Raw genomic sequence first — 115,343 nt, 5'->3', positions numbered from 1 at the left:
TGCGTGATGTCGCGCAGATCCACGCCGTCGAGGGTGATCACGCCGGCCACCGGGTCGTAGAACCGGGTGACCAGCTTGGCGATCGTCGTCTTGCCCGCACCGGTGGTGCCCACCAGCGCCACCGTCTGCCCGGCCGGCACCTCCAGGTTCAGGTCCGGCAGCACCGGACGGCCCGGGGTGTACTCGAAACGCACGTCGCGGAAAGCGATCTCACCACCGACGCGGGTCAACTCGGCCGGTCGCGCCGGGTCGGCGATCGCGGGCCGGCGGGCCAGCACGCCGGCCAACTTCTCCAGCGCCGACGCGGCCGACTGGAAGGTGTTGAAGAACTGCGAGATCTCCTGCATCGGCTCGAAGAACATCCGCAGATACAGCAGGAAGGCGGTCAGGGTGCCGATGGTCATCTCGCCGTGCAGCACCCGGTAGCCGCCGTAGAGCAGCACCACCCCGGTGGTCAGGTTGCCGACGAGCTTCACGCCGGGCATGAACACCGCCAACAGCTGGAACGTGCGCTCGTTGATGGCGCGGTACCGGTCGGCGAGGTCCTCGAAGATCTCCTGGTTGCGCGGCTCGCGCCGATACGCCTGCACCGCCTTGATGCCGGTCATCGTCTCGACGAACTGCACGATCACCAGCGCGGCGCTCTCGCGGACCTCGCGGTAGGTCTTCGACGACTCCCGGTGGAACCAGGCCACCAGCAGCATCAGCACCGGGAACGCCGCCAGGCACATCAGCCCGAGCTTGACGTCGAGAACCACCAGCAGGACCGCGGTGCCGAACAACGTCAGCACCGCGGTGATCAGGCTGTCGAAACCGGTTTCGAGCATGTCCTGGATCGCCTCGACGTCATTGGTCGAACGGCTGACCACCCGCCCCGAGGTGTAGCGGTCGTGGAAGGCGATGTCCAGGCGGGCGAAGTGGCGGAACAGCCTGCGGCGCAGTTCGAGCAGCACCCTCTGCCCGATGCGCCCCGAGCGGCGCAGGAAGAACATCCGGCTGACCGCCTGGATGACGACCACCGCGGCCAGGGCGGCGACGATCGTCATCAACGTCTGCGCCGAGCCGCCCTCGAGCAGCGGCGGGATGCCGCGGTCGATGCCCCGCTGCACCAGCAGCGGAACCGACAGTCGCGCAGCATTTTCCACCACCACCACGACCGCGAGCAGGGCCACGCTCCAGCGGTAGGGCCTCAGCAATGCACCCAGCAGGGCGCGCGCCTCCCGGCGGCGCGGCACGCTCTCGTCGATCGGCAGATCGGCGTGTTCGTCGAAGCGGCCGCGCCAGTCGTGCGCGGTCATCGGAGGTTCTCCGCGGTTTCGAGCGGCAGCCCGGTGCCGTCGTCACGGCCCTCGTCGGCAGCCAGCAGGTAGCGGTACTCCGGCACCCCCGCCAGCAGTTCGGCGTGCGTCCCGACATGGGTGATGGTGCCGTTCTGCAGCAGCGCCACGCGGTCGGCCAACAGCACCGTGGATGCGCGGTGGGCCACCACGATGCCCGTCACGTCGTGCAGGACGCGGCGCAGAGCCTCCTCGACCTCCGCCTCGGTGTGCACATCGAGCGCCGACAGGGTGTCGTCGAGCACCAGGATCCTGGGCTGGGCGAGGATCGCCCGGGCCAGCGAAAGACGTTGCCGCTGACCGCCCGACAGGCTCATGCCCTGCTCTCCGATGCGGGTGTCCAACCCGAACGGCAGGTCGTAGACGAACTGCGCAGCCGCCACCTCGACGGCCTGGCGCAGATCGGCCTCGGACGCGTCGGGACGGCCCAGGCGCAGGTTCTCGGCCACCGACATCGAGAACAGCGTCGGGTCCTCGAACGCGGTGGCCACCGTGCGCCGCAGCGCGTCGACCGACAGCTCGCGGATGTCCTGGGCGTCGATACGGATCTCACCCTCGGTGACGTCGTAGAGCCGCGACAACAGGCCCACCAACACCGACTTGCCAGACCCGGTCGCTCCGACCAGCGCCAAGGTCTCTCCCGGCTCGACGGTCACCGTGACGTTCCTCAGCGCCCAGTTCTCGGCAGATTTGTCCGGCCCGCCGGACGGCGCCCATTTGTCCGGCCCGCCGGACGCCGACCCCGGGAACCGGAAGCCGACGCCGACCAACTCGAGCCGGCCCCGCCGCGGAGTCAGGTCCCGCGGGCCGTCGGTGATATCGGTGGGGGCGTCGAAGATCTCGGTGATCCGGTTGGCGGCGGTGAACGCCTCCTGGGTCATCGAGAGCAGGAAGCCCAGCGACGCGATCGGCCACACCAGCGACAGCATCATCGTGATGAAGGCGACCAGGGTGCCCATGGTCACCTGGCCGTGGCCGGCCGCATACGCGCCGAAGCCGAGCACGACGATCAGGGTCAGGTTCGGGATGATCTCCAGCAGTGTCCAGAATTTGGCCGACACCGCGACCCGGCTGACCTGGGTGTCGTAGAGGCCGGTGAGTTGATCGTCGAAGCGCCGGTAGATGTGGTCTTCGCGGCCGAAGGACTTGACCACCCGCAGTCCGTGGGCGGCTTCCTCGACGTGGGTGGCGACGTGCCCGGCCTGGTCCTGCGCGAGCCGCGACAGCCGGGTGTACTCGCGCTGGAAGTGCAACACCGTCGCCGTGATCGGCAGGATCGACAGGCCGACCACCACGCCGAGCGGCCAGTACAGCACGAGCAGGATCGCGGTCACCACGGTGATCTGCAGGACATTCAGTAGCAGGAACAGCAGGCCGAACGACATGAAGCGGCGAATGGTGCCCAGATCGTTCATGATTCGCGACAGCAGCTGCCCGGAGTCCCAGCGGCCGTGGAAAGACATCGGCAGAATCTGCAGCTTCGCGTAGAGATCCTTGCGGATGTCGGCCTCGACGCCCATCGTCGCGCGCGCGATCAGCCAGCGCCGGATGAACCACAACACCGCTTCTGCGCAGCCGATGCCCAACGCGGCCGAACCGAGCAACCACAGTCCCTGCTGATCGGCGCTGCGGACCGGTCCGTCGATGACGGCTTTGGTCATCAGCGGGATCGCGATGGTCGCGGACAGGCTGGCCAACGCGACGACGAACATCGCGATCCAGCGCACCCGGTAGGGCATCAGGTACGGCAACAGCCGCCACAGATCCGAGCTGGCCCTCGGCCGGTTCCGCGGCGGCGCAATCGCCGGTGCCGCGCGCAGCGCGGTGGCCCGAGAGTCATCCACCGACAAGATCTTCCCACTGGGCGCAAGCGGATATCTGCTCGGCCGACAACCCGTTCCGGGCACAGCAGCCGGGCTGCGGACCGCGGGTGCCGCACTGCCGGCGGTCGGTGCCGAACTGGGTGCGGTACAGCTCGGCGTAGCGGCCGCTGCGGGCCAGCAACTCGGTGTGGGTGCCACGCTCGACGATGCGGCCGTCCTCGACGACCAGGATCACGTCGGCGGCGCGCACCGTCGAAAGCCGGTGCGCGATGACCAGCGACGTCCGACCGGCCAGCGCCTCGGTGAGGGCCTGCTGCACCGCGGCTTCGGACTCGGAGTCCAGCGATGCCGTCGCCTCGTCGAGCACCACCACCCGCGGCGACGCGAGCAGAAGCCGCGCGATCGTCAGCCGCTGACGCTGTCCGCCGGAGAGCCGGTACCCACGTTCACCCACGACCGTGTCCAGTCCGTCGGGCATCGTCTCGACGACGTCATCGAGCCGAGCCCGGCGCAGCGCCTCCCACACCTGCTCATCCGTCGCATCGGGAGCGGCCAGCAACAGATTCGAGCGGATCGATTCGTGGAACAGGTGACCGTCCTGGGTGACGACGCCGACGGTGGCCTTCAGCGACGCGAACGTCGCGTCCCGCAGGTCCAGGCCGTTGAGCCGCACCGCGCCGTCATCGCGGCCGACGTCATACAGGCGGGCCAGCAGCGACGCGATCGTCGACTTGCCCGCGCCCGACGACCCGACCAGCGCCACCATCTGCCCGGGCCGCGCGGTGAACGAGATGCCGTGCAGCACCTCCTCGCCGCCGCGGTCGTCCAGTTCGGCGACCTCCTCCAGCGATGCCAGCGACACCTTGTCCGCCGCCGGGTAGGAGAAGTGGACGTCGTCGAACTCGACGTGCACGGGTCCGCCGGGAATCGCGGTCGCCTCCGGGCTCTCCCGGATCAGCGGCACCAGGTCGAGCACTTCGAAGACCCGCTCGAAACTGACCAGCGCGCTGGCGATCTCCACGCGCGCGTTGGCCAGCGCGGTCAGCGGCGCGTACAGCCGGGTCAGCAGCAGGGCCAGCGCAACGATCGCGCCGGCCTGCAGTTGCCCGCCCAGCGCCAGCGCCCCACCGAGCCCGTAGACCAGCGCCAGCGCCAACGCTGACATCAGCGTCAGCGAATTCATGAACGTCGACTGCAGCATCGCCGTGCGCACGCCGATGTCGCGGACCCGTCCCGCTCGCGTCTCGAACTCGCGGGACTCGGAGGCCGGGTCGCCGAACAACTTCACCAGGGTGGCGCCGGGCGCCGAGAACCGCTCGGTCATCTGGGTGTTCATCGTCGCGTTGTGCACGGACGCCTCGCGCGACAGCGCCGCCATCGCGGTGCCGATCCGCCGCGCCGGGACCAGGAACAGCGGCAGCAGGGCCAGCGACAGCAGCGTGATCTGCCACGAGATGCTCAGCATCACCGCCAGCGTCAAGGTCAGCGTCACCAGGTTGGCGACCACGCCGGACAGGGTGTCGGAGAATGCGCGCTGCGCCCCCATCACGTCGTTGCCGAGCCGGCTGACCAGCGCACCGGTCCGGGTGCGGGTGAAGAACGCGACCGGCATGCGCTGCACGTGGTCGAAGACCGCCGTGCGCAGATCCAGGATCAGGCCTTCGCCGATCGTCGACGACAGCCAGCGCGTGACCAGCGCCAGCACCGCCTCCGCGAGCGCGACGCCGGCGATCACCGCAGCCAGCCCGACCACGACTGCGGTGCTGCCGGGACCGGTGATCTCGTCGACCACCCGGCCGGCGAGCAGGGGCGTGGCGACCGTCAGCACGGCGCTGAGCACGCTCACCGTCAGAAAGACGGCCAGTCGGCGATGGTGCCGCCCGGCGAAGCGCCAGATGCGGACCAGCAGGCGACGATCCACCACCGAGTGCAGATCGCCACCACGCGCGTGGGTCTGGCGGTACAAAGACTGCCTAGCCACCGTTTCCAAGCTCATGTTTTCACCGTAGAACCTCAACAAAGGGTCAGGTCAAAGCCTTCCCCGGTCAGCATGCCGATCGACGGAGTACCCGCTCGGGGCGGGAAACCGTCTGGTGGCGGATACCGGCGGACGGCCCCGCCCGCGCCCGGGGCGCCGAAATCGGCCCGACCACGTCCCCCAGCAGGGACCCCGCATCAGGCAAGATTGCGTGCATGGACAGTGGTGTGGGTTCACCCCGGGTGCTCGTGGTCGACGACGATCCCGACGTGCTCGCCTCGCTCGAGCGCGGGCTTCGGCTGTCCGGGTTCGAGGTGTCCACCGCGGTCGACGGCGCCGAGGCGCTGCGCAGCGCCACCGAGACCAAGCCCGATGCGATCGTGCTGGACATCAACATGCCCGTCCTCGACGGCGTGTCGGTGGTGACCGCGCTGCGCGCGATGGACAACGACGTGCCGGTTTGTGTGCTCTCGGCGCGGTCCTCGGTCGACGACCGGGTGGCCGGGCTGGAAGCCGGCGCCGACGACTACCTGGTCAAGCCCTTCGTGCTGGCCGAGCTGGTGGCCCGGGTCAAGGCGCTGCTGCGCCGGCGCGGGTCCACCGCGACCTTCTCGTCAGAGACCATCGCGGTCGGCCCGTTGGAGGTCGACATCCCCGGCCGGCGGGCGCGGGTCGACGGCCAGGATGTGGACCTGACCAAACGCGAGTTCGACCTGCTGGCGGTGCTGGCCGAACACAAGACCGCGGTGCTCTCCCGCGCCCAGCTGCTGGAGCTGGTGTGGGGCTACGACTTCGCCGCCGACACCAACGTGGTGGACGTGTTCATCGGATACCTGCGGCGCAAGCTGGAGGCCAACGGCGCACCCCGGCTGCTGCACACCGTCCGCGGTGTCGGGTTCGTCCTCAGGCAGCAATAGGACGGCCATGCTGACCCGAATCTTCCGTCGCACACCGTCCCTGCGCACCAGGGTGGCCTTCGCCACCGCGATCGCGGCGGCGATCGTCGTCGGCATCGTCGGCACGGTGGTGTGGGTCGGCATCACCCAGGACCGCAAGGAACGTCTGGACCGCCGCCTCGACGAGGCCGCCGGGTTCGCGATCCCGTTCCTGCCCCGGGGTCTCGACGAGATCCCGAAGTCGCCCAACGACCAGGACGCGGTGATCACGGTGCGCCGCGGCGGAGCGGTCACCTCCAACTCCGACGTGATCCTGCCCGAGCTGGAAACGGGCTACGCCGACACGTACATCGACGGCGTGCGCTACCGCGTCCGCACCGTGGACCTGTTGACGCCCGAGCCCATGACGGTGGCCGTCGGCGCCACCTACGACGCCACCATCGCCGACACCAACAACCTGCACCGGCGGGTACTGATCATCTGCACGCTGGCCGTCGGCGCCGCGACATTCGGCGGCTGGCTGCTGGCGGCCTTCGCGGTGCGACCGTTCAAACGGCTGGCCCAACAGACCCGCTCGATCGACGCCGGCGACGAACGTCCCGATGTCGAGGTCCGCGGAGCCACCGAGGCGGTCGAGATCGCCGACGCGGTCAACGGGCTGCTGCAGCGCATCTGGAAGGAACAGGACCGCACCAAGGCGGCGCTGGCTTCGGCGCGCGATTTCGCGTCGGTGTCGGCCCACGAGTTGCGTACGCCGCTGACGGCCATGCGCACCAACCTCGAGGTGCTGTCCACGCTGGATCTGGCCGAGGAGCAACGCAAAGAGGTCGTCAACGACGTCATCCGCACGCAAACCCGCATCGAGGCCACCCTCGGCGCGCTGGAGCGGTTGGCCCAGGGCGAGCTGTCGACCGCCGACGACCACGTGCCGGTCGACATCACCGAGTTGCTCGACCGCGCCGCTCACGACGCGATGCGGGTCTACCCCGACCTGGAGGTGTCCCTGGTGCCGGCGCCGACGGTGATCATCGTCGGCCTGCCCGCGGGCCTGCGCCTGGCCGTCGACAACGCGATCGCCAACGCGGTCAAACACGGCGGCGCCGGCCGGGTGCAGCTGTCGGCGGTCAGTTCGCGCGCCGGGGTCGAGATCGCGATCGACGACGACGGCGTCGGTGTGCCCGAGGAGGAGCGCAAGGTGGTGTTCGACCGGTTCTCCCGGGGTTCGACCGCGTCACACTCGGGGTCCGGGCTGGGGCTGGCACTGGTCGCCCAGCAGGCCGAGCTGCACGGCGGGACCGCATCACTGGAAGCCAGCCCGCTGGGCGGCGCCCGATTGCTGCTCCGGCTGCCCGGCCACCGCTGATCCCGCGTCGCGGGGCTCTAGCGTGTCGCCAGCAGATCGATGACGAAGATGAGCGTCTTGCCCGAGAGGCGATGCCCGCCGCCGGCCGGTCCGTAGGCCAGCGCCGGTGGCACGACCAGCTGACGGCGCCCGCCGACCTTCATGCCGGGAATGCCGTCCTGCCAGCCCTGGATCAGGCCCCGCAGCGGAAACTCGATGGACTCGCCGCGGTTCCACGAGCTGTCGAACTCCTCGCCGGTGTCGTACTCGACACCGACGTAGTGCACCTCGACGTTGGCGCCGGCGACGGCTTCCGGGCCATCGCCGACCACCAGATCGGTGATCACCAGCTCATCGGGGGCAGGGCCGTCGGGAAATTCGATCTCGGGTTTCTGTCCGGCGTTCGAGGTCATCGGCTCACCCTACTGGGCAAAGACACGTGGAAACGCTCGCGACAGTGTCGTCACGGTAGTTGCGATGGCGGCGTCGCTACGCTGAGCCCACTCTCGCGGCGACGACCAGGTGTGAACTGACCGCTACTGCGATCCGTCCGGCGGGCAGTTGATCGACACATACGCCGCCGGCGGGGCCGACGTGTTGACGCTGGTGACAGTGCACTGCGACAACGGGATGTTCGACGGAGTGCCGGCCACCCAGTTGATGCGGACGTCGAAGCCCTGATCGGTCAGAGTGCGGATGGTGTCGCCGGGCGACTCCGAACCCGCGGCCGGCTGGGCGACGGCGACCGGTGCCGCCGGCGCGCCGCCGAGCAGGGCCGAGGCGCACAGCACCGCCGATACGTGTCGCGCGGTCAGTGCCATGGCTTTCCCTCCGAAGACCGGTCGGTCTCGACTCTCATCATGCTCCTGCAACGGCGTCCCGACTCGTTGTTCGCTCCGTCAGACGCTTGTCACGGCGGCGGCACGGGCACCGTGGTCTCCAGCGGCTGGTTGAGCGTTTCCATGGGTCGCTGACCGAGCAGACCGCCTTCCAGGCCGCCGGCCTGATACGTCTCCCAGAGCCTTCTGAGGTACTCCCCGGCCCCGACGTCCGCCCGCTCCTGACCAGGCGCGATACCGAACAGCTCGCCCTCGCCCGGCGCGGCCGGCGCGATGTGCTGCGGCAACAGGTACTGGTTGTTGAACGGATTGAGCTGCGGCGGCGTGGCGGGCGCCGTTCCGGGTACCGACGGCACGGCATGCTGGCTCAGGGTGAGCTCGGAGCCGGGCTGTCCGAACGGTTGGACCAGCCCGGGCGGAATGCCCGCGAGGCCCGCGGGCGACCCGCTTTGAGCCAACGGAGCGAGCGGGTGCGCCGGCGGTGGCGGTGCGACCACCGGCGGCGGCCCGGGTGGCGGCGGCAGCGCGGGCGATGGCTGCGCCCCGACCGTCGGCGCCGTGGCCAGAAGAGCGCACAGCGCCATCAGAACAGCCGCCTTCGGCGCTCCGGTCATCTCACACCGCCTTCGCGACGCCGTAGTACGCGACGATGTCGTCGGCGGTGTCGGTCGAGCTCGTCAAGACCGCGTACGACCGCAGGAACGACTGGCCGATGCACCCGTCGATCTTGATGTGTGCGTCCTTCACGGTCACCCTCGGATCGGTGCCGCTGAAGGACTTCTGCGTCAGCTGCACGGTGATGACCTCACCCGGTTGGGGGAACACCTCGATCTGCGCGGTCACCGGGAACCGTGTCTGGTCGAGAAGCCCCACGGCGTTCAGCGACTGCGAAAAACCCACCGAACCGTTCAGCTTGACCACGTTCAGGCTGATCCCGCAACCGATCTGGTAGCCCACTTCGAGCGTTCCACCGCTCAATTCGGTACTGCCCGAACCCTTCACGCTGCCGGTGAACGTACCGGCCACCAGGTACTCGCGTGAGGACAGCGCGGTGGTCAGCGGGGATACGGCGACCTGCGACTCGCCGCGTCCGGCCACCGTGAGCTCCCAGCCGTCCGGGGTGACGACGGTGCCGGGCGGACCGGAGAGCACCGCGCCGTCGGGTGGGCCGGCCACGCCGGCGACCGGTTGCACACCGACATCGGGCTGTGGGCCGCTGTCCGGCTGCGCCGAGACGGTCGGCACCCCGCACCACAGCAGGCCCATGACGGCGGCGAAGCTCAAGGTCTTTGCAGTCGCGCCCATCTCAGACCACCGTGACCTGGCCGGCGTAGGTGACGATGTCGGAGGTGTCGGCGGTCGAACCGGTGAAGGTGGCATAGGACTGCAGGAAGGACTGGCCGACGCAGCCGTCCACCCGCACCCGGAACCCGGTGACCGTGACCCGCGCCTCGTCACCCTTGAAGCTCTTCTCGCCGACCGGTACCAGGGTGACGGTGCCGGGCCGCAGGTTCACCTTGATCTGGCCGTTGACCGGGAACTCGACGCCCGGGCCCACGAAGAACTTCGGGGTCGCGCCGACGCTGCCGAGCAACTCGACCGGGCCGCCGATGATGCCACAGCCGATCCGGTACCCGACAACGAGCGAGCCCCCGGAGAGTTCGGTGCTTCCCGCGCCGGTCACCGTTCCGGTGAAGGTGCCGCCGACGAGGTATTCGCGGGAGGTCAGCGCCGTGGTCAGCGGTGCGACCGGTTGATGGGTCTCGTCCTTGGCGGCCACCGTCAGCTCCCAGCCCTCGGGTGTCGTCAGGGTGCCCGGCGGCGAGGACGGTACCGCCGACGGCGGTGGCGGCGGTTCGTCCAGGACCAGGGGCTCGGTGTCGGGTGCGGGTTGCGCCGCTCCGTGGGGGGTTGCCCCGAAGGCAGCCAGGACAGCGGCCGTCGTCAGGACGACCGTCACTATTCGCATGTACCAGCGCCTTCCCCACACGCCAATTCCTTTGAGGTACTAAGGGTACGGGGCACGGGAAGTTCGTGCGGGCAAAACCCTTCGCCGGTCCCGGGCATATGATCTGCTGTCGACGTCCTGGTGTGCCGAAGGTGGGGAGGCGGCGATGAGACCGACCGGGGCGTTCGTGATCGTGCTGGCGCTGTCGGGCCTGATGGTGTCGGGTGTGGGATCGGTGGCCTCGGCCCAGCCCGCGCCGGCGGCTCCCGAAGCGGTCGCCGCGTGCACCCAGTTCGCCCGAGCTCTGGATCTGGCTTCGCTGAGTTACTCCGATTTCGCCAACGCGCTCGCGCTCGGCCAGGCCCGGCCGGACTATTCCGACCCCACCGTGTCCTCCAGCAACACGTACGGACGTACCGGATTGCGGGAGGCGGTGGGCGTCGCGTTGACCGCATCGCGCACTCCCGGGCTGGCCCCGCAGATCGCCGCCCCGATGCGGTCCTGGGCGCTGAGCGCGACCAAACTCGTGCTGCTCATGGGTCTGCGGGCCGGCGTCGACCGGTTCAATCACAACGCGGACCAGATCAACGGCGAAACCGAAGCGGTGCAGAAGGCCTGCGCCGACGCCGGTACCCGCGCCTGACGACGCGGCGCGCTGACGGAGATGTCGCAGCACCATCTCGACGTGATCATCGTCGGCGGCGGGCACAACGGCCTGGTCGCGGCCGGGTATCTGGCCCGGGCCGGCCGCCGGGTCCGGGTGCTCGAGCGTCTCGACCACGTCGGGGGCGCAGCGGTGTCGGCGCACGCCTTCGACGGCGTCGACGCCCGGTTGTCGCGCTACTCGTATCTGGTCAGCCTGCTGCCCCGCCGCATCGTCGACGATCTCGGGGCCCGGATCCACCTGGTGCGCCGCCGCTATTCGTCGTACACACCCGACCCGGAAACCGGCGGGCGGACCGGGCTGCTGATCGGTCCGGAGTCGACGTTCGCCGCGGTCGGCGCCGCCGATGACGCGGCACCGTTCGCCGACTTCTACCGGCGCTGCGGCACGGTCACCCGGCGCCTATGGCCGACGCTGCTGGAGCCGCTGGCCACCCGCAGTCAGATGCGCGCAGCGGTTGCCGACGACGCCGGATGGCAGATGATGGTCGATGAGCCGATCGGGCATGCGATCACCCGCGCGGTGCGCAGCGACCTCGTGCGCGGCGTGATGGCCACCGATGCGCTGATCGGGACGTTCGCGCGGATGGGTGACCCGACACTGGTGCAGAACATCTGCATGCTGTACCACCTGATGGGCGGCGGCACGGGTGACTGGGATGTGCCGGTCGGCGGGATGGGCGCGGTCAGCGCCGCGCTGGCGGCGGCCGCAGCCGGGTTCGGCGCCGAGATCGTCACCGACGCTGATGTTTACGCGGTCACGCCGGACGGTGAGGTGCGCTACCGACACGGTGACGAGGACCGCCGCGTCACCGCGGAGCGCGTCCTGGCCAATGTGACCCCCGCGGTGCTGGCCCGGCTGCTGGGCGACACCGAGCCCGACCTGACCCCCGGCGCACAGGTCAAGGTCAACCTGCTGCTGCGGCGTCTGCCCCGTCTGCGCGACGAATCGGTCACCGCAGAGCAGGCTTTCGGCGGGACCTTTCACATCAACGAGACGTTCGGCCAGCTCGACTCCGCGTACACGCAGGCCGCCGCCGGCCACATCCCCGATCCGCTCCCCTGCGAGATCTACTGTCACTCCCTGGCCGACCCCACGATCCTGTCCACCGCGCTGCGCGAGTCGGGTGCTGCGACCCTGACCGTGTTCGGGCTGCACACCCCACACAGCCTGATGCGATCACAGCCGCCCGAACGGCTGCGCGACGCCCTCACCTCCGCAGCGCTGGCCTCGTTGAATTCAGTACTGGCCGAACCTGTTCAGGATGTGCTCGCCCAGGACGCCAACGGCCGGCCCTGCCTCGAGGTGAAAACCACCGCCGACCTGCAGGAGACCCTGGGAATGACCCACGGCCACATCTTCCACGGCGCGCTGCAGTGGCCATTCGCCGAGGACGACGAGCCACTGCACAGCCCGGCGCAGCGGTGGGGAGTGGCCACGCCCTACGAGCGGATCCTGTTGTGCGGCTCGGGTTCCCGACGCGGCGGCGCGGTCTCGGGAATCGGCGGCCATAACGCCGCGATGGCTGTGTTGCAGACCTAGCCGCGATCCTGTTCGGCACCGGACATCTTGTCCAGGATCCGGCGCAGTTCAGTCAGGTCATCGGCGTCGAGCACCGACAGCACCGCGGGGGCGGGATCATGCACCGCGTCGATCTCACGCACCGCGCTGCGGCCGGCCTCGGTCAGCGACACCCTTTTGCACCGCCGATTCGCCGGATCCACCTGGCGCACCACCAGGCCCCGGGCTTCCAAATCGTTGACCGCCACCGTGGTGGCCGGGGCGTCGATCGTCGCCGCAGCGGCCAGCTCCTTGACCGTCATCGGCGCCCGACTCAACCGCTTGAGGATCCGAACTCTACTGAACGGCAACCCCAATCGGTCCACGACAGCTCGTTTCCAGCTGTCCTGATTCTCAATCACCAACGCGGCCAGATCCCGCCAGATCTGGTCGACCGGGCCGCTATCGGACATCGGCGGGCTCCTGTTGGGTGGCACCGCCCGACACCAGCGGCGCCAGCCGCTGCGCGGAGCGCAGAGCGCGGCGCGATGTGGAGAAGAGCCCGAGAACGAAGATCAGCACACCCAATCCCGCACACATGAACCACAGCGGACGCGACGCGGCCGCGAAATCTGTTCCACCGGTGGCCATCGCGGTGCCGGCGACCGACCCGCAGACCGCCACTCCGATGCTCACACCGACCTGGCGGCTGGTCGAGGTCACCGCGGAGGCCGCACCGGCGCGATCCAGGGGCATGCCGCTCACGGCGGCATTGGTGATCGGCGCGTTGACCATCGCGAAGCCGATTCCGAAGACGGCGAACACGATGGTCAGCGACCACACCGGTGTCGTGGCGGTCAGCGAAACCAGCATCGACGCCGCCGCGGCGATCAGCGCCCCCGAGGCCACCAGCGACGGACGCGCTCCGAAGCGGGCGACCAGACGTCCGGACAGCGGCGAGAACAGCAACGCCCCCAACGCGATCGGGAGATAGATGAGCCCGGTGTGCATCGCCGAGAAGCCACGTTCGTCCTGCAGGTACAGCGACATCATGAACAGGAACGCACCCCACGCCGCGAATGCGCTGATCGCGGTGACGGTCGCCGCCGTGAACGGGATGCTGCGGAAGAACCGGAGATCGAGGAACGGGTCGGTGCGCCGGGCTTCGTAGATCAGAAATGCGATCAGGGCGACTGTCGCCGCGGCCGCGATCCCGAGCACGCGGGCGTCGCTCCATCCGAGCACCGGGCCCTCGATGAGGGTGTAGACCGCACCGAACAGGAACAGCACGGCCAGGCCCTGCCCGACCGGGTCGACCGAGCGCAGGGTCGCCGACTTGCTCTCGGGCACGAACACCGCCGTCAGCACCAGCGCCGCCGCACAGATCGGCAGGTTGATCCAGAACACCGACCGCCAGCCGACCGTTTCGATGAGCAGGCCGCCGACGATCGGACCGAGTGCCATCGAGATTCCGACGACCCCGCCCCAGACGCCCAGCGCGCGGGCCCGTTCGGCACGGCCGGTGAAGATCTGCGAGATGATCGACAGTGCCACGGGATTGAGCATCGAACCGCCGATTCCCTGCAGCAGCCGGGCCGCGATCAGGGCTTCGATGGTCGGAGCGAGGCTGCACGCCAGGGAACCCAACGCGAAGACGGTCAATCCGGTCTGGAACACCCGCCGGCGACCCAACCGGTCGCCGGCGGCACCCGAGAGCATCAGCAGCGAGGCCAACACGAGGGTGTAGATGTCGACGACCCATTGTATCTGCGCCGTCGTCGCGGTCAGGTCGGCACGGATGGCCGGGATCGCGATGTTGACGATCGTCGCGTCCATCGACACGATGAGCAGGCTCAGGCAGCAGGACGCCAGAATGACGGCTTTGCGCCGGGGTGTCATCGCGCCGACAGGTTCAGTCACCTAACGATTGTGAAACTACAACTGTTACGCGGGCAAGGCCGCCGTGCTGTGACGTTTCGCGCACCTGGCACGCGCAGCCGACACCGGTCTAACGGGAATCGACTTCGGTGTAGTCGCGCTCGGTGTAGCCGGTGTAGATCTGGCGGGGGCGGCCGATCTTGCCCGGCTCACCGTGCATCTCGCGCCAGTGCGCGATCCAGCCGGGCAGCCGGCCCAATGCGAACAGCACAGTGAACATCCGCGTCGGGAAGCCCATCGCGCGGTAGATCACGCCGGTGTAGTAGTCGACGTTCGGGTAGAGCTTGCGCTCGATGAAGAAGTCGTCGGTCAGCGCGATCTCCTCGAGCTCCTTGGCGATGTCGAGGAGCTCGTCCTGCACGCCGATCTTGCCGAGGATCTTGTCGGCCTGCTCTTTGACGATGCGCGCCCGCGGATCGTAGTTCTTGTACACGCGGTGGCCGAAGCCCATCAGCTTGACGTTGTCCTCGCGGTTCTTGACCTTCTTGACGAACGTCGCGACGTCGTCGTCGCCCTGGCGGATCTTCTCCAGCATCTCCAGCACGGCCTGGTTGGCGCCGCCGTGCAGCGGGCCCCACAGCGCATTGATGCCGCCCGAGATCGAGGTGAACAGGTTGGCCTGTGAACTGCCGACCAGCCGAACCGTCGAGGTCGAGCAGTTCTGCTCGTGGTCGGCGTGCAGGATGAACAGCATGTCGAGCGCGCGCACGATCTCGGGGTCGACCTCGTAGGGCTCGGCCGGGAAGCCGAACGTCATGCGCAGGAAGTTCTCCACCAGCGTGAGCGAGTTGTCGGGGTACAGGAACGGCTGCCCCTCGGACTTCTTGTACGCATACGCCGCGATCGTCGGCAGCTTGGCCAGCAGCCGGATCGTCGACAGTTCGACCTGCTGCGGGTCGAACGGGTCCAGCGAGTCCTGGTAGTAGGCGCTCAGCGCGTTGACCGCACTGGACAGCACCGGCATCGGATGCGCGTTGCGCGGGAAGCCGTCGAAGAACCGCTTGAGATCCTCGTGCAGCAGCGTGTGCCGCTGGATCTTGGTGGTGAAGTCCTCGAGTTGCTCGGCGGTCGGCAGCTCGCCGTAGATCAGCAGGTAACTGACCTCGATGAACGTCGACTTCTCGGCCAGCTGCTCGATCGGGTAACCGCGGTACCGCAGGATTCCGGCGTCCCCGTCGATATAGGTGATCGCGCTCTTGGTGGACGCGGTGTTGACGAAGCCGCCGTCGAAGGTGGTGTAACCGCTCTTTGCCAGCAAGGAGCCCAGCGCGATGCCGTCGGCGCCTTCGGTTGCTTTGACGATGTCGAGGTCGAGCTCTCCACCGGGATACTTCAGGGTGGCGTGCTCCTGCCCGGCGTCGGCGTTATCGGCCACTGCGGTCCCTTCAGTTGTCGCTAGGTCAACAGAAATCTCGGAGTCTGACTACAGAAGGTAGTCCCATTCCCGCGGGCCCGCCCGCGGGGGTGTCCGTCCGACGGTCAGACGGGTTGCCCGATTCCCGCCATTTCACTCGCGAATTCCGCATACGTGGCCTCGAACGCGGCGACGAGGTCGTCCACGGTGATGCTCACCAGGCTCTTTGCGTCGTCGACCGCACTCTCCAGCGCGGTCATGAGCACCGCACACCAGACCGATGAGATCAATCTGACCCGCCGATCCCCTGGAGCGACGCCCATCCGTCGGGCGAGCACCACGTCCACGACGTCGGCCCGGTACTCGACCACCGCCTGGCGCAACGTCGTCGAGGTCATCACAATCCGCAGGATCTGCAAGAGCCGCTCGGCACCGAGCCCGTCGGCCCCCGCCCGTGTGGTGACGTGTGCCATCCCGACCCACGCGCGCCGCGAGGCTTCGTACGGACCCAGGTCTAGTGGCTGGCGCGCCAGTTCCGCCGCGGCCATGTCGAGAATCTCGTCGATCAGCGCCAGCGCGATCGCTTCCTTGGTGGCGAAGTACCTGCTGAAGGTGCGCGACGAGACGTCGGCCACGGCGGCGATCTGGTCCACGGTGGTGGCGTCGAAACCCTGGCTGTCGCACAGCCCCACCGCGGCGTTGATCAGGGTGGCGCGGGTCTTGCGCTTCTTGCGTTCCCGCAAACCCAGAGCGCGTTCCCCCCGCATGTCGACCACATGGGGATGCTATCCGGCCCACGTGAGAAACAGATGAGAAACCGTCATGGTCCGACCCTTGGCAGGGAGCCCGGTCGTCGCGTACCCGCGCCGCGTCAGCAACGCCGGACGCCAGTCACGGCTGCAGCCGCTCGACCACCGTCCCGGTAACCCGAATGCGGTTGTGCACGCGATTTTCCCGACCCTGCCAGAACTCGACGACCTCGGGTGCGATCAGGTAGCCGCCCCAATGCGGTGGGACGGGAATCTCGGCGACGTCGGCGAACCGCTCGGTGACCTCGGCCAACTGTTGCAGCAGCGCCGCGCGGGACGAGATCGGCGCGCTTTGCACCGAGGCCCACGCTCCGAGCTGCGAACCCCGGGGACGCTTGGACCAGTAATCCGCCGTCGCCGCGACCGACACCCTGGTCACGGGTCCACGGATGTGTACCTGGCGGCCCAGGCCGAACCACGGGAACGTCGCCGACGCATAGGGCACGCTCGCCAGCTGCCGGCCCTTGTCGGAGTCGTAGTTGGTGTAGAACGACACCCCTGATTCGTCGACGCTCTTGCACAGCACGCTGCGCGTGACCGGGCGCCCGTCGCCGTCCACGGTGCCCAGGACCATCGCGTTGGGCTCGGCCAGGCCGGCGGCGTGCGCGTCGCTGATCCAGCTGGTGAGCAGCGCCACCCAACCGTCGGCGAGCCAATCGGAGTCGAGGTCGGTGCTGCCGTCCTTCTCCACCGATCCGTACTCCACCCGCATCCGAGCCAGGCGATCAGAGTCAGCCACGAAACAGACGCTACGCCGAGGGTTGGGCAGTCCGTGGTCCAGCGGTGCTCCTGCGGTGTAAGAATCTGCCCATGACTGCGGTGCCGAAGGATTTCGCCCCCGGACTGTCCGGGGTGGTGGCGTTCGAGACCGAGATCGCCGAGCCCGACAAGGACGGCGGTGCGCTGCGCTACCGCGGGGTCGACATCGAGGATTTGGTCGCCCACCGGGTCACCTTCGGCGACGTCTGGGCTCTGCTCGTCGACGGCCGCTTCGGCGACGGGCTGCCGCCCGCCGAACCGTTCCCGCTGCCGATCCACAGCGGCGACGTCCGCGTCGACGTGCAGGCCGGCCTGGCGATGCTCGCGCCGATCTGGGGTTACCGGCCGCTCCTCGACATCGACGACACGACTGCCCGTAACCAGCTGGCCCGGGCGTCGGTGATGGCGCTGTCCTATGTCGCGCAGTCGGCCCGGGGCATCTACCAGCCCGCGGTGCCTCAGCGCACCGTCGACGGATGCGACACCGTCACTGCGCGCTTCATGACCCGATGGAAGGGCGAGCCCGACCCCCGTCACGTCGAGGCCATCGACGCCTACTGGGTCAGCGCTGCCGAACACGGCATGAACGCCTCCACCTTCACCGCGCGGGTCATCGCGTCCACCGGCGCCGACGTGGCCGCCGCGCTGTCGGGGGCGATCGGCGCGATGAGCGGTCCGCTGCACGGCGGCGCGCCGGCCCGGGTGATCCCGATGATCGAGGAGGCCGAACGCACCGGTGACGCCCGCGGCGTGGTCAAGGGGATCCTCGACCGCGACGAGAAACTGATGGGCTTCGGACACCGGGTGTACCGCGCCGAGGACCCCCGCGCGCGGGTGCTGCGGGCGACGGCCGAGCGACTCCATGCGCCGCGCTACGAGGTGGCGGCCGCACTCGAACAGGCCGCGCTGGCCGAACTGCGCGAACGCCGCCCGGACCGGGCGATCGAGACCAATGTCGAGTTCTGGGCGGCGGTCATCCTCGACTTCGCGGAGGTGCCGCCCAGCATGATGCCGGCGATGTTCACCTGCGGACGTACCGCCGGGTGGTGCGCCCACATCCTCGAGCAGAAGCGGTTGGGCAAGCTGGTCCGGCCGTCGGCGGTCTATGTCGGCCCGCAGCCCCGCAGCCCCGAGTCGGTCGACGGCTGGGATCTGCTGCACCGGCCGTGACCGACGAGCGCGCGGTGTTCGCCGGCGCCGCAGACTATTTCGTGGCGTTGGTCCGCCAGATCCCGCACGGGCGCTGGGATGACCCCGGTCTGGGCGAGTGGACGGTCCGCGACCTGGTCGGCCACACCTCGCGATCTTTCGTCACGGTCAGCACATACCTGAGGGCGCCGGCCCAGCACGAGGACGTGACCGACGCGGCCGACTACTACGTCAAGATCGCCGACTACGCCGCCGGTATGGGAGCGACCGCCATCGTCGAACGCGGCCGCCAGGCTGGTCGCGACCTCGGTGCCGACCCGGCCGCGGCCGTCGCCGAACTCGCGTCTCGGGCACTGGCCGATGTGGCTGCCGCGGACGACCCACTGCTGGAGGTGATCGGTGGCTACGGCATCCGGTTGAGCAGCTACCTGCCGACCCGCACCTTCGAGTTGGCGGTACACGGGATCGATATCGCCCGGGCCCTCGGGATCGACCACCCGCCTCCGCCCGAGGTGCTCTCCGACGCAGCCGCGCTGGCCGCGCGGATCGGGGCGGCCCTGGGGCACGGGCCGGCGGTTCTGCTCGCGTTGACCGGCCGCGCCGCGTTGCCCGGCGGATTCTCGGTGGTCTGATCTGGTGGCGGCGATGAGTTTCTGATCGGGTGGGAGTCGGTACCGGATGTCAGCCCACCACTGAGGAGAGATGATGGCGATCGACAACACCCCCATGCTGGTACCGCACCTCGTGGTCGACGATGCGGCAGCGGCACTGGACTTCTACACCAGAGCGTTCGGCGCCGAGGAGATGGTGCGGATGCCCGGCCCGGACGGCAAGCTGATCCACGCCAGCATGCGGATCAACGGCGCGATGGTGTTCCTCAACGACGATTTCCCCGAGTTCAACGACGGCAAGGCCAGCACCCCGACGGCGCTGGGTGGCGCGTCGGTGACCATCCACCTGCACGGGCCCGATGTCGACGGACGGTTCCAGCGGGCGCTCGATGCCGGCGCCACGGTCGTCAACGCGCTCGAGGACCAGTTCTGGGGCGATCGCTACGGCGTGGTGCGCGACCCGTTCGGCCATCAGTGGTCGCTGGCCGAGACCGTCCGCGAGGTCGACATGAACGAGGTGCTGGCCCAGATGTCGGACGGCGGCTAGCTCGGCAGGTAGTGCTGCAGCAGTTGGACGGGCAGGCCGTTGGCGGTGGTGATGGCGCGCAGCGCCGCGATGCTCGCCGGCTTCGGAATGCGTTCCAGCTCCGGGGTGCCCGGATCGGACCCGTAGAGCCCGAACTGCAGCCCGTAGCCCTCCGACCACTCCAGATTGTCCACGAACGACCAGTGCGTGTAGCCGCGGATGTCGGCGCCGTGGGCGACCAGATCCTGTACGACCGCGATGTGGTTGACGAGGTAGGGCGGCCGCTTGACGTCTTCGTCGTCGGCGATGCCGTTCTCGGTGACCCACAACGGCTTTCCGTAGGACGCGGCAACCTCCAGCACCTCCCGGAAACCGCCCGGGTCGATCGGCTGGTTGAAGTCGCTGCACGTCGACTCGTCGGGTGAGCACCGGATCGGGAACCCGCGCAGGAACGGGAAACCCGGCAGCGGCGAGAAGCCGAAGCCCACCATCGGTTGCGATCCGTAGTACTGCACGCCGAGGAAGTCGACCTTGCCGACCATGTCGGGGTGAACCTCGTCGACGGTCTTGACGCCGTCGAAGTTCGCGTCGACCCAGCCGTCGACGACCGCGTTGGGGAACCAGCGGTTGTAGTAGCGATTCCATGCGTCGGCGGCCCCTACGTCCAGTGGGTTGACCGGGTTGGCGGGTCGCGCCGGGATCATGTTGTGGGTGAATCCGACGAACGCGGCAGGACCGTCGCCGGCGGCGGTGACATCCCAGGTGTGGATGGCGTCGTAGGCCGCGACGTGGCCGACGGCCTGGTTGACCAAGAAGGTGGAAGCCAGATCCGGTCGGATGACTCCCGGGGGCCAATTCGGCACCACCCAGGGAATCGCCAGGAACTCGGTCAGCACGGGCGGAAACGGTTCGTTCAGCGTCGCCCAGTTGTCCACCTGGTCGCCGTATTTCCACGCCACATAGGCGGCGTACTTCTCGAATTCCGCGGCGGTGGATGACGACAGCCAGCCCGCCGCGGGCGCCGGCAGACCCAGCTGGATCAGCGGCCGGGCGACGATCGGGTCGTGCACCCACACCGGCAGGGTGAAGTGGTTGACGGTGACGAACGGGTCCAGTCCGTGCCGGCGCAGTGCTGCGAAGACCGCCTGGTAATGGGCGACCTCGTCCTGGTCGGCCAGCGCGTCGAGCGCTTCCAGGTCCGCCAACGTCAGCACCCCGTCCTCGTCGGTGATGTCCACCGATGCAGTGGAATCCGGGAAGATCCGGCTCCATTCGATACTCATCCGGAAGGTGTTCATGCCCAGCTCGTCGCGGGCGAGCGCCGCGTCGTTCTGATAGGAGACGTAGGCGCCCGGCCCGTCCTCGGGAACGCCCCGGACCAGACCGAGCAGCCGGTTGAGGGGGTCGTGCACCCACCGGTACCAGTCCGAACGCGGGTCCACCGGCGAGCCCGGCCCGCCCTCGGCCTGGAAGCCCGAATGCGCCACGCCCCAGCGGAACCCCTCGGGCAGGGACAGGTCGATGTCGTCGACCCGTTCGACATCGACGGTGACGGTGACGGTCCGGCCGTGGCCGCCGCCCGGGTTGAGCAGGTTGCCGATGACCGGGATGAAGGTCAGCAGTCCGAGCAGACCGTGGACATGCAGTCCGTCGTGTTCGTCGCTGACGGCGACGGTGAACGTGTCGGTGCCGCCGACCGCGGCCAGCGCATTCATCGGGCGGTAGACGAAGTTGCCGCCGGCGTCGACGCTGACGGTGCCGCCGTTGTGCGGACGCCCGATCACCGTGTAGGTCAACGCGTCACCGTCGGGGTCGGTCATCCCGAGATTGCCGGTGATCCGCACACCTCCGTCGTCGGTCCGACTCTGGGTGTGCGGCAAGGGGTTCTGGGTTTGCTCGGGAGAGGAATTGAAGAACTCCCGGCGCAGCCAGGCCAGCAGCGCCCACCCTGACGGATCCGCGGGCGGGCGGGGCGCGCCGGCGGCGAACGGGCTCAGCAGCGCGTCGACGAAGCTGGTGGCCAGGTCGACCACATAGGTGACAGCCGACCGCAGGTCATACGCGGTCGGCCAGGGCCGCCACGACGGCACCGTGGGGTTTATGGTCGGCTCATCGAATGTGGTGGTGGTGACGGCGGCGCGGCGGCGCTGCGGGACACTCGCGACCACCGCCTCGGCGACCTCGGCGTCGACCGGCTGCGCGGAACCGGCGGGCTCGGCTCCGGCCGGGTCGACCCGGGTGACCGACCTCGCGTCGGGGTCTACGTCGGGGACTGCCTCGCCATCCCGGGTGGCGCCGAGGGCGCGCCGTTCCCGTCTTTCGGTCGGCGCTGTGCCCGCGTCCCGGCCGGCACGTTCGGTGTCGACGCCGGGGTCGGTGTCGACGTCGTCGGTGGGCCGGTCGCCGGTCCGCCCGCCGCGCCGGCCGAAATCGCGACGGTCGCCGTCGCGGTCGCCGTCGGCCGGTTCGGCCGTGTCATCCGGGTCGTCGACCGACCTGCCCGGCGTCCGGGGTGGCGGCGCGTCATCTCGTGATCGGCTTGTGCCGGAGGAGGATCCGGACGCCGAGGTCGCCGCTGTGGCTGTGTCACCGTCCGCCCATGCGACGCCGGTTCCGGCGAGGACCGCCGCCCCGACTCCCAGCACCATCGCCAGCGCCCCGACGCGGCCCCCGGCCTGCGCAGATCCCATGGTCTTTGCATACCTTCGGCGCGCCCCGCAGGGCGGCGATTCGGTGAAAGTCCCTCGGTGTGTTGTGCGGGTGGCGGGCGTGGCCGCGGCCATAATTGCGGGACTGCGCCGCGGACGCGGGCACCGAGGCGAGGTGATCTGTGCTCTGGCTACTCCAGTTTCCGCCCTTCGTCCTCGGCTTCCTGTGGGTCAGTGTCGTCGTCGGTGTCTCGGTCGGCGGGCTCGTGGTGTTCCGCAGGGCGGTGTCGCACACCCGCCTGGAGAACGCCAACGAGATGTCGGCGCCGGTGTTTCAACTCGCCGGCGTGCTCTACGCGGTGTTGGTGGCCTTCGTGGTGGTCGTGGTGTGGGAACAGTTCAGCGACGCCGAGGACGCCAGCGGTATGGAAGCGGCAGCGATCTCCGACCTGCTGCGCGACTCGGAGGCGCTGCCCCCGGAATCGCGGGTGATCGTCCAGCGCAGTCTGACCGATTACGCTCAAGACGTCATCGATGACGAGTTCCCGCGGATGCGCCGCGGCGAGGCCATCGAGGAGCAGTCCACACAGCTGGTCGCGGTGTGGGAGGCCTACCTGTCCGTCGAACCCGAGACCCGAAACGAGATCGCCTTTTTCGACCACGCGATCGTGCGCCTCAACGATCTGAGCGCCGACCGCAAGCTGCGGGTGTCCACCAGCGAGGCCGCGGTTCCCGGCGAGCTGTGGGTGTTGCTCGTCGGGGGTGGTGGCGTGGTGATGGCGTTCACCTTCCTGTTCGGGACGCGCGACGTCGTGGTGCATGCCTTGGCGGTGGGCCTGACCGCGGCCTTGCTGGCCTTCGTGCTCTATCTGATCTTCGCGCTCGAGCATCCGTTCGTCGGGGCACTCTCCGTTGACCCCGACGCGTTCGTCAGGGTGCTGCAGGACTGGCAGCGCTGAGGTCGCCGCGGTCACTTCGTGGGACCTAAGCCCCTAGAGACTCGGGAGGTCCTCGGCCACGCTGAAGCAGGTGACCCCGCTGTCTGTGTTGGTCGACCACTGCCAGGTCGACGTCACCGTGGGCGGCGTGGTCCAGGGGGTCGGCTATCGCCCGTTCGTCTACCGGCTGGCCACTGAACTCGGACTGAGCGGCGATGTGCGCAACGTCGGTGGCTCGGTGGCCATCCGCGTGACCGGCCGGCGCGACGCGGTCGGTGAGTTTCTCACCGGGCTGCGGGACAGAGCGCCGGCCGCAGCCATCGTCGACCGTGTGCACGCCGATGTCGCCGCCGCCGGATCTGCGGCCACACAGGGTTTCGCGATCCTGGCGAGCGTCGCCGAGCCCACAACGTCGCCGCGGGTCCCCGCTGATCTGGCCACCTGTGCGTCCTGTCTGGCTGAATTGTTCGACCCGGCCGACCGGCGCTATCGCTATCCGTTCGTCAACTGCACCCAGTGCGGCCCGCGGGCCACCGTCATCGACGCACTGCCCTATGACCGCGACCGCACGGCGATGCGGGGCTTCCCGATGTGCGCTCGGTGTGCTCGGGAGTATCACGACCCCGGGGACCGGCGCTTCCACGCCGAGCCGACCTGCTGCCCCGGGTGCGGCCCACAGCTGAGCTGGCAGGGCGACGGCTGCGTCCGCGCGACCGCCGAATCGGCGTTGCAGGCCGCATGCACCCGCATTGCCGCGGGCGGCATCGTCGCGGTGAAAGGCATCGGCGGCTACCACCTGGTGTGCGACGCGACGAACGCCGACACGGTGACGCGACTTCGGCAGGTGAAGGCGCGCCCGACCAAGCCGCTGGCGGTGATGGTGGCCGACGTCGCCGCCGCGCGCACCGTCGGCGTCGTCGACGCTCTTGCCGACACACTGCTCACCTCACCGGCGGCGCCGATCGTACTGGTGCCCCGCCGCGCGGATGCCCCCGTGTCGGCGGACATCGCCCCGGGGTGCGCCGAGATCGGCCTGTTCGTTCCGTCCAACCCGTTGCAGCATCTCCTGCTGGCCCAGCTGCGTCGCCCGCTGGTGGTCACGAGCGGAAACCTCAGCGGCGCAACGACTGTCACCGACGACGAAACGGCGCAGACGGTACTCGCACCGCTGATCGACGGGCTGCTCACCCACGATCGACCGATCCGGTCGGGTTACGACGACTCGGTGCTGCGCGTCCAGCGAGGAAGGGTCACGACGATCCGGCGCGCCCGCGGCTACGCCCCGGACGCGCTGCCGCTGCCGGTCGCTGCCGCGGAACCGGTGCTGGCGGTGGGCGCACAACTCAAACACACGTGCACCTTGGCGACCGACGCGGCAGCGGTGCTGGGCCCGCATCTCGGCGACCTGGAGAATGCCGACGTCTTCTCGGCCTTCGAGAACACGGTGTCCGCGTTGAGCCGCCAACATGACACCCGTCCCGGCGTCGTGGCTCACGATTGTCACCCGGGCTACCTGTCCACCCAGTACGCCAAGCAGAGATGGCCGGCCGCCCACCGAATCCCGGTGCAACACCACCACGCCCACGTCGTGGCCACCGCCGCCGAGCACGGCGTCACGGACGCCTTCGTCGGTATCGCGCTGGACGGGCTGGGGTTCGGCGACGACGGCACCTTCTGGGGCGGGGAGATTCTGCTGGCCGACTACACCGGTTATCGCCGCTTCGGACGCTTCGGCACCGCCCCCATGCCCGGCGGGTCCGCCGCGGTGCGCCGACCGGTGCGGATGGCGCTGGGCTACCTGTACGGCGCCGAGTCGTTCGGCTACGGCGCCGTCCCCGCGGACCTGACCGAGCCACTGGTGAGCCGGATGCCCAGCCGAGAGGTCGCCGTGGTCCGCGCGATGGTCGAGACCGACCTGAACTGCCCGCGCGCGTCGAGCGCAGGACGCCTCTTCGACGCCGTCTCCGCGCTACTGGGGGTGTGCGACGACAACACCTACGAGGGCGAAGCCGCGGTCCGGCTGGAAACGGCTGCGGCGGGACATCCCGGGCGCACCGCCCTGCCGTGGCGGCTGCACCGCCGCGACGGGCTGCTGGTGTACGACCCGACACCGACCCTGGTCGCGGCACTCGAACTCGTCGGCGACGCGCCGGTCGGCGAGGTCGCGGCACGATTCCTGAACACGGTCGCCGACGTCGTGGTGGGCATGGCTGTCGAAGCCGCCCGGTGTCTGGGCAGGGACGTGGCCTGCCTGGGCGGCGGGGTGTTCCAGAATGCCAGGCTGACCACCCTGGTGCTCGACGGTCTGGATAGCGCGGGCATCAAAGGTTTTGTCGGACAGCATGTCCCGGTCAACGACGGCGGGATCAGCTACGGCCAGGCCGTCGTCGCGGCTGCGCGCTGGAAGCGGGGCTAGTCATGTGTCTAGGGATTCCCGGCCGGATCATCGCCATGACGGACGCCGCCGCCGCGATGGCCACAGTGGACTTCGACGGGGTGCGCCGAGAGGTGTGTCTGGCGTTCGTGCCCGACGCCGCGGTCGACGACTACGTCATCGTCCACGTCGGATTCGCCATCAGCCGCCTCGACGAAGACGAGGCCGCCCGAACCCTCGCGGTGATCCGCGCGATCCCCGACGCGCTGGCCGCCGAACTCGGTCCCGACCCGGTGGAGCCGCTGTGAAGTATCTGGACGAGTACCGCGATCCCGCGCTCGCGCGCCGCCTGCTCGACGAAGTGCACGCCGCCGCGACCCGGCCGTGGGCGATCATGGAGGTCTGCGGCGGCCAGACCCACACCCTGGTTCGCCAGGGCATCGACGAGGTGCTGCCCGCCGGCCTGCGGATGATCCACGGCCCCGGCTGCCCGGTGTGCGTCACCCCGCTCGAGACGATCGACCAGGCCGTCGCGATCGCGGGCCGGCCCGGTGTCATCTTCACCAGTTACGGTGACATGCTGCGCGTTCCGGGTTCCCGCGGCGACCTTCTCGGAGTCAAGGCCCGCGGCGGGGACGTGCGTGTGGTGTATTCGCCGCGCGACGCGGTGGCCATCGCCCGCGCCCACCCCGAGCGCGAGGTGGTGTTCTTCGCGGTCGGCTTCGAGACCACCGCCCCCGCCAACGCGATGGCGGTGCTGGCCGCCCACGAGGCCGGCGCGGCCAACTTCAGCGTGCTGGCCAGCCACGTCCGCGTGCCGCCGGCGATCACGGCGATTCTGGATGCGCCGGACAACCAGGTGCAGGGCGTCCTGGCCGCCGGCCACGTGTGCGCGGTGATGGGCTTGGCCGAGTACGAACCCCTCGTGGCGAAATACCGGGTACCGATGGTGGTCACCGGCTTCGAGCCGCTCGACCTGCTCGAAGGCATCCTGATGGTGGTCCGCCAGCTGGAAGAGGGCCGCGCCGAGTTGGAGAACCAATACGTCCGCGCGGTGCGACGAGGCGGCAACAAGGCGGCCCAACAGGCGATCAGCACGGTGTTCGAGATCGACAGCCATCACTGGCGGGGCGTGGGCACCATTCCCGACAGCGGTCTACGGCTGGCGCCGCGCTTCGCGCGGTTCGATGCCGCGAGGCGCTTCGCCGTCCCGGCCGGCGCGCCGACGGAGAACACCGCGTGCCGCGCCGGCGAGATCCTGCGCGGGACCGCGCTGCCCACCGACTGCGCCGCCTACGCCACCGACTGCACCCCCCGCACTCCTCTCGGCGCGCCCATGGTGTCCGCCGAGGGCACCTGCGCAGCGTTCTACGCGGCCGGCCGACCGGCCCATCGGGTGAGCATCTCGTGACCGCGCCCAACCCGGCGTACGCCGCCTGCCCTGTCCCGCAGCCGGACCGCGGCCGGGTCCGGCTCGGCCACGGCTCCGGCGGTCAGCTGATGACCGAGATGATCGACGAGGTGATCGTCGCCGAACTCGGCGGTGCCGGTGTCCTCGAAGACGCCGCCATCGTCGATGTCGACGGCACCGACATCGTGGTCAGCACAGACAGTTTCGTCGTCACCCCGCGGTTCTTTCCCGGCGGCGACATCGGCTCGCTGGCCGTGCACGGGACCATCAACGACGTCGCCATGCGCGGGGCCCGGCCCGTCGCACTGACCCTGGCCTACGTCATCGAGGAAGGGCTGGAGTTGGCGGAACTTCGCGCCATCACCGCCTCGGTGGCCGTGGCGGCGGCCGAGTGCGGGGTGCCGGTCGTCACCGGCGACACCAAGGTGGTCGACAACGGCGCCGCCGACGGCATCTACCTGACCACCACCGGAGTCGGCCACCGACTGCCCTCAGCTGCCATCTCAGCGGGGCGGGCACGCCCCGGTGACGTGGTCATCGTGTCGGGTCCGATCGGTGCGCACGGAGTCGCCGTGCTGTGTGCCCGCGGCGATCTCGGCTTCGACACCGACCTGCGCTCCGACAGCAGACCGCTGCACGACTTGGTCACCGCGATGGTCGCCGCCGGCGGTGAGGGCGTGCACGCGCTGCGCGACCCCACCCGCGGTGGGCTGGCCAGCGCGCTGAACGAGATCGCGCAGGCCTCGAGGGTCGGCATCGATCTCATCGAGTCCGACATCCCGGTGCCCACGGAGGTGCGGTCGGCCTGCGATCTGCTCGGACTGGACCCGCTGCACGTGGCCAGCGAAGGATGCCTGGTCGCGATGATCACACCGCAGGCCGCGGCCCCGGTGCTGGCCGCCATGCGCGGCGTCTCCGCCGGTGCGCACGCCCGCGTCATCGGCCGCGTCGTCGACGGCCCTCGAGGCCGAGTCACCGCGACCACCCTGATGGGCGCACGCCGCATCGTCGACACACTCGTCGGCGAACAACTACCGAGAATCTGTTAGGGCCCGCGATGAATCCTGGCGACAGCGTGATCATCGACCGCACCGGCCTCGACCTACTGGTCGATGCCCTGCGCGACAACGGGTATCGCGTCATCGGGCCGCAGGTGCGCGACCAGGCCATCGTCCTCGACGAGCTGAGCTCCGGTGCCCAGCTGCCCGCGGGCTGGGGCGTCCGCACCCAGCCGGGCAGCTACCGACTGCACCGCCGCGACGACGACGCCGTCTTCGCGCACTCCGCCGGGCCCGGCTCCTGGAAGACGTTCCTGCACCCGCCGCACCGCCGGATCGCCCGGCTCGGAGCCGACCTGCAGCAGCCCTGCCCCACCGACGACGATGCCCCGACGCCGACCGCGTTCCTCGGGGTGCGGGGCTGCGACCTCGCGGCGATCGCCACCCTCAACCGCGTCCTGGGCGGCGGCAGCCACCCCGACCCGGACTTCACCGGACGGCTCGCGACGGTATTCGTCGTCGCGGTCAACTGCACCGAACCGGGCGGGGTGTGCTTCTGCACCTCGATGGGGACCGGACCCGGTGTCGCCGCCGGGTACGATCTCGCGCTCACCGAGAGCATCGACGAGGATGGGCATCGTTTCGTCGTCGACGTCGGCAGCGACGCCGGCGCCCTGGTGCTCAGCCGGGTACCGCACCGACCTGCCGCACCGGCCCAGATCGAGGCGGCCCGCGGGGCGGTATCCGCGGCCGCGGACCGGATGGGCCGCGTCATGCCCGACGTCGACCTGCCCGCCCTGCTGCGCGACTCCCGCGAGTCGCCGCAGTGGGACGAGGTCGCCAGCCGCTGCCTGACGTGCGCCAACTGCACCATGGTCTGCCCGACCTGTTTCTGCACCAGCACCGAAGACGTGACCGACCTGACCGGTGACCACGCCGAACGCTGGCAGCGCTGGGCGTCGTGCTTCGAGCTCGACTTCTCCTATCTGCACGGTGGCAGCGTGCGCACCTCGGGGGCGCATCGCTACCGGCACTGGATCAGCCACAAACTCGGCACGTGGCACGACCAGTTCGGTTCCTCCGGCTGTGTGGGATGCGGACGCTGCATCGCCTGGTGTCCCGCCGGAATCGACATCACCGAAGAGGTGGCCCGGCTGGCGGAGGGAGCGACCGATGACGACCAGCAGTGAGCTTGCGAAATTCCCGATCATGGCGTCGCTGGCCCCGGCCGCACTCGACGCGCTCGCCCGCTCCGGCCGGGGGGTGAGCTACCCGAGTGGGCAGCGGCTGTTCTCCGAAGGGCAGCCCGCCCAACGCTGCTGGCTGATCCGCAGCGGTCAGATCGCGCTCGACACCCGCGTTCCCGGACGGGGCACGGTCACCATGCAGACCCTGGGGCCCGGAGATCTGCTGGGCTGGTCGTGGCTGGTGCCGCCGTACCGGTGGCAGTTCGGCGCCCGCACCACCGAACCTGTCGACGCCGTCGAGTTCGACGCGACGAGCTTGATGCGGCTCGCCGACGCCGACCCGCAGGTCGGCTACGCCGTGACCCGGATGCTGCTCGGTGTCGTGCTCGACCGATTGCACGCCACCCGCGCGCGCCTGCTCGATCTGTACAGCACGTCCGCCGAGTACCACAGCTCCCACTCCCCCGCTGCAGGTCACCGGTGACCGTCGAGTTGTCCGCCGGCCGGACCACCGACGCGGACACCATGCTGGCCCACCGGGTCGTCGACCGGATCACCCAGACCTCCGACACGGTGACACTGATTCTCGAACCCACCCGGCAAGCCGCCCAACCGTTTCGGGCCGGACAGTTCATGATGCTCTACCGCCACGGGATCGGCGAGATAGCGATCTCGGTCAGCGGAGACCCCGCCCGCGCCGGGTTCCTCGAGCACACCATCCGCGCGGTCGGGGCCGTCAGCCGTGCGCTGCACGACACCCCCGTCGGTGGCCTGGTCGGCGTGCGCGGACCGTTCGGCACCGGCTGGCAACCGGAATCGGCCATCGGCCGCGACCTGGTGATCGTCGCCGGCGGGGTCGGGCTGGCGCCGTTGCGGCCGCTGGTCCTCGCCGTCCTCGCCGCCCGTGGCAGCTACCGGCGCGTCGTGCTCATCACCGGGGCCCGCAGTCCGGCCGACATGCTGTTCCGCGGCGATCAGCACCGTTGGGCCGCAGCCGGACTCGAACTGCACCAGACGGTCGACCGGCCCGCGGCGAGCTGGACCGGCCAGGTCGGGTTCGTCACCGAGCCGCTGGCCCGCCTGCACCTCGACCCGGGCCGCACCTCCGCCTTCCTGTGCGGACCCGAACCCATGATGCAGTTCTGCGCGCGTGCCCTGCTGGCCAAAAAAGTTGCTGCTCAGGACATTCGGATCTCGTTGGAACGCAACATGCAGTGCGGCGTCGCCCGCTGCGGGCACTGCCAGCTCGGCCCCCTGCTGCTGTGCCGGGACGGCCCCATCGTCGACTACGCCACGGCGCAGCCCCTGCTGTCGGTGCCGGAGCTGTGATGGCCACCCCGACTTTGGCGGTGTGGAAGTTCACCTCCTGCGACGGTTGCCAACTGAGCCTGCTGGACTGTGAGGACGAACTGCTGACGCTGGCCGGCCAGGTCCGCATCGCGCACTTCCTGGAGGCCTCCAGCGCGGTCCTCCCGGGGCCCTACGACGTGTCGCTGGTAGAGGGTTCGATCAGCACGCCCGACGAACGGCGGCGCATCCTCGAGATCCGGGAGCAGTCCACCACATTGGTCGTCATCGGTGCCTGCGCCACCCATGGCGGCATCCAGGCGCTGCGCAACTTCGCCGACGTCACCGAATACCTGTCGGTCGTCTACGCCTCTCCGCAGTACATTTCGACGCTGGACACCGTCACCCCGATCTCGGCGCACGTGCGGGTGGACTACGAGTTGCGCGGCTGTCCGATCGACCGTCGCCAACTGCTCGACACGCTGACCGCACTGCTGGCCGGACGCAAGCCCGACCTGCCCGACACCAGCGTCTGCACCGAATGCAAACGCCGCGGCACCACCTGCATCACGGTGTCCCAAGGCATCCCCTGCCTCGGGCCGGTGACCCACGCCGGCTGCGGTGCGCTGTGCCCCACCTACAACCGCGGCTGCTTCGGCTGCTTCGGCCCGATGACGGCCCCCAACGTGGGTGCGCTGCTACCGATCCTGCGGATCAACGGAATGCCGGCCGAAGCCGTCGACCGCGCATTCGCCACGTTCGCCGCGGCGGCACCCGAATTCGCCGAACGGAGCATCGATGAGCCACCGCAGTAGACAACTGCGGGTCAGCTCGCTGGCCCGCGTCGAAGGCGAAGGAGCGCTGAAGGTGGTGGTCTCCGGCGGCACCGTCGAACGCGCCGAGCTCGCCATCTACGAACCGCCCCGGTTCTTCGAGGCGTTCCTGCGCGGCCGGGCCTTTACCGAGCCGCCGGACATCACCGCCCGGATCTGCGGCATCTGTCCGGTCGCCTACCAGGTCAGCGCATGCAACGCGATCGAGCAACTGTGCGGTGCCGAACTCGACCCGCCGCTCGCGGCACTGCGCAGGTTGCTCTACTGCGGCGAATGGATCTCCAGCCACACCCTGCACATCCATCTGCTGCACCTGCCCGACTTTCTCGGCTATCCCGATGCCGTTGCGCTGGCTGCCGACCACCGTGAGCTCGTCGAGCACGGTCTGGCGGTGAAGAAGGCCGGCAACGCGCTACTGGAACTGATCGGTGGCCGTCCCATCCACCCGATCAACGTCCGCGTCGGCGGCTTCTACTCGACCCCCGAGCCGGCCGAGCTGGCGACACTCGCCGAGGCGCTGCGGCGTGCGCGCGACCTCACCATCGACACCGCGCGCCGGGCCGCCCGGTTCGACTTCCCCGATGGGGACCTCGACCACGAACTGCTCGCCGTGACCCACCCCGACCGCTACGCGATCGAGTGCGGCGACATGCACTCCACCACCGGACTGGCTTTCTCCCCCAACGAGTTCACCGACCACGTCGTCGAACATCAGGTACCGCATTCCACTGCACTGCACGCTCGTCTGGACGGGCGGCGTTACCTGACCGGGCCGCTGGCCCGTTACACCCTGAACTATCGCCACCTCTCTCCGCTGGCCCAGCAGGTCGCCGTCGACGTCGGGCTCGGCCCCGAATGCCGAAATCCGTTCCGCAGCATTCTGGTCCGTGCCGTCGAGGTGGTCTATGCACTCGACGAGGCGCTGCGCCTGATCGCCGACTATGAGCGTCCGGCGCGCGCCGCGGTCCCCGTGGCGCCGCGTGCCGGGATCGGTCACGGCGTGAGCGAGGCGCCCCGCGGCCTGCTCTACCACCGCTACGAACTCGACGACGCCGGCCTCATCCGCTCGGCCACCATCGTCCCGCCCACCTCACAGAACCAATCGGCCATCGAGGACGACCTGCGTCGCGTCACGCAGGACAATCTCGCCCTCGATGACGACAGCCTGATCCGGTTGTGCGAACGCACCATCCGCAACTACGACCCGTGCATCTCGTGTGCGGCACATTTTCTCGAACTGGAACGGATTCAGGTGTGACGGATCCGCGGGCGGTGGTGATCGGCATCGGCAACCGCTTCCGCAGCGATGACGCAATCGGCCCGGTCGTCGCGGCGCGCCTCGAGGAGCTGGCGCTGCCGGGTGTGTTGGTGACGGTCTGTGACGGGGAGCCCGCCGGGCTCCTCGACACCTGGGCCGGTGTCGATCTGGCGGTCATCATCGACGCGGTCCGGTGCGAACCGGCGACCCCGGGCCGGATCTGGCGCACCACGATCGACGAGGTGTGCGGCCTCCCGTCGGCGACCAGTTCGCACGCGGTCGGTATCCCCGAGGCGGTGCGGCTGGGCCAGGCGCTCGGCCGGGTGCCCGCCGAACTGGTCGTCATCGCCGTGGAGGCGGACAGCCTCGTCCTCGGCGACGGGCTCTCCGGACCGGTCGCCGCCGCCGCGCCCGAGGTCCTCCGAACGGTCCTGCGGGAGCTGTCGCGGGTCGGGGTCGGTTGAACCTCAGCGGCGCAGGCCGGCCAGCAGGCGGCGGTGCAACGGTGGTTCGGGCGCCGCGGCGGCAGCCGCGGTCAGCTCGGCGACTGAGGTGAACTTTCCGCGGGGGCGGCGACCACCACCGCGGGCGACCTCGGCATCGTCGATCGCTTTCCACCCCCGGCGGTCGATCACCTCGGGACACCGGGCCCGCACCGCGCGTTCCAGCGCCGCCGGACTGCCGACCGGTTCGGTCAGCATCCCGTCGTTGAAGTCGGCGACCAGCGAGCGCACCGTCTCTGCGGCGCAGGACTTGTTGGTTCCGATGAACCCCGTGGGTCCGCGTTTGATCCAGCCCGCCACATAGGCGCCCGGCACTGCGGCGCCGGTCGCGGGATCGACGACGCGCCCCCCGGCGTTGGGTACCACCGCCGCAGCGTCGTCGAAGGGCAGCCCGGGAATCGGCCTGCCGCGGTAGCCGATCGAGGTCAGCACCAGTCCGGCGGGCAGCTCACACGTCTGGTCGGTTCCGGTCAGCGTGAACTCGATACCGGTCACCCGCTGCTCCCCTGCCACCCGATGGGGGGTCAGGTGGTAGGCCAGGCGGATGCGCGGTCGGGCGCCCGGCGCGGAGTCGTCGCCGGCGTCGCCCAGCGTGGACAACACCTCGAGCTTGTTGCGGGTCAACGGATCTGTCTCCTCGGCCAGCGCGACGAGCACCCGGTCGCGGTCTTCGGCGTCGAGCACCACTTCGCAGGTCGAGACCAGCCCGATCAGTTCGGGCAGCGTGAACGCCGACGCCTCGGGCCCGCGGCGAGCGGCGATCACGACCTCCCGCACCCGGGAGGCCCGCAGGGCGGCCAGCGCATAATCGGCGATGTCGGTGTCCGCCAACAGGTCCGGGTCGGTGGTGAGGATGCGCGCCACGTCCAGCGCCACGTTGCCGTTGCCGACGATGACGACGCGCTCACCGCTCAGATCGACGGCCAGATCGGTGAATTCGGGGTGACCGTTGTACCAGGCCACCATCTCGGTTGCGGTCGCGGTACCGGGCAGATCGATGCCGTCGATGTCGAGACGGCGGTCGTTGGGCGCGCCCACTGCGTAGAGCACGGCGTGATGGTGGGCCAGCAAGTCGTCATGGCTGAGGTGGTGGCCCACCTCGACGTTGAGATAGAACGCAAAGCCGTCGGACTGCGAGATCCGGTCGAACAGGGTGGTGACGCGTTTGGTGCTCTGATGGTCCGGCGCCACCCCGGCTCGCACCAATCCGTAAGGTGTGGGCAGCTTCTCGAACACGTTGACCTCGACGTCGCGCTGGGTCAGCAGCTCGTCGGCGGCGTACATCGCCGCGGGCCCGGACCCGACGATCGCGACCCGCAACGGACTCCCCGGCCGCGAGTGCACCACGGGGGCTTCGGCCACCGGCGCCAGCTTCGAGGTAGGGGGCAGTTTGCCGTCCCGCTCGGGATAGAACGCGGCGTTGAGTTCGACGAACGGCAACTGCGCGGGCGTCAGTTTGGTGTCGGGTGCGATCGCCCCGACCGGGCAGGCCGACACGCAGGCCCCGCAGTCCACACAGGCGACCGGGTCGATGTAGAGCATCTCGGCCGTCGCGAATCCGGGCTCGTCGGGCGTCGGGTGAATGCAGTTGACCGGGCAGGCATAGACGCAGGACCCGTCGCTGCAACACGACTGGGTGATCACATGAGGCATGTCGCGAGAGCCCTGGCCTTAAGCCGCGCTGACCACGTGCTGGCGCGCCGGCTCGCTGCGATAGCGGCTGGGCGGACCGTCGATCTTGCAGATCCGCCACATCAGCTTGGCGAACGGATTCATCAGGCCGGTGTCGTGGCAGAGCATGCGGACATCGCCGAACATGTCGCGCAGGAACTGCCGGGCCTGCGGACTTCTGAAGAAGATCTCCTTCTTCACCGAGCGCGGGATGTCGAACTCCTGCCAGAATGCTTTCGGCGGCACGATGATCGCCTGGCAGAGCACCCGCATGATGAGCGGCACGGTGAGCGACAGCCCGAACCGTTCGGCCCGAGCCAGATGCGGGACCCGCTTACGCAGGTACTCGTGGGCGAACGAAATGTGGCGCGCCTCCTCGGCGACGTGGATGGCCATCACCCGCTCCATGATTGGATGCAGCGACTTGCCTTCCCGCAGCACGGCTTTCTGCGTGTGGTCGATCGGCTCCTCACCGGCGAGCACACCGAAGAAGAACGGGACTGGCCGCGGTCCGGCGACCAGCGGGATGAACTGCGACAACCACTTGAGGACGCGGGGCATGCCTGGTACGTCGACGCCGATGCGGTTGACCATCTCCTGGAACATCATGGTGTGGTTGCACTCTTCGACCGACTCGTGCAGGCAGTAGCGATACTCCGGCGAGCCGTTGGGCACCCAGAACGCGTAGTTCATCAGACCGCGGATCAGGATCGACTCGAAGTGCAGACCGACCTTGGCGACGTTGGCCTGGCGCCACATGCCGATCTCGATCTGACGCTCTCGGGTCTGCGCCTGGTACCAGGGATGTTGGCCGATCGGGTCGGTCGCCGGCAGAATCCAGCGATCATCGTTGGGTGTCACCTGGAACTCGGGCGAGTCCCAATCGATGTCGGTGTAGGGGTTGAAGTTGCGCCGTACCGATCCCTCGGACAGCGTCTGCAGCGTGTCGACGTACTCGGCGTCATCGAGGACGTCCATGTTCTTGCGCCAGCGGCGAACGATGCGCGTCCGTGCGGTCTTGACTGCCATCCTGGGCCTCCCATGCCTCGGAGCTGAGGTTTACATTCGTCGGCTCGATGTCTAAGGACAGTACCCACGGTCCCAGGAATTAACCAGGCTTTTCTCGCTGCTGTGCGGCAGCCGGGTAATCCCCGTCACATGTGATGCGGATCACGGCAGCGAATGCCGTCACGTCCTGCGTGCGGACCCGCCGCGACGAGTCCGTCGACGGCGATTCGCTCCGGTTCGTCCGTCGGTTTTAGGCTGGCCACCATGGCCGCGAACCTGACCATTCCCGCCGACCTCAAACCGACCGACGGCCGTTTCGGCTGCGGGCCGTCGAAGGTGCGTCCCCAGCAGTTGCAGGCGCTGGCCGCCGCCGGTGACCTGTTCGGCACCTCCCACCGGCAGGCGCCGGTCAAGAACCTGGTCGGCCGGGTGCGGGACGGCCTCCGCGAGTTGTTCGCACTGCCCGACGGCTACGAGGTGATCCTCGGCAACGGCGGGTCCACCGCGTTCTGGGATGCCGCCGCGTTCGGGCTGGTCGAGCAGCGATCACTGCACCTGACCTACGGCGAGTTCAGCGCCAAGTTCGCCTCGGCGGTGGCCAAGAACCCGTTCGTCGGCGACCCGATCGTCATCAAGGCCGATCCGGGCAGCGCGCCCAGCCCGCAGTCCGATCCGTCGGCCGACCTGATCGCCTGGGCGCACAACGAGACGTCGACGGGGGTGGCGGTCCCGGTGCAACGCCCCGCGGGTGCCGGCGAGGCGTTGATCGCGATCGACGCCACCTCCGCGGCCGGCGGTCTGCCCGTCGACATCACCCAGGCCGACGTCTACTACTTCGCACCGCAGAAGAACTTCGCCGGTGACGGCGGCCTGTGGCTGGCGATCCTGTCCCCGGCCGCGCTGGCCCGCGTCGACGCGATCGCGAGCTCGGGTCGGTGGGTGCCGGAGTTCCTGTCGCTGCCGATCGCGATCGAGAACAGCCTCAAGAACCAGACCTACAACACCCCGGCCATCGCCACCCTGGTGCTGCTCGCAGAGCAGATCGACTGGATGTTGGGCAACGGTGGGCTGGACTGGGCGACCGCGCGCACCGCCGACACGTCCTCGAGGCTGTATTCCTGGGCGGAAGCCTCCTCGTTCGCCACCCCCTTCGTCACCGACCCGGCGCTGCGCTCGGCGGTGGTCGGCACCGTCGACTTCGCCGAGGGTGTCGACGCGGCCGCCGTCGCGGCCACGCTGCGCGCCAACGGCATCGTCGACACCGAGCCCTACCGCAAGCTCGGGCGCAACCAACTGCGGGTCGGCATGTTCCCGGCAGTCGAGCCCGACGATGTCAGCGCGTTGACCGCGTGCATCGACTGGGTCGTGGAACGGCTCTGAAGGACCGATCCGAAAGACCGGGCCGCCCCGCCGCGTGTCAGCCCGGTTACGGATCGATAACACAGTAGGGTGACCTGCGTATCGGGCTCGGCGCCAGCCCGGAGGAGGTCGCAATGAGGGAACTCAGAGTCGTCGGACTCGACGTGGACGACACGCGCGGCACGCGGATCATCTGCGAGACCGACGAGCCCGCGGAGAAATTCGTGCTGCGCTCCGACGAGCGACTCAGGGCCGCCGTGCGCGGTGACCGGGCCGCGACGAACCAGACCACCATCAACGTCGAGGTGCCGAACATGCTGCGCCCCAGGGAGATCCAGTCCAGGATTCGCGCCGGCGCATCAGTCGAACAGATCGCCTCGGCCGCCGGAGTGGACCCCGCCCGCGTCGAGCGGTTCGCCCACCCGGTGCTGCTCGAGCGGGCCCGGGCCGCCGAACTGGCCACCGCCGCCCACCCGGTGCTCGCCGACGGCCCGTCGGTGCTCACGCTGCTCGAGACGGTGACCGCAGCGCTGATCGCGCGGGGCCTGGATCCCGACGCCGCCGCCTGGGACGCCTGGCGCAACGAGGACGGGCGCTGGACCGTGCAGTTGGCGTGGACCGCCGGACGCTCGGACCTGCAGGCCCATTTCCGCTATGCCCCCGGCGCGCACGGCGGCACCGTCACAGCCTTCGACGAGAACGCCGCCGAGCTGATCGACCCGAATTTCACCCGGACGCTGCGCCCCCTGGCCCCGGTCGCACAGCTCGCACTCGGCGAGCCTGAGGTCGCGCCGGCCCCGGCCGTCGAGCCCGAGGAACCGACGTCTACGCAAGCTCCGGCCCCGGCGCCGGAGCCCGCGCCCCAGGCGGCGCCCAAGGCCGCCCGGTCGCGCAAGGCCAAGCCCGCGGTGCCCGCCTGGGAAGACGTGCTGCTAGGCGTTCGCTCCAGTGGCGGCGAGCGCTAGCAGCGCCACCCACGCGCCGGCCACGCCGACGGCGCCGCCGAGCACGAACCAGCGCCACACCGGTGTTCGGCGCCAGCCCCACACCGTGGGCGCCAGCCCACCCACAGCGACGAGGTTCAGGCCCGCCGCCAGCAGCGGATGCACCCGCGCCAACCCGATGCTGAGCACGATGATCGCGGTCGCGATGACCGCGGCGACGAACGCCGCGACCGTCAGCCCGGTGGCCCACGGCGTCGACTCCTCGCTCACGTGCTCACCGTAGTCCGCAACCGGTCGCGCTCGTAGAACGCCAGCGCCGCAGCGGTGGCGACGTTGAGCGAGTCGGTTCCACGCGACATCGGGATCCGTACGCGCTGGTCGCTGGCGCGCATCGTATGCTCCTGCAGTCCCGGCCCCTCCGCGCCGACGAGGATCGCCACCGGCTGCCCCGCCCGCGGCGGCAGCGCCTCGGCCAGCGTCGCAGCCTGCGGGTCGGGTGTCATCGCGAGAATCTGAAAACCCTTGTCACGCAACACCTCCAGGTCGCCGGGCCAGTTCGCCGCCCGGGCGAACGGCACCAGCAACGCGTGCCCCATCGACACCCGCACCGCGCGCCGGTACAGCGGGTCGGCGCATCCGCTGCCGAAGACCACCGCGTCGACGCCGAGACCGGCCGCGTTGCGGAAGACCGAGCCGAGATTCTCGTGGTCGTTGACCCCTTCGAGCACGACGACGGTGGCGGCCCCGTCGAGCACCTGCGACACCGTCAGCTCCGGCGCCCGCGACGCCGATGCGAGCACGCCGCGGTTGAGGTGGAATCCGACCACTTGGGCCATCACCTCGGCGCTGACCCGGTAGAACGGCGCGTCGACACCGTCGAGGTCGGCACCCAGTTCGGTCAACCGCCGGTCGGTGCCGAGCAGCGCGCGCGGCGTGAACCGGGAGGCCAGCATGCGCTGGACCACCAACACCCCTTCGGCGATCACCAGGCCCTTGCCGCTGGGCAGATCGGGGCGGCGATCGACGCTGTTGAGGTCGCGAAAGTCGTCCAACCGCGGATCGGCGGGGTCGGCGACGTCCACCACCCTCGAGACCACGCCGGCGCCCCCGTCAATCGGCTTGCCGGTCATACCGTTTCGTATCCGGCGGACGGGGCGTTCACGGCGTCGAGACTACCCAGGCCCCGAACCCGATCGGTTACCTTGGTGCCCGATGAACGAAACCGTCCGGCCCCCCGCGCTGCCGGCGCGCCTGCTCTCGCCGTGGCCGATGATCCTGGTGATCGGCTCGGGCTGGCTGGTCGCGACGGTGCTGGCCTTCACCGTCGACACGCTGCACAGCTGGCGCCCCGTCACCCTGGCCGGGCTCGGCGTCGCCGTGGTTGGCACATCGATCTTTCTGTGGCAACGTCACGCCGTGCGCCGCGGATCGCGCGGCGCCCAGAGCGGCTTGACCTGAACGACACGAAGGAGAAAGCGCCATGGCAGCGCCCAAACTGCAAGCCCAGATCGACATCAACGCCCCGGTCGATAAGGTCTGGAGCCTGGTGTCGGACCTGAGCAAGATGCCGCAGTGGAGCCCGCAGTGCCGGTACATGAAGGCCCTCGGCGGTGTCCGCCCCGGCGCCCGCACGATCAACTTCAACCGGCGCGGGCTGCTGTTCTGGCCCACCACCAGCCGCATCACCGAGTTCGTGCCGCAGAAGAAGCTAGCCTTCCGGGTCAACGAGAACAACACCGTCTGGAGCTATGAGCTGGAGCCGACCGAGGCGGGTACGCGCCTGATCGAGACCCGCCACGCCGAGAACGGCACGTCGGCAATGTCGAACTTCCTGGTCGGCAAGTTCATGGGCGGGGTGCCGAGCTTCGAGGACGAGCTCGTCGAGGGCATGAACGCGTCGCTGACGCGCATCAAGAACGCCGCCGAAGGCAACGCGAGCTAGGAGGAGGGCCGGCTCTCGCCGGGGTCGACGACGTCGAGGACGCCGTCGTCGAACGGGTCGTACAACGGTGAGCCGGCCCCCTGCGGTGCGGGGGTGTCGGAGTGCGCACCGCAGCCGTATTCCGCGTCGACGACGTGGCCGTCGGCGGCGAGCTCGTTCGCGCAGACCCCGAACATCACACCGAGCGCACCGCCCAGCGGTAGGTAGAACCCACAGTCGCGGCACACCCGCCGCGTCGAACGGGCCATCGCCGAACCCGGGCCGTAGTCGCCGTCGTGCCAGCGCTGCGCGGCCTCGTTCCGGCCCCACAGACTGAGCACCTGACGGCGGCCGAGTCCGACCTCGACGGCGACGTCGTCGACCATCGGGTCGCCGGTCGCCGTATAGCCCGGCGCCAACCGCGGGTCCTCGGACGGCGGTGCCAGCAGGTCGCCGGGGCTCAGGTCCCCGGGGCGGACCCGCTCCTCCCAGGGCACCCATTTCGGGGCCAGCAGCGCCGTCGGACCGGGCACCAGCACCACCTCGCTGATGGTGGCGTGCTGCGCACCGGGGAATGCGGCGACCACCACCGCCCACTGCCATCCCCGGTAACCGGGCAGCTCTGCCAGGAACCGGTGGGTGGCCGACGTCGCGTCCTCGAAGCCGGCACCGAGGTATTCGCCGACGGTGTCCTCACCGCTGTGCTCGACGATCGCGGTGCGCGCATCGTCGACCGCTCCCAGGAGTACGGCCGCCACGTCGGGCGGCACATCCGGGGTCGGTGCCACGGCACGCTGAGACTCGGTCACGCTGTCCATCGTCGTCAATACTGCCCGAAGACGACCCGTGGTAGCCACACCGGTCGGCTGCGCGCGGAGTGTCGGGCCGATGGGGGACAATCGACCCGTGAGCGCCGAGCGACGTGACCAGCACGACCCGGAAGGTGGGTACGGCGCCCGCTACTACCCCCCTCGACCGCCGGCCGGGGAGCACCCGGGCATGGCCAACTACCCCAGTGACCCGGTCGCCGCCCCCGGCTCGCGAAGCTCTGCCGGCGGGCGCAACGCGAGCGGAAACCGTTGGTTGCCACCGCTGAACGACAGCGACAACCACCGCAGGTACGGGCGCTACGACGCCGATCCGGGCTGGTCGGGGTCGTCCTCGGGGGAACGGGTGACGGTGACGCGGGCGGCGGCCCAGCGCAGCCGCGAGATGGGCTCGAAAATGTACGGCCTGGTGCACCGGGCCGCCACCGCCGACGGCGCCGACAAGTCCGGGCTGACCGCGCTCACGTGGCCGGTGGTCGCCAACTTCGCCCTCGACGCGGCGATGGCGGTGGCGCTGGCCAACACCTTGTTCTTCGCGGCGGCCACCGGGGAGAGCAAGAGCAGGGTCGCGCTGTATCTGCTGATCACCATCGCACCGTTCGCGATCATCGCACCGCTGATCGGCCCGGCCCTGGACCGCCTGCAGCACGGTCGGCGGGTCGCGCTGGCCGCGTCGTTCGTCATCCGCACGGGGCTGGCGCTGGTGTTGATCGCCAACTTCGACAGCGCGACCGGCAGCTTCCCGTCCTGGGTTCTGTATCCGTGCGCGCTCGGGATGATGGTGCTGTCGAAGTCGTTCTCGGTGCTGCGCAGCGCGGTGACCCCCCGCGTCCTGCCCCCGACCATCGACCTGGTGCGGGTCAACTCGCGACTGACCATGTTCGGGCTGCTCGGCGGCACCATGATCGGCGGCGGCGTGGCCGCCGCCGCCGAGTGGGGGTTCCAGCTCTTCCAGATGCCGGGGGCGCTCTACATCGTGGTCGCGGTGTCGGTGGCCGGCGCGGCGCTGTCCATGCGTATCCCGAAATGGGTCGAGGTCACCGAGGGTGAGGTGCCGGCCACACTGAGCTACCACGGACACAGTGACGGCCACAGCGACGCCCTGCGCCGTGAGCCCCCGTCCAGGGGCGCTCGCAAGGCCCGCCAGCCCCTGGGGCGCAACGTCATCACCGCGCTGTGGGGCAACTGCACGGTCAAGGTGATGGTCGGCTTTCTGTTCCTGTATCCGGCGTTCGTGGCCAAGGCCCACGACGCGACCGGGTGGGAGCAACTGCGCATCCTCGGGCTGATCGGCGCGGCCGCAGCGGTCGGCAACTTCATCGGCAACTTCACCGCAGCACGGCTGGAACTGGGCCATCCGGCGCAGATGGTCGTGCGCTGCGCCGTCGCGGTGACGGCGATGGCGCTGGCCGCCGCAGTCACCGGCGACCTGCTCGTCGCCGCCGCGGCAACGCTGGTCACCTCCGGTGCGAGCGCGATCGCGAAGGCGTCGCTGGACGCGTCGCTGCAGGACGATCTACCCGAGGAGTCGCGGGCCTCGGCGTTCGGCCGATCGGAATCGCTCCTGCAGCTGGCCTGGGTCGCCGGTGGCGCCACCGGGGTGCTGATCTACACCGAGCTGTGGGCCGGGTTCACCACCGTCACCGCGATCCTGATTCTCGGTCTGGCCCAGACCGTGCTCAGCTATCGCGGGGAGTCCCTGGTGCCCGGACTGGGCGGCAACCGTCCGGTGCACGCCGAGCAGGAAGGCGGCTGGGTGGACCCGGCCGCGGTGACGCGGCCGTGAGACGTGTCCTCACCGCGCTGATCGCGGTTGCCGTGGTGGCCTCGGTCGCCACGGCCGTGCTGGTCTGGCAGCTGTCGCGTCACCACGGCCCCGACCTGCCCGAAATCTCGGCGTACTCGCACGGCAACCTCACGCGGGTCGGGCCCTACCGGTTCTGCCAGGTGCTCAACCCGACAGATTGCGTCGTTCCCGCCGAGCAGGGGCAGTTGCCCGTGAACCGCACCGACCCCGTGCAGGTGTCGCTGCCGTCGGCGATCGCCGATGCGCCGTGGGTGTTGCTGCGGGTCTACGAGGACGACTCGCTGGTCGAAGAGTTCCGGCCCGGGACCCGTCTGGCGGTGACCATTCCCACCGTCGACCCGTTCCTCGGGAGGTTGACCGGTGTGGCGGTGCATCTGCCGACGCTGGTGCGCGACGAGGACGGCAACGAGTTCCCGGTACCGCACGCCGAATGGTCGGTGCGCACGGTCTGGCCCTAGTTTTCAGTCAACCCGGTCCGCCGAGTGCCCGGCGGGCACGCGCTCGCCCTCGCGTGTCGGCCCCGGCGGGGTGCCGTCTCCGAACGGCCGGCCGCCGAGCCCTTCGCGACCGTGCGGGGTCAGCCAGCCGGAGAGATCCGGTCCCTTCGGCACGACACCGGTGGGGTTGATGTCCGAATGGACGATGTAATAGTGCTGCTTGATCTGCACGAAGTCGATGGTGTCCCCGAAACCCGGCGTCTGGAACAGATCTCGGGCATAGGCCCACAACACTGGCATCTCGGCCAGCTTGTGGCGATTGGTCTTGAAGTGACCGTGGTAGACGGGGTCGAACCGCGCCAGGGTGGTGAACAGCCGGACGTCGGCCTCGGTGATGGTGTCGCCGACCAGGTAGCGCTGCCCGGCCAGGCGCTCGGACAGCCAATCCAGCGCGGTGAACAACCGGTCGTAGGCCCGCTCGTAGGCGCGCTGGGACCCGGCGAAGCCGCAGCGGTACACCCCGTTGTTGACCTCGGTGTAGATCCGCTGGGCCACCTCGTCGATCTCGTCGCGCAGCGGTTCGGGGTAGAGCTGCGGCGCGCCGTCGCGGTGGTAGCGCGTCCACTCGGTCGACAAGTCCAACGTGATCTGGGCGAAGTCGTTGGTGACCACCGCGCCACTGGGGATGTCGACGATCGCCGGAACAGTGACGCCCTTGGGGTACTCCGGTATACGCGTGTTGTACGCCTCGCGCAGATACTCGATGCCCAGCACCGGGTCGCGGCCGCCGGGATCCAGATCGAACGTCCAGCTGCGTTCGTCGTGGGTGGGTCCGCAGAAGCCGATCGACAGCACGTCCTCGAGGCCGAGCAGCCGCCGCACGATGATCGCGCGGTTGGCCCACGGGCAGGCCCGCGCCACGACGAGCCGATAACGGCCCGGCTCCAGCGGGTAACCGTCGCGTCCATCGGCGGTGATCCGGGTGGTGATGTAGTCGGTGTCGCGATTGAACTCGCCGTCCGAGGTCGAGTCGGCCACATAACTCATGGCCGATTCATACCCCGGGGACGCGGCGCCGACCCGCGAAAGTGCTGTCAGCGTTGTGACGGCGAGAGCACCAACGACGCTCGGGGCCCCGCCGCAAGGCCTGCGTCAGCTGTCGAGTTCGCGTGCGACGGCCCGGACGACCTCGGAGACCCGGCGGGCCACCTTCCGATCGGGGTAGCGACCCTTGCGCAGCTCCGGCTGTACCGCACTCTCGAGCAGCGTGATCATGTCCTCGACCATGCCGTGCAACTCGTCGGGAGTGTGCTTCTTCTCCGCGGCCACGGCTTCCCGGCGCGTGCGGCTCAGGCTCGGCGGGGGGTCGATCAACGTGACGCTGAGTGCCTGGGGGCCACGCCGGCCGGCGGCCACGCCGAACTCGACACGCTGCCCGGCCTTGAGGCCTTCGACGCCGGCGGGCAGCGCCGAGGACCGCACATACACGTCCTCGCCGTCCTCCTGCGAGAGGAACCCGAAGCCCTTCTCCGCGTCGTACCACTTCACCCGGCCGGTCGGCACTGCTCTCACCTGCTGTCTGTCTGACGTCAACACTGCGCACCCGGACGGGTACATAAAGTAAGCGTCCCGCATTCCCGGGACGCGTCGTGCAAGATCCTACTCGGACGCCCGCGCGGCGAGCACCCCCTTATATCGGTAGGCTGCGGGCACCGCCGGAGGAAGAGTTATGCGCCTGATTCTCAATGTCATCTGGTTGATCTTCGGTGGCCTGTGGCTGGCTCTGGGCTATCTGCTCGCCGCGCTGATCTGCTTCGTCCTGATCATCACGATCCCGTTCGGCTTCGCTTCGCTGCGCATTGCGTTGTACGCGCTGTGGCCGTTCGGCAGGACCATCGTCGACAAGCCCGGCACCCGCCCCGGGGCGCTGATCGGCAACATCGTGTGGATCATCGTCGCCGGCATCTGGCTGGCGTTGGGGCACATCGTCAGCGCTGTGGCGATGGCGATCACCATCATCGGGATCCCGCTGGCCCTGGCGAACCTGAAGATGGTCCCGATCTCGCTGATGCCGTTGGGCAAGGAGATCGTCCCCGTCGACCAACCGAACCCGGCCACCGATACATATTTCGGAGCCGCCAGGTGACCGTCGTCTCGCTGGGAGTGCCCTCGGTACACCGACCGGTCGGTCCCGCCCCGGCCGACGGGCCGCTGGTCGACACCTTCGGCCGGGTGGCCACCGATCTGCGGGTCTCGCTGACCGACCTGTGCAATCTGCGGTGTACCTACTGCATGCCGGCCGAAGGTTTGGACTGGATGCCGTCCGACCAGAAGTTGCACGCTGGCGAACTGATGCGGCTGCTGCGCCTCGCGGTCACCCGGCTGGGTATCACGAGTGTGCGTTTCACCGGCGGCGAGCCGCTCGTGGTGCCGCACCTCGAGGAACTGGTCGCCGCGACCGCTGCGTTGCGCCCGCGGCCCGAGATCACGCTGACCACCAACGGTGTGGGCCTGGCAAGGCGGGCCGCCACGCTCAGGGAGGCCGGGCTGGACCGGATCAACGTCTCGTTGGACACGGTCGACGCGGCGCGGTTCGCGGCCATCACGCGCCGGGATCGACTCGATGACGTGCTGGCCGGGTTGCGTGCGGCCAAGGACGCCGGCCTGCACCCAGTGAAGGTCAACGCGGTCCTCGACCCGGTCTCCGGACGCGCGGACGCCGTGGAATTGCTGCGCTTCTGCCTGGAACACGGCTACCAGTTGCGCATCATCGAACAGATGCCGCTGGACGCGGGCCATTCGTGGCAGCGCGACCGCGTGCTGGACGCCGCGGAGATCCTGACTGCTCTGCGCCGGCATTTCACGCTGCAGCCCGATCCGCAGCCGCGGGGCTCGGCGCCCGCCCAGCTGTGGCAGGTCGTCGAGGGCACGAGGGTGCTCGGCCGAGTCGGCATCATCGCGTCGGTGTCCCAGGCGTTCTGCGCATCATGTGACCGCAGCCGGCTCACCGCTGACGGACAGGTGCGTAACTGCCTGTTCGCACGCGACGAGACCGATCTGCGCGCGCTGCTGCGGTCCGGCGCCGACGATGCGGCGCTCGAGGCCGCGTGGCGGCAGGCGATGTGGAGCAAGGCCGCGGGACACGGGATCAACGACCCCGATTTCGTCCAGCCCACTCGGCCCATGAGCGCGATCGGCGGTTGACGATGCGGTCCGAGGTCTCGGTCCTGGTCACCGTGCGCTACTTCGCCGCAGCCCGCGCGGCAGCCGGCACCGAGAGCGAGCATGTCCAGGTGGATTCCGGCAGCACCATGGCCGACCTGGTCGCTCAGTTGAGCGCACGCGACGAACGGTTGGGCACGGTGCTGCGGCGGTGCTCCTATCTGCTCGACGGCGTCGCGGTTCGGGCGATGTCGACCGAGCTCGCCGCGGGCCAGACCGTCGACGTTCTGCCTCCGTTCGCGGGCGGCTGACGGCTCGATCACGTGATCTATTCCGTGATTTACATCACATGACATAACGATCACGGAATGGCTACGCCGCCATCAACCCACCGCGCACCTGCAGGAACGACGATCCGTCCTGCGTATTTAGAGTTTTTTTAGTATTTGCCCGGTTCCGGGACACGGCGCCGAGCAAAAGATGACGGGCTCCCGGCAAGCCATTACCGTCTTCAACGGGCCATCGATCCCCACATTCCGATGGCCTGCCGCGCACCTACCGCGCCAAGCTCCATCCGTTGGTGCGCGGGACCCCGAGACACACCTGGATGGAGGCGGGGGACCCACCCGGTCCACCGAAACACGGGACCCGGAGCCGATTTCGGCTCCTTGGGGTGAAGCCGGCGTCCCGACGCCGGCCGGGCTACCTCTCCAGCCCGAACCCGACAGCTGACCTCGCAGGCGCTGAACGAGAGGACCACACGCACTTATGAGTGGACGGCATCGCAAGCCCGCCCCTTCGTCTGTCAACGTCGCCAAGATCGCCTTCACCGGCGCTGTGATCTCCGGCAGCGGCCTGGCCCTGGCCGGTACCGCCGGCGCGGCCACCGACGGTGAATGGGATCAGGTGGCCCGCTGCGAGTCAGGCGGGAACTGGGCGATCAACACCGGCAACGGCTACCACGGCGGCCTGCAGTTTGCGCCGGGAACCTGGTCCGGCCACGGTGGCGGCGAGTTCGCCCCGGCAGCGCACCTGGCTACCAAGGAAGAACAGATCGCCGTTGCGGAGCGCGTGCTGGCTTCGCAGGGCAAGGGCGCATGGCCGTCGTGCGGCGGGCCGCTCTCCGCCGCCACGCCGCGCAATGTCGTCGACGAGGAGCCGGCTCCGGTCCACCCGCTGGGACTCGACGGTGCGCTGCCTGCGCCGCCGGCCGACCTACTGGCTCCGCCGCCTCCGCCGCCCGCCCCGATCGACCCGCTGGCCGCCCCGGCGCCGGTCGACGCGCCGCTGCCCCCGCCGCCGCCCGCGCCCGAGGTGGCGCCGCCCCCGGCCGCACCGCTCGACGCGCCGCTGCCCCCGCCGCCGGCCCCCGACATGGCACCGGCACCGATCGACCCGCTCGCGCCACCCCCGGCCGCACCGCTCGATGCGCCGCTGCCCCCGCCGCCGGCCCCCGACATGGCACCGGCACCGATCGACCCGCTCGCGCCACCCCCGGCCGCACCGCTCGACGCACCGCTGCCCCCGCCGCCGGCCGATCCGAACGTCGTGACGATCGCCGACTGGGACTCCGTGCAGGGACCCGCCCCGGTCGGTCAGCCACAGCTGTGGTCCGTGCAGTCCGGCGATGTGCCGCTGCAGCCGGCCCCGGGCGCTCCTGCCTTGCCGCCTCCGCCGGCGCCGCAAGCCGCCCCGGCCCCCGCGGATCCCCTGGCTCCGCTGGCTGCCGTCGACGTGCCGGCCGCCGCGTTCGACGTCGCCAACCAGGCGATCACCGGTGACATCCCGCTGCCGGAGGGTGTGCCGCACCTGGCCAGCCCCGAGAATCTTCCGCCAGGCACCACCATCGACCCGGCACAGGTGGCGGGCGAGAGCGCCAACGTGACCTACCTGCGGGAGATCTGGCACGCCATCCAGACCCAGGAGATCTCGGGGAGGGATGCGCTGCTCGCCCTCACCCAGCGTCCGCTGACCACCCCGGAACCGGGCGGCGTGCCACCGAACCCACCGGCACCCGTGGCTCCCCCGGCCCCGGTGTTGCCACCGGCCTGATCACGCGGAGTTGACCCACTCGTCGGTGCCGTCGACGAAGAACTGGTGCTTCCACACCGGGAGCCGTTCCTTGACGGCATCGACAAGTCGGGCGCACGTGGCGAACGCCGCGCCACGGTGATCAGCAGCCACTGACGCCACCAGAGCGGCGTCGCCGATGTGCAATTCGCCGATGCGGTGGCTGACCGCGATGGCGCGCACGCCACTGGACTCGGCGGCGACCTCGGCGGCCACCTCCGCCAGCGTCTGCGCCGCCGTCGGGTGCGCCGAGTACTCGAGTCGGAGCACGCCGCGCCCGCCGTCGTGGTCACGCACCACCCCGGCGAAAGTCACCACGGCACCGGCCGCGTCGTGGCCGACCAACGCTTCGTGATCCGCGGTGTGGATCGGCTCTTCGGTCAGCGCAGCGCGCACGACGGTGCTCATCGCGGATGGTCCTCGCCGTGGAGTTGATCGAGGGCATGGTCGAGGACATCGGCCAGCACCGACAGCCCGTCGCGGACACCACCGAGGGAGCCGGGCAGGTTCACGATCAGGGTGCGGCCGGCGACCCCGCACACTCCCCGCGACAGCACCGACGTCGGCACGTGCGGAAGACCGGCGCGCCGGATTGCGTCGGCGAGGCCGGGGAGCTCGTAGTCGAGCAGCGCCGCGGTGACCTGAGGGGTGGCGTCGGTGGGCGAGATTCCGGTCCCGCCCGAGGTGATGACGACGTCCGGAGCCGCAGCGAGCGCGTCGCGCAACGCGTATGCGACACCGTCGCCGTCGGCGACGACGACCGGGGGTCCGGTCGTGATGTTCCGGGCGTGGAGCCAGTCGACGATCACCGGGCCGCACCGGTCCTCATAGATCCCGGCCGACGCGCGGGTCGATGCGATGACGACGGCCCCGGACCGGGTCATGCGTCCCGGACCCAGGTGCCGGTCTTCCCGCCCTCTTTGCGCACCACTTCGATGTCGCCGATCCGCGCGGCCCGATCGACGGCTTTGATCATGTCGTAGAGGGTCAGCGCAGCGACGCTGACGGCGGTCAAGGCCTCCATCTCGACGCCGGTGCGGTCGGTCGTGCGCACGGACGCCGTGATGCCGACGGCGCCGGGATCGTCGCCCGCCGCGACGACGAAATCGATGTCGACGCCAGTGATGGCCAGTGGGTGGCACAGCGGAATCAACTCGCTGGTGCGTTTGGCGGCCATGATGCCTGCGATGCGGGCAGTGGCCAGCGCGTCGCCTTTGGGCAGCCCGTTTTCGGTGATCAGCTGCACAACGTCGGGTCGGGTGCGCAGCATGCCCGCGGCAACCGCGACGCGTTTGGTGGCGTCCTTGGCGGTGACGTCGACCATGTGGGCCGCGCCGGTCTCGTCGAGATGGGAGAGGCGATCGCCCACCGTCAGCGCGCCGCTACCGATTGATGACGGTCTTGGACTGAATGAACGGCAGTTCCTCGGCCGGGAGCGGGAACGTCAGGTCACCGAACGGCGAGAGGGCCCCGGTGCGATCGGCGGCCAGTTCGCTGATCGCGTGGTCGTCGGGGTCCGCCGTGGGCCAGCCTGGGTCGACGTATCGGGTCTTCTTGTCATCAGCCACGGTGCCATTGTGGCAAACGACTCGTCGTCAGGCGAGGTCGGGCGGCTGCTTTACGCTGGTCAGCAATGAGTGCGAAGACTCCAGGCGTGCCGTTGGGCGCCTGGTTGGCCGATCTGGACGATGAGCGGCTGATCCGGCTGCTGCGACTTCGGCCCGACCTCACCCAGCCGCCGCCAGGCACGATCGCCGCGCTGGCCGCCCGCGCCGCGGCGCGGCAGTCGGTCCGGGCCGCCACCGATGACCTGGATTTTCTGCACCTTGCTGTTCTCGATGCGCTGTTGACGCTGGGGGCGGACGCCGGCGCGGTCCCGACCGCCGCGCTGACCGAACGTCTCGGCGAGCGTGCCGCCGGCGCCGACGTGGACGGTGCGATCTCGGCGCTGCAGGACCGCGCCCTGGTCTGGGGCGCCCGCGACGGGCTGCGCGTCGTCGCCGAGGCCGCCGGGTGCCTGCCGTGGTATCCCGGCCAGGCCACTTACGAAACGGGTGCTTCATCTGCCGATGCCGTTCGCGCCTCCCTCGACGACCTGGACGAGGCCTGCCGCGACCTGCTCGACAAGCTGCTCGACGGCTCCCCGATCGGCCGCACCCGGGACGCGCTGCCCGATGCCCCGCCTGACCGCCCGGTGCAGCGGCTGCTGGCGGCCGGGCTGCTTCGTCGACTCGATCAGGACACGGTCATCCTGCCGCGACTGGTCGGCCAGATTCTGCGCGACGACGCGCCCGGCCCGGTCAGCCTGACCCGGCCGGACCCGACTCGTTCGCAGACCTCGGCCCGTGATGTGGACGCCGTGGCCGCCGGTGCCGCGCTGGACCTGATGCGCGAAGTCGAGATGATCGTCGAAATCCTGGGCGCGACACCGGTTCCCGAACTGCGCAGCGGGGGCCTGGGCGTTCGGGAGGTCAAGCGGCTGACCAAACTCACCGGTATCGAGGAGCGCCGACTGGGGCTGATCCTCGAGATCGCCGCGGGAGCGGGGCTGATCGCCTCCGGCGTTCCGGAGCCCGACCCGACCGACAGCGGAGCCAGCCAGTGGGCGCCGACGGTGGCCGCCGACCGTTTCGTCGAGTCGACGACCGCGGCCAAGTGGCATCTACTCGTCTCGACGTGGCTGCATCTGCCCAGCCGGCCCAGCCTGGTCGGTACCCGCAGCCCCGAGGACAAACCGTATGCCGCGCTGTCGGATTCGTTGTTCTCGACCGCAGCGCCGCTGGACCGTCGACTGCTGCTCGACGTGCTGGCCGAGCTGCCCGCGGGTGCCGGCGTCGACGCGGACAGCGCGTCGGAGGCGCTGGTGTGGCACCGCCCGCGGTGGTCGGCGCGACTGCAGCCCGGGCCGGTGGCCGATCTGCTGACCGAAGCGCACGCGGTCGGCGCGGTGGGCCGCGGCGCGGTGGCCGGCCCGGTGCGGGTGCTGCTCGACGTCGGCGACGACGAGGCCGTCGTGGCCGCCATGGCGCAGACGCTCCCGGCGCCGATCGACCACTTCCTGTTACAGGCCGACCTGACCGTGATCGTTCCCGGCCCGCTCGAACGTGAGTTGGCCGAGGAGCTGGCCACGGTGGCGACCGTCGAATCCGCCGGTGCAGCCATGGTGTATCGCATCGACGAAGGGTCCGTGCGCCGCGCGCTGGACTGCGGCAAGACCGCCGGCGAACTGCACGCGCTGTTCACCAGGCATTCGAAAACCCCGGTACCCCAGGCCCTGACGTACATGATCGATGACGTCGCCCGCCGCCATGGACAGCTGCGGGTCGGGATGGCGGCTTCGTTCGTCCGGTGCGAGGACCCCGCGCTGCTGGCCCAGGCCGTCGCCGCGCCGGCGACCGAGTCGGTCGAACTGCGGATGCTCGCGCCTACCGTGGCGGTCTCCCAAGCCGGTATCGCAGAGGTGCTGAATGCGTTGCGGGCCGCCGGGTTCGCGCCGGCCGCCGAGGATTCCACCGGTGCCATCGTCGACCTGCGCTCACGCGGCGCCCGGGTGCCGGCGCCGGGGCGCCGGCGCGGCTACCGGCAGCACACGCCGCCCACCGATCAGACGTTGGGCGCGATCGTGGCGGTGCTGCGCAAGGTCGCCGCTGCGCCGTCGTCGGGCCTGCGCCTGGATCCCGCGGTGGCGATCACCGAGTTGCAGATCGCCGCGCAACACCAGGAGTCGGTGGTGATCGGCTACGTCGACCCCGCCGGGGTCGCCACCCAGCGCGTGGTCGCCCCGATCAACGTGCGCGGAGGACAGCTCACCGCCTACGACCCGGCCTCGGGTCGAGTGCGCGAGTTCGCCATCCACCGCGTCACGTCGGTGGTCTCCGCCGATCCCGGTTGATTACTTGTAGATCGAGACCAGGACGGTCCCCGGCAGCAGGGCGTTCAGGCCGGAGTCGTCGGTGATGTTGATCGTCAGGGTGCGGGTTTTGAACAGCTCCAGCCATCCTGCGCCGTGCTGGGTAGCCCGGAACGTCACCGCCTCCAGCGCGGCCTTGTACTGCCCGAGGGTGGCCGTCCCGGTCAGCGTGAGCTCACGCGTGGTGCCGTTGAAGGAACCGGTGACCGGGTTGTTGGCGAGTCCGGCGAAGGACAGGGTGTCGCCGGTGGTGAAGCCGCCGGTGATCTTCACGCTTGCTCCGGTGAGCACCGTCGAGTCGGTGTCGATGATGGTCGCCGACGTGATCGGCCGAACGTTCTGGTTGGCCTTCGGGAACTCGAAAAGCGATGGACCGGTGACGATCAGGGCCGGTCGGTCGGGGTTCTTGACGAAGACCTCGGCCGACGCGGGGAGGACTGACTCCACCCCGGAGTCGTCGGTGACATCGATACTCACGAAACGGGTGATCACCGCGCCGCCGGTGGCTTCGAATGTCACGGACTGCAACGCTGCCCGGTACTGCTCGATGGTCGCGAGGCCTTGCAGCGTGAGGGTGTCATTGCCGTTCCATGTCGCGGTGATGGGATTGCCCTCGATGGTCGTGAAGGTCAGCTTGTCGCCGGCCTGCTTGCCCAGCCCGATCTTGAGCGTGGCCTTCGTGAGGTTGGTCGAATCGAGGTCGCCGATCAGCACGGTCGGCGCGAGGACCACGCCACGCTTGCCGATGGTGTAGGTCGCCGGCACCAGTGACGGTGCGGCGATCGTGGGTGCCAGCGGTGCCAAGGTGTTGACGAGTACCAGACCGGGCACCGGATTCGTGCCGCCGTCGGCCTCCGAGACCGTGATGGACACCGTGCGGGTCACCCCGAGTTGCGTTGCACTGAAGGCGATTTGTTTGAAGACCTGTTCGTACTCCGCGACGCTCGCAGCGCCCGACAGGGTCAGCGTGTAATCATTGGTCTGGGTCACGGTGATGTTGGCGGTCGGCGCTCCGGTATAGACGAGTTTGTCACCGCTCAACCGCGCGGCAGAGACGGTGACCGTGGCACCCGAAAGCATGTTGTCGTCGGCGTTGGAGATGCCCACGGACGACACGATCTTCACTGGCGGCTTGCCGAGCGTGTAGAACGGCAATCCGACGGGCACGACGGTCAGCGGCAGTTCGGGGCTGGCAACGACGCCGATCAGCACCAGTGCCGGCACCAGGTTCTCGGTGCCGCTCTGGTCGGTCACGGTGATCTCGACGGTGCGGCTGAGCAGTCCGAGTTCGGTGGCACTGAACGTGACGGCCTTCAGCGCCGCTTCGTACGCCGCCTTGGAGGCGACATTACCCAGCGTCAGGGTGTGGTTCTGTGCATCCCACTCGCCCTCGACCGGTGAGCCGTCCGGTGCGACGAACTCCAGCAGATCACCGGTGCGTGCGTTGAGGATCTTGAGCACAACACGGCTGAGATCGGCCGAGTCGGGGTCGCCGACCTCGGCGATCGAAAGCAGTCGCGTCGGGTCATCGCCCAGGCGATAGGGCAGCCCGGGTGCGGCGATCAGCGTCGGCGGCAGCTTCACGGCCGGCAGCACCGTAGCCAGCACCGTGGCCGGGATCAGCATCGTCTTGTCGTGTTCGTCGGTGAGGGTGATGCCGACCGTACGCGCCCCGAAACCGAGATCGGTGGCGCTGAAGGTGACGGCCTTCAACGCTGCCTCGAAAGCAGCCAGCGACGCGCCGCCCTCGGCGAGCAGGGTGAGAGCCCTGCCCTCCTCGTCCCAGGAACCCTGGATCGCACTGCCCTCGGGGGCAACGAATTCCAGCCTGTCGCCGTCCTGATATCCGACGGTGAACTTCAGCACCGCGCGCTTCAGGCTCTCCGAGTCCGGGTCGATGATCTCGGCGACGGAGAGCAACTTCACCGGGTCCTCGCCGAGCTGATACGGCAACGATCCGATTGCGACGAGTCCGGGCGGAGTCTGCAGGATCGGTTCGACGTCGAAGTTCACCGTGTAGGTGAGGGTGTCGGGCTGAGCGAGGCCGAACGCACGGGCCACCGAGTGCAGCAGGTTCTGGATGGCGCCGAGCGCACCGGTGAGGTGCTCGGAGTCGTCGCGGATCACGACCTGGAACTCGACCGGCTTGGGGTCACCGATGACGGGAACGGTCGGGGTGTAGATGAACTTGCCGGTCAGGATCTCCCGAACGACAAATCCGCCTTCCGGCTGGACGATGTCGTAGGTCAGAGGATCGCCGTTGGGGTCTTCGGCGTCGATGTCGATGATCACCGAACCGAGAAGCTGCTCGGTGGTGACGCTGTGCACGACCGGGGTTTTGTTGAAGAAGGTGTGGTTGATCAGCCGCCGGACCCACGCCAGTACGGCATCGTTGATCGGATTGGACACCGGCGCGTCGGTATCGACCAGCGGCGCCATCGCCGTGGACACCACAGCGGCGACCACGTTGTCCGCGGTGACCTCGCGAGTGACACGCGCCTCCGACGTCACCGACGCGTAGGCCGCAGTGCGGACTTCGGCCCGGCGGGGGAACACCTGCTGCACGGTGGTGGTCGCGGTCTCGACGACGCCGGTGGGATCCGAGGGGGACGCCTCGGTGTCGAGGTCCTGCTCGACTGCCTGCTCGTCGACGGTTTCGGTGACCTCGTCGGTTTCGCTCACGGAGAGCTGTTCCGAAGCACTGTTATCCGGTGCGGTCGAGCTCGACTGGTCCAGTTCGTCGGCACCCGAGGCAGCGGCATCAACGTCTTCGTCGACGTCCGCCTCGTCGAGGGCAGCGTCGGTAGACCTGGATTCGGTGCGCGCCCGCGCTTCGGCCCGTTCCGACCGGTCCGCTCGGACCCGCGGTCCGCTGCGAACCGAGGGTTTCGATGCCTCGCTGCGCTCGCCGGTGGCGGACTCTGCCGTGCTGGAGGAGGTCGACGAGGACGACGAGTCGGCGTCGGTTTCGGCGTAGGCGACCGGGGTGGCGGAGTTCGCGATGGCGAAACCGATCCCGAGCGAAACCGCCAGCGCGCCGACGCGCCCGACGTGCGTGGCGTACTTCGTCGTCGACTTGCGGACGTGCCTGGGTCGACCGGCCGACGTCACGTCGTGGAGCAGGTCCCGCGCCGCCCAGAACTCGGGCTGCGTCCGGGACGCGTCACTGCGGTGGCGAGCTGGTTGTGCACTCATGTGTCGTCGGCCTCCGTTGGTCGCTGATCCCCCTCAGCTGTCCCCCGTGCTACCCCCGGCGTCGGCGTGGGAGGGCCGTCTACTGCCGCGTGCCTGGCCATCGCGTCCCCGTCGTCGGATGTGGTGCCGGTAGCCGAACGCGCGCGATGTGCTTGCGTTCGTCAGGATGACATTAGAGCAAAATATTGACGGTGGTAATAAATCCGACGAATTTCTTTTTCTTGTCAACATCACGGCACAGCACATGATCGCTTCTAACAGCTATTACCTTCAGATAGCAACGCTATACAATACGTAACTTTGCGTAGCGGATCACGGGCGTGCGCTCCGCGGCAACCAGATGTCGCAATGTTTCGCGTGGCGATCCGAGGCGTCCGCGATGTTGCCAGGGGGCTCCATCTCCGGCCGCCCTGGATAATGGACAAACGTGACTCCGAACCGACATCCGCTGCGAGGCGACGCGTGACCGACGGACCGCTGATCGTCCAATCCGATAAGACCGTGCTGCTGGAAGTCGACCACGAGCAAGCCCAGGCAGCCCGTGCGGCGATCGCGCCGTTCGCGGAGCTGGAGCGCGCGCCCGAGCACATCCACACCTACCGCATCACCCCGCTGGCGTTGTGGAACGCGCGGGCCGCCGGTCACGACGCCGAACAGGTCGTCGACGCGCTGGTGACGTTCTCGCGCTACGCAGTGCCCCAGCCGCTGCTCGTCGACATCGTCGACACGATGGCGCGCTACGGGCGGCTGCAGCTGGTGAAGCACCCGGCGCACGGCTTGACTCTGGTCAGCCTCGACCGGGCAGTGCTCGAAGAGGTGCTACGCAACAAGAAGATCGCGCCGATGCTCGGGGCTCGCCTCGATGACGACACCGTGATCGTGCACAACAGTGAACGCGGCCGGGTCAAGCAGATGCTCCTCAAGATCGGCTGGCCCGCCGAGGACCTGGCCGGCTACGTCGACGGTGAAGCCCATCCCATCGATCTGGCGCAGGACGGGTGGCATCTACGCGACTACCAGCAGATGGCCGCCGACTCGTTCTGGGAAGGCGGTTCCGGGGTTGTCGTGCTGCCGTGCGGAGCCGGCAAGACTCTGGTCGGCGCCGCAGCGATGGCCAAAGCCGGTGCGACGACGCTGATCCTGGTGACCAACACGGTGGCCGGGCGGCAGTGGAAGCGCGAGCTGGTCGCGCGGACGTCGCTGACCGAGGAGGAGATCGGCGAGTACTCCGGCGAGCGCAAGGAGATTCGTCCGGTCACCATCGCCACCTACCAGGTGATCACCCGCCGCACCAAAGGCGAATACAAGCATCTCGAGTTGTTCGACAGCCGCGACTGGGGGTTGATCATCTACGACGAGGTGCATCTGTTGCCGGCGCCGGTGTTTCGGATGACAGCGGATCTGCAGTCGCGGCGACGACTCGGCCTGACGGCGACCTTGATCCGTGAGGACGGACGCGAAGGCGACGTCTTCTCGTTGATCGGCCCCAAGCGCTACGACGCGCCGTGGAAGGACATCGAGGCCCAGGGCTGGATCGCGCCGGCCGAGTGCGTCGAAGTCCGGGTGACGATGACCGATAACGAGCGCATGCTTTACGCCACCGCCGGGCCTGACGAGCGCTACAAGCTGTGCGCGACCGCACACACCAAAATCGCGGTGGTGAAATCGATCCTGGCGCGCCACCCCGACGAGCCGACGCTGGTGATCGGCGCCTACCTCGACCAGCTCGACGAGCTCGGCGCCGAGCTCGACGCCCCGGTGATCCAGGGATCGACGAAAACCGCTGAGCGCGAGGCGTTGTTCGATGCGTTCCGGCGCGGCGAGATCCGCACGCTGGTGGTGTCCAAGGTCGCCAACTTCTCCATCGATCTACCTGAAGCCAGTGTGGCGGTGCAGGTCTCGGGAACCTTTGGCTCCCGCCAGGAGGAGGCGCAGCGGCTGGGCAGACTTCTGCGCCCCAAAGCCGACGGCGGCGGCGCGGTGTTTTATTCCGTCGTATCCCGCGACAGCCTCGACGCCGAGTACGCCGCCCACCGCCAGCGCTTCCTGGCCGAGCAGGGCTACGGCTACGTGATCAAGGACGCCGACGACCTGCTGGGGCCGGCGATCTGACTCCGTATCGGCGGCTACAGAACAATCGTCAACAGCAGCACGGACTCATTGCTGGGCAGTCCCTGCAGATCCACCACCTGGAACGTGATCGTGCGGACACCGAGCAACGCCAGGCCTGAGGTCTCGAAGGTCACGGACCGAAGAACCTGCACGTATTCGGCAACCGTTCCCTGCCCTGAAAGCGTCAGCACACTGTCTTGATAGGAGCCGTCGATATCGCCGGTTGGGGTGAAGTCCAACTGGTCGTTGCTATGCGCGCCGCCGATGGTGACTGTCGCGCTGGTCAGGAACGATGAGTCGTCGACGATGGTGGTCAACGGGCTCAGCGTCAGCAATCCTCCGAGAACGCGGCTATAGGTGCTGACCGGCAGCGCCGTCGTGAGAAGCGGCGGGGTATTTGCCACCACCGTGAGTGTTACCAGCCCGGGCACGCTAGTAGCACCGTGCTCATCGGTCACGGTGAAAGTGATCGTCTTGATGGAAGCCAACGATGGACCACTCGAGGCGAAGCGCACCGAACGGAGAGCCTCTTGGTACTGCTCAAGGGTTCCCGGCCCGACGATCGTCAATCTCCCTGTTTCCGAGTCGAAATCGAGCCCGGAGATCTGACTACCCTCCGGCGGGGTGAAGGTCAGCACATCCCCCTCAGCGAACCCGCCCGAGATCTCCACGACCGCACCTGTCAGGTTATCGGAGTCCAGGTCGGCCACTGTCAACAGCGGATTCACCGCCACCGCAGTATTGCCGGCGGTGTATACAGGTCCCACCGGTATCGTCGCGACCAGGGGCGCTATGTTGCTCGGCGCAGCCAATACGGTCACCGCGACCGAGCCAGGAAGACTCGTGGCTCCTTGGCGATCGGTCACCTGGAATGACACCGTCTTGATCGCCGCCAGCGCTGCGGAACCGGTCGACAGCTGCACCGACCGCAGCAGTTGCTGGTAGTCCTCGATCGCTACGGCGTTCGTGAACGTCAGAACACCGGCATCGGAGTTGTAACTGCCGGTGATGCCGAGCTGAGCGGCAAGCGTTTCGTCGAAGGTCAGGGTGTCGCCGGAGGCGAAGCCCCCCGAGATCGTCGCCGTGGCACCGCTGAGGGCGTCGGAGTCCAGATCCAGCAAGGTCAGTCCGGGGTCGACGTCGGTCGCTGCGTTGCCGGCCGTGTAGTTGACGTTCACCACCGACGTCACCACGAGAGGCGCGACGTTCAGCGGTGCCTTGACGATCGTCACGGCGACCAAACCGGTGTTACTGGTGTTGTTTTCGGCGTCGGTCACGACGAAGGAGATGGATTTGATGGTCGCCAGCGCGTCGGTGTCCGCGGTGAAGGTGATCGAGCGCAGCAGCTCCTGGTACACGGCTTTCGACGCGGTCTCGGTGAATGTGAGCACGCCGGCGTCATAGGTGTAGTCCAGGTCGACGCCACTCGGCATGGTGAAGCCCAGGCTCTCCCCTGCCGCTGCCCCACCGACGATCCGTATCACCGCTCCGGAGATCTCGGACGAATCCGCGTCGAGCAGCAGCAGGTTCGGGTCCACCTGCTTGGCCGATTCACCGGCTGTGTAGTCGATGCTCGCCAGCGAGGTCACCACGACCGGTGTTGCAAGCACGGGCAGGGCCGCGATGGTGACTGCCACCATTCCCGGTGCGCTTACGCCCTGTTGGTCATCGGTCACGGTGAACGTGATGGTCCGAATTGCGGCCAGCGCTGACGAGCCGGTCGAGAACGTCACCGACCGTAGGAGCGCCTGGTAGTCGGCGACGGAGGCATCGCCGTCGAAGGTGAGCACCCCGTCGCTGAAGGTCCCCGTCACCCCCTCCGGAGTCGGGCCGAAACTCAGTGTGTCGTCGGCGCCGGGGCTGACGATCGTCACTGTGGCGCCGGTGATGATCTCCGAATCAGCGTCGAGCACCAGGAGTCCGGGGTCCACTGTGGCACCGGCCGCGCCCGCGGTGTAGTTCACGCTGACCAGCGAGGTCAGCACCAGCGGGTCAGCCGCCGTCGGCAGTCCCAGCACGGTGACCACGGTGGTCGCGAGCACGTCACTTTCGTTATTGTCGGCATCGGTGACCGTGAAGCTGACCGCTCTCAAGCCGGGCGTCGTCGACGTCAATGTAACCGATTGCAGCAGTTGCTGATACGTCGCCACCGAAGCGGTCCCGCTGAAGGTCAGGACGCCGTCGACGATGTTCGCGTCGATGCCGCCGGGCAGGCTCGCGGTGAAGCCGAGCACGTCGCCCCCCGCGAGGTTGCCGATCGTGACTGTCGCCGATTCGAGTTCGTCGGAATCGAGATCGGAGATGACGACGATCGGGCTGACGGTGATCGGCTCATCGACGGTGCCACCGACCGCCGGTGTGACGATGACGAGCGGCGTCACCTGGGTCGGCAGGCCGACCACGGTGACCACCGTGGTCGCCGGGACGGCACTGACGTTGCCGTCGGCGTCGGTGACCGTGAAGCTGATCGCTTTGAGCCCCGGCGCGGACGCGGTCATCGTCACCGACTCCAACAGCGCTCGGTACTCGGCCAACGAGGCCGGCCCGGTGAACGTGAGCACACCCCCGGCGATGACGGCGTCGACGTCGGTGGGAAGCGCCGCGGTGTAGCCGAGCACGTCGCCCGCGGAGAGGTTTTCGATCGTCACCGTCGCCCGGTCGATCTGCTCCGAATCCAGATCCGAGATCGCCACCGTCGGGCTCACCGTGATCGCGTCGCCGATGCTCCCGGTGGCCACAGGCGTCACGAGGACGAGAGGAGCCACCTCTGTCGGCACCTCGGCCACCGTCACGACCGTCGAGGCGGGAACGGCACTTTCGTTGAGTTCCCCATCGACGACGGCGAACGAGATCGTCTTCAGGCCCGCCGACGCCGACGTCAACGTCACCGACTCCAACAGCGCTCGGTACTCCGTCAACGAGGCCGGCCCGGCGAAGGTGAGCACACCGTCGACGAGGTTGGCGTCCACTGTTGCCGGCAGGGCTGCGGTGAAGCCGAGCACGTCACCGGCTTGCCAGTTCCCCACGGTGACTGTCGCCGAGTCGATCTCCTCGGAATCCAGGTCGGAGATCAACACGGTCGGGCTGACTGTGATCGTGTCACCGACGGCCCCGGCGATGACCGGGGTCACCACAACGAGCGGAGCCACCTCGGTGGGCAGTCCCACGACCGTCACCACGGTGCCGGCCGGCACGGTGTTCACGTTGCCTTCGGCGTCGGTGACGGTGAAGCTCACCGACTTCAGTCCGGTAGCTGTCGACGTCAGCTTCACCGACGCCAACAGTGCGCGGTACTGGTCGATCGATGCCGGACCGGTGAACGTCAACACGCCGTCGAGGTTTTCCACATCGACACCCTCGGGGAGAACGGCAGTGAAGCTCAACGTATCGCCGGCCGTGTAGTTCTCGATTGTGACGCCGGCCGACTCCAGTTGGTCGGAGTCCAGATCCCCGATCGCCACGGTGGGGCTCACCGTGATCGCCTGACCGACGGTGCCGGTGGTCAGCGGTGCGACGAGTACCAGCGGCGCCACCGGGCTCTGCAGACCGACCACCGTGACCACAGTGCCCGCCGGGACCGTGCTCGCGGTGGTCTCGGCGTCGACGACGGTGAAGGTGATCTCCTTCAGGCCGGCGGTCTGCGAGGTCAACGTCACCGACGCCAACAGGGCCTGGTACTCGGCCACCGTGGCGTCCCCGGTGAACGTCAGCACTCCACCGGTGAAGTCGGCGTCGACATTCTGCGGCACCAGCGCGGCGGTGTAGCCCAACACGTCGTCGGCGGCCCAGTCCTCGACGGTGACTGTGGCAGAGCCGAGGTGCGACGAGTCGAGGTCGGCGATCACGACAACCGGACTGACGGTGGTCGCCTCGCCGACGGCGCCGACGGCGGTCGGCAGTACCACCACCAGGGGCGCGACCGCGACCGGCAGCGCTGCGACAGTCACGACGGTACCGGCCGGCAGGGTGCTGACGTTGTCCTGCGCATCGGTGACGGTGAAGCTGACGGCTTTGAGACCGGGGGCCTGCGAGGTCAACGTCACCGACGCCAACAGAGCCTGGTACTCGGCCACCGTGGCGTCCCCGGTGAACGTCAGCACTCCACCGGTGAAGTCGGCGTCGACATTCTGCGGCACCAGCGCGGCGGTGTAGCCCAACACGTCGTCGGCGGCCCAGTCCTCGACGGTGACAGTAGCCAACCCGAGGTGCGACGAGTCGAGGTCGGTGATCACCACGATCGGGCTCACCAGGATCGCATCACCGACCGTGCCCGCCGTGGCCGGTCGCACCACCACCAGCGGCGGTGCGTCGAGCGGTGCGTCCACCACGGTGACCATCGTGGTGGCCGCGACCGTGCTGGTGTTGGTATCGATGTCGGTGACCGTGAAGCTGACCGCCTTGACGCCCGGGGTCGTCGAGGTCAGCGTGACGGTCGCCAACAGGGCCTGGTATTCGGCGACGGTGGCGTTGCCGGTAAAGGTCAGCGTTCCGTCGACAGCACTGGCGACCACGTCCGGCGGGAGGGTGCCGGTGTAGTCGAGCTCATCCCCGACCCCGGCGCCGGCCACCGTCACCGTTGCAGAACGGATGATCCCGGAGTCCAGGTCGGTGATCGCCAGAACGGGACTGACGGTGATGGCCGACCCGGCCACACCCGCCGCCACCGGCGAGACCACCACGACCGGCGCGATCAGAAGCTCGGGCAGCCCCACCACGGTCACCACCGTGCCCGCGGGCAGCGCACTCGCGACACCTTCGGCATCAGTGACTGCGAAGCTGAGCGTCTTGACACCCTCGGCGGTGGAAGTCAGGGTCACCGCCTCCAACAGTGAACGGTACTGCTCGACCGTCGCATTACCGGTGAAGGTCAGAACGCCGTCGGTGTAATCGACGTCGATGCCGTCGGGCAGAGTTCCGTTGTAGCTCATAACATCTCCGTCGACCGCGCCGCCCACCGTCACGGTGGCCGACTGCAGATCGTCGGAGTCGAGGTCGGTGATCACCACCACGGGGCTGATGGTGATGGGCGCGCCGACACTGCCCGCGGCCACCGGTGACACCACCACCACGGGTGCGATCGAGACGTCGGGCACACCGACGACCGTGACCACCGTCGCCGCGGGCACCGTGCTGACACGGCCTTCGAGATCGGTGACCGTGAAGCTGACGGTCTTCAGCCCCGACGTCTGTGACGTCAAAGACACGGCGGCAAGCAGGTTCTGGTAGTCACCGGCCGCCGCCGGCCCCGTGAACGTCACCTCCCCGGCGGCGTACTCGACGGTCACCCCACTCGGCAACGTGCCGTCGAAGCTCAGCACATCTGTGTCAGCCGCGTTCACCACTCGAACCGTCGCCGACTGCAAGCCATCCGAGTCCAGGTCGGTGATGACCGCGATCGGGCTGACCGTGATCGCGTCACCAACCACACCGACGGCCACCGGGGTGACGACGACGACCGGCGCGAGCGACACGGTGGGCGCGCCGACCACGGTCACCGCGGTGACCGCCGGCAGGATGCTGGATGTGCCCTCGAGGTCGGTGACCGTGAAGCTCACCGTCTTGATGCCGGCACCGGCAGAGGTCAACGTCACCGACCGCAGCAGCGCCTGATAGTCCCCGGCCGAAGCGTCGCCGGTGAATGTCAGTACGCCGTCGGTGTAGTCGGCCAGCAGCCCATCGGCCAGCGCCGCGTCGAAGTCCAGAAGGTCGCCGGCCTGATAGTCGTCGATGGTCACCGCCGCCGAACCGAGCAGGGCCGAGTCGACGTCGGTGACGACGAGCACCGGGCTCACCGTGATCGGGGTGCCCGTTCTGCCGGCAGCCACCGGCGACGCGACGACCAGCGGAGGAAGTGACACCCCGGCGACGCCGACCACCGTCACCACGGTTGCCGCCGGTACCACGTTGGCGGCGCCCCCGGCGTCGGTGACCTCGAAGCTGACCGTGCGGATGCCCGGGTCGGTCGACGTCACTGTCACCGACCGCAGCAGCGCCTGGTAGTCGGCAACCGAGGCATCCCCGCTGAAGGTCAGCAGTCCGTTGGCGTAGCTGCCCAGGATGTCTGGGGCAAGGGCGGGGTCGAAATCGAGGACATCGCCGTCCTGATAGCCCTCGATGGTCACGGTCGCGGAGGTGAGGGTTTCGGAGTCGACGTCAGCGATCACCAGAACCGGGCTGACCGCGATCGTCGAACCGGTGGTGCCCGCTGCGACCGGGGACGCCACCACCACCGGCGCGAACGACGTCGCCGGCACCCCGACCACCGTAACCGCCGTGATCGCGGGCAGGACGCTGGTGGTCCCGCCGAGATCGGTCACCGCGAAGGAGACGGTCTGCACACCGGCTGTCGTCGAGGTCAGGGTCACCGACCGCAGCAGTGTCTGGTACTGCTCCACGCTGGCGGTTCCGCTGAGCGTCAGGACCCCGTCGGCATAGTCGACCTGCATTCCGTCCGGCACCTCGGCGTCGAGGTCGAGCACGTCACCGCCGTCGGGGTCGGTCAAAGTCACGGTGGCAGAGGTTAACTGGGCCGAGTCCAAGTCCCTGATGACCGTCAGCGGGCTGATCCGGATCGCCCGCCCGACGGCACCGGCGGCGACCAGAGACACCACCACCACCGGCGGGATGTCGGTTTCCGGAAGACCCAACACCGTCACCGCGGTGACGGCGGCGACCGCGTTCTCGTGGAACAGGCTGTCGGTGACGGTATAGCTGACCGTCTTCAGACCCGCGGTGTCCGACGTCAACGTCACCGATGCCAGCAGCGCCTCGTACTCAGATACCGTTGCGGTGCCGGTGAAGGTGAGCACTCCGTCGGTGTAGTCGGCCTCCACACCCGAAGGCAGCGCGGCGGTGTAGCCGAGAACGTCACCGGCCGCAGGGTCGTCGAGGGTGACGGACGCCGAACGCAGGAAGGTCGAGTCGAGGTCGGTGATGATCACCACCGGGCTCACGGTGATCGCGTCGCCCACCGTGCCCGCAGCCACAGGTGACACCACCACGACCGGATCCAGGGACAGGTCCAGCAATCCCACAACGGTCACCGCAGTACCCGCGGGCACCACGCTGGTCTTGCCTTCGCCGTCGGTGACGGCGAAACTCACCGTCTTCAGGCCGCCACTGGCCGCGGTCAAGGTGACCCTCTGCAGCAGGTCCTGGTACTGGGCCACGCTCGCGTTGCCGGTCAGGGTCAGCACTCCCGCGGAGTATTCGGCTTGCACCCCCGAGGGCAGTGCCCCGCTGACAGCCAGCACGTCGCCGGCGCCGAAGGTGCCGAGAGTGACGGTGGCAGAACGCACCTGGTCGGAATCGGGGTCGGTGAGGACGACGATCGGGCTCACCCTGATCGCCGATCCCGCGATGCCCGTCGCAACCGGTGCGACCAGCACCAACGGGGGCACCTCGGTCGACAGCCCCACCATGGTGACCAGCGTCCCTGCCAGCACCGCGCTGGTGGCGCCGTCGGCATCGGTGACCGTGAAACTCACCGCCTTCACACCCGCGGACACCGTCGTCAACGTGACCGACTGCAGCATCTGCTGGTACTGCTCGACGGTGGCTGTGCCGGTGATGGTGAGCACCCCGCCGGCGTAGAACGCCTCCACACCCGACGGCAGTGTCGCGTCGACGACGAGCTCATCGCCCTCCTCGGCGTCAGCGAGAGTCACTGTGGCCGAGTCCATCTCCGTTGAGTCCAGGTCGGTGATCAGGACGATGGGGCTGACCGTGGTGGGCTCGCCGACGGTGCCCGCCGCCACCGGTGTCACCACGACCACCGGCGCCATCGACAGGCCGCCCGGCACCCCCACCACGGTGACCACGGTCCCCGCCGGCACCACGCTGGTGGCGCCTTCGGTGTCAGTGAGCGAGAAGCTGACGGTCTTCACCCCGGCGCCGGCCGAGGTCAGCGTCACCGACTGCAGCAAGGCCTGATACGCCGCTGCCGAGGCGTCCCCGGTGAACGTAAGGGTCCCGGTGCCGTAACTGACGTCGACACCGCTCGGCAGGGTGCCGGTGAAGTCCAGCACGTCGTCGGCGGTGCCGCCGCCAACGGTCACGGTGGCCGAATGCAGTTGCGCGGAGTCCGGATCGGTGATGATGACGATGGGGCTGACCACGATCGCCGAACCCGTGACACCAGCCGCCACCGGCGAGACGAGCACCAGCGGCGGCACGTCGGCCGACAGTCCGACCACGGTGACCAGCGTGCCGGCCTCCACCAGGCTGTCGGCTCCGTCGAGGTCCGTGACGGAGAAGCTGACCGTCTTCAGGCCCGCTGACACCGAGGTCAGCGTGACGGACTGGAGAAGCGCCCGATACTGTTCCACGGTGGCGGCGCCGGTGAGGGTCAGCACACCGTCGGCGTAGCCAGCCTGCATCCCGTCCGGCAGTCCGGCATCGATGGCCAGGATGTCGCCGTCCTGCGCACCGGCGAGAGTGACGGTGGCAGAGCCGAGTTGGGACGAATCGAGGTCGGTGATGACCACGACCGGGCTGACGGTGGTGGGCTTGCCCACGGTCCCGGCGGCCACCGGCGACACCACGACCACCGGAGGGATCGAGACACCGGGAAGACCGACCACGGTCACCACGCTGGCGGCCGGAACAACACTGGTGTTGCCCTGCAGATCGGTCACGGTGAAGCTGACCGCCTTCAGTCCTGCGGTGTCGGAGGTCAGCGTCACCGACGCGAGCAGTTGTCGGTACTCTTCGACCGAGGCGCCACCGGTGAAGGTCAGCACGCCGTCGGAGTAGCCGGCAGCGACGCCCGTCGGCAACGCGGCGGTGAACCCGAGTGCATCGCCGGGCTGCGCTTCTTCCAAAGTGACGGTCGCAGCATGCAACTGATCTGAGTCCAGGTCGGTGATCACCACGATCGGGCTCACCGAGACGGACGATCCGACGACCCCGGCCGCCACCGGGGTGACAAGCACCACCGGAGCAATCTCCGTCACCGGTAGGCCGACCACCGTCACCACCGTGCCGGCCGGCACCGTGCTGGTGTTGCCGTCGACATCGGTGACCGAGAAGCTGATCGTCTTCAGGCCTGCGTCCGGCGAGGTCAACGTCACCGACGCCAGCAGCGCCTGGTAGTCGGCAACCGAGGCGTCGCCGGTGAAGGTGAGCACCCCGTCGACGTAACCCGCCGACACATTCGTCGGCAGCGGACCGTAGCCGAAGACATCGGCTTCTTCCGCGCCGGCGAGTGTCACTGTCGCAGAACGGAGGTCGCCTGAGTCCAGGTCGGTGATCACCACGATCGGGCTGATCCTGATCGCGGAGCCGGCCACGCCGGCCGCCACCGGTGACACCACCACCAACGGCGGCACGTCGACCGGCAGACCCAGCACTGTCACCACCGTGGCCGCCGGCACCGAACTCGCGTTGCCCTCGACATCGGTGACCGTGAAGGACACCGACTTGAGGCCGGCCGCGGGCGAGGTCAATGTCACGGTTCGCAGCAGCTGTTGGTAATCGGCGAGCGAGGCCTCACCGGTGAACGTCAACACACCGTCGTCGTAGGTGGCGGACACCCCGGTGGGCAGCGTTCCGTAGCCGAGCACGTCGCCGTCGTCGACGTCGTTGAGAGTCACTGTGGCAGAGTCGAGTAGGTCGGAATCCAGATCGGTGATCACCACGATCGGGCTCACCGTGATCGGCGCCCCGGCAGTCCCGGTGGCAACCGGGGTGACGACGATCAGAGGCGGCACGTCGACGGGTAGGCCCAGCACCGTGACCGCGGTGCGCGCCGGCACCGAGCTGGCGTTGCCGTCGTCGTCAACCACGGAGAACGCCACCGCCTTCAGACCCGGCGCCGCGGAGGTCAGCGTGACGGAGGCCAGCAACTCCTGATAGGCCTCCGCTGACGCGTCACCGGTGAAAGTCACCCAACCGTCCCCGGTGGTGACCGTCATGCCGGGCGGCAGCGTCCCCCATCCCAGCGAGTCGTCCGCACTCGGATCGGTGATGCGCACCGTCGCCGACGTCAGGACATCGGAGTCGACATCGGTGATCACGACGATCGGGCTGACCCTGATCGGGCCGTCGACCCGGCCGGCGGCCACCGGCGACACCACCACCAGCGGGGGCACCTCGACCGGCAGACCGACGATCGTCACGACCGTGGCAGCCGGCGTCACGTTCGTCTTACCTTGGTCATCGATCACCGCGAAAGACACGGTCTTGACTCCGATGTCCTCGGAGGTCAGCGTCACCGTCTGCAGCAGTTGTTGATACGCCGCCGCGGAGGCGGCACCGGTGAACGTGACCACCCCGTCCTCGCCGACCGCGGCCGAGACACCGGTGGGCAGGTCGCCCCAGCTCAACACATCGTCGGCAGCCGCATCGTTGACGGTGACGGTGGCCGAGGTGATCTCCTCGGAATCCAGATCGGTGATGACCACCACCGGGCTGACCCGGACCGCAGTACCGACCAGACCGGTAGCGACCGGGGTCACCACCACGACGGGTGGCACCTCGACGATCGGGTTGGCGGTCACCGACACCGCAAGGGTCACCTCGTCGCGTTGCGCGATACCGATGATCCGCGCCAGCGAATGGAAGATGCCCTGGATCACACCCCCAATGCCTTTGAGATGCTCCGACGAGTCACTGATCGTGACGTAGAAGGTGTCTTGCAACGGCTGACCGGTGACCGGGAGCGTGGGGGTGTAGATGAAGGTGTCGGTCAGCGGGTTCCTGACGACCAGACCGTGTGCGGGCTGGCTGATCTTGTAGGTCAGTGGGTCATCGTTGGGGTCGCGGGCGTTGAGGTCGAATTCGACCTGGCCGGTGAGCAATTGGTGGCTTTCCACCGGGCCCCACACCGGCGTCCGATTGAAGAAGGTGTGCGTGATCTGCCGCCGGACCCAGGCCAGGAACGCATCGAACCAGGGCGCCCGCGCCGGCGCGGCGGGATCGGCGAACGGGGCGACGACGTTGGACACGAGCGCCGTCATCATGTCGACGGTCTCGACGCGGTTTTCGGCCGGGAACGCCGACGCGACTGCAACCCTCTTGTCCGTCGTCGTGGCGGTGGCTGTGGTGGTCTGCGTCGTGGCGGTTGTGCTGTCGGTGTCGGTGTCGGTGTCGGTGTCGGTGAGGTCGACGGTGACGGATTCGGCCTGCGGCTCGGCCGTCGCGTCCGCAGCGGTCACGTCGGGTTCCGGCTCCGTCACGTCAGCGTCGTCGGCGACGGTGCCGCTCTCGGATGGTGACTGCGCGGTCTCTTGCACGGCCGCCTGCTGGATGTTCCGACGTTGGAGCTGGCCGTCGGCCGCTGTCTCGTCGCTGACCGCGGGTTCGGGCGGGTCGTCCGAGGCGTCCCCGCTGCTCTGTTCCTCGGACCCGTCATCACCGGGGGACACGTCGGGGTCCGGAACCTCGGATTCGGAGTCGCCCGGCTCGAGGTCCGCAAGGTCCGCATCGTCCAGCGTTTCGTCGTCGAGGTCCTCGGGACCCTGCTCGTCCTCGACGTCGCTGCTGCTGCCGGCGTCCGAGGGTGCGGTCCTGTCCGGGTGCTGCCTGCGCGGGGCCGACGACGTCGCGTCGTTGTCGCGACTCGCCGACACCGACGAGTCCCCGTCGGTGTCGGCGTAGGCGACGCCGGAGGAGTTCGCGACGGCGAATCCGATCCCGAGCGACACCGCGAGGGCTCCCACCCGCCCGATCGGGAGGGCATACCGCGCCGGGAGCGTTCGCGCGTGCCTGGCCTGCCCGCCGGCGGACGTCAACAACTCACTGGCGGTCCAGAACTCTCGTTGGGTACCGGACTCCCGACGCGGGGCGCGATGACGGGCCGGGCTCGCACACATACTCGTCCTCCGTTTGCTGTGACGGCACCCCCCGCGGTATCCAGTTGTTCAGCTGCGCGATCGCGACTTTTCGACGATTCGCTGAATCACACCGACGGCGTTGCGCCCTCCCCGGCCCGCACGTCGTTTCTCCAGCGTCCCGACCGCTCATACTGGTTTGCTGGATACGCACGACCGGCGCCGTGCGCGGCCAGCACAAACCAGAGTAGCCACTTCCGCGACTGCATTAGCGAAATCCCGCAAAAACTTTCATGCGGAAGGTTATGGCAACGGCTATATCCGCCGAAGTAGGCTCAAGAACACTTGTTACTCTGCGATCTACCACTACATAGCAAATTAACTTTCGCGACAAAGCGGTGTTGGCTGAGTTGCACGCTTCCTGGGACTGGTAATGGCCGGGCACCAGAGTCGCCCGCAGCAGCATTCGGCGCCGCCTGGCAGCTTATGGCGCTGGAGTTAGCGCTGATATTGCACGTGCACAGATGTGCGGGCGCTCGGGAGGTGTGGGGGTTCGGCTGCGCTTCGCCAAGCTGCCGCGACGTTGGCGCACCACGTGTTAGCCATGGGCGTGAAAGCCGAGAATTGACGTCGATAGCAGTATTTGCCGACTACCGGCTATTGGCAGGGTGCGTCACGACAGCGCGGGAATGACCTCGCGCTCGAACAACTCGATGCCCGAACGGTCGTACGCCGCTTCGGGGAAGTAGCAGATCACGTACCGGCAGCCCAGGTCGCTCAGCTTCTGCAGGCATTCCACCAGCTGCTCCGGCGTGCCGCTTCCGGCCTGCGGTGTGCTCATCGAGTTCAGCATCGCATCGGCGGCCGCGTCCCCGGTCAGTCCGCTGATCCGCGACCGCACGCGGTGCAGGCGGTCCTTCACGTCGGCTTCGGAGGCGCCGACGATCGCGTTGATGTTCACGCTGCGCACGATGGCGCTGTAGTCGGTACCGACGTCATGGCAGTGGTCGGCGAGCACCTGCGACTTGTGGGCGAAGCCGTCGGGGTCTGCGGTGTAGTTGGTGTACTGGGCGTACTTCGCGGCGATCCGCAGCGTTTTCTTCTCGCCTCCGCCGGCGATCCACAACGGAATCCCGCCCTGCTGCAAAGGTTTCGGCGCCACGATGGCACCGTCGACCTGGTAGTGCTCACCGTCGAAACTCACCACCCCTTCGCGCCACGCATCGGCCATGATCTGCACGCCCTCGTCGAGGCGTGCCAGCCGGACACCCGCTGAGGGAAACCCGTACCCGTAGGCGCGCCACTCGTGTTCGTACCAGCCACCGCCGATCCCCATCTGCACCCGCCCGCCGGAGATCACGTCCGTGGTGGCCGCGACCTTGGCCAGGTAGGCCGGGTTGCGGTAGCTCATTGCGGTACACATCTGCCCGAGCTTGATCCGCGAGGTCGTCGCGGCGAACGCCGCCATCAGCGACCACGCTTCGTGAGTTGCCTCCTGAGTGGGCATCGGGACGGTGTGGAAGTGGTCGTAGACCCACAGCGAATCCCAGATCCCGCCGCCGTCGGCGTAAGCAGCGAGGTCGCGCATGACGCGCCACTGCTCAGATGGGTCGATGCCGACGAGATCCAGCCGCCAGCCCTGGGGAATGAACAAGCCGAAGCGCATGACCCGACTCTAGGGGCCGCACCGCATGATCGACACCGATCGCACGCAGCCGGCGTGAAGTCGTGCCGGTGTCGGAGCGTCTCACTAGCGTTGTGTCATGGCCCTTTCCCCCAATGAACGCGAGCAATTCCTGGCCGAACCGCATGTTGCGGCGCTGTCTGTGGCGTCCGGCGAGCGACGTGGCCCCCTGACGTTGCCCATCTGGTACCAGTACCGCCCGGGCGGTGACCTGTGGTTCATCACCGGCGCCGGATCCCGCAAACACCGACTGATCGAACGAGCCGGCCACCTGTCGATGATGGTCGACCGCATCGAACCGACGGTGCGCTATGTCGCAGTGGACGGTCCGGTCCTGCGCATCGAACCCGGGACCGACGAGCAACTGGTGGAGGTGACCCGCCGCTACCTCGCACCCGACAAGGTCGACGGCTACCTGGAATTCGCCCGCCGTGAGCACGGCGAGAGCGTGGCGGTGTTCGTCCGTCCCGAGCATTGGCTCTCGGCCGACCTCGGTGCGGTGTGAGTCCTCATCCGCGATAGAGCGCAGCGACCGCCGGCAGACTCACCTTCAGCGCGGGGTTGCGCGGGAGCTCCGCCACGGCCACGAAGGCGACGGGCACGTTGTAGACGGGCAGGTGCTGGCGCACCAGATCGCGCAGCTCGTCGTCGGGGGGTGGTGTCGTGCCCGGGGCCACCTCCACCGCGGCGAACGGCACCTGCCCCAGCCGAGCGTCGGGCACGCCGACCACACAGGCGTCGCGGATGTCGGGGTGTGCGACGAGCACGCGCCGCACGGTTTCGGGCAGCACCTTGAAGCCGCCCCGGTTGATGGCTCCGTCGGCGCGGCCGTGCAGGAAGACGAAGCCGTCCTCGTCGACGCTGGCGATGTCGGTGGTCCGGATCCAGTCCGGTCCGATCGGGGCCACCTTCGCCTCCAACAATCCCTGCGCTCCGGGTGCCGCCTCGGCGCCGCTGTCGGGGTCGACGATGCGCAGTTCGGTGTCCGGCAGCGCCCGGCCTACGCTGTGGCGTTTCGACTCGCCGAACTCCTCCACCATCTCCGGTGTCCACGCACACAGCGAACCCGCGAATTCGGTTGCCCCGTAGGCCAACCGGATCGGTATGCCGTAGCGGCGCTCGAACTCGTCCCGGGTTTCGGGATCCAGCGGACCTGAGGCGCTGATCAGGAACTCCAGCGACGCCAGATCGTCTTTGGCGACGTCGGCATCGAGCAGCATCCGGATCACTGCCGGCTGCACGCCCGACCGTTTGATGCCGTAGGTCTTGATCGCGTTGACGAAGCCTTCGACGGTGAACCGTTCGAGCATCACGACGCGCCGGCCGTTGTGGATCCCGGCGATCAGCTGACAGACCCCGATACCGCCGAACTGCCAGTATGCGAACTCCGGAGGCGCATCCGGTGCGGCGCGTTCTCCGCTGGTCACGCTGAAGACCGTGCGCTCGAGCACGGCCGCCTTGATCGCCTGCCGCTTCGGCGGCCCGGTGGTGCCGCTGGTCAGGATCTGAAGCGCCACACCAGGTTCGGCCTGTGCATGCTGCCGGGATGTGTCACGGCGTTCCAGGCCGGGGACGGCGCCGACGATCGGTGCGGTCGACGAAATCACCACCCCGGCGCTACCCGCGCGGTCGGCTGCCGCGACGGCCGCATCCGACCAGTCCCGACCCTCGGCGACGATCGCCGACAGTGCGAGCTTCTCGATGTCGCCTGCGACGGCCTGTGCCGACTGGAACGAGTAGATCATCGACACCGACCGTCCGGCGGCCAGGCAACCGACGATCGCCGCGGCGTGTGGGAGTCGGTTGCGGACCACCAGGCCGATGGGCGCATCCCGCGCCACGTCCGCCGCGTCCAGTGCGGACGCGATCGCTTGCCCGTACGCGCTGACCTCGTGACCGGTGTACCAGCGACCGTCGAACTCGATGCACGGGCCATCGCCGTAGCCGGCCAGGCCCGCCGCAAACGCCTCGGTAAAGCTGTCAGGCACGCGGCCATTGTGCCGGATGGCCACCGCCGTGCGTTGCTAACCGGTGAAGCAGGCGCGATAGTCGCTGGGCGTGGTGCGCATCTGGCGGACGAAGTGATACCGGTATGTCACCGGCGACTCGAAACCCACACGCCCGGAGATCTGCTCGATCGACAGCGACGACGTTTCCAGCAGGGCCAGGCTCGCCTGGACCCGCTGTTCGGTCAGCCACTTGATGGGTGTGGTGCCGGTGGCCTTCGCGAACTGCCGCAGGAAGCTGCGACGCGACAACATCGACTGCGCAGCCCATTCGTCGAGCGTGATGGGTCTGTCCAAATGCTCCAGCGCCCAGGCCATTCCGGCGGCCATCCGGCCGTCTGTCGCCGCTTCGGGCACGGGGGCCTCGATGTACTGGGCCTGGCCGCCGGCCCGGTGGGGAGCGATCACCAGCCGCCTGGCGACGTCGTTGGCGACGCCGACACCGTGATCGGTCCGCACGATGTGCAGACACAGGTCGAGTCCGGCCGCACAGCCGGCGCTGGTCAGCACCCGCCCACTGTCGACGTAGAGGGGCGCCGGATCGACGGTGACCTTCGGGTATCGCTGCGCCAGCAACTCGGCGTAGATCCAATGCGTCGTGGCCGCCCGGTCGTCGAGCACTCCGGCGGCGGCCAGCGCGAACGCACCCGAACAGATGGACACCAATCGGGCCCCGCGCGCGTCGGCGCTGCGGATCGCCTCGACCAGGGTCGGCGACGGCGGCTGCCGCGCGTCGCGCACGCTGGGGATCACCACGGTGTCAGCGGCCGCCAGGTCGGCGAGTCCGTGTGACGTGCGGACTACGGCGCCGCCGAGCATGCGGATTTCGCCGTCCTCGGAGCACAGCCTGACGGTGTACCACGGCCGCGTCAGACCGGCCGAGAACATCTCCGACAGCTCGGTCATCCCGAAGATCTCGGCCGCCATACCCGACTCGAAACCTGACATGCCGTCGTAGGCGAGGATCGCGACCGTGTGCATGTCACTATCTTATTGAATAGTGGCAGCAGGGCCACTGTTGGGTCGCTTCCGGTCGCGGCAGGCTGGAGACCATGTTCTACAGAAGACAGAGCCGGTGGACGCAACTGCGCGTCAAATTCTTCGGCGGCAGCACGTTTCGATTCCTCAAAGAGTTCGTCGCAGGCATCGACGCCGGCCACGGCATCGCCCACGGAATCACCCCGCCTCCGCAGTCGCGGGCCCGCGCGCAGCCTGCCCACGAGACGCGCGAGTCCCCGTGACCACGGGGGTCACGGGGACTCGCGTCGTTCAGGTCGCCGACTAGGTCAACGACGCCGGCGGGTTGAACCGCTCGCCGTAGCGCTCGGCCAGCTGCTTGGCGCGGGCCACGAAGGCCTCCTTGCCAACCCCCAGCTCACCTTGGTAGCCGACGATGAACTGCGCCGAGCCGCCGGTGTAGGGCGGGAAACCGATGCCCATGATCGAGCCGATGTTTGCGTCGGCGGTCGAGGTCAGCACACCCTCGTCCAGGCACTTCTGGGTTTCCAGCGCCTCGGCGAACAGCATGCGGTCGATCATGTCCTGCAACGGGATCTCGGTGTTGCCACCGCCGAAGGTGTCGGCCAGACCGGACCACAGCCCGACGCGCTTGCCGTCGGCGTACTCGTAGAAGCCCGCACCCTTCAGGCGAGAGGGACGCCCGATCTCGATCATCTTGTTGACCACCGCTTCGGCCGGGTGCGGCTCGTAGGTGCCGCCGGCGGACTCGCTGGCCTTACGGGTCTCGGTGGCGATCTTCTGCATCAGCTCCAGGTTGAGCTCGTCGGAGAGCTGCAGCGGAGCCGCCGGGTAACCGGCCTGCGCACCGGCCTGCTCGATGCTGGCCGCGGGCACGCCCTCACCGAGCATCGCCAGCGCCTCGTTGACGAAGGTGCCGATGACACGCGAGGTGAAGAAGCCGCGGCTGTCGTTGACCACGATCGGGGTCTTACCGATAGCCAGGGTGTAGTCGAACACCCGGGCCAGCGCTTCGTCGGAGGTCTTCTCGCCCCTGATGATCTCCACCAGCGGCATCTTGTCGACGGGTGAGAAGAAGTGGATGCCGATGAAGTCCTCCTGCCGCTTCACGCCGGTGGCCAGACCGGTGATCGGCAGCGTGGAGGTGTTGGAGCCCAGCAGCGCGTTCGGCTCGACGATGTCCTCGATCTCCTGGAACACCTTGTGCTTGAGTTCCTGGTTCTCGAAGACCGCCTCGATGACGAAGTCGACGCCCTTCAGAGCGGCCGGATCGGCAGTCGGGGTGATCCGCGCCAGCAACGCGTCGGAGCGCTCCTGTGTGGTCTTGCCGCGTTCGAGCGCCTTGGCCTCGAGCTTCTCGGAATAACCCTTGCCCTTCTCGGCAGCCTCTTGCGACACGTCCTTGAGGACGACGTCGTAGCCGGCCTTGGCCGAGACGTAGGCGATGCCCGCGCCCATCATGCCCGCGCCGAGCACACCGATCTTCTTGATCTCCTGCTTGGCGATTCCGTCTGGCCGCGACGCGCCCCCGTTGATGGCCTGCAGATCGAGGAAGAACGCCTGGATCATGTTCTTGGCGGTCTGCCCGGTGACCAGCGTGGTGAAGTAGCGGCTCTCGATGCGGCACGCGGTGTCGAAGTCGACCTGCGCGCCCTCGACCGCGGCGTCGAGGATGGCCCGCGGAGCCGGCATCGGCGCACCCTTGAGTTGCTTCTTCAGCAGCGCCGGGAACGACGGCAGGATCGAGGCCAGGCCCGGGCTGGTCGGGGTGCCGCCGGGCATCTTGTAGCCCTTCGCATCCCAGGGCTGGGTGTGCGCCTCGGGGTTGGCTTTGATCCAGGCCTTCGCAGCAGGGATCAGCTCATCCACGGACTGGACGAGCTGATCCACAAGCCCAACTTCCATGGCCTTGCCCGGCTTGAACCGGGTGCCCTGACTCAGCACTTCCATGAAGGCCTTCTGGATGCCGAACATCCGCACGGTGCGGGCCACGCCGCCGCCGCCGGGCAGCAGACCCAGAGTCACCTCGGGCAGGCCGATCACCACGCCCTTGATGTCGGCGGCGATGCGGTGGTGACAGGCCAGCGCGATCTCCAGGCCACCGCCGAGCGCGGCGCCGTTGATGGCCGCGACGACGGGCTTGCCGAGGGTTTCCAGCTTGCGCAGGTCGGCTTTGATGAACTCGACCTCGGCGAACGACTCGGCGGCATTGTCGGGTCCGACGTTCATCATGCCCTTGAGGTCACCGCCGGCGAAGAAGGTCTTCTTCGCGCTGGCGATCACCACACCGGTGATCGAATCCTTCTCCTGCACAAGGCGTTCGACCGCGTTGTGCATGGATTCCTTGTAATGCTCGTTCATCACGTTGGCCGAGCCGGTCGGGTCGTCCAGCGTCAGGGTGACGATGCCGTCGGCATCTTTGTCCCACTGAATGGTGTTCTCTGCCATGTCCTTCTCGTCCCTTACCCTTAGACCCGCTCGATGATGGTCGCGACACCCATGCCGCCGCCGACGCACAGCGTGATCAGCGCACGGCGCGCGCCGCGGCGCTCGAGCTCGTCGACCATGGTTCCGGTGATCATGGCGCCGGTGGCGCCCAGCGGGTGGCCCATCGCGATGGCGCCGCCGTTGACGTTGAGCTTCTCGTCGGGGATGCCCAGATCCTTCTGGAACTTCAGCACCACCGAGGCGAACGCCTCGTTGAGCTCGAACAGGTCGATGTCGTCGACGGTCAGCCCGGCGCGGTCGAGGACCTTCTTGGTCGCCGGGGTCGGCCCGGTGAGCATGATGACCGGGTCGGCGCCGCTGGTGGCGGTGGCCACGATGCGCGCCCGCGGGGTCAGACCCTGCGACTGTCCTGCACTTTCAGATCCGATCAGCACCAGCGCGGCGCCGTCGACGATGCCCGAGCTGTTACCGCCGGTGTGGACGTGGTTGATCTTCTCGACGAAGTGGTACTTCTGCAGCGCCACGTCGTCGAAGCCGCCCATCGCGCCGACGCCTTCGAATGCGGGCTTGAGTTTGCCCAGGCTTTCTACGGTGGTACCGGGGCGGACGTGCTCGTCCTGATCGAGGATGACCAGACCGTTCTGGTCGCGCACCGGCACGACGGACTTGGCGAAGTATCCGCCCGACCAGGCCGCGGCGGCACGCTCCTGCGAGCGCGCCGCGTACGCGTCGACGTCCTCGCGGGAGAAGCCCTCGATGGTGGCGATCAGGTCGGCGCCGATGCCCTGCGGCACGAAACCGATGCGGTAGTTGGTCTCCGGGTCGGCGGCCCAGGCGCCGCCGTCGGAGCCCATCGGCACCCGGCTCATCGACTCGACACCGCCGGCGAGCACCAGATCGTCCCAGCCGGAGCGCACCTTCTGGGCGGCCATGTTGACGGCTTCCAGGCCGGACGCACAGAACCGGTTGAGCTGGACGCCGCCGGTGGTCTCCGGGAGGTTGGCGACCAGTCCGGCGGTACGGGCGATGTCGCCGCCCTGGTCACCGACAGGCGAGACCACACCGAGGATCAGGTCGCTGATCAGGTTCTCGTCCAGGTCAGGGAAGCGGGTGCGCATCTCGTCGATCAGGCCGACGACGAGGTTGACGGGCTTGACTTCGTTCAGGGCGCCGCCACGCTGCTTGCCGCGCGGCGTACGGATGGCCTCATAGATGAAGGCTTCTTCGGACATGTGTTCTCCAGGTCCTGTTCAGGGGTTCCGCGGTTCTCGCCCGCGGCGAGGCTGCTCCTCTGGTCGCGATGCTAGCAGCCTCGCCCAACCCGTTGGTTGGGCCTCCTGGAGAGGTGTGGTGGTGCGCGGAGCTCCCTAGTCCGGCGAACCCTCACTGCTGTCGAAGAACGACCATTCGCCGTCGTGTTCGACCTCCATGCGCCAGCCCAGCTCGTCGTAGTTCGCCTTCTGGTCGACGAACCATGCGTGCGCGTCATCGGCGCTTTCGATGTCCTTGGTCTCGACGACTTCACCCTTGGGATTGAGCACGCGGTAGTTAGCCATGCAGAGCCTGTTCCCACCGACGGGCGGTCACACACCTACGCCGACTGCGTGGTCACCAAATCGTCCAGCATCGGATAGTCGGTGTAGCCGTTCGGCCCGGGCGCGTAGAACGTGACGACATCGGGAATGTTGAGCTCCGCGCCGATTGTGAGGCGTCGCACCAGATCGGGGTTGGCGAGGAACGCCCGACCTATCGCGACGGCTCCGACCACTCCCCACTCCGCGAGTTGCTCCAACTCCGCGAAGTCGGTCTCGGCGCTGCGCGGCGTGTTGAGTACCAGTGTGCCGTCCCACTGGGTGCGCACCGCGGCGAAGGCCGGCGCCGACGGCATGCTCACCACATGCAGATATGCGATACCCAACGGCGCGATGCGGCACAGCAGCGCCTCGTAGGCGCTGATCTGGTCGATCTCTGTCATGTCGCCCGCGGTGTTTCCGGGCGAGATGCGCAGGCTGACCCGGTCGGGCCCGACCTCGTCGACCACCGCTTCGATGACCTCCGCGACGAACCGGGCCCTGTTCCGCGGCGAGCCGCCGTAGCCGTCGGTGCGTTGGTTCACGACGTCGGACAGGAATTCATGCAGCAGATACCCGTTGGCCGAGTGGATTTCAACGCCGTCCATGCCGGCATCGACCGCCCGCCGCGCGGCGGACCGAAACTGGCCGACGATCTCCTCGATTTCGCCGACGGTCAGAGCGCGCGGCACCGGTAGCGGCTTCTTTCCTGTCGGAGTGTGGGTTTGCAGGTCCGCGGCAATCGGGGACGGACCGACCGCTTCGAACCCGCTGATGTCCGGGTGGGCCATCCGGCCGACGTGCCACAACTGCACGAACATCCGTCCGCCGGCCCGGTGCACCGCCGCGGCGACCTCGGCCCACTTGTCCTGCTGCCGGTCCGTGTAGAGACCGGGCGTGTTCATGTAGGCGCCGTTGGCTTGTTCGCAGACGGCCGTGGCCTCGGAGATGATGAGGCCGGCCGAGGCGCGCTGCGCGTAGTACTGCGGAGCCAGAGACGAGGGCGTGCCGTCGGCGTCGGCACGCGATCTGGTCAACGGCGCCATGAACATCCGGTTGGCCAGTGACAGCGCCCCGACCGTGGTGGGTTTCAACAGGGCCGAGTCTTCGCGCAGCGTGAACGTCATGCCGCAGTCAGCACACGCGGGCCGCGGTTCATTCCCGGCGCTAGGCTTCGACGTCGTGACGGTTCAACGGTTGCGGCCCTACGCGGTGACCATCTTCGCGGAGATGTCGGCGCTGGCCGCCGAGATCGGCGCAGTCAACTTGGGGCAGGGCTTCCCCGACGAGGACGGCCCGGCCGCCATGCTCGAGGCCGCACGCACCGCGATCGCCGATGGGGTCAACCAGTACCCGCCGGGGCTGGGCATCCCGCCGCTGCGCCGGGCGATCGCCGCGCAGCGGCTACGTCGCTACGGCACCGCCTACGATCCGGACCGCGAGATCCTGGTGACCGTTGGGGCCACGGAGGCCATCGCCGCGTCGGTGCTGGGTCTCGTCGAGCCCGGCTCGGAGGTTCTGCTCATCGAACCGTTCTACGACTCCTACTCCCCGGTCCTGGCGATGGCCGGTTGCCTCCGCCGCGCGGTCCCGCTGGTGCCGGCGGGGCGGGGCTTCGCGATCGACGTCGACGCGTTGCGGCGCGCGGTGACACCGAACACCAAAGCGCTGATCGTGAATTCGCCGCACAACCCGACCGGTCTGGTGGCCGGTGACGACGAACTGCGCGCCATCGCGGAGCTGGCGGTGGCCGCCGACCTTCTCGTGATCACCGATGAGGTCTACGAGCACCTGGTGTTCGACGGGCGGCCGCACCTGCCCCTGGCGAACTATCCGGGCATGGCCGAGCGCACAGTTACCATCTCCAGTGCGGCCAAGATGTTCAACGTCACCGGCTGGAAGATCGGATGGGCTTGCGGGCCGGCGGATCTCATCGCCGGCGTCCGGGCCGCCAAACAGTATCTGACCTATGTCGGCGGGTCGGCGTTCCAGCCGGCGGTGGCGCTGGCACTGGAGACCGAGGACGCGTGGGTGACGGCGTTGCGCGACTCGCTGCAGGCGCGCCGCGACACCCTCGGAGCGGCCCTGCGCGACATCGGGTTCGACGTGCACGACAGCGCGGGCACTTATTTTCTGTGCGCCGACCCGCGGCCGCTGGGGTTCGACGACAGCGCCCAGTTCTGTGCAGAACTCCCGGCACGAGTCGGGGTGGCAGCCATTCCGATGACCGCGTTCTGCGACCCGGACGCGCCGCACGCCGCGCAGTGGAAACATCTGGTGCGGTTCGGGTTCTGCAAACGGGAGGAAACCCTCGACGAGGGCATCCGGCGGCTGCAGGCGTTGCGTTAGTGCGCGGTGCCGCTCAACACACGTTGGCGGAGGTCCTCGAGTGCCACGTCGAGGACCATCCGGCGGGCGCGCTTGACCAGAAAAGCGGGGACCGGCGCGGCGAGGTCGAGGATCAGGTCGAACCGGACCCGCGTACGGTCCACTCCAACCGGCGTCAGGTTGTACTCACCGTGCTGGCCCCGTTGCTGCAGGGTGCTGTCGGCGTCCCAGACCATCCAGGTGTCGCCCCAGTGGTACTCGAGGATCTCCTTGTCGGTGACCCCCATGATCTTGACGGTCGTCTTGACGTGGTGGGGCCTGCCGTCGGGGTGCCGGTCGAGGACTTCGGCGTCCTTGTGCAACGCCGACCGGGAGGCGACACCCTCCACGTCGGCGAGCGCCGCCATGATCGCCGCGGGCGGCGCTTCGATCACCGTCTCACTGCTCGCGCGGACCGCCATACCGGCAAATCGTAGTCGCGTTACCGGCCTCGCGCAGAAGTTTGCTCAGCTAATCTCGGCTGTCAGCCTTTGACGACTTTGTGCACCTGTTTGCGCAGGCCGTCGGTGGCCGTCTCCATGCCGCCCTTGAGCGCCCGCTTCAGCACGAATCCGGGCAGCGGTACGGCCAGGTCGATTTCCATGTCGAAGCGCACGCGGGTCTTGTCTCCGTCTGGCGTCAACGTGTAACCGGCGTCCTGCGCCTTGAGCTGGCCCGCCGACACCAGCGTCCAGGTCACCTTGTCGGTTCCCCAGGTGTATTCCAGTACCTGCTCATCGGTCAGGCCGGCCGCCTTGACCTTCATCTTGACCTTCTTGGGCTGGCCGTTGTCGTAGCGTTCCAGTACGTCGGCCTGCTGATACTGCGGGGACCACGACGGGGTGTTCTCGACGTCGGCGATGACGTCGAGGATCTGCTCGGGCGTCGCTTCGATCACGACCTCGCGGGAGTCTCGGGTTGCCATGGCGGAACCTTAGACCACCCCGCCGCTACCCGGTGAGGATCTGCGCTGCCGCGTTGTATCCCGGGATGAAGGTGATCCCGGGCCCGCCGTGGCACCCCGCGCTGGCCAGCAGCAGGCCCTCGATCGGAATCGGTTGATCCAGATAGCCTTTGGGTCCAGGCCGGTTGGGCCCCATCTGCTCCGGGTGGATAAGCCCGTGACAGTAGTCGCCTTCAAGCGCCCCGAACATCGTGGCCATGTGTCTGGGTGTGAAGGTGGTGTGCCGCAGGATCAGGCTGTCGAAGTCCGGCGCCAGCCGGGTGATCTTGTCGATCACCCGGCGGCCCATCTCGGTCTTCATCTCGCCGTAGCCGGCTCGCTCCTCGGTCAGCGGGAACCACAGCGCGAACGCCGACGCGGCATGCTTGCCGGGCGGCGCGAGACCCGGGTCGTTGGCCGACGGGATCTGCAGCGCGATCGCGGGGTCGGCCGGCACGATGCCGTGCTGCGCGTCCTCCCATTGCTGCTGCAGTTCCTCAGGCGTGCTGAAAAGACCGATCGCGGACTGGTATCCGGGGTCGTTGAGGATCTGGTAGGGCTCGGCGAAGGTCGGCGGCCCGTCCAGCGCGAAGTGCATCTGCAGATAGCTGCCGCGATGGTCGATGCGTGAAAACCGTTGTCGGACCTCGGGTGGGACGGCGGTGGGTTCGACGAGCCGGTTGACGGTGAGATCCGGAGCGACGGCCGAGATGACCACCGGTGCGCTCACCGTGTCACCGGTGTCCAGGCGGACCCCGGTGACGCGACCGTGGTCGACGGTGATCTGCTCGACGGTGCTGCGCAGTCGCAGCTCCCCACCGGATTCGGTGAACAGGCGCAGCAGGTGTTCGGTGACCGCCCCCATACCGCCGCGGAACTTCTTGATCAGGGTGGCGTTCTCGTCCGGCACGGCCAGACCGAAGGCCAGCGCAGCAGCACTGCCGGGCGTCTGCGGCCCCCGAAACGTGGTGTTGACGGCCAGGAAGGCCAGCATGCCGCGCAGTGCGCCGTGCTTCTCGCGGTCGGGAAGGTAGCGGTCGAGCACGTCGCTGACCGAGCCGAACAATATGTCGGTGATTGCCTGCCGCTCGGAAGTTGTTGCCGCACAGGCGTACATCTCATCGAGGGTGCGGGGTGGGCGGGCCGCGTCGAACCGGCCGAGCGCTCGCGTGGGCGCCTGGCACCACTCCATCAGCGCCGCCATCCCGGCAACCGCGTCGGCGCCGTGCACGTCGTTGAGATGGGTGAGCAGCTTGACCGGGTCGGTGTAGTACACCACGGGGTCGTCGCCGATCCCGCGCAGCTGCACCGACATCACGTCGAGGTCCAGGGTGGGAAGCTCGCCGAGTGCGAGCGCGTCACTGACCGCAGCGGCCGTCGGCACCTGCACCGAGCCGGCGATCTCGAACCGGAAGCCGTCAAACAACTCCACCGTCGAGGCCATGCCGCCGGCGTACCGCTTGGCGTCCAGACATAACGTGGCCAGCCCGGCCCGCTGCAACAGCGCCGCGGCCGTCAAGCCGTTGTGTCCGGCACCGATGACGATCGCGTCGAACTCCGTCATGGAGCGAGGCTGTCAGTCGACCCATAGTTTTGTCAATATTGACAAAACTATGGGTCGGGAGGTGTCAGGCGGGCTCTTCGACACCGCGGCGCAACAAGTGCAGCGCGTCGCGGCACAACCGATCCAGCTCGCCCAGCGAGCGGTCCTCACCGAGCATCCACACCTCCATCGCCCCGAACACCGCCGCGGCGATGCACCGGGCCGTCACGGTCAGCCGCATGCGTTCGGCGGTGCCGGACGGCGGCGGATCGGCGCCGGCCAGATGCTCGTCGATCGCGTCGGCGAAGTCGGCCTCCACCTGGCGGATGTGGCGCACGATCCGGCCGGGGTCGAGCTCGTGAGCCCGCAGCGCCGCGATCTTGGTGACGGCCCAGTCCTCGTACGGCGAGGCCATGATCGCCGACTGCACCGATTCGATGATCGACTCGCCCGGGGCCCGGTCGGCCAGCGCGGCCCGAAACCACTGCAGCCCGGCGTCGTAGTCGGCGAACAACAGGTCGTGCTTGGACGCGAAGTGGCGGTAGAAGGTCCGCAGCGAAACTCCGGCGTCGGCGGCGATCTGCTCGGCCGACGTCTCCTCCACCCCCTGGGCCAGGAACCGCACCACGGCGGCCTGTCGCAACGCCTCTCGGGTTCGCTCGCTGCGCGCGGTGTGCGCGGGTCGGGCCATCAAGCGGGCCCGTGCTGGCTGAGCATCGCGATGGAGGCCTCGACGGCCTCCTCGGTGACGTCACCGAGGCGGCCGCCCTCCTCGACGGTGATGGCCGTCAGCTCACGCAGACCGCCGAGCAGCATGATGACCCGCGGGCGGGAGATCGGACTCACGCCGGCCGACCGGAACTCGTCGGTCGCGGTGATCGACCCGACCATCGCGATGAACGCCTCCATCGCGTCGCGCTGCAGCCCGCGGGCCGCCGCGCCGAGCGCCGGCACGTCGCGAATCCAGCTGAGCATCAACGCCGAGCGGGCCTCGCCGGTGGCGATCCAAGCCTCGACGGCCTGCCGGACCTGCTTCTGCCAGGGTGCACTGGCGTCGACGGCCTCGGAGATCTGACGGATCTGGTCGGCGTTGGCGCCGGAGAGCAACTCGACGAAGCAGGCTTCCCGGCTGTCGAAGTGCTCGTAGAAGGTGCGCCGCGACGTGCGGGCCCGGCGCACGATGCCGGCGACGGTCGTCTTGGCGTAACCGTCCTCGGCGATTGAGGCTTCCAGCGCGTCGAGCAGCCGCTGCCGGAACCCGTTGCGGTCGTCGGCGGTCTTCGAAGCGGAAGCGCGTGTCATATCGTGACACATGATTCCACGTCAGCGGCAGTAGTTGCGGGTGGCGACCTCGAGCGCCCGCCGGTACAGCGGGTCGAACGCGCGGGCCTGGGCGACGGCGGCCCGGGCCCGGTCGAGTTCGACGGCACAGAGCGGCGAGGTCAGCACTCCGCGCTGCTCGACGAGCCGGGTGACCATTTCGCGGTTCACAGCGTCGAGGACAGCGCGGGAGGCGGCGAGGTCCCCGGCGGTGGCCGGGACGGTCGCCGGGTCCAGCGTCCACTGCGACATCCGGGCGTATTGAATGGCCACCGACGCGTCGATCTGGTCGCGGAAGACCGTCGCGACGACGGCCGGGTCGGCGCCCAGCGTGGTCGCTTCGGCGATGACGGTGTCGATCACCTGTTGTTCGCGCTGCGGGTCTTTGACCGGCTGGCCGTTTCCGAACTTGGCCAGCGCGACCGGTTCGGCGACTTCGAGACGGCGGGCCGTCGCGTCGACCAGTTCGGTCAGCGGGCTCTGGGGTTGGGCGGCGGCGACCGAAACCACAACGGGGGAAAGCAACGCGGCCACCGCCGTCGCGATGACGGTCCAGCGTGCGCATGAACTGAACATGGTGGCCAGGGCCGGGATCGAACCGGCGACCTTCCGCTTTTCAGGCGGACGCTCGTACCAACTGAGCTACCTGGCCGGACGGCACCGATCACTGTGCAAACAAGTGCCTCGCCGCGATGGCGACCCTGACGGGACTCGAACCCGCGACCTCCGCCGTGACAGGGCGGCGCGCTAACCAACTGCGCCACAGGGCCTTACTTGTGAAGCTTCGTGCAACTCCCACTTTCGGGTTCGCTACGCGTACCCCCTACGGGATTCGAACCCGCGCTACCGCCTTGAAAGGGCGGCGTCCTAGGCCGCTAGACGAAGGGGGCCAGCCGAATCTCTCCGGGGTACTCGCAACGCTCATGTCGTTGGGAGCTTCAATAGCTTAGGGTACGGACACCCAAATCCTCAAACGAGCAGCCCACCGCTATCCTTTCTGATGCCAAGCCCCTATAGCTCAGTTGGTAGAGCTACGGACTTTTAATCCGCAGGTCCTAGGTTCGAGTCCTAGTGGGGGCACCGCTTCAGCGGAAGTACAGCTCGTTCCCGGTCGGGTAGCCGCCGCCGGTGGTGGTGATGTGAACGTGGTCGTAGTGGCCGTAGCCGCCGGACCGCGCGCCGTTGGGGGTGTAGTAGACGCCCCGCCAGATGGCGTCCTGGATGCCGAACCGGTCGGCGTTCTGCAGCACGTAGGCCACGATCGCGTTGCCCAGCGCGATGCCCTCGGCCGAGGAGTTGTTCGGGATCATCACGTCGAGCGCCAGGCCGTTGGGGTGCCAGCGCAGCGCGTCGGAGCGGACCCCGCCGATCTCGTTGATCTCGGGGAAGATCGCGCTGATGCTGCGCGCGGCCAGGATGGTGCGGACCTGCAGGCCGCGCTCCGGGGCCACACCGGCCGGCAGTGTCCGGCTGACCACCCGCCACCGCGACGCGGACACCAGCTCGACCGAGGACGCTTCCTCGGCGGGGGCCTCGGCGGTCAGGTGCGCCGTAGGCACACCGGGTGCCGCGACGACCTCGACGCAGCAGGGCTGCGCCGGCGCGGGCACCGCTTCCGGCGCCGGCGCGGCGACGGGCGCGACGTCCGCCGCCTCGGCGATCTGGCCTCCGTCCCCCTTCGCGACCAGTAGGACGGCCGCGGGGGCGAGGAAGGCGCCGAGGTACATCGAACGATTGCGCCGCTCTTGGGGCTTCGAGTGCCGACCCACACAAGCAAGATACGGAAAAACTCGGCAATGTACAGCATCGGGTCCCGAAGTTGAATACGGCGCGCTGATCGTTACCGGACCGGGATTGTCCGTTTAGCGAAGCTCCATCATCGGCATCGCCGCAGTTCAGCTGCTATACGGCGACGACGAGCGCGGCAAACGCCAGCACCGTCATCAGTGCCGCGGCGGTGAGGACTCCGCCGGTGCTCCGCGGACGTGGAATAGGCGTGTCGAGGCTGGCCCGCATCTGCTGTGCGTCGGCGAACCGCCACCGCGGATCGGGCGCCATCGCCCGCTCGACGGTGGCCGCCAGCGCGGGATCGATATCGGGGCGCAGGGCGCTCAGCGGCGCCACCTGGCCGCCGTAGATCGCGTCGGCCAGTGCGGCCAGGTTGTCCTGCGGGTAGGCCCGGCGTCCCGTCAGGGCCTCGTAGGCCACCACCCCGAGCGCGTACAGATCGTCGCTGGGGGTGGCGGGCCTGCCGGCGATCCGGTCGGCCGGGAGGTAGGCCATGGTTCCGAAGACCCGATTGGTCAGCGTCTGCGGCGAGTCGGCGCTCTTGGCGACGCCGAAGTCGGTGATCTTCACCCTGCCGGACGCCGTGAACAGCAGGTTGGCCGGCTTCACATCGCGGTGCAGCACGCCGCGCGCGTGCGCGGCGCCCAGCGCGGACAACACGTCGGCCACGATGGCTCGGACCTGTTCCGCGGGCAGTGGACCGTGGCGGGCAAGGACGTCGGCCAGGCTCTGCCCGGGAAGTCGCTCCAGCACGATGTAGTCGCGCCCGCGGTCCACGCCCTGGTCGTGGACCGCGACCACGTGCGGATGGTTGAGCAACGCAGCGGCACGCGCCTCGGTCATGAAGCGGCGGCGGGTGTCGGGTTGGGTGCCGACGACGGGATGCAGCATCTTGACCGCCACAGGCCGCTCCAGCCGGATATCCCAGGCGTCACGAACCTCCGCCATGCCGCCGCGGCCGATGACACCGCGCAGTTCATAGCGGCCGGCCAAGACTTCCGGCGCCTGCATTCCTTCAAGTTAGCCAGTGCGGCGCCGATGCAAACCCGACGCGCCGCAGTACGGGCCCCGGCCCGTCAGACGTTCGGGCAGTAGAACTGCGGCTGACCACGGTATTCGGCCGGCGGCAGGTTACGTGCCGGCGTCTGCACCAGCGGCGAGTCGGCGGGTGCCCGGCCGACGGCGCGATCCATCGCCGAGCGCTTGCGCGGGTGCATCAGCCACCGCTTCGGCAGCACCGTCGTGGCCAGGTGCAGGACGTTGCCGACACGCCGGTGGATCCACTCTTGTCGCGGCGACCAGGTGAAGCCCATGAGTTCACGCACCGGCTCGTCGTACAGACCGACGGTCATGAAGACCAGGAACCGCTGCATCACCAGCAGGTTCAACCGCCAGGCCCAGTCCGGCACCCACTCCAGCGACGGATGTTTGGGCATGGTGGTCAGGTCCAGCACTTCGCGTGCCGCCCAGGTGTTCTCGAGAACATTGCGGCACATGTGGTCCCAGTACTGCTCGAATTCCTCCCAGCTCCCGGGCACCGGCCGCATGCTCATGCCGTACATGCGGTACCACGTCACGTGTTCGTCGAACAGCTGGCGGCGCTGGTCGTCGGTCAGCCCGCCATGGAACCGCTCCGCCGCCAGCAGCGTGGACTTGAAGAATGTGGCGTGCGCCCAGTAGAAGACGTCGGGGTTCAGCGCGCTGTAGCGCCGCCCTTGGTCGTCGACGCCCTTGATGCCGATGTGGTAATCCCGCACCTCCGCGCCGGTCTGCGGGGCCCGGTCGCCGTCGAAGACCACCCCGCCGATCGGATAGATCGAGCGCAGCAGCCGCGGGATGCGCTCCAGGAAGAAGATCGAGTGCTGCTGCACGGCCGCGCCCAACTGCGGGTGCATGTTCTGCATCGAGCCCGCCCACGGGCCTTGGAACAGCCCGGTCCACTGACCGAAGTACTTCCACGTCAGCGAGTCGGGGCCGAGCGCTGCCGGCAGGTCGTCGTAACCGCCGGACGTCACCGGGCAGCCGGTCGCGACCACGGCGTCATCGCTGCCCGAGTCACTGTCGGCCGGGCACGCTGCGGACGTATCTTGAGTCACTGGCGCTCTTCCTGTTCGACGCGTCACGAAGTTTTGACTACACACGTTGTCAGAAGTGAGCTTAGGAGGGCTGTGCGGTCAGGTCAACGACGAGGCAGATGGTCCGGGGTCCCGCTGTCGGATCGCCAGGCGCTGCGCCGTGACGAGTTGATCGCCGCCGGTATCGCCGCCCTCGGCAGCCGCGAGGGCCCCGGCCTGACGGTGCGGGCGGTGTGCCGCGCGGCCGGCCTGACCGAACGCTACTTCTACGAAAGCTTCACCGACAGAGACGATTACGTCGCCGCCGTCTACGATGAGGTGTGCACCACCGCGATGGCGACGCTGAGGAAATCGGAGAGCCCCCGCGACGCAGTCGAGCGATTCGTCTCCCTGATGGTCGACGACCCCGCGCGCGGCCGTGTGCTGCTCCTGGCCCCTGAGGCCGAGCCCGTCCTGGCGCGCTCGGGCGCCCGCTGGATGCCCAACTTCATCGATCTGCTGCAACGCAAGCTGACCCGGATCACCGATCCGACCGTCCAGGCCATGATTGCCACCGGGCTGATCGGGGCACTCACTGCATTGTTCACCGCATACCTCGACGGCAGGCTGACCGCGACTCGGGAGCAGTTCATCGACCACTGTGTTGAGCTTCTGCTCAGCGGCGCAACAACTTCATAACACCTTTCCCCTGCGTGTGACCTGCGGCGCGGTGGCTTGAATGTCACCGAGTTACACAGATATATTGACTGCAACCATCAGGTACAGATAACTGGGAGGTGTCGTGTCGAAAGACCTGACCGACCTGCAGCTGTTGACCGAGCTCGAGCCCGTCGTCGAGCCGCTGGTCAATCGCCATATGCAGATGAAGAAGGACTGGAACCCGCACGACTTCATCCCGTGGTCCGACGGCAAGAACTACTACGCCCTCGGCGGCCAGGACTGGGACCCCGAGCAGTCCAAGCTTTCCGAAGTCGCCCGGGTCGCGATGCTGACCAACCTCCTCACCGAGGACAACCTGCCGTCGTACCACCGCGAGATCGCGATGAACTTCAGCATGGACGGGCCGTGGGGCTTCTGGGTGAACCGGTGGACCGCCGAGGAGAACCGGCACGGCATCGCGCTGCGCGACTACCTGGTGGTCACCCGCAACATCGACCCGGTGGAGCTGGAGATGTTGCGCTTGGAGCAGATGACGCGCGGTTTCTCCCCTGGCCAGAACCAGCAAGGCGGCATTGAACTGTTCGCCGAGAGCCTGTTCGACTCCGTCATCTACGTGACGTTCCAGGAGCTTGCGACCCGCGTCTCGCACCGCAACACCGGCAAGGCGTGTGAGGACCCGATCGCTGATCAGCTGTTGCAGCGCGTCTCGGCCGACGAGAACCTGCACATGATCTTCTACCGCGACGTGTCCGAGGCCGGGTTCGAGATCGCGCCGAACCAGGCGATGAAGTCCCTGCACAAGGTGCTGCGCAACTTCAAGATGCCCGGTTACACCATCCCGGATTTCCGTCGTCGTGCGGTGACGATCGCCTCGGGCGGGGTCTACGACCCGCGGATCCACCTCGACGACATCGTGATGCCGGTGCTCAAGAAGTGGCGCATCTTCGAGCGTGAGGACTTCAACGGCGAGAGCGCACGGATGCGCGACGACCTCGGCGCGCTGGTCGACGAACTGCAGGACGCCGTCGACAAGTTCGAGATCGCCAAGCAGCGGCGCGAGGCACGGCTGGCTCAGATGGCCGAGAAGAAGGCGGCCAAGGCCCAGTTGGTGGGATCATCAGCGTCGTAACCGACACTGCGCACGCGTCGGCCCGGTCCCTGCGGATCGGGCCGATCGCGCTGCGCAGCCCGGTCGTGCTGGCGCCGATGGCCGGGGTGACCAACGTCGCGTTCCGCACCCTGTGCCGCGAACTCGAGCTCAGCCGGGCCGGGACCGTCAGCGGGTTGTACGTGTGCGAGATGGTCACCGCCCGCGCCCTGGTCGAGCGGCACCCGGTGACCATGCACATGACCACCTTCGCGCCCGCCGAGTCGCCGCGATCGCTGCAGCTCTACACCGTCGACCCGGCCAACACCTACGCCGCGGCGAAGATGATCGTCGACGAGGACCTGGCCGACCACATCGACATGAACTTCGGCTGCCCGGTGCCCAAGGTGACCCGGCGCGGCGGCGGCGCCGCGCTGCCCTACAAGCGCCGGCTGTTCGGCCATATCGTGCGCGCCGCTGTTGCCGCTACGGAGGGCACCAACATTCCGGTCACCGTCAAGTTCCGCATCGGGATCGACGACGACCACCACACCCACCTCGACGCCGGACGCATCGCGCAGGACGAGGGCGCCGCGGCGGTGGCGCTGCACGCCCGCACCGCTGCGCAGCGCTACTCCGGGCAGGCCGACTGGGACCAGATCGCCGCGCTCAAGGCCCACGTCCGTGACATCCCGGTGCTCGGCAACGGTGATATCTTCGACGCCCGAGACGCGCTGGCCATGATGGCCGCGACCGGGTGCGACGGTGTGGTGATCGGCCGTGGCTGCCTGGGGCGGCCCTGGCTGTTCGCCGAGCTCTCGGCCGCCTTTTCCGGGGCGGTGCCGCCGACTCCACCCACGTTGGGCGAGGTCGCGGCGATCATCCGAAGGCACGGTGAGCTGCTGGCCGCCCACTTCGGAGAGGACAAAGGAATGCGGGACATCCGCAAGCACGTGGCCTGGTATCTGCACGGATTCCCCGCCGGAGCCGATCTGCGCCGGTCGCTGGCGCTGGTCAAGACCATTTCCGAGCTCGATGACCTGCTCGGTCAGCTCGACCCCGACGTGCCGTTTCCGGCTGCGGCGCACGGTCCGCGCGGTCGGCAGGGTTCGGCCGCATCGGTGACGCTGCCCGAGGGCTGGCTGGACGACCCCGATGACTGCACGGTTCCGGCCGGTGCCGACGTCATGCACTCCGGCGGCTAGCGTCCCCGAGACCATTTCGAGAGATTTCTGACACTTAACTCGGCTAGCTATCTCTCAGGATGTCTCAGTACGATGGAGAGCCACGCTGTTCGGCTCCACTGGCGGGGCCAGGACCATTGCGCCATGACGACAGGTAAGCGCTCGGCATGCTGGGTGCCGGTGCGCTGTGACGCGGACACTCACCGCGAAACCGTACGAGCTGGAGGGCCGGTACGAAGATGAGCGACGGCGACAAGCAGGACGCCGCTGCCAATCGTGGCCGTCCCCTGCCCGGTGACGGGTTCGACAATGACTGGCTTACCCGAACCTCACGCCCGACGCCAGGCGCCGCGCCGTGGGAGCGCGCGCTCGAGCCTCTTCCGTCCGAATCCGCCCCCGAGGACAGCACCGGCCACGTCACCGTCGCCGACCTGATCGCCAAGATCCACGGCGGCTCGCCACCGAGGACACCGCGGCGCCACCGCGCCGAGCCCGAGCCCGCACCTGAAACCGCACCGGAACTCGAGGCCGAACCGTACCCGGCCGACGAACTCGACACCGCGGTCCTGCCCGTGGTGGCCCCGGAGTCCGAGGTGCCCCGCCTGGGCGGGCCCACGCTCCCGCCCCACCCCGGCCCGGCCCGCCGCCCGCGCCGCGCTCGGCGGCGCACCCTGCTGGCCGGCCGCACCGCCGCCGCCCTGGTGGCCATCCTGGCGCTGATCCTCACCGGGGGCGCCTGGCAGTGGCAGTCGGCCAAGAACAACCTGCTGAACAAGGTCTCGGCGCTCGATCCCGACTCCCGCGACATCCTCGACCCGAACGCGCAGTTCGGCGACGAGAACTTCCTGATCGTCGGCACCGACACCCGCCTCGGCGAGAACCTCGACATGGGTGCCGGGACCACCGAGGACGTGGCCGGCGCCCGGTCGGACACCGTCATGCTGGTCAACATCCCCGCCAACCGGAAGCGGGTGGTGGCGGTGTCGTTCCCCCGTGACCTCGAGATCGAGCCGATGCTCTGCGAGCCGTGGGACCCCGAGACGCGCGAGTACGGGCCGATCATGGACGAGGAATCGCCGATGTACGGCAAGGACGAGGTGTACACCGAGTACAAGCTGAACTCGGCCTTCGCCGTGGGCGGACCCAAGTGTCTGGTCAAGGTGATCCAGAAGCTGTCGGGTCTGCACGTCAACCGGTTCATGGCCGTCGACTTCGCCGGCTTCTCGAAGATGGTCGACGCGTTGGGCGGCGTCGAGGTGTGCAGCACGACACCGATCGAGGACTACGAGTTGGGCACCGTGCTTCCCCGCGCCGGACGCCAGGTCGTCGACGGCCACACCGCCCTGAACTATGTGCGGGCCCGCTCGGTCACCACCGAGAACAACGGCGATTACGGCCGGATCAAGCGGCAGCAGCTGTTCCTGGCGTCGCTGCTGCGCTCGCTGATCAGCAAGGAGACCTTCTTCTCGCTGTCCAAGCTCAACAACGTCGTGAACATGTTCATCGGGGACAGCTACGTCGACAACCTGACCACCAAGGATCTGGTGGACCTCGGCCAGTCGGTGCAGGGCGTGACCGCGGGACGCATCACCTTCGTCACCGTCCCCACCGTCGGCTACGCCGACGAGTGGGGCAACGAGATCCCGCGGACCGACGACATGCGCGCTCTGTTCGACGCGATCATCAATGACGACCCCCTGCCCGAGGAACGGCTGCCGGACAACACCCCGGTCCCGGGCACCCCGGAGTCCCTGGCCAACGGCGCCGCCGGGGAGGCCGCCGACCCGTCCTCGGCGCCGTCGGTCATCAATGCGGTGACCACCAGCCCGTCCGACGTGACGGTGCAGGTGTCGAACTCGACGGCACAGTCCGGCCTGGCCGCGAGCGCCGCCGACGCGCTGCAGGCCTACGGGTTCAACGTGAGCAACCCGGACGACTATCCGGGACCGCTGGAGCAGACGACGGTGTTCTTCTCGCCGGGCAACGAGGAAGCCGCCGCGACCGTGGCCGCGTCGTTCCCGGACGCGACCCTGGAACGGGTGAACGGCATGGCCGACGTCGTCCAGGTCGTGCTGGGGAGCGATTTCTCCTCGGTGTCGGCGCCACCGCCCAGCGGAACCTCGATGCAGGTACAGGTCATTCGCGGGACCAGGGACGGCGCCGCCACCGCGCTTCCCGAAGACCTCACCGTCACCAACGCCGCAGACACCAGCTGCGACTGATCTCGCCATTTGGCCAGGTGGGATTCACCCGTCGTTCACCGTCTGCTCGTGACTTGGACTCGGCACTGGCCGTAGGCTTGACACATGCGTACCGCGTACCACGAGCAGTTGGATGCCCTGACCAGCCTTCTCGGTGAGATGTGCGGGTTGGCGGGCGTGGCGATGGAGCGTGCCACCCAGGCGCTGCTGCAAGCCGACCTGGCCTTGGCCGAGCAGGTGATCACCGATCACGACCAGATCGTCGCGATGAGTGTCCGCGCCGAGGAAAGCGCTTTCGTGCTACTGGCTCTGCAGGCTCCGGTGGCCGGTGATCTGCGCGCGATCGTCAGCTCGATCCAGATCGTCGCCGACATAGACCGGATGGGCGCGCTGGCACTGCATGTGGCCAAGATCGCCCGCCGCCGTCATCCCCAGCACGCACTGCCCGAAGAGGTCAACGGATACTTCGCCGAGATGGGCCGGGTGGCCGTTGACCTCGGGCACAGCGCCCAGGAGGTGTTGCGCACGCGGGACCCGGAGAAGGCCGCCCGGATCCGCGAAGAGGACGACGCGATGGACGACCTGCACCGCCACCTGTTCTCGGTGCTGATGGATCGCGAGTGGAAGCACGGGGTGGCCGCGGCGGTCGATGTGACGCTGCTGGGCCGGTTCTACGAGCGCTTCGCCGACCACGCCGTCGAGGTCGCCCGCCGGGTGATCTTCCAGGTCACGGGACACACGCCGGAAGAGGCGGAGATCTCCACGCCGCGCTGACGGCCTTCTGCCCGACCAAGAAATCGCCCCACTTCGCGTGAAGTGGGGCGATTCTGTGTAGTGCCGCGTCTCTCAGCCGAAGCGACCGGAGATGTAGTCCTCGGTGGCCTTCTGGGTGGGGTTGGAAAAGATTTTCTCGGTGTCGTCGATCTCGATCAGCCGGCCCGGTTTGCCGGTCGCCTCGAGGTTGAAGAACGCCGTCTGATCGCTCACCCGGGCCGCCTGCTGCATGTTGTGCGTGACGATCACGATGGTGAAGTCCTTCTTCAGCTCGGCGATCAGGTCCTCGATCGCCAGCGTGGAGATCGGGTCGAGCGCCGAGCACGGTTCGTCCATGAGCAGCACGTCGGGCTGCACGGCGATGGCGCGGGCGATGCAGAGCCGTTGCTGCTGACCGCCGGAAAGCCCGCCACCGGGCTTGTCGAGCCGGTCTTTGACCTCGGTCCACAGGTTGGCACCCCGCAGCGACCGTTCCGCGGTCTCGTCGAGCACCTTCTTGTTGCGCACCCCCTGCAACTTCAGCCCGGCCACCACGTTGTCGCGAATCGACATGGTGGGGAACGGATTCGGCCGCTGGAAGACCATTCCGATGGTTTTGCGCACACCGACGGGGTCCACGCCCGGGCCGTAGATGTCTTCGCCGTCGAGCAGCACCGAGCCCTCGACGCGAGCGCCAGGGATGACTTCGTGCATGCGGTTGAGCGTGCGCAGCACGGTGGACTTACCGCAGCCCGACGGGCCGATGAACGCGGTCACGCTGCGCGGCTCCACCGACAGGGTCACCCCGGCCACGGCGTGGAACGCGCCGTAGTAGATGTTGACGTCCTTGAGGTCCAGACGCTTGGCCATGTGAATCAGTCTCCTAAACCTGCTCAGACCTTTTTAGGGGCAAAGAATTTGGCGATGAAACGGGCGCCGACGTTGAGCACTGCGATCAACACGACCAGGGTCAGCGCCGCACCCCAGAGCCGGTCGGTCGGGATCGGGTTCGCACCCGCGCCGGCCGAGGTCTGGTCGAACATCATGCCGGGCAGCGAGCCCTGGAATCCGCTGAACATGTCGAAGTTGATCGCCTGCGAGTACCCCACCAGGATGAGCAGCGGCGCCGTCTCCCCCATCACGCGGGCCAGGGCCAGCAGGATGCCGGTGACGATGCCCGACAGCGCGGTCGGGATCACGATGGCCGAGATGGTCTTCCATTTCGGCACGCCGAGTGCGTAGCTGGCCTCGCGCAGGTCCATCGGCACGATGCGCAGCATCTCCTCGGTGGAGCGCACGATCACCGGAATCATCAACAGCACCAAGGCGAGCGACACCGCGAAGCCCGAACGCTCGAAGCCCATCGTGGCCACCCACAATGCGTAGATGAACAGCGCGGCGACGATCGAGGGCACCCCGGTGAGGATGTCGACCATGAAGGTGGTGACCTTGCCGAGCCGGGTGCCGCCACCGTACTCCACCAGGTAGATGCCGACGAATACGCCGACCGGAATGGAGATCAGGGCACACACCAGGCCTTGCAGCAGCGTGCCGACGATGGCGTGGTAGGCGCCGCCGCCCGCGGCGAACGCCGTCATACCCGATTGCGAGTTGTACCACCAGGTGCTGGAGGTGACGATCCCGAGGCCCTTGGCGACGACGGTGTAGAGCACCCACACCAGCGGCACCAGCGCGATCACCACCGAGGTGGTGACCAGCACGGTAGCCAGGTTGTTGGTGAACTTGCGGCGGGCACTGACCCCCTGGAAGGTGGGGGCCTTGACGGGCTGATCCAGCGTGGCCGATGTCATGAGGCCGACCTGTCCTTTCCGGAGACCGCGGCGCGGGCCAGCGAGTTCACCACGAACGTCAAGATGAACAGCACCAGACCCGCGGCGATGTAGGCGCCTGCCTTGTACTGGTCGTTGAACTCCGAAGCGGCCGAGGCGATCAGGCTGGCGAAGGTGTACCCGGCGTCGAACAGCGACCACCCGAACGCCTCCTGCGTGCCGCGCAGGATGATCAGCAGCGCGATGGTCTCACCGAGCGCACGGCCGAGGCCGAGCATCGCGCCGCTGATGTACCCCGACATCCCGAACGGCAGCACGGTGGTGCGGACCACCTCCCACCGCGTCGCGCCGAGCGCCAGCGCGGCCTCGATCTGCCCTCGGGGTGTCTGGACGAACACCTCCCGCGTCACCGCGGTGATGATCGGCAGGATCATCACCGCCAACACGATGCCCGCGGTGAAGATGGTGCCGCCGCCGGCCACAGACGCGTTGCCGGAGCCGAACAGGAAGAACCAACCCAGATTCTCGTTGAGCCACAGCGCAACCGGACGCAGCACCGGAGCCAGCACATACAGCCCCCAGACGCCGTAGATGATCGACGGCACCGCCGCGAGCAGGTCCACCACGTAGGCCAGCGGCCCGACCACCCGGCGCGGCGCGTACTGCGTCAGGTAGATCGCGATTCCCAGCGCGATGGGCATCGCGAGCAGCAGCGCGAAAACCGAAACGAACACCGTGACCTGGAGCAGGTCCAGGATCCCGAAGGTCATCGCCGACGTGTCGGAGGTGTTCCAGGTGCCGCCGTAGAGGAAGAAGTTCGCCTCGTTACGGGCTAGCGCCGGGATGGCACGCCACAGCAGGAAGATCCCGATCGCAGCGATGATCGCCACGATGAGGACGCCCGCCCCCTGCGACAGGCTGCGGAAGATGCGGTCTCCCAACCGCTCCTTCGCATGCCCGGACGGGTTGGTCGAGATCGGCGTGGGCTCGGGGAAGGGGGCGGCCATCGCAGCCCCCGACCCCGAGTCCATCGGGTTCGGCGTCGTCAATGCGGTTCCGGTTCCATCGCGCTTGTCGGTCATTCGGTCTAAACCCATCCTCGCCGCTGCGTGGCGGTTGCGCTGCAGAACCTAGGCAGTCGGGCCGATGGCGTCGACCGCGGTCAGCAGACGCTCCTTGAAGCGGTCCGGCAGGGGCACGTAGCCGGCCTCGGGAAGGCCCTGCTGGCCTTCGTTGGCGGCGACGGTCATGAACGAGCGCACCGCGGCGGCGGTCTCGGCGTCGTAGCCCTGGGAGCAGACGATGTTGTAGGTGGCCAGCACGAGCGGGTAGGCGCCCGGCTCGGTGGTGCCGTACAGCGACTGCAGATCCAGGACGAGGTTGTTGCCCTCGGCGGCGAAGGTGGCCGCGTCGATGGCCTTACCGGCCGACTCGTTGGTCAGTTCCACCGCTCCGCTGCCGTTGTCGATCTGCGCGTAGGAGATGCCGGCCTGGTCGGCGAAGCCCTTCTCGACGTAGCCGATGCCGCCCGGGGTGGCCTGAACCGCCTGCGCGACGCCGGCGGACTTCTGCGCGCCTTCCCCGGCGCCGCCCTGGAATTCGCTGCCGTCGCCCTTCGTCCAGGTCTGGGGAGCGGCCGCGGCCAGGTACTTCTGGAAGTTGTCGGTGGTGCCCGAGGAGTCCGAGCGGTAGATCGGTGTGACGTTCTGGTCGGGCAGGGTCTTGCCCTCGTTCAGCGCGGCGATCGCCGGGTCGTTCCAATTGGTGATCTGGCCCTGGAAGATGCGCGCCAGGACATCGGCGTTGAGCACCAGCCCATCGACGCCGTCGAGGTTGTAGGCCATCGCGACCGGACCGAAGACCAACGGCAGGTTCCAGACCTCGTTGCCGCCGCAGCGCTGCGCGCCCTGCTGGGCCTGCTCGTCCTTGATCGGCGAGTCGGTTCCGCCGAAGTCGACGTTGCCCGCGACGAACTGCTCGCGGCCGGCGCCTGATCCGGTCGGGTTGTAGGACAGGTTCTTGCCCGCGCAGACCTGACCCCAGGCCTGATTGAACACTGCGATGGCGTTCTGCTGAGCCGTCGATCCCTCGGCGGTGAGGGTGTTCTTGCCGCCGCACTCCGCCGACGAGGCGTCGGTTCCGGTGGCACCGGTGGTGCCCGACGGAGCGTTGTTGTCGCTACCGCACCCGGCGAGGGCCATCGCGGCGATCGCCGCGACCGAGACCGTCGTACCGAACGACTTGCCGATGATGTTGAGCTTCACTGATCCCACTTTCTTTTCGCTGACCCGATCACTTGCCCAAAACGGCTGCAAACTCACCGGCAACGTATGCGGCCGCAGTGGACAAATCGGGCATGGCGGGTGAACGGGAGGTGAACAGGTGCAGTGATCTCACAGGTTGGCGGGGCCGTGCGCGGCGTACGCGACGTCGGTGTTGGACACCTCGAAACCCAGTCGTCGGTAGGTCTTCACCGCGGCGGTGTTGTCGGCTTCGACGTAGAGCATCACCGCCGCTTCGGCGCCGCTGCCGGACAACTGCCGCGCCAGGTGGTGCAGACCGGTCAGGGTGAGCGCGGCGCCGAGGCCCCGGCCCTGCGCGGCGGGGTCGACACCGACGACGTACACCTCGCCCAGCTGGTCGGAATGTTGCTTGGTCCAATGGAATCCGAGTAGCCGCCCGGACGCGTCGTCGAATGCCAGGAACAGTCCGGCGGGGTCGAACCACGGCTCGGATCTGCGCTCGGCGACATCGTCGTCGGTCCACCCGCCCTGCTCGGGATGCCAGGCGAACGCGGCGTTGTTCACCCGCAGCAGCTCGGCGTCGTCGGAGGGGCCGGCATAGGTACGCATCGTCACGCCGGCGGCAGCAGGGGTCGCGGGCAGGTCCGCAAGCGGGCGGCGCATCTGCAGCAACTCCCGCACCGCGACCAGTTCGAGCGCGGACGCCGTCGCGCGCGCCGGTTCGAGGTCGCCGTGCGCCCAGAAACGCGTGGCCGGACCGCCCGCGGCCAGCGCTGCCCGGATCATCGCGGCGCCGACACCGCGGCGCCGGGCCGCCGGGTGCACCACGAGTTCGGCCATCGGAGGGGCGTCGTCCGCGGCGGGCGCGAGGTTCAGATACCCCGACACGGCGCCGTCCCCGGTCGCGACCAGGTGCCGGGTGCGGTCGAGGTTCAGCTCGCGCAGCACCTGTTCGCCGACCGGGGCCACCCCGTCGGCGACCTCGGCCGCAGCGATGACGTCGCGGATCTGCTGACGCGCAGAGTCGGTGAGCCCCTGTTGCCAGTCGACCGTCACGAACTGCCCAGCGCTTCGGACACCGGCTCGCTGTGCAGTTCGTCGACGGTGTCGTCGTAACTGTCTTCTTCGGCCTCGTCCGGTTCGTCGGGCGGCGCAGCGCCCTGCGCGGTGCCGCGTCCCCGGGACGGCCGGACCGCCTTGTATCCGACGTTGCGGACCGTGCCGATCAGCGACTCGTACTCGGGTCCGAGCTTGGCCCGCAGACGCCGGACGTGGACGTCGACGGTGCGGGTCCCTCCGAAGAAGTCATAGCCCCACACCTCCTGTAACAGCTGTGCGCGGGTGAACACGCGGCCGGCGTGCTGCGCGAGATACTTCAGCAGCTCGAATTCCTTGTATGTCAGGTCCAACGGCCGTCCGCGCAGCCGGGCGGTGTAGGTCCCCTCGTCGATCACCAGCTCGCCGAGGCTGATCTTGCCGACGTTCTCCTGGTTGGCGATCCCGCCGCGGCGCCCCACCAGCAGCCGCAGCCGGGCGTCGATCTCGGCCGGACCGGTGCTCGGCAGCAGAATCTCGTCGAGGCCCCACTCCACGTTGACCGCGACGAGGCCGCCCTCGTTGACCACGGCGACCACCGGAACCGACGTGCCGGTGGTGCCCAGCAGCCGGCACAGCCCGCGTGCGGCGGCCAGGTCGGTGCGCGCGTCGACGATGGCCACGTCGGCCGAACCTGCCTCCAGCAACGACGACACTTCGGTCGGGGCCGTGCGCACGTTGTGGGCGAGCAGCGCCAAAGACGGCAGGATGGATTCGGGATGCGGGTCGACCGTCAGTAGCAGTAGATCCACCTGGCCCTCCAACCGCTGTGGAGATCATCCGCCTGGACGCACCGGTACGTCTTTGTCGCGGTGACTTCCCAGATTCACGCCTGACACACGGCCGTTACTGACCGTTGGTGTCCTAACGATAGCGTGCCGCCTGCCCGTAAGCCGCGCCGAACGGCGAGCGGGCAGGCCGGGTAGGCAACAATGTCGGCGTGCGCAAGCTCGTCGTCGGTGTCGTGTCCACCCTGCTGGCTTTGGTGTTGGGCGCCGTCGGCACTGACTTCGGCGCGGCGATCTACGCCGAGTATCGCCTGGCCAGAAGCGTGCGCACAGCCGCCGACCTGAACTGGGATCCGTCGGTGGCGATCCTGGGCTTTCCGTTCGTCACCCAGGCGGCGCGGCACCGTTACGACGAGGTGGAGATCAAGGCCAGTGGCGTTGATCACGCCGTCGTGGGCCGGGCATCGCTGGAGGCGACGCTGCACTCGGTCGACCTGTCCGGGTCCTGGCTGGTGCGGCCCGATTCGGCGTTGGCGGTCGAGAAGGTGGAAAGCCGCATCATCATCGACTCCACGCATCTCGGCCGGTACATGGGAATCACCGACCTGCTGGTGGAGGCGCCCACCGATGAGACCGAGGACTCCACCGGCGGCACCACCGAATCGGGCATCTCGAGCAACCGCGGCGTGGTGTTCACCGGGACGCCGGACCAGGCCGGGTTCGACGAGCGGGTCAGCATCGCGGTCGACCTGTCGATGGCCGGCCCCGACGCCTCCACGCTGGTGCTGACCGCGACCGGTGTGCTGACCGGTCCGGGTACCGCCGACCAGGAGGTGCCCGAGGACCGGCTGACCGCCGTGCTCGCCGCGTTCTCCTCCCGGCTTCCCGGTCAGGTGCTGCCGTTCGGCGTCGCACCGACCAGTCAGGGCGCACGCGGTTCGGACATCATCATCGAGGGCATCACCGGAGACATGCGGCTCCAGCTCGACAGGTTCCGGCTGTCATGACTGGGACGTGGATCGTGGTCGTGGCGGTCTTGATCGCGGTCTTCGGGATGGCCTATGTGATCGGGCGCCTCGTTACGCTGCGCGCCACCCTGGCCCGCGGCGCCGCCGAATGGCCCGACGTGGACACCAGTGACCTGGGCCTGTCCACGACCGGACCGACCATCCTGCATTTCAGTGCGCCGTGGTGCGGGCCGTGCGCCGGGGTCCGCCGGGTCGTCGAGGAGGTGTGCGCCGAGCTGCCCGCCGTGGCACACCTCGAGATCGACATGGACGCCGATCCCGAACCGGCGCGCAGGCTTTCGGTGCTGTCGCTGCCCACGACGTTCATCTTCGACGCCGACGGACGGCAGCGGTACCGCACCTCGGGGGTGCCCACCGCCACTGACCTGCGGTCCGCTCTGCGGCCGCTGTTGGCTTGATCACCCTGTCTTTGGGTAAGCTGTGCCGCGTGTCAGCCCGCCTCGAGCTTGTGCTCACCAAGCGCCGCGCAGTCGATCTGTGCCGCGTCGCGGGTTGTTGCTGTTGTTGTTGCTGCTGAGTAGCCGCGCCGTCGCTGTGCGCCGCACTCTGTGAGTGGCCGCTTTCGGCCCACCAGCCCGCCGATGCACATCAACAGGAGCTCGTTCATGTCACACCCCACCGCCACCGGCAGCACCTCCGCGCTCGGCGTCCCGACGCCGGGCGCACCGCCCCGCCCGTAACCGCACCGCCCCCAACCAAACCGGAAGGACCCTCTATATGGCACGCTCCGACGTTCTGGTCTCAGTCGACTGGGCCGAGAGCAATCTCGACGCGCCGAACACCGTCTTCGTCGAGGTAGACGAGGACACCAACGCCTACGACACCGGCCACATCCCGGGCGCCGTCAAGCTCGACTGGAAGACCGATCTGCAGGATCAGGTCCGGCGCGACTTCGTCGACGCCGAGCAGTTCTCGAAGCTGCTGAGCGAGCGCGGCATCTCCAACGACGACACCGTGGTGCTCTACGGCGGCAACAACAACTGGTTCGCCGCCTACGCGTACTGGTACTTCAAGCTCTACGGCCACGCCGACGTCAAGCTGCTCGACGGTGGCCGCAAGAAGTGGGAACTCGACGCGCGTCCGCTGTCGACCGACACGGTGGAACGCCCGGGCACCAGCTACACCGCCAAGGCTCCCGACACCAGCATCCGTGCCTTCCGCGACGAGGTGATCGACGCGATCGGCAAGAAGAACCTGGTCGACGTGCGCTCCCCCGACGAATTCTCCGGCAAGATCCTCGCCCCCGCGCACCTGCCGCAGGAGCAGAGCCAGCGCCCCGGGCATATCCCCGGCGCCATCAACGTTCCGTGGAGCAAGGCCGCCAACGAGGACGGCACCTTCAAGTCCGACGAGGATCTGGCCAAGCTGTACGCCGAGGCCGGCCTCGACGGCGAGAAGGAGACCATCGCCTACTGCCGGATCGGTGAGCGTTCGTCGCACACCTGGTTCGTGCTGCAGGAGCTCCTCGGGCACAAGAACGTCAAGAACTACGACGGCAGTTGGACGGAATACGGCTCCCTGGTGGGGGCCCCGATCGAGTTGGGAAGTTGATATGTGCTCTGCACCCAAGCAAGGACTGACGTTGCCCGCCGGCGTCGACCTGGAGAAGGAAACGGTGATCACCGGCCGGGTCGTGGACGGCTCGGGTCAGGCGGTCGGCGGCGCGTTCGTGCGGCTGCTGGACAGCTCTGACGAGTTCACCGCCGAGGTCGTCGCGTCGGCCACCGGTGACTTCCGGTTCTTCGCCGCGCCCGGGACCTGGACGCTGCGCGCGCTGTCCAAGGTCGGTAACGGCGACGCGGTGGTCGCGCCGACGGGCGCGGGCATCCACGAGGTCGACGTCAAGGTCGCGTAAGCGCCTGATCCTCTGCTGATCTTGCTGTGAAAACCCTGCAAGCTCGGCATTCCTGGAGGACGATGAGGTGACGTCCCGCGCCGCTCGGCGCGGGACGAATCACCCGGCACAGTGCCGCGGCTACCTCGAGGGGCCGACATGAAAACGACATTCGCCTGTGTCGCAGCCGCACTGCTTGCCGGAGGCGCCCTGTGGGGCGCTCCGGCCGCGCTCGCCGACCCGGAGGGCGACTTCCTCTCCGTGATCGCCGAGTACGGCATCACCTGGCCCTCGGAAAAGACCGCCCAGGTCATCGAGACCGGGTACGCGGTCTGCCAGGACTGGAACAACGGTGCGACGTTCGAGCAGGAAGTGCTCGACCTGGCCGGCGCCACGGGCTGGTCGAACGGCGACGCGGGCTACTTCATCGGTGCCGCCACCGGTGCGTTCTGCCCGGAATACGAGTACAAGGTCGGCTGAACCACGGCCCGGAGCGGCGGTTAGACTTCACGTCGTGGTGCTGTTCTTCGAGATCCTGCTCGTCGTGGCCGTGGTGGTGATCACCTGGTTCGCGTTGTACGCGTTGTATCGACTGGTCACCGACGAGTCGTGACGTCCGGCGACGAGGCGGTCGCCGCTGCCGCCCAGCGGGCCAAAGAGACTGCCACGCGCAACATTCCGGCCTTCGCCGACCTCCCGCTTCCCGCCGACACGGCCAACCTGCGACAGGGCGCCGACCTCAACGATGCGCTGCTGGCACTGCTGCCTCTGGTCGGGGTGTGGCGCGGTGAGGGCGAGGGCCGCAGCGCCCACGGCGACTACCGGTTCGGCCAGCAGATCATCGTCTCGCATGACGGCAGCGACTATCTGAACTGGGAGTCCCGCTCCTGGCTGCTGACCGAGGACGGCGACTACGACCGTCCCGGCCTGCGCGAGACGGGCTACTGGCGGTTCGTCACCGACCCGGCCGACCCCGACGAGTCCCAGGCGATCGAGTTGCTACTGGCCCACTCGGCCGGCTACGTCGAGCTGTTCTACGGCCGACCGCTCAATCAATCCTCGTGGGAACTGGTCACCGATGCGCTGGCGCGCAGCGTGTCCGGGGTGCTCGTCGGCGGCGCCAAACGGCTCTACGGGATCATCGAAGGCGGCGACCTGGCCTACGTCGAGGAGCGGGTGGACGCCGACGGCGGACTGGTCCCGCATCTGTCGGCCCGGCTGTCCCGGTTCGTCGGCTGATGCGCGCCCACCACGTGGTCGTTGCATGGGCCGCGGCTGCCACCGTGCTGGCCGGCTGTGCCTCCCCCGGTGAGACTCCGGCTCCGTCAACCCCGCGTTCGACCGAAACCGGTGGCGGGCACGGCTCGTACGCATCGTGCCTGGATCAGCACGGAGTTCCTGCGCCTGCCGGGCCGGTGTCCGGCCCCCCGCCCGGGGTGGACGTCGACACCTGGGAGTCGGCCATGGCGGAGTGTTCCTCGCTGGCGCCCGGCCCTGCCGGCTGACGCTCGACCCAGAAAAGGGACAGCCCCCGAGCCGTCATCCTCGGTCGGACACAACCAAGGGGCTCGGGGGCCGGGTGACTGCGGGGAATTCGCCAGCGCGCGCAGGTGTGCGTCAAGCGCTCCCCGGCGCTGCTAGCTCGCAGCCACCTCACATGTCCATAAGTCACTCAATTTGTCGGACCACCTCCTTCCCTGTGTACAGGCGAAGGTACCCGCGCAGGGTCAGCGCGACAAGGGATTTACTCTGTCAGCGATCGCTGAGCACCGCGGCGTCGATCAGCGCGGAGATGTCGGCGGCGTCGGTCGCCGTCGGCAGCGCCACCCCGTCGAGGGTGTGCACGCGCGCCGCCAGGGTGATGCTCGACACCAGCCAAACACCCTGCGCGGCAATCAGATCAGCCGGCTTGAGTGCCTGGTAGTCGCAGTCGTAACCCGCATTGCGGGCGACCTCGAACAGGGCTTGCTGCGTGGTGCCGCGCAGGATCGGGTACCACGGGGGCGGGGTGAGCAGGCACCGCCGACCCTCGTCGGAGACCGTCTCGATGACCACGGTCGACCGCGGCCCCTCCAGGATGAACCCGTCGGTGCTGACGAAGATCACATCACCGGCTCCGTGCGCCTCCGCGTGCCGCAGCGCCGCCATGTTCACGGCGTAGGACAGCGTCTTGGCTCCGGCCAGCAACCAGGGCAGTTCGTCGATACCGTGCGCGGCCAGTCCGCGGGAGAGCGTCAGTGCCGCCAGTCCGCGTCGCCGGACCTCGGCGACGCGCGCCGGCAGCGCCGCCACAGTGACGTACGCGGTGACCTCCGATCCGCTCTCGCGGCCCCGGCTGTATACCAGCCGCAGAACGCCGTCGTCGTCGCCTGCGTCGGTCCAGGCGTCCACCGCTACACCTACCGCGCTGCGCCACCGGTCCAGGTCGGGGGCCGGCAGGTTCACCATCCGGGCCGAGTGCGCCAGCCGGCCCAGATGCGCGTCGAGCAGACAGGCCGCGCCGTCGCGCACCAGCATGGTCTCGAAGATCCCGTCTCCGCGCACGGCCGCGAGATCATCGGCGTACAAAAGCGGGACGGTCGGATCGTGCAGCCGTCCATCGAGGGTGACCACGACAGCGGGTCGGTCAGCCATGGGGCCACAGCGTAGCCCCACGCCACCACGCGCCGACCGTAGAGTTGGACTATGTCCGCAGTACCCGCCCCTGACCCCGGTCCCGACGCCGGCGCCGTCTGGCACTACGGCGATCCGCTCGGTGAGCAGCGCACCGCCGCCCACGCAGCCGTGGTCGTCGATCGCTCCCACCGGGCCGTGCTGGCCCTCACCGGAGCCGAGCGCAAGACCTGGCTGCACAGCCTGTCCACTCAGCACGTCAGCGACTTGGGCGAGGGCACGGCCACCCAGAACCTCAGCCTCGACGGCCAGGGGCGGGTGGAGGATCACTGGTTGCAGACCGAACTGAGCGGCCGCACGGTGCTGGACACCGAGCCCTGGCGGGGCGAGCCACTGTTGTCCTATCTGCGCAAGATGGTCTTCTGGGCCGATGTCGTGATCGAGCCGGCCGAGCTGGCTGTGCTGTCGCTGCTCGGTCCCGCCGTGGCCGACGCCGCCGTACTCGACGCGCTGGGGCTGGCGACGGTACCGGCCGACGGGTCCGCGGTGGCCCTGGACGGCGGTGGATTCGTCCGTCGTTTGACCTCCGGTGGAGCCGACCTCGACGTCGTCGTGCCCCGCGAGCAGCACGCCCGTTGGTGGGACGCACTGGTCGCCGCAGGGGTGCGTCCGGCCGGAGTGTGGGCCTACGAAGCCCATCGGGTGGCCGCCGTGCAGGCCCGGTTGGGGGTGGACACCGACGAACGCACCATTCCGCACGAGGTCGGCTGGGTCGGCCCCGCCGTCCACCTGGACAAGGGCTGCTATCGGGGACAAGAGACGGTGGCGCGAGTGCACAACCTGGGCAAACCGCCGCGGATGCTGGTGCTGCTGCACCTCGACGGCAGCACCGACCGCCCCGCGCCGGGCGATCCGCTGCTGACCGCGGGCCGCGCGGTGGGGCGCCTGGGCACGGTGGTCGACCACGTCGATCACGGCCCGATCGCGCTGGCCCTGGTCAAACGGGGCCTATCCGCCGACACCGAGCTGACCACGGGCGGCCAGGTCGAAACGGCCGCCGCCATCGACCCCGATTCGGTGCCCGCCGGCGACTCCGTCGGCGCAGGACGGCTGGCGGTCGAGCGGTTGCGTAGTGGTACTAAGTGAGAGCGCCCACAAAACCCGGTCAGGGTTCAGGGCCTGCCAGCGCCACGGCGTCCGGCACGGTAAGGTGTCAACAGGACATAAACACACTCAGATCGGAGCCGCCTAGTCATTGGGCCGCTCCGTTATTGCGCGAGGGGGTTCCCCCATGGGCCGCGGCCGGGCAAAGGCAAAGCAGACCAAGGTTGCACGTGAGCTCAAGTACAGCTCACCTCAGACCGACTTCGAGCGGCTTCAGCGCGAGCTGTCGGGCTCTTCGGGCGATGACCGCTTCGGTGGTGACATCAACGGCGACGCCTCGGATGACGCCTGGGTCGACGACGACGACTGGCGCCGATAGGCCCGGGCCTACTCGGATCCCTGGGACCCACAGCTGTCAGAATCTGGGGTGCTGCCCGACCAGAACCGCGCGGGCGCCGTCCTTACCACCCTTCTCGATGGTGCCCAGAGTCCAGCAGTCCAGGTGACGGGCGGTCAGCACGGCCAGCGCGCGATCGGTGTCCTCCGGCGCGACGACGGCGACCATGCCGACGCCCATGTTGAACGTCCGCTCCATCTCGGCCTGTTCGATGCGTCCGCGCTGCGCGATCATGCCGAACACCGGCGCCGGCGTCCAGGTGCCGCGTTCGAGCGTCGCCACCAAGCCGTGCGGAATGACCCGTTCGAGGTTGCCGGCCAGTCCGCCTCCGGTGACGTGGCAGAAGGTCCGGACCTGGGTTTCGGCGGCCAACGCCAGGCAGTCCTTGGCGTAGATGCGGGTAGGTTCTAGAAGTTCCTCGCCGAGGGTGCGACCGAATTCCTCGACGTGGCCGGCCAGGTTCATGTGGTCGATCTCGAGCAGCACGTGACGGGCCAGCGAGTAGCCGTTGGAGTGCAGGCCGGTAGAGGCCATCGCGATGATCACGTCGCCGGGTTTGACGCGTTCGGGTCCCAGGACGTCATCGGCCTCGACGACGCCGATACCGGTGGCCGAGATGTCGTAGTGGTCCGGCGCCATCAGGCCGGGGTGCTCGGCCGTCTCGCCGCCCAGCAGCGCACAGCCGGCCTGCACGCAGCCATCGGCGATACCGGAGACCAGTTCGGCGACGCGTTCGGGGACGGTCCGGCCGACGGCGATGTAGTCCTGCAGGAACAACGGTTCGGCACCACACACGACCAGGTCGTCGACCACCATCGCGACCAGATCGATCCCGACGGTGTCGTGCTTGTCCATCGCCTGGGCCACCGCCAACTTGGTGCCGACACCGTCGGTCGACGACGCCAGCAACGGTTCGCGATAGTCGCCACGCAGGGCGAACAGCCCCGCGAAGCCGCCCAGACCACCGCGCACCTCGGGCCGGGTGGCCTTCTTGGCTAGTGGTTTGAACAGTTCGACGGCGCGGTCACCAGCTTCGATGTCCACTCCCGCCGACGCGTAGGAAATGCCGTGTGGGTCGGCGATGCCGTGCTGTTCGGCGCCTCTAGTCATCGAGAGCAAGGCTACCGCCCACGCGGCGGTGTCGAACTGCCGGATTGGGGCAATCCAGGTGGGCACCGGCTCCGAACACGGGGCAATGATCGGAGGAAGACATGTCGGCTGAGCAGCCCACCTGCCTGGTGACCGGTGCCACCGGTTACATCGGAGGTCACCTGGTGCCCAAACTGCTGGACCGCGGCTTCACCGTGCGCGCGATGGCGCGCACGCCCGCCAAGCTCGACAAGTCGCCGTGGCGCGCCGATGTCGACGTGGTGCAGGGCGACCTCACCGACCCGGATTCGCTGGTCCAGGCGTTCGACGGGGTCGACGTCGTCTATTACCTGGTGCACTCGATGGGGACATCGCGCGACTTCGTCGCCGAGGAGGCCCGGTCGGCGCGCAACGTCGTCGCCGCCGCGCAGAAGGCCGGGATCAAGCGGATCGTCTATCTCGGCGGGCTGCATCCCGAAGGTGCAGATCTGTCGCGCCATCTGGCCTCCCGGGTGGAGGTCGGCGAGATCCTGCTCGACTCTGGCGTGGAGACGGTGGTGTTGCAGGCCGGCATCGTGATCGGGTCCGGCTCGGCCTCTTTCGAGATGGTCCGGCACCTGACCGATCGGCTGCCGCTGATGACGACACCGAAGTGGGTGCACAACAAGATTCAGCCGATCTCCATCGACGATGTGCTGCACTACCTCGCCGAAGCGGCGACAGCCCCGGTGTCCCGGTCCCGCACCTGGGATGTCGGCGGTCCGGATGTCATGGAGTACGGCGACGCCATGCAGATCTACGCCGAGATCGCCGGGCTGTCCCGCCGGGTGATGGTTGTGCTGCCGTTCCTGACGCCCACGATCGCCAGTCTGTGGGTGGGACTGGTCACCCCCATCCCCGCCGGCCTGGCCCGACCGCTCGTCGAGTCCCTCGAATGCGACGCGATCGCCCACGAACACGACATCGACGACGTGATCCCGCCTCCGCCCGTCGGCTTGACGGGGTACCGCGAGGCCGTCGAGCAGGCGTTGCAGGAGGGCGGCACCGCCGCGTCGGGCGGACGGCGCCGCTGGTTACGGTTCAGCCCGGCTCACACCTAGGGTCTGCGCAGCGCGGACGCGTTGTCGTTGGCGGACTGCAGCGGCAACCCGGTGCGCGCGGCGGTGGCCAGCATGTGTTCGACGACGTTCTTGCCCAGCGCAGTCTCCCCGGGCAGTTCGATCGGGTAGTTGCCGTCGAAGCAGGCCGAGCACAGCCGCGACGCGGGCTGCTCGGTCGCGGCGATCATGCCCTGCTGGGAGATGTAGCCCAGCGTGTCGGCGCCGATCGCGTGGCGCACGGCTTCCAGCATCTCCGCCGGGTCGGCGTCGGCGTTGGCGGCGTTGGCGATCAGCTCGGCCGGGGTGGCGAAGTCGATGCCGTAGAAGCAGGGCCACTTCACCGGGGGTGACGCGATGCGCACGTGTACCTCGACCGCCCCGGCCTCCCGCAACATCCGCACCAGCGCCCGCTGGGTGTTGCCGCGCACGATCGAGTCGTCGACGACGATCAGCCGCTTACCGCGGATCACCTCTTTGAGGGGGTTGAGTTTGAGCCGGATGCCGAGCTGACGAATGGTCTGCGAGGGCTGGATGAACGTGCGCCCGACGTAGGCGTTCTTCATCAGGCCCTGACCGAACGGGATCCCGGACTCCTGCGCGTAACCCACCGCGGCCGGAGTGCCCGACTCGGGAACCCCGATCACCAGGTCGGCCTCGACGGGCTTCTCGCGGGCCAGGCGCCGACCGATGTCGACGCGGGTGCCATGCACCGATCGACCGACGATGGTGCTGTCGGGGCGAGCCAGGTAGACGTACTCGAACACACAGCCCTTCGGCGTCTGCGGCGCGAAGCGGCTGGAGCGCACACCGTCGGCGTCGATCGCCAGCAGCTCGCCCGGTTCGATGTCGCGGACAAAGGACGCCCCGACGATGTCGAGTGCGGCGGTCTCCGACGCCACCACCCAGCCCCGGTCCAGCCGGCCCAGCGACAGTGGGCGCACCCCGTACGGGTCGCGCGCGGCGTAGAGCGTGTTCTCGTCCATGAAGGTCAGGCAGAACGCGCCGCGCACCGTGGGCAACAGCTCCAGTGCGGCCTGTTCGACCGACGAGTCGGCGGCGCCGTGGGCCAGCAGCGCACCCAGGATGTCGGAGTCGGTCGTGGCGGCCGCCGCACCCCGCGGGCCCACCAGACCCTCGTCGCGGGCCCGGGCCGCCAGTTCTGCGGTGTTGACCAGATTTCCGTTGTGGCCCAGCGCCACTCCGGTGCCCGCGGCGGTGTTGCGGAACACCGGCTGCGCGTTCTCCCAGGTGGTCGAGCCGGTGGTGGAGTATCGACAGTGCCCGACGGCGACATGGCCCGGCATCGCGGCCAGTGTCTGCTCGTCGAAGACCTGGCTGACCAGCCCGAGATCTTTGAAGACCAGCACCTGGGAACCGTCGGCGACCGCGATGCCCGCGGCTTCCTGACCCCTGTGCTGCAACGCATACAAACCGTAGTAAGTGAGCTTGGCCACTTCCTCGCCGGGCGCCCAGACCCCGAATACTCCGCACTCTTCTTTCGGTTCGTTGTCCACGGCGGCGGACTGCTCGGCGGTCACAATCAGGCTGCTCCCTGGGGCGGGCGGTGGGTGACGGGGCCCAGTCTACGGTCCGAACCGGAGAAGACAGAATCGAACACGTCCTAATCGGGCAGCGCGACCACCGGCAGTGCAGCGGCGATCTCGCCGGCCCGCGATCCCGACAGCTGCAGCGTTCCCGCCGCAGCCGCGTCGGCCACCGTCAGCAGCCCGGTAGCCAACAGCAACCACGTGCGCGGGTCGGTCTCGACCACGTTGGGCGGATTCCCCCGGGTATGTCTCGGACCTGCGATGCACTGCACCGCGACGAACGGCGGAACTCGCACCTCGACGGCCGAACCCGGCACCGTCGCGCTCAGCGTCCGGGCCGTGGTGCGTACCGCCTCGGCCATTTCGGCGCGCTGCGGGGCCGGGGCCGCAGGGTCGCGCAGCCAGGCCGACACCGCCGCGACTGCGGCTCGGGTCTGCGCCGGGTCGGCGCTGCGTCGGGAGGCCACGCCGTCAGGATTTCAAACGGCATCAGGATTTCAAACGGCGGCGCGCAACAACCAGCGCCGCGACCGCTCCGGCCTCGTTGACGGCCAGATGGGTCAGCATCGGAGCGGCCACGCTGCCCGATTCGGTGTGCAGCCAGGAGAACAGCCATCCGGCCGCCCCCGTGAGTGCCACCGTCCCCGCAACCGACTCCCCGGCCGCACGGGCGTCGGGCACATGGCTCAGGCCGAACACCAGCGCTGTCAGCAGGCGGCCGGCCCGCGGGCCGAACGCCCGGTTCGCGGCACTGCCCAGCGCTGCCCGGTAGGCGACCTCCTCGGACCACACCGTGCCGAGCGGGATCCGCAGCAGCAACCACCGTCCGGGCGCCGCCGGAAGATCGCGCTCGGCCATCCCGCTGCGCACCCTGCGGTTGGCGGTACTCGCGGCGATGCCGAGCACGAGCGGGACCGACACTGCGCCACCCCAGCGCAGGCCCGCCCACAGGCGGGGTGGCCGCAGCCCCAGCGAGGCGGGCGTGGCCGCGGCCAGCGCGGCGCCGACCGCGGCGTGTGGGATCGGGTGCCAGCGCGCCGGAATCCGCGCGGCCAGCGCGCTCCAGGTGAGCAGCGTCGCCGACAGCGCGAGCGCGCGCAGCACGTCTCTGGTCACGTCACCGCGTCGGGAAGTCGATCGCGCAACGCATTTCGGATCCGCTCGGTATCGGCTGCGGTCCACCCCGGCGGCGGTGCCACCCCGACCCAGCCGTCGAGGATGTAGTCGCCGTAGTTGTGGCCGTGCCCCGCCGGCGCCGACGCGGCGTTGGGAATGTCGGCGGCCACCTGCCAGTACGTGATGATCGGATACCACCGCATCGATGCGGTCCGGTCGCGGCCGGGCGGCTCGGCCAGCCAGTCGGGCCGGGTGAACAGCAGATCCCGCGACCACCACACGATCGGGTCCGACGCGTGCTGCAGGAACAACACCCGCGTGCCCTCCCACGGCCCCCTGGTGTCCTCGGCGATCTGCGCGGGGCTGTTCCCCTGCGAGAAACGCACGGTCCGCCCACCGTCGTAGCGCGGCTCGACTTGCGGGGTACCCGGGTCTCGGCGCGCGACGATGTCGCGCCACAGCGGGCTGGCGTTGGGCGGGCCGACCCACAGCACCGAGGAGAACCCCATGCCGGCGATGTCGGGCAGCCATTCGAAGGCCCCCTGTCCGGCCATCGACCCCAGACTCTCGCCGTAGAGCAGGAGACGCGGGCGACGCTCGGGTGGCAACTGCGCCCAGCGCTGCGCAACCGCGTCGATCATCATCCGGCCCGAGCGCATCGACTTCTCCCGGTCGCCCAGGAACGAGACCCAGCTGGGCAGAAAGGAATACTGGGAGCCGACGATCGCCGTGTCGCCGTTGTACAGGTACTCGACCGACGCGGCCGCAACCGGGTTGATCCATCCTGTGCCGGTGGTCGGCGCGATGACCAGCACCTCACGCTCGAACGCGCGGGTGCGCTCGAGTTCGCTCAGCAGCACCGCCATCCGCGCTTCCTCGGTGTCAGCCGTCTCCAGCCCGGCGTACACCCGGATCGGCTCACGGGCCGGGCGACCGTTGACCTCTTCGAGCTCCGCGGCGCTGGGACCGCCGGCGACGAAACTGCGCCCCTGGTAGCCCAGCGTCTCCCATTGCGCGAATGATTCAGGGCTGCCGGATCTTTCGCGTTCATCCGGTTGAACGACGCCCTCGGCGGTGGTGGTGTTCTGCGGTTGGGAGACGCGGTTGGCGAGGGCGAAGAAGCCGCGCACCAGCACCCCGTTGACCAGGCTGATGACGAGCACCACCGCGACCGCGGTGCCGATCAACAGCGCGAGCTCGTCCGACAGCCGCCACCGCCGGATCAAAAAGCGCGCCATCGTCTTGATCGCGTCGATGAGAATTCTGGTTCCGGCCACGCACACTGCGGCGACGGCGGCGGCCAACGCGAGGGTGCGCAGGTAGCTCGCGGTGCTCGGGCCCGGCACCCCCATCAGCTCCGAGACCTGACGTTGCCAGCCGGCGGCCGGGATCACCATCAGCAGACACGCACCGACGGAGCCGACCACGATCACGGTCTTGAGCGCGTAGGCGATTCGTCTCGGCGGTGGCCACCACCGTCGCCGGTCGAGCACGAACCTGTGCCCCATGCGGCCGGCGAACACCCCGATGCCGTAGCCGATGGCCGCGGTGATTCCGCCGATCAGGCCGCCGAGCAGCCAGTCACGGGGAAGCAGGGAGGGTGTGAGGGACAGGCAGAAGAACAGCGCCCCGAATGCGACGCCTGTGAAGTCCAGACGCAGCATTCGCCACACCCATAGGGTCACCCGAACAACCCGGGCAGCACGCCCTCCGACGTGCGCCGCAACTCCTCGAGTGTCACCGTGAACAGCCCCTGCACCTCGACAGCCGCCTGGCCGGGCTCCGGGCCGGGGTCGACGACACCGACCCGGGTGGCGGGCAGGCCGCGGGCTTCACACATCGCGGTGAACCGGCTCTCCTCGGTGCGCGGCACCGCGACCAGCACCCGCCCCGCGGACTCGCTGAACAAGAAGACGAAGGGACCGTCGCCGTCTGCGAAGACGTCGGGAATGACGATGCGGCAACCGGTTTCGCCGGCCAGCGCGGCCTCGACGACAGCCTGGACGAGTCCGCCCTCGGAGAGGTCGTGGGCTGCGGAGATCAGGCCGTCCCGCGAGGCCGCGGTCAGCACCTCGGCCAGCAGCTGTTCTCGCGCCAGGTCGACCTGCGGCGGCATCCCGCCGAGGTGATCGGCGGTGACCTGCGCCCAGATCGACCCGTCGAACTCGTCGCGGGTCTCGCCGAGCAGGATCAGCGACTCGCCCGGCTCGGTGCCCAGCGCGGTCGGGATCCGTCGCTTCACGTCGTCGATCACGCCGAGCACACCGACCACCGGCGTCGGCAGGATCGCGGTGGCCCCGGTCTGGTTGTAGAAGCTGACGTTGCCGCCGGTCACCGGAATGCCCAGCGCCGCAGCGCCGTCGGCCAGTCCGCGCACGGCTTGGGAGAACTGCCACATCACACCTGGATCCTCCGGGGACCCGAAGTTCAGGCAATTCGTCACCGCGACGGGAGTGGCCCCGGTGACGGCGACGTTGCGGTAGGCCTCGGCCAGCGCGAGCTGCGCACCGGCGTACGGGTCCAGTGCCGTGTAACGGCCCGACGCGTCGGTGGAGATCGCGATACCGCGTCCCGTCTCCTCGTCGACGCGCAGCACGCCGCCGTCGGCGTGCTCGGCCAGCACCGTGTTGCCGCGCACGTATCGGTCGTACTGCTCGGTGATGAACGCTCGGCTGCACAGCTGCGGGCTGCCCAACATCTGCAGCAGCGTGATGCGCAGTTCCTCGCCGGTCACCGGTCGCTTCAGCCCAGCCGAGGTGTCGGCGTTGAGCGCGTCCTGGGTGTCGGGACGCTGCACGGGCCGCTCGTAGACCGGGCCTTCGTGGGCCACGGTGCGCGGCGGCACATCGACGACCGTCTCGCCGTGCCAGGTGATCTCCAGCCGGCCGGTGTCGGTGACCTCGCCGATCACGGTGGCCAGCACCTCCCACTTACGGCACACCGCCAGGAACGCGTCGACGTTGTCGGGGGTGACGACCGCGCACATCCGTTCCTGCGACTCGCTCGACAGGATCTCCGCCGGGGTCATGTTGGCGGCGCGCAGCGGCACCGCATCCAGTTCCACCCGCATACCGCCGTCCCCGGCGGACGCGAGTTCCGATGTGGCGCAAGACAGTCCGGCACCACCGAGGTCCTGGATACCGACCACGAGGTCACTCGCGTAGAGCTCCAGGCAGCACTCGATGAGCACCTTCTCGGTGAACGGGTCACCCACCTGCACGCTGGGCAGCTTCTTGCGGCCTGCCCCGCTCTCGTCGCCGCCGAACGTCTCCGACGCCAGCACCGACACCCCGCCGATGCCGTCGAGGCCGGTGCGCGCACCGAACAGGATGATCTTGTTCCCGACGCCTGACGCGAACGCCAGGTGCAGATCCTCTTTGCGCAGCACGCCGACGCACAGCGCGTTGACCAGCGGGTTGCCGGCATAGGACGGATCGAACACCGTCTCGCCACCGATGTTGGGCAGACCCAGCGAGTTGCCGTAACCGCCGATGCCGCGCACCACGCCGTCGAGGACGCGGCGGGTGTCGGGGGCGTCGGCGGGGCCGAACCGCAGCTGGTCCATCACCGCGACCGGGCGCGCACCCATCGCCATGATGTCGCGCACGATGCCGCCGACGCCTGTTGCCGCGCCCTGGTAGGGCTCGATGTAGGACGGGTGGTTGTGCGACTCCACCTTGAAGGTGGCGGCCCAGCCGTCGCCGATGTCGACGACGCCGGCGTTCTCGCCGATGCCGGCCAGCATCGCCTCGCGCATCTTGGCGGTGGTGGTCTCGCCGAAGTAGCGCAGGTGCACCTTGGAGGACTTGTAGGAGCAGTGCTCGCTCCACATCACCGAGTACATCGCCAGCTCGGCATCGGTGGGTCGGCGCCCGAGGATCTCGCGGATCCGCTCGTACTCGTCGTCCTTGAGACCGAGCTCTCGGTACGGCTGGGGCTGGTCGGGG

Annotated in this window: 104 protein-coding genes, 4 tRNA genes and 1 riboswitch (2 of these 109 running past the window's edge); of the genes, 49 read left to right on the top strand and 59 right to left on the bottom strand. The window is 68.7% G+C overall.

Annotated features, from left to right (window positions below):
- The 3 genes in view from G6N31_RS25640 to G6N31_RS25630 are tightly spaced (each overlapping or abutting the next) and all read right to left on the bottom strand, a layout consistent with a single transcriptional unit that may run on beyond the window.
- Positions 1-1,298, bottom strand: the 5' portion of a protein-coding gene (locus G6N31_RS25640) for an ABC transporter ATP-binding protein (protein WP_098001652.1). Its footprint begins 520 nt before the window's first position; the window shows 1,298 of its 1,818 coding nt (coding positions 1-1,298); its start codon is at positions 1,296-1,298; its stop codon lies beyond the left edge, outside the window.
- The gene (locus G6N31_RS25635) at positions 1,295-3,181 is read right to left on the bottom strand and encodes an ABC transporter ATP-binding protein (protein WP_098001654.1); all 1,887 of its coding nucleotides are present in this window, start codon (positions 3,179-3,181) and stop codon (positions 1,295-1,297) included. The genes G6N31_RS25640 and G6N31_RS25635 overlap by 4 nt, the downstream gene beginning before the upstream one ends.
- Positions 3,174-5,156 (bottom strand): ABC transporter ATP-binding protein, encoded by a 1,983-nt coding sequence (locus G6N31_RS25630; RefSeq protein WP_098001656.1) that lies wholly within the window; start codon positions 5,154-5,156, stop codon positions 3,174-3,176. Before G6N31_RS25630 ends, G6N31_RS25635 begins: the two co-directional genes overlap by 8 nt.
- Positions 5,157-5,353: 197 nt before the next feature.
- Here G6N31_RS25630 and prrA point away from each other — a divergent pair, with 197 nt between their 5' ends.
- Together prrA and G6N31_RS25620 are read left to right on the top strand one after the other, a co-directional pair.
- On the top strand, positions 5,354-6,055 hold the full coding sequence (prrA, locus tag G6N31_RS25625; protein WP_098001658.1) for a two-component system response regulator PrrA: 702 nt from the start codon (positions 5,354-5,356) through the stop codon (positions 6,053-6,055).
- A 7-nt stretch (positions 6,056-6,062) separates the two neighbouring features.
- A complete protein-coding gene (locus G6N31_RS25620) occupies positions 6,063-7,397 on the top strand; it encodes a HAMP domain-containing sensor histidine kinase (protein ID WP_098001660.1) in 1,335 nt (444 codons plus the stop codon).
- Between the two features lie 17 nt (positions 7,398-7,414).
- On the opposite strand, the gene G6N31_RS25615 is transcribed toward G6N31_RS25620, so the two are convergent.
- From G6N31_RS25615 to G6N31_RS25595, 5 genes are all read right to left on the bottom strand, one after another.
- Positions 7,415-7,789 carry an FKBP-type peptidyl-prolyl cis-trans isomerase gene (locus G6N31_RS25615; RefSeq protein ID WP_098001662.1) on the bottom strand — a complete coding sequence of 125 codons (375 nt, stop codon included), beginning with the start codon at positions 7,787-7,789 and terminating at the stop codon, positions 7,415-7,417.
- A 123-nt stretch (positions 7,790-7,912) separates the two neighbouring features.
- Positions 7,913-8,197 (bottom strand): hypothetical protein, encoded by a 285-nt coding sequence (locus G6N31_RS25610; protein ID WP_234815162.1) that lies wholly within the window; start codon positions 8,195-8,197, stop codon positions 7,913-7,915.
- Positions 8,198-8,286: 89 nt separating this feature from the next.
- Positions 8,287-8,829 (bottom strand): hypothetical protein, encoded by a 543-nt coding sequence (locus tag G6N31_RS25605; protein WP_098001664.1) that lies wholly within the window; start codon positions 8,827-8,829, stop codon positions 8,287-8,289.
- A gap of 1 nt (position 8,830) precedes the next feature.
- A complete protein-coding gene (locus G6N31_RS25600; protein ID WP_098001666.1) occupies positions 8,831-9,520 on the bottom strand; it encodes an MspA family porin in 690 nt (229 codons plus the stop codon).
- A gap of 1 nt (position 9,521) precedes the next feature.
- Positions 9,522-10,184: an MspA family porin gene (locus tag G6N31_RS25595; RefSeq protein WP_098001668.1), complete on the bottom strand. Its 663-nt coding sequence runs from the start codon at positions 10,182-10,184 to the stop codon at positions 9,522-9,524.
- Between the two features lie 145 nt (positions 10,185-10,329).
- Between G6N31_RS25595 and G6N31_RS25590 the strand changes: the two genes are divergently transcribed.
- The gene (locus G6N31_RS25590; RefSeq protein ID WP_234815163.1) at positions 10,330-10,806 is read left to right on the top strand and encodes an Rv2240c family protein; all 477 of its coding nucleotides are present in this window, start codon (positions 10,330-10,332) and stop codon (positions 10,804-10,806) included.
- 21 nt (positions 10,807-10,827) lie between these two features.
- Positions 10,828-12,369, top strand: coding sequence for a phytoene desaturase family protein (locus tag G6N31_RS25585; protein ID WP_098001670.1), 1,542 nt, complete (start codon positions 10,828-10,830; stop codon positions 12,367-12,369).
- Here G6N31_RS25585 and G6N31_RS25580 read toward each other — a convergent pair.
- The 5 genes from G6N31_RS25580 to pdxH form a co-directional block, all read right to left on the bottom strand.
- Positions 12,366-12,800 carry a MarR family winged helix-turn-helix transcriptional regulator gene (locus G6N31_RS25580; protein WP_098001672.1) on the bottom strand — a complete coding sequence of 145 codons (435 nt, stop codon included), beginning with the start codon at positions 12,798-12,800 and terminating at the stop codon, positions 12,366-12,368. The genes G6N31_RS25585 and G6N31_RS25580 overlap by 4 nt on opposite strands.
- Positions 12,790-14,226 (bottom strand): MFS transporter, encoded by a 1,437-nt coding sequence (locus G6N31_RS25575; protein WP_098001673.1) that lies wholly within the window; start codon positions 14,224-14,226, stop codon positions 12,790-12,792. Before G6N31_RS25575 ends, G6N31_RS25580 begins: the two co-directional genes overlap by 11 nt.
- 109 nt (positions 14,227-14,335) lie before the next feature.
- The gene (locus G6N31_RS25570) at positions 14,336-15,640 is read right to left on the bottom strand and encodes a citrate synthase (protein WP_098001675.1); all 1,305 of its coding nucleotides are present in this window, start codon (positions 15,638-15,640) and stop codon (positions 14,336-14,338) included.
- 104 nt (positions 15,641-15,744) lie between these two features.
- Positions 15,745-16,395 (bottom strand): TetR family transcriptional regulator, encoded by a 651-nt coding sequence (locus G6N31_RS25565; RefSeq protein ID WP_098001677.1) that lies wholly within the window; start codon positions 16,393-16,395, stop codon positions 15,745-15,747.
- A 115-nt stretch (positions 16,396-16,510) separates the two neighbouring features.
- On the bottom strand, positions 16,511-17,140 hold the full coding sequence (pdxH, locus tag G6N31_RS25560; protein ID WP_098001679.1) for a pyridoxamine 5'-phosphate oxidase: 630 nt from the start codon (positions 17,138-17,140) through the stop codon (positions 16,511-16,513).
- A 98-nt stretch (positions 17,141-17,238) separates the two neighbouring features.
- Here pdxH and G6N31_RS25555 point away from each other — a divergent pair, with 98 nt between their 5' ends.
- The 3 genes from G6N31_RS25555 (at position 17,239) to G6N31_RS25545 (ending at position 19,494) form a co-directional block, all read left to right on the top strand.
- Positions 17,239-18,357, top strand: coding sequence for a citrate synthase 2 (locus G6N31_RS25555; protein WP_098001681.1), 1,119 nt, complete (start codon positions 17,239-17,241; stop codon positions 18,355-18,357).
- Positions 18,354-18,968, top strand: coding sequence for a maleylpyruvate isomerase family mycothiol-dependent enzyme (locus G6N31_RS25550; RefSeq protein WP_098001683.1), 615 nt, complete (start codon positions 18,354-18,356; stop codon positions 18,966-18,968). The genes G6N31_RS25555 and G6N31_RS25550 overlap by 4 nt, the downstream gene beginning before the upstream one ends.
- A 73-nt stretch (positions 18,969-19,041) precedes the next feature.
- Positions 19,042-19,494, top strand: a complete 453-nt coding sequence (locus G6N31_RS25545) for a VOC family protein (RefSeq protein ID WP_098001835.1) — start codon at positions 19,042-19,044, stop codon at positions 19,492-19,494.
- Here G6N31_RS25545 and G6N31_RS25540 read toward each other — a convergent pair.
- The gene (locus tag G6N31_RS25540; protein WP_098001685.1) at positions 19,491-22,163 is read right to left on the bottom strand and encodes a family 1 glycosylhydrolase; all 2,673 of its coding nucleotides are present in this window, start codon (positions 22,161-22,163) and stop codon (positions 19,491-19,493) included. The genes G6N31_RS25545 and G6N31_RS25540 overlap by 4 nt on opposite strands.
- A 140-nt stretch (positions 22,164-22,303) precedes the next feature.
- Between G6N31_RS25540 and G6N31_RS25535 the strand changes: the two genes are divergently transcribed.
- From G6N31_RS25535 to G6N31_RS25485, 11 genes are all read left to right on the top strand, one after another.
- Entirely contained in the window at positions 22,304-23,080 is a 777-nt protein-coding gene (locus tag G6N31_RS25535; RefSeq protein WP_098001687.1) for a bestrophin-like domain, read from the top strand.
- Positions 23,081-23,150: 70 nt separating this feature from the next.
- On the top strand, positions 23,151-25,475 hold the full coding sequence (gene hypF, locus G6N31_RS25530; protein ID WP_197747151.1) for a carbamoyltransferase HypF: 2,325 nt from the start codon (positions 23,151-23,153) through the stop codon (positions 25,473-25,475).
- 35 nt (positions 25,476-25,510) lie between these two features.
- A complete protein-coding gene (locus G6N31_RS25525; RefSeq protein ID WP_234815164.1) occupies positions 25,511-25,741 on the top strand; it encodes a HypC/HybG/HupF family hydrogenase formation chaperone in 231 nt (76 codons plus the stop codon).
- Positions 25,738-26,844, top strand: a complete 1,107-nt coding sequence (gene hypD, locus G6N31_RS25520) for a hydrogenase formation protein HypD (protein WP_098001691.1) — start codon at positions 25,738-25,740, stop codon at positions 26,842-26,844. Before G6N31_RS25525 ends, hypD begins: the two co-directional genes overlap by 4 nt.
- Entirely contained in the window at positions 26,841-27,893 is a 1,053-nt protein-coding gene (hypE, locus tag G6N31_RS25515) for a hydrogenase expression/formation protein HypE (RefSeq protein WP_098001693.1), read from the top strand. Before hypD ends, hypE begins: the two co-directional genes overlap by 4 nt.
- An 8-nt stretch (positions 27,894-27,901) precedes the next feature.
- Positions 27,902-29,032, top strand: coding sequence for a 4Fe-4S dicluster domain-containing protein (locus G6N31_RS25510; RefSeq protein WP_098001695.1), 1,131 nt, complete (start codon positions 27,902-27,904; stop codon positions 29,030-29,032).
- Positions 29,016-29,513: a Crp/Fnr family transcriptional regulator gene (locus tag G6N31_RS25505; RefSeq protein ID WP_098001697.1), complete on the top strand. Its 498-nt coding sequence runs from the start codon at positions 29,016-29,018 to the stop codon at positions 29,511-29,513. Before G6N31_RS25510 ends, G6N31_RS25505 begins: the two co-directional genes overlap by 17 nt.
- Before the next feature lie 41 nt (positions 29,514-29,554).
- Positions 29,555-30,358, top strand: coding sequence for an FAD/NAD(P)-binding protein (locus G6N31_RS25500; RefSeq protein ID WP_098001837.1), 804 nt, complete (start codon positions 29,555-29,557; stop codon positions 30,356-30,358).
- Positions 30,358-31,131, top strand: a complete 774-nt coding sequence (locus G6N31_RS25495) for an NADH-quinone oxidoreductase subunit B family protein (RefSeq protein WP_098001699.1) — start codon at positions 30,358-30,360, stop codon at positions 31,129-31,131. Before G6N31_RS25500 ends, G6N31_RS25495 begins: the two co-directional genes overlap by 1 nt.
- A complete protein-coding gene (locus G6N31_RS25490; protein WP_098001701.1) occupies positions 31,115-32,407 on the top strand; it encodes a Ni/Fe hydrogenase subunit alpha in 1,293 nt (430 codons plus the stop codon). The genes G6N31_RS25495 and G6N31_RS25490 overlap by 17 nt, the downstream gene beginning before the upstream one ends.
- A complete protein-coding gene (locus G6N31_RS25485) occupies positions 32,404-32,871 on the top strand; it encodes a hydrogenase maturation protease (protein WP_163722383.1) in 468 nt (155 codons plus the stop codon). The genes G6N31_RS25490 and G6N31_RS25485 overlap by 4 nt, the downstream gene beginning before the upstream one ends.
- 3 nt (positions 32,872-32,874) lie before the next feature.
- Here the strand turns inward: G6N31_RS25485 and G6N31_RS25480 are convergent, their stop codons facing one another.
- On the bottom strand, positions 32,875-34,563 hold the full coding sequence (locus tag G6N31_RS25480; protein WP_098001705.1) for an FAD-dependent oxidoreductase: 1,689 nt from the start codon (positions 34,561-34,563) through the stop codon (positions 32,875-32,877).
- Positions 34,564-34,581: 18 nt separating this feature from the next.
- Entirely contained in the window at positions 34,582-35,610 is a 1,029-nt protein-coding gene (locus G6N31_RS25475; RefSeq protein WP_098001707.1) for an AurF N-oxygenase family protein, read from the bottom strand.
- Between the two features lie 243 nt (positions 35,611-35,853).
- On the opposite strand from G6N31_RS25475, the gene serC reads away from it, so the two are divergent.
- Positions 35,854-36,969 carry a phosphoserine transaminase gene (gene serC / locus G6N31_RS25470; RefSeq protein WP_098001709.1) on the top strand — a complete coding sequence of 372 codons (1,116 nt, stop codon included), beginning with the start codon at positions 35,854-35,856 and terminating at the stop codon, positions 36,967-36,969.
- 113 nt (positions 36,970-37,082) lie between these two features.
- On the top strand, positions 37,083-37,913 hold the full coding sequence (sepH, locus tag G6N31_RS25465) for a septation protein SepH (protein WP_098001711.1): 831 nt from the start codon (positions 37,083-37,085) through the stop codon (positions 37,911-37,913).
- Here the strand turns inward: sepH and G6N31_RS25460 are convergent.
- Both G6N31_RS25460 and G6N31_RS25455 read right to left on the bottom strand, forming a co-directional pair.
- Positions 37,881-38,162, bottom strand: a complete 282-nt coding sequence (locus G6N31_RS25460; RefSeq protein WP_098001713.1) for a DUF2537 domain-containing protein — start codon at positions 38,160-38,162, stop codon at positions 37,881-37,883. The two genes, sepH and G6N31_RS25460, sit on opposite strands and share 33 nt — an antisense overlap.
- Positions 38,159-39,022: a TrmH family RNA methyltransferase gene (locus tag G6N31_RS25455; RefSeq protein ID WP_098001715.1), complete on the bottom strand. Its 864-nt coding sequence runs from the start codon at positions 39,020-39,022 to the stop codon at positions 38,159-38,161. Before G6N31_RS25455 ends, G6N31_RS25460 begins: the two co-directional genes overlap by 4 nt.
- Before the next feature lie 82 nt (positions 39,023-39,104).
- Between G6N31_RS25455 and G6N31_RS25450 the strand changes: the two genes are divergently transcribed.
- Together G6N31_RS25450 and G6N31_RS25445 are read left to right on the top strand one after the other, a co-directional pair.
- The gene (locus tag G6N31_RS25450) at positions 39,105-39,350 is read left to right on the top strand and encodes a DUF2530 domain-containing protein (RefSeq protein ID WP_098001717.1); all 246 of its coding nucleotides are present in this window, start codon (positions 39,105-39,107) and stop codon (positions 39,348-39,350) included.
- A gap of 22 nt (positions 39,351-39,372) precedes the next feature.
- On the top strand, positions 39,373-39,834 hold the full coding sequence (locus G6N31_RS25445) for an SRPBCC family protein (RefSeq protein ID WP_098001719.1): 462 nt from the start codon (positions 39,373-39,375) through the stop codon (positions 39,832-39,834).
- Here G6N31_RS25445 and G6N31_RS25440 read toward each other — a convergent pair.
- Positions 39,831-40,631 (bottom strand): DUF3027 domain-containing protein, encoded by an 801-nt coding sequence (locus G6N31_RS25440; RefSeq protein WP_098001721.1) that lies wholly within the window; start codon positions 40,629-40,631, stop codon positions 39,831-39,833. The genes G6N31_RS25445 and G6N31_RS25440 overlap by 4 nt on opposite strands.
- Before the next feature lie 70 nt (positions 40,632-40,701).
- On the opposite strand from G6N31_RS25440, the gene G6N31_RS25435 reads away from it, so the two are divergent.
- Entirely contained in the window at positions 40,702-42,426 is a 1,725-nt protein-coding gene (locus G6N31_RS25435) for an MFS transporter (protein ID WP_098001723.1), read from the top strand.
- Complete coding sequence (locus G6N31_RS25430; RefSeq protein ID WP_098001725.1) at positions 42,423-42,905, top strand: DUF2771 domain-containing protein; 483 nt, start codon at positions 42,423-42,425, stop codon at positions 42,903-42,905. Before G6N31_RS25435 ends, G6N31_RS25430 begins: the two co-directional genes overlap by 4 nt.
- Before the next feature lie 3 nt (positions 42,906-42,908).
- Here G6N31_RS25430 and G6N31_RS25425 read toward each other — a convergent pair whose 3' ends face one another.
- On the bottom strand, positions 42,909-43,931 hold the full coding sequence (locus tag G6N31_RS25425; RefSeq protein WP_098001727.1) for a glutathione S-transferase family protein: 1,023 nt from the start codon (positions 43,929-43,931) through the stop codon (positions 42,909-42,911).
- 105 nt (positions 43,932-44,036) lie between these two features.
- Positions 44,037-44,447: a cold-shock protein gene (locus G6N31_RS25420; protein WP_098001729.1), complete on the bottom strand. Its 411-nt coding sequence runs from the start codon at positions 44,445-44,447 to the stop codon at positions 44,037-44,039.
- A gap of 166 nt (positions 44,448-44,613) precedes the next feature.
- On the opposite strand from G6N31_RS25420, the gene G6N31_RS25415 reads away from it, so the two are divergent.
- From G6N31_RS25415 to G6N31_RS25400, 4 genes are all read left to right on the top strand, one after another.
- Complete coding sequence (locus tag G6N31_RS25415; RefSeq protein WP_098001731.1) at positions 44,614-45,030, top strand: YccF domain-containing protein; 417 nt, start codon at positions 44,614-44,616, stop codon at positions 45,028-45,030.
- Positions 45,027-46,088, top strand: coding sequence for a GTP 3',8-cyclase MoaA (moaA, locus tag G6N31_RS25410; protein WP_098001733.1), 1,062 nt, complete (start codon positions 45,027-45,029; stop codon positions 46,086-46,088). Before G6N31_RS25415 ends, moaA begins: the two co-directional genes overlap by 4 nt.
- 2 nt (positions 46,089-46,090) lie before the next feature.
- On the top strand, positions 46,091-46,357 hold the full coding sequence (locus G6N31_RS25405; RefSeq protein ID WP_098001735.1) for a MoaD/ThiS family protein: 267 nt from the start codon (positions 46,091-46,093) through the stop codon (positions 46,355-46,357).
- 262 nt (positions 46,358-46,619) lie between these two features.
- A riboswitch (cyclic di-AMP (ydaO/yuaA leader) is annotated at positions 46,620-46,805 on the top strand.
- A gap of 9 nt (positions 46,806-46,814) precedes the next feature.
- Positions 46,815-48,098, top strand: coding sequence for a transglycosylase family protein (locus tag G6N31_RS25400; protein WP_163722380.1), 1,284 nt, complete (start codon positions 46,815-46,817; stop codon positions 48,096-48,098).
- On the opposite strand, the gene G6N31_RS25395 is transcribed toward G6N31_RS25400, so the two are convergent.
- The 4 genes from G6N31_RS25395 to G6N31_RS25380 are packed head-to-tail and all read right to left on the bottom strand — an operon-like array spanning position 48,099 to position 49,684.
- Complete coding sequence (locus tag G6N31_RS25395; RefSeq protein ID WP_098001739.1) at positions 48,099-48,524, bottom strand: molybdenum cofactor biosynthesis protein MoaE; 426 nt, start codon at positions 48,522-48,524, stop codon at positions 48,099-48,101.
- Positions 48,521-49,000 (bottom strand): MogA/MoaB family molybdenum cofactor biosynthesis protein, encoded by a 480-nt coding sequence (locus tag G6N31_RS25390; RefSeq protein WP_098001741.1) that lies wholly within the window; start codon positions 48,998-49,000, stop codon positions 48,521-48,523. Before G6N31_RS25390 ends, G6N31_RS25395 begins: the two co-directional genes overlap by 4 nt.
- Entirely contained in the window at positions 48,997-49,440 is a 444-nt protein-coding gene (gene moaC, locus G6N31_RS25385) for a cyclic pyranopterin monophosphate synthase MoaC (RefSeq protein ID WP_165776221.1), read from the bottom strand. Before moaC ends, G6N31_RS25390 begins: the two co-directional genes overlap by 4 nt.
- A gap of 58 nt (positions 49,441-49,498) precedes the next feature.
- Positions 49,499-49,684 carry a hypothetical protein gene (locus G6N31_RS25380; RefSeq protein ID WP_098001745.1) on the bottom strand — a complete coding sequence of 62 codons (186 nt, stop codon included), beginning with the start codon at positions 49,682-49,684 and terminating at the stop codon, positions 49,499-49,501.
- A 65-nt stretch (positions 49,685-49,749) separates the two neighbouring features.
- On the opposite strand from G6N31_RS25380, the gene G6N31_RS25375 reads away from it, so the two are divergent.
- Entirely contained in the window at positions 49,750-52,008 is a 2,259-nt protein-coding gene (locus G6N31_RS25375; RefSeq protein ID WP_098001747.1) for a helicase-associated domain-containing protein, read from the top strand.
- On the opposite strand, the gene G6N31_RS25370 is transcribed toward G6N31_RS25375, so the two are convergent.
- Positions 52,009-55,221 (bottom strand): hypothetical protein, encoded by a 3,213-nt coding sequence (locus G6N31_RS25370; RefSeq protein ID WP_234815165.1) that lies wholly within the window; start codon positions 55,219-55,221, stop codon positions 52,009-52,011.
- Positions 55,222-55,683: 462 nt separating this feature from the next.
- Between G6N31_RS25370 and G6N31_RS25365 the strand changes: the two genes are divergently transcribed.
- Positions 55,684-57,333, top strand: coding sequence for a DNA repair helicase XPB (locus tag G6N31_RS25365; RefSeq protein WP_098001749.1), 1,650 nt, complete (start codon positions 55,684-55,686; stop codon positions 57,331-57,333).
- A gap of 14 nt (positions 57,334-57,347) precedes the next feature.
- Here the strand turns inward: G6N31_RS25365 and G6N31_RS25360 are convergent, their stop codons facing one another.
- Both G6N31_RS25360 and G6N31_RS25355 read right to left on the bottom strand, forming a co-directional pair.
- Entirely contained in the window at positions 57,348-68,978 is an 11,631-nt protein-coding gene (locus G6N31_RS25360) for an Ig-like domain-containing protein (protein WP_133117653.1), read from the bottom strand.
- Between the two features lie 799 nt (positions 68,979-69,777).
- Positions 69,778-70,770: an LLM class F420-dependent oxidoreductase gene (locus G6N31_RS25355; protein ID WP_098001754.1), complete on the bottom strand. Its 993-nt coding sequence runs from the start codon at positions 70,768-70,770 to the stop codon at positions 69,778-69,780.
- Between the two features lie 97 nt (positions 70,771-70,867).
- On the opposite strand from G6N31_RS25355, the gene G6N31_RS25350 reads away from it, so the two are divergent.
- The gene (locus G6N31_RS25350) at positions 70,868-71,293 is read left to right on the top strand and encodes a pyridoxamine 5'-phosphate oxidase family protein (RefSeq protein ID WP_098001756.1); all 426 of its coding nucleotides are present in this window, start codon (positions 70,868-70,870) and stop codon (positions 71,291-71,293) included.
- 4 nt (positions 71,294-71,297) lie between these two features.
- Here G6N31_RS25350 and G6N31_RS25345 read toward each other — a convergent pair whose 3' ends face one another.
- Both G6N31_RS25345 and G6N31_RS25340 read right to left on the bottom strand, forming a co-directional pair.
- Positions 71,298-72,776, bottom strand: a complete 1,479-nt coding sequence (locus G6N31_RS25345) for a class I adenylate-forming enzyme family protein (protein ID WP_098001839.1) — start codon at positions 72,774-72,776, stop codon at positions 71,298-71,300.
- Positions 72,777-72,812: 36 nt separating this feature from the next.
- The gene (locus G6N31_RS25340; RefSeq protein ID WP_098001758.1) at positions 72,813-73,775 is read right to left on the bottom strand and encodes a helix-turn-helix domain-containing protein; all 963 of its coding nucleotides are present in this window, start codon (positions 73,773-73,775) and stop codon (positions 72,813-72,815) included.
- Between the two features lie 71 nt (positions 73,776-73,846).
- Here G6N31_RS25340 and G6N31_RS25335 point away from each other — a divergent pair, with 71 nt between their 5' ends.
- A complete protein-coding gene (locus G6N31_RS25335; RefSeq protein ID WP_098001760.1) occupies positions 73,847-74,035 on the top strand; it encodes a hypothetical protein in 189 nt (62 codons plus the stop codon).
- Between the two features lie 40 nt (positions 74,036-74,075).
- Here the strand turns inward: G6N31_RS25335 and G6N31_RS25330 are convergent, their stop codons facing one another.
- From G6N31_RS25330 to G6N31_RS25315, 4 genes are all read right to left on the bottom strand, one after another.
- Positions 74,076-76,220, bottom strand: a complete 2,145-nt coding sequence (locus tag G6N31_RS25330; protein ID WP_098001762.1) for a 3-hydroxyacyl-CoA dehydrogenase NAD-binding domain-containing protein — start codon at positions 76,218-76,220, stop codon at positions 74,076-74,078.
- A 20-nt stretch (positions 76,221-76,240) separates the two neighbouring features.
- Positions 76,241-77,452: an acetyl-CoA C-acetyltransferase gene (locus tag G6N31_RS25325; RefSeq protein WP_098001764.1), complete on the bottom strand. Its 1,212-nt coding sequence runs from the start codon at positions 77,450-77,452 to the stop codon at positions 76,241-76,243.
- A 135-nt stretch (positions 77,453-77,587) separates the two neighbouring features.
- The gene (locus tag G6N31_RS25320) at positions 77,588-77,776 is read right to left on the bottom strand and encodes a hypothetical protein (protein ID WP_098001766.1); all 189 of its coding nucleotides are present in this window, start codon (positions 77,774-77,776) and stop codon (positions 77,588-77,590) included.
- Between the two features lie 35 nt (positions 77,777-77,811).
- Positions 77,812-78,918, bottom strand: coding sequence for an alkene reductase (locus G6N31_RS25315; RefSeq protein WP_098001768.1), 1,107 nt, complete (start codon positions 78,916-78,918; stop codon positions 77,812-77,814).
- Positions 78,919-78,973: 55 nt separating this feature from the next.
- On the opposite strand from G6N31_RS25315, the gene G6N31_RS25310 reads away from it, so the two are divergent.
- Complete coding sequence (locus G6N31_RS25310; protein ID WP_098001770.1) at positions 78,974-80,140, top strand: pyridoxal phosphate-dependent aminotransferase; 1,167 nt, start codon at positions 78,974-78,976, stop codon at positions 80,138-80,140.
- Here the strand turns inward: G6N31_RS25310 and G6N31_RS25305 are convergent.
- From G6N31_RS25305 to G6N31_RS25265, 9 genes are all read right to left on the bottom strand, one after another.
- Complete coding sequence (locus G6N31_RS25305) at positions 80,137-80,580, bottom strand: SRPBCC family protein (RefSeq protein ID WP_098001771.1); 444 nt, start codon at positions 80,578-80,580, stop codon at positions 80,137-80,139. The genes G6N31_RS25310 and G6N31_RS25305 overlap by 4 nt on opposite strands.
- A gap of 62 nt (positions 80,581-80,642) precedes the next feature.
- Positions 80,643-81,083: an SRPBCC family protein gene (locus G6N31_RS25300; protein WP_098001772.1), complete on the bottom strand. Its 441-nt coding sequence runs from the start codon at positions 81,081-81,083 to the stop codon at positions 80,643-80,645.
- 25 nt (positions 81,084-81,108) lie between these two features.
- The gene (locus G6N31_RS25295) at positions 81,109-82,665 is read right to left on the bottom strand and encodes a phytoene desaturase family protein (protein WP_098001773.1); all 1,557 of its coding nucleotides are present in this window, start codon (positions 82,663-82,665) and stop codon (positions 81,109-81,111) included.
- A 64-nt stretch (positions 82,666-82,729) separates the two neighbouring features.
- Positions 82,730-83,335: a TetR/AcrR family transcriptional regulator gene (locus tag G6N31_RS25290; RefSeq protein ID WP_098001774.1), complete on the bottom strand. Its 606-nt coding sequence runs from the start codon at positions 83,333-83,335 to the stop codon at positions 82,730-82,732.
- Entirely contained in the window at positions 83,335-83,946 is a 612-nt protein-coding gene (locus G6N31_RS25285) for a TetR/AcrR family transcriptional regulator (RefSeq protein ID WP_098001775.1), read from the bottom strand. Before G6N31_RS25285 ends, G6N31_RS25290 begins: the two co-directional genes overlap by 1 nt.
- Positions 83,947-83,967: 21 nt before the next feature.
- Entirely contained in the window at positions 83,968-84,540 is a 573-nt protein-coding gene (locus G6N31_RS25280) for a chorismate mutase (RefSeq protein WP_098001776.1), read from the bottom strand.
- Positions 84,540-84,616 (bottom strand) — tRNA-Phe (locus G6N31_RS25275). Before G6N31_RS25275 ends, G6N31_RS25280 begins: the two co-directional genes overlap by 1 nt.
- 41 nt (positions 84,617-84,657) lie before the next feature.
- Positions 84,658-84,734, bottom strand: a tRNA-Asp gene (locus tag G6N31_RS25270).
- 47 nt (positions 84,735-84,781) lie between these two features.
- Positions 84,782-84,854 (bottom strand) — tRNA-Glu (locus tag G6N31_RS25265).
- A 117-nt stretch (positions 84,855-84,971) separates the two neighbouring features.
- Here G6N31_RS25265 and G6N31_RS25260 point away from each other — a divergent pair.
- Positions 84,972-85,044: transfer RNA gene (locus tag G6N31_RS25260), tRNA-Lys, on the top strand.
- 5 nt (positions 85,045-85,049) lie between these two features.
- On the opposite strand, the gene G6N31_RS25255 is transcribed toward G6N31_RS25260, so the two are convergent.
- The 3 genes from G6N31_RS25255 to G6N31_RS25245 form a co-directional block, all read right to left on the bottom strand.
- Complete coding sequence (locus tag G6N31_RS25255; protein ID WP_179964239.1) at positions 85,050-85,733, bottom strand: VldE C-terminal domain-containing protein; 684 nt, start codon at positions 85,731-85,733, stop codon at positions 85,050-85,052.
- A 133-nt stretch (positions 85,734-85,866) separates the two neighbouring features.
- Positions 85,867-86,763 carry a serine/threonine-protein kinase gene (locus G6N31_RS25250; RefSeq protein WP_098001778.1) on the bottom strand — a complete coding sequence of 299 codons (897 nt, stop codon included), beginning with the start codon at positions 86,761-86,763 and terminating at the stop codon, positions 85,867-85,869.
- 65 nt (positions 86,764-86,828) lie between these two features.
- The gene (locus G6N31_RS25245) at positions 86,829-87,848 is read right to left on the bottom strand and encodes an oxygenase MpaB family protein (protein WP_098001779.1); all 1,020 of its coding nucleotides are present in this window, start codon (positions 87,846-87,848) and stop codon (positions 86,829-86,831) included.
- A 72-nt stretch (positions 87,849-87,920) separates the two neighbouring features.
- On the opposite strand from G6N31_RS25245, the gene G6N31_RS25240 reads away from it, so the two are divergent.
- From G6N31_RS25240 to phoU, 5 genes are all read left to right on the top strand, one after another.
- Entirely contained in the window at positions 87,921-88,505 is a 585-nt protein-coding gene (locus G6N31_RS25240; protein WP_098001780.1) for a TetR/AcrR family transcriptional regulator, read from the top strand.
- Between the two features lie 103 nt (positions 88,506-88,608).
- On the top strand, positions 88,609-89,616 hold the full coding sequence (locus G6N31_RS25235; protein ID WP_098001781.1) for an acyl-ACP desaturase: 1,008 nt from the start codon (positions 88,609-88,611) through the stop codon (positions 89,614-89,616).
- 29 nt (positions 89,617-89,645) lie between these two features.
- Positions 89,646-90,779, top strand: a complete 1,134-nt coding sequence (gene dusB / locus G6N31_RS25230) for a tRNA dihydrouridine synthase DusB (RefSeq protein WP_098001782.1) — start codon at positions 89,646-89,648, stop codon at positions 90,777-90,779.
- A 218-nt stretch (positions 90,780-90,997) separates the two neighbouring features.
- Complete coding sequence (locus tag G6N31_RS25225; RefSeq protein ID WP_098001783.1) at positions 90,998-92,980, top strand: LCP family protein; 1,983 nt, start codon at positions 90,998-91,000, stop codon at positions 92,978-92,980.
- An 84-nt stretch (positions 92,981-93,064) separates the two neighbouring features.
- The gene (gene phoU / locus G6N31_RS25220) at positions 93,065-93,733 is read left to right on the top strand and encodes a phosphate signaling complex protein PhoU (protein ID WP_098001784.1); all 669 of its coding nucleotides are present in this window, start codon (positions 93,065-93,067) and stop codon (positions 93,731-93,733) included.
- Positions 93,734-93,805: 72 nt separating this feature from the next.
- Here the strand turns inward: phoU and pstB are convergent, their stop codons facing one another.
- The 6 genes from pstB to G6N31_RS25190 form a co-directional block, all read right to left on the bottom strand.
- The gene (gene pstB / locus G6N31_RS25215) at positions 93,806-94,582 is read right to left on the bottom strand and encodes a phosphate ABC transporter ATP-binding protein PstB (RefSeq protein WP_098001785.1); all 777 of its coding nucleotides are present in this window, start codon (positions 94,580-94,582) and stop codon (positions 93,806-93,808) included.
- Positions 94,583-94,605: 23 nt separating this feature from the next.
- A complete protein-coding gene (gene pstA / locus G6N31_RS25210; RefSeq protein ID WP_098001786.1) occupies positions 94,606-95,523 on the bottom strand; it encodes a phosphate ABC transporter permease PstA in 918 nt (305 codons plus the stop codon).
- Positions 95,520-96,584: a phosphate ABC transporter permease subunit PstC gene (pstC, locus tag G6N31_RS25205; protein WP_098001787.1), complete on the bottom strand. Its 1,065-nt coding sequence runs from the start codon at positions 96,582-96,584 to the stop codon at positions 95,520-95,522. The genes pstA and pstC overlap by 4 nt, the downstream gene beginning before the upstream one ends.
- 48 nt (positions 96,585-96,632) lie before the next feature.
- Entirely contained in the window at positions 96,633-97,766 is a 1,134-nt protein-coding gene (gene pstS / locus G6N31_RS25200; RefSeq protein WP_098001788.1) for a phosphate ABC transporter substrate-binding protein PstS, read from the bottom strand.
- Between the two features lie 129 nt (positions 97,767-97,895).
- Positions 97,896-98,801: a mycothiol synthase gene (gene mshD, locus G6N31_RS25195; RefSeq protein WP_098001789.1), complete on the bottom strand. Its 906-nt coding sequence runs from the start codon at positions 98,799-98,801 to the stop codon at positions 97,896-97,898.
- Positions 98,798-99,592 carry a winged helix-turn-helix transcriptional regulator gene (locus tag G6N31_RS25190; protein WP_098001790.1) on the bottom strand — a complete coding sequence of 265 codons (795 nt, stop codon included), beginning with the start codon at positions 99,590-99,592 and terminating at the stop codon, positions 98,798-98,800. The genes mshD and G6N31_RS25190 overlap by 4 nt, the downstream gene beginning before the upstream one ends.
- Positions 99,593-99,780: 188 nt before the next feature.
- Here G6N31_RS25190 and lmeA point away from each other — a divergent pair, with 188 nt between their 5' ends.
- The 7 genes from lmeA to G6N31_RS25155 all read left to right on the top strand — a co-directional run bounded on the left by lmeA (position 99,781) and on the right by G6N31_RS25155 (position 103,669).
- On the top strand, positions 99,781-100,575 hold the full coding sequence (gene lmeA, locus G6N31_RS25185) for a mannan chain length control protein LmeA (protein WP_098001791.1): 795 nt from the start codon (positions 99,781-99,783) through the stop codon (positions 100,573-100,575).
- Positions 100,572-100,994, top strand: a complete 423-nt coding sequence (locus G6N31_RS25180; RefSeq protein WP_098001792.1) for a thioredoxin family protein — start codon at positions 100,572-100,574, stop codon at positions 100,992-100,994. Before lmeA ends, G6N31_RS25180 begins: the two co-directional genes overlap by 4 nt.
- A 29-nt stretch (positions 100,995-101,023) precedes the next feature.
- Positions 101,024-101,113, top strand: a complete 90-nt coding sequence (locus G6N31_RS27795; RefSeq protein WP_350222965.1) for an Ms5788A family Cys-rich leader peptide — start codon at positions 101,024-101,026, stop codon at positions 101,111-101,113.
- 200 nt (positions 101,114-101,313) lie between these two features.
- Complete coding sequence (locus G6N31_RS25170) at positions 101,314-102,147, top strand: sulfurtransferase (protein ID WP_098001793.1); 834 nt, start codon at positions 101,314-101,316, stop codon at positions 102,145-102,147.
- 1 nt (position 102,148) lies between these two features.
- Positions 102,149-102,451, top strand: a complete 303-nt coding sequence (locus G6N31_RS25165; protein WP_098001794.1) for a DUF1416 domain-containing protein — start codon at positions 102,149-102,151, stop codon at positions 102,449-102,451.
- Between the two features lie 138 nt (positions 102,452-102,589).
- Positions 102,590-102,910, top strand: a complete 321-nt coding sequence (locus G6N31_RS25160; protein WP_098001795.1) for a DUF732 domain-containing protein — start codon at positions 102,590-102,592, stop codon at positions 102,908-102,910.
- Positions 102,911-103,039: 129 nt separating this feature from the next.
- Entirely contained in the window at positions 103,040-103,669 is a 630-nt protein-coding gene (locus G6N31_RS25155; RefSeq protein WP_098001797.1) for a heme-binding beta-barrel domain-containing protein, read from the top strand.
- Between the two features lie 513 nt (positions 103,670-104,182).
- Here G6N31_RS25155 and G6N31_RS25145 read toward each other — a convergent pair.
- A complete protein-coding gene (locus G6N31_RS25145) occupies positions 104,183-105,064 on the bottom strand; it encodes an aminodeoxychorismate lyase (RefSeq protein ID WP_098001799.1) in 882 nt (293 codons plus the stop codon).
- Positions 105,065-105,115: 51 nt separating this feature from the next.
- On the opposite strand from G6N31_RS25145, the gene ygfZ reads away from it, so the two are divergent.
- Together ygfZ and G6N31_RS25135 are read left to right on the top strand one after the other, a co-directional pair.
- Positions 105,116-106,189, top strand: coding sequence for a CAF17-like 4Fe-4S cluster assembly/insertion protein YgfZ (gene ygfZ, locus G6N31_RS25140; protein ID WP_098001800.1), 1,074 nt, complete (start codon positions 105,116-105,118; stop codon positions 106,187-106,189).
- Between the two features lie 145 nt (positions 106,190-106,334).
- Positions 106,335-106,526 carry a DUF3073 domain-containing protein gene (locus G6N31_RS25135; protein ID WP_098001801.1) on the top strand — a complete coding sequence of 64 codons (192 nt, stop codon included), beginning with the start codon at positions 106,335-106,337 and terminating at the stop codon, positions 106,524-106,526.
- 36 nt (positions 106,527-106,562) lie between these two features.
- On the opposite strand, the gene purM is transcribed toward G6N31_RS25135, so the two are convergent.
- Positions 106,563-107,654, bottom strand: coding sequence for a phosphoribosylformylglycinamidine cyclo-ligase (purM, locus tag G6N31_RS25130; protein WP_098001840.1), 1,092 nt, complete (start codon positions 107,652-107,654; stop codon positions 106,563-106,565).
- A gap of 101 nt (positions 107,655-107,755) precedes the next feature.
- On the opposite strand from purM, the gene G6N31_RS25125 reads away from it, so the two are divergent.
- The gene (locus G6N31_RS25125) at positions 107,756-108,733 is read left to right on the top strand and encodes an NAD(P)H-binding protein (RefSeq protein WP_163722377.1); all 978 of its coding nucleotides are present in this window, start codon (positions 107,756-107,758) and stop codon (positions 108,731-108,733) included.
- Here the strand turns inward: G6N31_RS25125 and purF are convergent.
- The 5 genes from purF to purL all read right to left on the bottom strand — a co-directional run.
- Positions 108,730-110,271, bottom strand: coding sequence for an amidophosphoribosyltransferase (gene purF / locus G6N31_RS25120; protein ID WP_098001803.1), 1,542 nt, complete (start codon positions 110,269-110,271; stop codon positions 108,730-108,732). The genes G6N31_RS25125 and purF overlap by 4 nt on opposite strands.
- 83 nt (positions 110,272-110,354) lie before the next feature.
- On the bottom strand, positions 110,355-110,747 hold the full coding sequence (locus G6N31_RS25115) for a sterol carrier family protein (RefSeq protein ID WP_098001804.1): 393 nt from the start codon (positions 110,745-110,747) through the stop codon (positions 110,355-110,357).
- 22 nt (positions 110,748-110,769) lie between these two features.
- The gene (locus tag G6N31_RS25110) at positions 110,770-111,396 is read right to left on the bottom strand and encodes an Rv0804 family intramembrane glutamic endopeptidase (RefSeq protein ID WP_098001805.1); all 627 of its coding nucleotides are present in this window, start codon (positions 111,394-111,396) and stop codon (positions 110,770-110,772) included.
- Complete coding sequence (locus tag G6N31_RS25105) at positions 111,393-113,060, bottom strand: alpha/beta hydrolase (RefSeq protein WP_098001806.1); 1,668 nt, start codon at positions 113,058-113,060, stop codon at positions 111,393-111,395. The genes G6N31_RS25110 and G6N31_RS25105 overlap by 4 nt, the downstream gene beginning before the upstream one ends.
- Before the next feature lie 17 nt (positions 113,061-113,077).
- Positions 113,078-115,343 carry the 3' portion of a phosphoribosylformylglycinamidine synthase subunit PurL gene (gene purL, locus G6N31_RS25100; RefSeq protein WP_098001807.1) on the bottom strand. 53 nt of this gene lie beyond the right edge of the window, so only the last 2,266 of its 2,319 coding nucleotides appear in the window; the start codon falls outside the window, past its right edge — the gene reads right to left on this strand; it ends in the stop codon at positions 113,078-113,080.

Source organism: Mycolicibacterium duvalii (genome assembly GCF_010726645.1).
GTDB classification, from domain to species: domain Bacteria; phylum Actinomycetota; class Actinomycetes; order Mycobacteriales; family Mycobacteriaceae; genus Mycobacterium; species Mycobacterium duvalii.
Note: the sequence above shows the minus strand (reverse complement) of the source record. Positions and strands in the feature narration are given on the sequence as shown.

Excerpts from the sequence above, each read along its gene's own strand:
- G6N31_RS25630 (WP_098001656.1), bottom strand. The coding sequence starts at position 5,156 with ATGAGCTTGGAAACGGTGGCTAGGCAGTCTTTGTACCGCCAGACCCAC.
- prrA (WP_098001658.1), top strand. The coding sequence starts at position 5,354 with ATGGACAGTGGTGTGGGTTCACCCCGGGTGCTCGTGGTCGACGACGAT.
- G6N31_RS25620 (WP_098001660.1), top strand. The coding sequence starts at position 6,063 with ATGCTGACCCGAATCTTCCGTCGCACACCGTCCCTGCGCACCAGGGTG.
- G6N31_RS25615 (WP_098001662.1), bottom strand. The coding sequence starts at position 7,789 with ATGACCTCGAACGCCGGACAGAAACCCGAGATCGAATTTCCCGACGGC.
- G6N31_RS25610 (WP_234815162.1), bottom strand. The coding sequence starts at position 8,197 with ATGGCACTGACCGCGCGACACGTATCGGCGGTGCTGTGCGCCTCGGCC.
- G6N31_RS25605 (WP_098001664.1), bottom strand. The coding sequence starts at position 8,829 with ATGACCGGAGCGCCGAAGGCGGCTGTTCTGATGGCGCTGTGCGCTCTT.
- G6N31_RS25600 (WP_098001666.1), bottom strand. The coding sequence starts at position 9,520 with ATGGGCGCGACTGCAAAGACCTTGAGCTTCGCCGCCGTCATGGGCCTG.
- G6N31_RS25595 (WP_098001668.1), bottom strand. The coding sequence starts at position 10,184 with ATGCGAATAGTGACGGTCGTCCTGACGACGGCCGCTGTCCTGGCTGCC.
- G6N31_RS25590 (WP_234815163.1), top strand. The coding sequence starts at position 10,330 with ATGAGACCGACCGGGGCGTTCGTGATCGTGCTGGCGCTGTCGGGCCTG.
- G6N31_RS25585 (WP_098001670.1), top strand. The coding sequence starts at position 10,828 with ATGTCGCAGCACCATCTCGACGTGATCATCGTCGGCGGCGGGCACAAC.
- G6N31_RS25580 (WP_098001672.1), bottom strand. The coding sequence starts at position 12,800 with ATGTCCGATAGCGGCCCGGTCGACCAGATCTGGCGGGATCTGGCCGCG.
- G6N31_RS25575 (WP_098001673.1), bottom strand. The coding sequence starts at position 14,226 with ATGACACCCCGGCGCAAAGCCGTCATTCTGGCGTCCTGCTGCCTGAGC.
- pdxH (WP_098001679.1), bottom strand. The coding sequence starts at position 17,140 with ATGCGGGTGGAGTACGGATCGGTGGAGAAGGACGGCAGCACCGACCTC.
- G6N31_RS25555 (WP_098001681.1), top strand. The coding sequence starts at position 17,239 with ATGACTGCGGTGCCGAAGGATTTCGCCCCCGGACTGTCCGGGGTGGTG.
- G6N31_RS25545 (WP_098001835.1), top strand. The coding sequence starts at position 19,042 with ATGGCGATCGACAACACCCCCATGCTGGTACCGCACCTCGTGGTCGAC.
- G6N31_RS25540 (WP_098001685.1), bottom strand. The coding sequence starts at position 22,163 with ATGGGATCTGCGCAGGCCGGGGGCCGCGTCGGGGCGCTGGCGATGGTG.
- G6N31_RS25525 (WP_234815164.1), top strand. The coding sequence starts at position 25,511 with ATGACGGACGCCGCCGCCGCGATGGCCACAGTGGACTTCGACGGGGTG.
- G6N31_RS25510 (WP_098001695.1), top strand. The coding sequence starts at position 27,902 with ATGAATCCTGGCGACAGCGTGATCATCGACCGCACCGGCCTCGACCTA.
- G6N31_RS25505 (WP_098001697.1), top strand. The coding sequence starts at position 29,016 with ATGACGACCAGCAGTGAGCTTGCGAAATTCCCGATCATGGCGTCGCTG.
- G6N31_RS25500 (WP_098001837.1), top strand. The coding sequence starts at position 29,555 with ATGCTGGCCCACCGGGTCGTCGACCGGATCACCCAGACCTCCGACACG.
- G6N31_RS25495 (WP_098001699.1), top strand. The coding sequence starts at position 30,358 with ATGGCCACCCCGACTTTGGCGGTGTGGAAGTTCACCTCCTGCGACGGT.
- G6N31_RS25490 (WP_098001701.1), top strand. The coding sequence starts at position 31,115 with ATGAGCCACCGCAGTAGACAACTGCGGGTCAGCTCGCTGGCCCGCGTC.
- G6N31_RS25480 (WP_098001705.1), bottom strand. The coding sequence starts at position 34,563 with ATGCCTCATGTGATCACCCAGTCGTGTTGCAGCGACGGGTCCTGCGTC.
- G6N31_RS25475 (WP_098001707.1), bottom strand. The coding sequence starts at position 35,610 with ATGGCAGTCAAGACCGCACGGACGCGCATCGTTCGCCGCTGGCGCAAG.
- serC (WP_098001709.1), top strand. The coding sequence starts at position 35,854 with ATGGCCGCGAACCTGACCATTCCCGCCGACCTCAAACCGACCGACGGC.
- sepH (WP_098001711.1), top strand. The coding sequence starts at position 37,083 with ATGAGGGAACTCAGAGTCGTCGGACTCGACGTGGACGACACGCGCGGC.
- G6N31_RS25455 (WP_098001715.1), bottom strand. The coding sequence starts at position 39,022 with ATGACCGGCAAGCCGATTGACGGGGGCGCCGGCGTGGTCTCGAGGGTG.
- G6N31_RS25450 (WP_098001717.1), top strand. The coding sequence starts at position 39,105 with ATGAACGAAACCGTCCGGCCCCCCGCGCTGCCGGCGCGCCTGCTCTCG.
- G6N31_RS25445 (WP_098001719.1), top strand. The coding sequence starts at position 39,373 with ATGGCAGCGCCCAAACTGCAAGCCCAGATCGACATCAACGCCCCGGTC.
- G6N31_RS25440 (WP_098001721.1), bottom strand. The coding sequence starts at position 40,631 with ATGGACAGCGTGACCGAGTCTCAGCGTGCCGTGGCACCGACCCCGGAT.
- G6N31_RS25435 (WP_098001723.1), top strand. The coding sequence starts at position 40,702 with ATGGGGGACAATCGACCCGTGAGCGCCGAGCGACGTGACCAGCACGAC.
- G6N31_RS25425 (WP_098001727.1), bottom strand. The coding sequence starts at position 43,931 with ATGAGTTATGTGGCCGACTCGACCTCGGACGGCGAGTTCAATCGCGAC.
- G6N31_RS25415 (WP_098001731.1), top strand. The coding sequence starts at position 44,614 with ATGCGCCTGATTCTCAATGTCATCTGGTTGATCTTCGGTGGCCTGTGG.
- G6N31_RS25405 (WP_098001735.1), top strand. The coding sequence starts at position 46,091 with ATGCGGTCCGAGGTCTCGGTCCTGGTCACCGTGCGCTACTTCGCCGCA.
- G6N31_RS25400 (WP_163722380.1), top strand. The coding sequence starts at position 46,815 with ATGAGTGGACGGCATCGCAAGCCCGCCCCTTCGTCTGTCAACGTCGCC.
- G6N31_RS25395 (WP_098001739.1), bottom strand. The coding sequence starts at position 48,524 with ATGAGCACCGTCGTGCGCGCTGCGCTGACCGAAGAGCCGATCCACACC.
- G6N31_RS25390 (WP_098001741.1), bottom strand. The coding sequence starts at position 49,000 with ATGACCCGGTCCGGGGCCGTCGTCATCGCATCGACCCGCGCGTCGGCC.
- moaC (WP_165776221.1), bottom strand. The coding sequence starts at position 49,440 with ATGGTCGACGTCACCGCCAAGGACGCCACCAAACGCGTCGCGGTTGCC.
- G6N31_RS25375 (WP_098001747.1), top strand. The coding sequence starts at position 49,750 with ATGAGTGCGAAGACTCCAGGCGTGCCGTTGGGCGCCTGGTTGGCCGAT.
- G6N31_RS25370 (WP_234815165.1), bottom strand. The coding sequence starts at position 55,221 with ATGAGTGCACAACCAGCTCGCCACCGCAGTGACGCGTCCCGGACGCAG.
- G6N31_RS25355 (WP_098001754.1), bottom strand. The coding sequence starts at position 70,770 with ATGCGCTTCGGCTTGTTCATTCCCCAGGGCTGGCGGCTGGATCTCGTC.
- G6N31_RS25350 (WP_098001756.1), top strand. The coding sequence starts at position 70,868 with ATGGCCCTTTCCCCCAATGAACGCGAGCAATTCCTGGCCGAACCGCAT.
- G6N31_RS25340 (WP_098001758.1), bottom strand. The coding sequence starts at position 73,775 with ATGCACACGGTCGCGATCCTCGCCTACGACGGCATGTCAGGTTTCGAG.
- G6N31_RS25335 (WP_098001760.1), top strand. The coding sequence starts at position 73,847 with ATGTTCTACAGAAGACAGAGCCGGTGGACGCAACTGCGCGTCAAATTC.
- G6N31_RS25330 (WP_098001762.1), bottom strand. The coding sequence starts at position 76,220 with ATGGCAGAGAACACCATTCAGTGGGACAAAGATGCCGACGGCATCGTC.
- G6N31_RS25325 (WP_098001764.1), bottom strand. The coding sequence starts at position 77,452 with ATGTCCGAAGAAGCCTTCATCTATGAGGCCATCCGTACGCCGCGCGGC.
- G6N31_RS25320 (WP_098001766.1), bottom strand. The coding sequence starts at position 77,776 with ATGGCTAACTACCGCGTGCTCAATCCCAAGGGTGAAGTCGTCGAGACC.
- G6N31_RS25315 (WP_098001768.1), bottom strand. The coding sequence starts at position 78,918 with ATGACGTTCACGCTGCGCGAAGACTCGGCCCTGTTGAAACCCACCACG.
- G6N31_RS25305 (WP_098001771.1), bottom strand. The coding sequence starts at position 80,580 with ATGGCGGTCCGCGCGAGCAGTGAGACGGTGATCGAAGCGCCGCCCGCG.
- G6N31_RS25300 (WP_098001772.1), bottom strand. The coding sequence starts at position 81,083 with ATGGCAACCCGAGACTCCCGCGAGGTCGTGATCGAAGCGACGCCCGAG.
- G6N31_RS25295 (WP_098001773.1), bottom strand. The coding sequence starts at position 82,665 with ATGACGGAGTTCGACGCGATCGTCATCGGTGCCGGACACAACGGCTTG.
- G6N31_RS25290 (WP_098001774.1), bottom strand. The coding sequence starts at position 83,335 with ATGGCCCGACCCGCGCACACCGCGCGCAGCGAGCGAACCCGAGAGGCG.
- G6N31_RS25285 (WP_098001775.1), bottom strand. The coding sequence starts at position 83,946 with ATGACACGCGCTTCCGCTTCGAAGACCGCCGACGACCGCAACGGGTTC.
- G6N31_RS25280 (WP_098001776.1), bottom strand. The coding sequence starts at position 84,540 with ATGTTCAGTTCATGCGCACGCTGGACCGTCATCGCGACGGCGGTGGCC.
- G6N31_RS25250 (WP_098001778.1), bottom strand. The coding sequence starts at position 86,763 with ATGCAGGCGCCGGAAGTCTTGGCCGGCCGCTATGAACTGCGCGGTGTC.
- G6N31_RS25225 (WP_098001783.1), top strand. The coding sequence starts at position 90,998 with ATGAGCGACGGCGACAAGCAGGACGCCGCTGCCAATCGTGGCCGTCCC.
- phoU (WP_098001784.1), top strand. The coding sequence starts at position 93,065 with ATGCGTACCGCGTACCACGAGCAGTTGGATGCCCTGACCAGCCTTCTC.
- pstB (WP_098001785.1), bottom strand. The coding sequence starts at position 94,582 with ATGGCCAAGCGTCTGGACCTCAAGGACGTCAACATCTACTACGGCGCG.
- pstA (WP_098001786.1), bottom strand. The coding sequence starts at position 95,523 with ATGACATCGGCCACGCTGGATCAGCCCGTCAAGGCCCCCACCTTCCAG.
- pstC (WP_098001787.1), bottom strand. The coding sequence starts at position 96,584 with ATGACCGACAAGCGCGATGGAACCGGAACCGCATTGACGACGCCGAAC.
- G6N31_RS25180 (WP_098001792.1), top strand. The coding sequence starts at position 100,572 with ATGACTGGGACGTGGATCGTGGTCGTGGCGGTCTTGATCGCGGTCTTC.
- G6N31_RS25170 (WP_098001793.1), top strand. The coding sequence starts at position 101,314 with ATGGCACGCTCCGACGTTCTGGTCTCAGTCGACTGGGCCGAGAGCAAT.
- G6N31_RS25165 (WP_098001794.1), top strand. The coding sequence starts at position 102,149 with ATGTGCTCTGCACCCAAGCAAGGACTGACGTTGCCCGCCGGCGTCGAC.
- G6N31_RS25160 (WP_098001795.1), top strand. The coding sequence starts at position 102,590 with ATGAAAACGACATTCGCCTGTGTCGCAGCCGCACTGCTTGCCGGAGGC.
- G6N31_RS25145 (WP_098001799.1), bottom strand. The coding sequence starts at position 105,064 with ATGGCTGACCGACCCGCTGTCGTGGTCACCCTCGATGGACGGCTGCAC.
- ygfZ (WP_098001800.1), top strand. The coding sequence starts at position 105,116 with ATGTCCGCAGTACCCGCCCCTGACCCCGGTCCCGACGCCGGCGCCGTC.
- G6N31_RS25135 (WP_098001801.1), top strand. The coding sequence starts at position 106,335 with ATGGGCCGCGGCCGGGCAAAGGCAAAGCAGACCAAGGTTGCACGTGAG.
- purM (WP_098001840.1), bottom strand. The coding sequence starts at position 107,654 with ATGACTAGAGGCGCCGAACAGCACGGCATCGCCGACCCACACGGCATT.
- G6N31_RS25125 (WP_163722377.1), top strand. The coding sequence starts at position 107,756 with ATGTCGGCTGAGCAGCCCACCTGCCTGGTGACCGGTGCCACCGGTTAC.
- G6N31_RS25105 (WP_098001806.1), bottom strand. The coding sequence starts at position 113,060 with ATGCTGCGTCTGGACTTCACAGGCGTCGCATTCGGGGCGCTGTTCTTC.